Raw genomic sequence first — 99566 nt, 5'->3', positions numbered from 1 at the left:
TTCCGACTCTATCAGACTCTTTCGTGTCCGATTTTCCTCGGTGCCTTTCAGGTTTCCGCTCCGGCCTTTCGGCTTTCGCGTTTCCCTTTCCGGCGGTTCCGACTTTATCAGAGATTCTGAGTCGGAATTCCCCGCCCCGTTCGGTTCGCTCCGGGCACGTGAGTGCGGGGTGCTTCCCGTTCAGGCGGAGACGTAAACGTACTGGAGCGGGGCGCCCCGATGCAAATCGAGGCGCCCCGCTCCGGAAGTGACGCAGTGTCGGGTCAGACCTCGACGACCACGGGAAGGATCATCGGGCGCCGACGGTAGTTGTCGGAGACCCACTTGCCCAGCGTGCGGCGGATGAGTTGCTGCAGCTGGTGGGGCTCCACGACGCCGTCCTGGGCCGACTTCTCGAGGACCTCCTGGACCCTCGGCATGACGGCCGCGAAGGCCGAGTCATCGATGCCGGAACCGCGGGCATGGATGTGCGGGCCCCCGGTGAACTTGCCGGTGCTGGAGTCCACCACCACGAAGACCGAGATGATGCCCTCGTCACCGAGGATCCTGCGGTCCTTGAGGGAGGACTCCGTGACGTCGCCGACCGAGAGGCCGTCCACGTACACGTATCCCGCCTGGACCTTGCCGACGATCTTCGCCTTGCCCTCGACGAGGTCGACGACGACGCCGTCCTCGGCGATCACGATGCGGTCGTGCGGGATGCCGGTAAGGGCGCCCAGCTCGGCGTTGGCGCGCAGGTGGCGCCATTCGCCGTGCACCGGCATCAGATTCTTGGGCTTGCAGATGTTGTAGAAGTACAGGAGCTCGCCCGCCGACGCGTGGCCGGAGACGTGCACCTTGGCGTTGCCCTTATGGACGACGTTCGCTCCCCAGCGGGTCAGGCCGTTGATCACGCGGTAGACCGCGTTCTCGTTGCCGGGGATGAGCGACGACGCCAGGATCACCGTGTCGCCCTGGACGATGCGGATCTGGTGGTCGCGGTTGGCCATCCGGGAGAGGGCGGCCATCGGCTCACCCTGCGAGCCCGTGCAGACGAGCACGATCTGGCTGTCGGGCAGGTCGTCGAGCGTCTTGACGTCGACCACCAGGCCCGGCGGGACCTTCAGATAGCCCAGGTCCCTCGCGATGCCCATGTTGCGGACCATCGAGCGGCCGACGAAGGCGACCCTGCGGCCGTACTCGTGGGCCGCGTCCAGGATCTGCTGGATGCGGTGGACGTGGCTGGCGAAGCTCGCGACGATGATCCGCTTCTGGGCGCCGGCGAAGACGCCCCGGATCACGTTCGAGATGTCGCGCTCCGGCGGGACGAAGCCCGGGACCTCGGCGTTCGTCGAGTCGGAGAGAAGGAGGTCGATGCCCTCCTCGCTCAGCCGCGCGAACGCGTGCAGGTCGGTGAGGCGGCCGTCCATCGGCAGCTGGTCCATCTTGAAGTCGCCGGTGGCGACGACCATGCCCGCGGGGGTGCGGACGGCGACGGCCAGGGCGTCCGGGATGGAGTGGTTGACCGCGATGAACTCGCAGTCGAACGGGCCCAGGCGCTCGCGGTCGCCCTCGACGACCTCGAGCGTGTACGGACGGATGCGGTGCTCCTGGAGCTTCGCCTCGATGAGCGCGAGGGTCAGCTTGGAGCCGATCAGCGGGATGTCCGGCTTCTCGCGAAGGAGGTAGGGGACACCGCCGATGTGGTCCTCGTGGCCGTGCGTGAGCACGATGCCGTCGATGTCGTCGAGGCGGTCCCTGATGGACGTGAAGTCCGGCAGGATCAGGTCGATTCCGGGCTGCTCCTCCTCGGGGAAGAGCACTCCGCAGTCGACGATCAGCAGGCGACCGTTGTACTCGAAGACGGTCATGTTGCGGCCGATCTCACCGAGGCCGCCGAGCGGGGTGACCCGCAGGCCGCCCTTCGGGAGCTTCGGCGGGGCGCCGAGTTCAGGATGCGGATGACTCAAAAGACTCTCCTCACCACACGCGCCACGTACCTCCAGGGCACGTGGCGCGCATGACGTTCGTGCAGTAGCAGTTGTTTGGTGTGGGTGCAGGACCGTGTCAGTCGGTGTCCTGCGGTGTTGCGCGTATTCAGTTGTGAAGTCTGTGGTTAGAGCTGTACCCCGCCGGCGGCGAGATCGATCTTGAGCTGGGCCGTCTCGTCGGGCGACAGTTCGACCAGGGGCAGCCGCAGCGGTCCCGCGGGACGGCCCTGGAGGGTGAGCGCCGCCTTCGTGGTGATCACACCCTGCGTACGGAACATGCCCGTGAAGACCGGGAGCAGCTTCTGGTGGATCTCGGTGGCCTTCTGCACGTCACCCGTGGAGTACGCGTCGAGCATCGCGCGCAGTTCCGGGGTGACCACGTGGCTCACGACGGAGACGAAGCCGCAGGCGCCGACGGAGAGCAGCGGGAGGTTCAGCATGTCGTCGCCGGAGTACCAGGCGAGGCCGGAGCGGGCGATGGCCCAGCTGGCGCGGCCGAGGTCGCCCTTGGCGTCCTTGTTGGCGACGATCCGCGGGTGGTGGGCGAGGCGGACGATCGTCTCGGTGTTGATCGGTACGCCACTGCGGCCGGGGATGTCGTAGAGCATGACCGGCAGCTCGGTGCTGTCGGCGATCGCGGTGAAGTGCCGGAGCAGGCCCTCTTGCGGGGGCTTGTTGTAGTACGGCGTGACCGTGAGGAGGCCGGTGGCGCCGACACGCTCCGCGTCGCGGGCGAGCTCGATGCTGTGGCGCGTGTCGTTCGTGCCGACGCCCGCGACGACGTGGGCGCGGTCTCCGACGGCTTCCACTACGGCTCGTACGAGCTCGGCTTTCTCCGCGTTGCTGGTGGTCGGCGACTCACCGGTGGTGCCGTTGATGACGAGGCCGTCATTGCCTGCGTCCACCAAGTGGACGGCGAGCTGCTGCGCGCCGTCGAGGTCGAGTGCGCCGTCCGCCGTAAAGGGCGTGACCATAGCGGTGAGGACCCTGCCGAAGGGGGTCTGCGGAGTGGAGGTCGGAGCCATGGGTAACACGCTACTCGCTGCTCAGCGCGGGGTCCCCCCTCGGGGGATGTATGCGGACCTGACAAGTGAGGAGCCCGGCACTGCCTGCTCGGGGGTTCAAGCAGTGCCGGGTCCGTTTGATCAGGCTAGATGAACTTCTCGAAATGCCGCAATACGGACACCTCACTCAGCCCACCCGTACATCAGTGCCTTACGGCGCCACGCGTCCGTTGCCGTTGAACGCCGCGTGCGTGAGAGGCATGAGCTTGGCCCAGTGCTCCTCCATCTTTTCGCCGACCATCTCGATCTCCCGCTGCGGGAAGGACGGGACCTTGGCGAGCTCGTGCTGCGTACGCAGACCGAGGAAATGCATCAGCGAACGGGCGTTGCACGTCGCGTACATCGACGAGAAGAGGCCGACCGGCAGGACCGCGCGGGCGACCTCGCGGGCGACACCGGCGGCGAGCATCTCCTGGTACGCGTCGTACGCCTGGCGGTACGAGTCCTCCATGACGCGGCCCGTGAGCTCCTGCTGGGCCTGGGTGCCTTCCACGAAGACGTACTTCCCGGGGCGGCCCTCCTGGACCAGCTTGCGGGACTCGTCCGGCACGTAGAACGTCGGCTCGAGCTCCCTGTAGCGGCCCGACTCCTCGTTGTACGACCAGCCCACGCGGTGCCGCATGAACTCGCGGAAGACGAAGATCGGGGCGCTGATGAAGAACGTCATCGAGTTGTGCTCGAAGGGGCTGCCGTGGCGGTCCCGCATCAGATAGTTGATCAGGCCCTTGGAGCGCTCCGGGTCCTTCTGGAGCTCCTCCAGGGACTGCTCCCCGGCAGTGGAGACACGGGCGGCCCACAGGACGTCGGAGTCGGTCGCGGCATGCTTCACCAACTCGACGGTGACCTCGCTGCGGAAGCTGGGCTTGAGGTCTTCGGTGGGGGTCTCGCTCACTGGCGGGGTCCTTCCATGTGCATCACTCGGGCGGCGCCCACTCTATGGCCCGGCACTGACAATCGGCCGTTCGGTGGCCCGCCTCGACATTCTTCGGCGAATTTGGCGAAACCGGGCACCATTTGGCCGTTTCGAGCGTCTGTCTAGACAACAGAGTTAAGTTCGAGTCGCGTGAGGAGAAACGCACCCCATGTTCCGTCGGCGCGAGCCAGTCCCGTTCGCCTTCATCGCCGAAGCCGACAAGTTTCGCAGCAATGTCACTCCCCCGCCCCGAGAGCGCCCTTCGGCCGCTCAGGTGGTGGGCCGCACCCTGGTCGGCCTGGTCGTGGTCGCCGGACTCGCAGGTTCCCTGCTGTTCGGCATGCCCGCCCTCTCCCCCGATCAGGGGCCCGCGCAGAATCAGCAGTCCGAGGCCACGGACGGTCGATGAAGACCGCCACGGCCCTCTGACGCTCCCCCACTGCCCCAATGGCGTGGGACGTACCCCCATGGCCCCCCAAGGGTGGTAGGCGGAAGCAGGGCTCGGTAGCCTCACCGGGCACAGCCCGTGCGTGGATCGAGTGAGGATTCAGTCGTGCCCCTGCCCTTTCTGACGGCGGACCGCGCCTTTGACGAGGCAGCGGATGACGCTGCGCTGCCGTTCGACGACCGCGACCACTGGCGGCGGCCCTACCGGCCGGGCCCGTGGCGGGTGGGGGCGGCCGCGCTGCTTCTGCTGCTCGCCTCGTACGTCCTCGTCGCCGCCGTGATCATCGCGTTCGCGGACTCACTGGCGGGCGCCGCGATCTGCGCGGGGCTCGCGGTGGTCATCATCGTGAGCGCGCTGCGGCTGCTGCGGATGGGCACGTGGGTCAGCGCCCACGGACTGCGTCGTGTCGCCTTCCTGACGACGCAGACCGTGCCGTGGGCGCACGTCGTGACGGTGCGTACGACGCAGCAGCCCGTGCGTTGGCTCGGGCTGCCCCGGACCGTTCAGGGGCAGGCACTGGTCCTCGTACGACGGGATCAGCAGACCGGCGCGCAGCCGCCGCTGCTGACCGACCGCAATGCCGACTTCCTGGCGCGGTACGAGGCCTTCAACCGGGCGGCCGACTCCATCGAGGTCTGGGCCGACGAGTACCGCAGGACCGCCTGAGCTAGACGTTCACCGGCCGGCCCGCGCGCAGCGCGATCGCGCGCTGCATGGCCTTTCGCGCGCGCGGGGTGTCCCGGGCGTCGTGATACGCGACGGCGAGGCGGAACCAGCAGCGCCAGTCGTCCGGTGAGTCCTCCGTCTCGGCCTTGCGCCGTGCGAAGACCTCGTCGGCCGAGTCACGGTCGATGCGGCCGCCGGGCGTGCGCTTCAACTCGTCGACGGGCAGGCCGCCTTCGGCTTCGAGCTCGGCGGCGAGACGGTTGGCGCGCTGGACGAACTGCGTGTTCTTCCAGAGGAACCAGATGCCGATGAACGGCAGGATGAGCACCGCGACACCGAAGGTGACGGTGAGCACGGTGCCGTGCTGTATCAGGAGCACGCCGCGGCTGCCGACCAGGAAGAAGTAGACGACCAGGACGGCAGCCGTGACGGCGTAAGTGATCTTTGCTCGCATGACGGTCAGTTCAGCTCGGTTCAGCTCGGTGCAGCTCGGTGCAGCTCGGTTCGGCGTGCGTCAGTTCAGGTCCAGGAAGTGTTCCAGGCCGAACGTCAGGCCCGGGGTGCTCACCACACGGCGTACACCGAGCAGGATGCCCGGCATGAAGCTGCTGTGGTGCAGCGAGTCGTGCCGGACGGTCAGGGTCTCGCCCTCGGCGCCGAGCAGCACCTCCTGGTGGGCCAGGAGGCCGCGCAGCCGCACGGAGTGCACCGGCACACCGTCGACGTCCGCGCCGCGGGCGCCGTCGAGCGCCGTCGACGTGGCGTCGGGCTGCGGGGCGCTGCCCGCCTCCCGACGGGCCTCGGCGATGAGCTGGGCGGTGCGCGTGGCGGTGCCGCTGGGGGCGTCGGCCTTGTTCGGGTGGTGCAGCTCGACGACCTCGACGGACTCGAAGTACGGCGCCGCGATCTGCGCGAACTTCATGGTGAGGACCGCGCCGATGGAGAAGTTCGGGGCGATCAGGACGCCCGTCTTCGGCGATGCGGCCAGCGAGGCCTCCAGCTGCGCGACGCGGTCGTCGGTCCAGCCCGTCGTACCGACCACGGCGTGAATGCCGTTGCGGACGCAGAAGTCCAGGTTGCCCATCACCGCGTCGGGGTTGGTCAGTTCGACCACGACCTGGGCGCCGGTCTCCACCAGCGTGTCCAGCGAGTCGCCCCGGCCCAGTGCGGCGACCAGTTCCAGGTCGTCGGCGGCCTCGACGGCCCGGACGGCCTCGGAGCCGATCCGGCCCTTGGCTCCGACGACCGCCACGCGCAGCTTGCTCATGTACCTGATTCCTTAAGGGGGATAAGGGAGTTAGGAGACCACTTCGTGCAGGCGGGCGGCCTGCTTGTCCTTGAGCGGGCCGATGGCCGACAGGGAAGGACGGTGGCCGAGGACCTCGCGGGCGACCTCACGGACGTCGTCCGGGGTGACCGCCGCGATCTTCGCCAGCATGTCGTCGACCGACATCTGCTCGCCCCAGCACAGCTCGCTCTTGCCGATGCGGTTCATCAGCGCACCGGTGTCCTCGAGGCCGAGGACGGTGGAGCCCGCGAGCTGGCCGATCGCACGGCCGATCTCGTCGTCGCTCAGGCCGTTCTGCGCGACGTCGTCGAGTTCGTCGCGGCAGATCTTCAGCACGTCGTGCACCTGGCTCGGGCGGCAGCCCGCGTACACGCCGAAGAGGCCGGTGTCGGCGAAGCCCGACGTGTACGAGTACACGCTGTAGGCCAGGCCGCGCTTCTCCCTGACCTCCTGGAAGAGGCGGGACGACATGCCGCCGCCGAGGGCGGTGTTCAGGACGCCCATGGCCCAGCGGCGCTCGTCCGTGCGGGCCAGGCCCGGCATGCCGAGGATGACGTGGGCCTGCTCGGTCTTGCGGTTGATGACCTCGACCCGGCCCGCCGTGCGCAGGGTGCGGGAGCCCTGACGCGGGACAACCGGGGTCGCGTCGGTGCGGTGGAGGGCGCCGGCCTTCTCGAAGGCGGCACGGACCTGTCGTACGACCTTGTTGTGGTCGACGTTGCCCGCGGCCGCGACCACCAGGCGGGTCGGGTCGTAGTGCTTCTTGTAGAAGCGGCGGATCCGGTCCGCGTTGAGGGCGTTGACCGTCTCCTCGGTGCCCAGGACGGGGCGGCCGAGGGGGGTGTCGCCGAGCATCGTGTGCGCGAACAGGTCGTGCACGCAATCGCCCGGGTCGTCCTCGGTCATCGCGATCTCTTCGAGGATGACGCCGCGCTCGGCGTCGACGTCCTCCTGGAGGATCAGGGAGCCCGTCAGCATGTCGCAGACGACGTCGATGGCGAGCGGCAGATCGGTGTCGAGCACGCGTGCGTAGTAGCACGTGTACTCCTTCGCCGTGAAGGCGTTCATCTCGCCGCCGACCGCGTCAAGGGCGGAGGAGATGTCGAGGGCGCTGCGCTTCTTGGTGCCCTTGAAGAGCAGGTGCTCCAAGTAGTGCGTGGCGCCGTTCAGAGCCGGGGTCTCGTCGCGGGAGCCGACGTTCGCCCAGATCCCGAAGGTCGCGGAGCGTACGGAGGGCAGGGTCTCGGTGACGACCCGCAGGCCGCCCGGCAGCGTCGTACGGCGGACCGTGCCGATGCCGTCCTTGCCCTTGAGGAGGGTTTGGGTACGGGCGACGGCCCGCCCCTCCGAAGAGAGGCGGGCCGTCGTCGTGGTGCTACGCGACGTCACTTGTCGGTGTCGTCCTTCGTGTCGTCGCCCTCTTCGCCCTCGACGACGGGGATGAGGGAGAGCTTGCCGCGGGAGTCGATCTCGGCGATCTCGACCTGGACCTTCTGGCCCACGCCGACGACGTCCTCGACGTTCTCCACGCGCTTGCCGCCGGCGAGCTTGCGGATCTGCGAGATGTGCAGCAGACCGTCCTTGCCCGGCATCAGGGACACGAACGCACCGAAGGTGGTGGTCTTGACGACCGTACCCAGGTAGCGCTCGCCGACCTCCGGCATGGTCGGGTTGGCGATGCCGTTGATCGTGGCGCGCGCGGCCTCGGCCTGCGAGCCCTGCTGGGCACCGATGTAGATGGTGCCGTCGTCCTCGATCGTGATGTCGGCGCCGGTGTCCTCCTGGATCTGGTTGATCATCTTGCCCTTCGGGCCGATGACCTCACCGATCTTGTCCACCGGGATCTTGACCGTGATGATGCGCGGCGCGTTCGGGGACATCTCGTCCGGAACGTCGATCGCCTCGTTCATGACGTCCAGGATGTGCAGACGCGCGTCACGGGCCTGCTTCAGCGCGGCGGCCAGGACCGAGGCGGGGATGCCGTCGAGCTTGGTGTCGAGCTGGAGCGCGGTCACGAACTGCTTCGTACCGGCGACCTTGAAGTCCATGTCACCGAACGCGTCCTCCGCACCGAGGATGTCGGTGAGGGCGACGTAGTGCGTCTGGCCGTCGATCTCCTGGGAGATCAGGCCCATGGCGATACCCGCGACGGCGGCCTTCAGCGGCACACCGGCGTTGAGCAGCGACATCGTGGAGGCACAGACCGAGCCCATGGACGTCGAGCCGTTCGACCCGAGGGCCTCGGAGACCTGACGGATCGCGTACGGGAAGTCCTCGCGCGAGGGGAGCACGGGCACGATCGCGCGCTCGGCGAGCGCGCCGTGGCCGATCTCGCGGCGCTTGGGCGAACCCACGCGGCCGGTCTCGCCGACCGAGTACGGCGGGAAGTTGTAGTTGTGCATGTAGCGCTTGCGCGTCACCGGCGAAAGGGTGTCGAGCTGCTGCTCCATGCGGAGCATGTTGAGGGTGGTGACGCCCAGGATCTGGGTCTCGCCACGCTCGAACAGCGCCGAACCGTGCACGCGCGGGATGGCCTCGACCTCGGCGGCGAGCGTACGGATGTCCGTGACGCCACGGCCGTCGATGCGGACCTTGTCCTTGATGACGCGCTCGCGGACCAGGTTCTTGGTCAGCGCGCGGTAGGCACCGGAGATCTCCTTCTCGCGGCCCTCGAACTGCGGGAGCAGCTTCTCGGAGGCGATCTCCTTGACGCGGTCCAGCTCGGCCTCGCGCTCCTGCTTGCCGGCGATGGTCAGGGCCTGGGAGAGCTCCGACTTCACGGCGGCGGTCAGGGCCTCAAGGACGTCGTCCTGGTAGTCCAGGAAGACCGGGAACTCGCCGGTGGGCTTGGCGGCCTTGGCGGCGAGGTCGGCCTGGGCCTTGCAGAGCGCCTTGATGAAGGGCTTCGCGGCTTCCAGACCGGCGGCGACGATCTCCTCGGTCGGCGCCTCGGCGCCGTCCGCGACGAGCTGGATGGTCTTCTCGGTGGCCTCGGCCTCGACCATCATGATCGCGACGTCGCCGTCCTCGAGGACGCGACCGGCGACGACCATGTCGAAGACGGCGTCCTCGAGCTCGGTGTGCGTCGGGAAGGCGACCCACTGACCCTTGATGAGCGCCACACGCGTGCCGCCGATCGGGCCCGAGAAGGGCAGGCCGGCCAGCTGCGTGGAGCAGGAGGCGGCGTTGATCGCGACCACGTCGTACAGGTGGTCGGGGTTGAGCGCCATGATCGTCTCGACGATCTGGATCTCGTTGCGCAGGCCCTTCTTGAAGGAAGGACGCAGCGGCCGGTCGATCAGGCGGCAGGTCAGGATCGCGTCCTCGGAGGGGCGACCCTCACGACGGAAGAACGAACCGGGGATCTTGCCGGCGGCGTACTGCCGCTCCTCGACGTCCACCGTGAGGGGGAAGAAGTCGAGGTTGTCCTTGGGCCGCTTGGAAGCGGTGGTGGCCGACAGCACCATGGTGTCGTCGTCCAGGTACGCGACGGCGGAGCCTGCGGCCTGCTTGGCCAGGCGGCCCGTCTCGAAGCGGATGGTGCGGGTGCCGAAAGTGCCGTTGTCGATAACAGCCTCGGCGTAGTGGGTCTCGTTCTCCACTAGCGTTTTCTCCGTTACTTGTCGTCTTTCGTCCCCTTGGCCCGTGTGGCACGGGGACGGTGGCGGAGAAGCGCTCCTACTGGTGCGGGCCGGTCTTCGATCGAAGCACCCGGGTGGTACTCGATCGCTCGACGTTCGAGTTCTCCTCGACGCTCGAGCTCTCCCTGTACTCCGGGGGCCACTACCGAGGACCGGCGGCGGCTTTCCTTGAGGTGCGCTTCTCCTCGTACGGTTGACGTCGTCTCGTCGCCATGTGCGACGCCGTTACGTCCGTGGACCGTGCAGTCCGATTCTGCCCGGTCCGGTATGGCGTGTGCGTATGACGCCGTTCATGACGTCGTGCGACCAGACTACAAAGGCCCGGTGACACTTCGCACGTAGAGCGCGCGTACATCAATGCGTACATGACGTACGGCACGCTTGCATACAGCAAAGGGAGCGGCCCCCTCTTGCGTGGGAACCGCCCCCTTCACGATGTCTTACTTCGCGCCCGCCGCACCGCGACGGATGCCCAGACGGTCCACCAGCGCACGGAAGCGCTTGATGTCCTTCTTGGCCAGGTACTGCAGCAGACGGCGGCGCTGACCGACCAGGATCAGCAGACCACGACGGGAGTGGTGGTCGTGCTTGTGGGTCTTGAGGTGCTCGGTCAGGTCCGAGATACGGCGGGAAAGCATGGCGACCTGGACCTCGGGGGAGCCGGTGTCGCCCTCCTTCTGGCCGAACTCGGTCATGATCTGCTTCTTCGTAGCGGCGTCGAGCGACACGCGTACTCCTCGTAGTCTTTTCGTGGCCACCGAGTGCCCCTGGTCTAAATCGCAGGGGAGCTTCCGTAACTCGGGAGGCGAGGTCCGCTGGGGGCTGCCTCCGGGTCCTTGATCGGGATTCCGATCTTGGGGGGTCGGGGGCGCGTACACATACGGCCGTTACATAGCGTACCAGTCGGCCTGTGAGGGCTTGACCGGGGGCCGCGGGCACCCCGGGTCAGCTGGTCATGGCCCGCGCGGCCGCGTACACGTCGAAGACGGCCAGGGTAAGCGGGACCAGCGTCAGCAGGACGAAGCCCTCCGCGATTTCCGTGAAGCGCCCCCAGAAGGGGGTGACTCCTCGGCGTGATGCAATCAGTCCTACGGCGGTGACCAGCGTGGAGGCGGCCGCGATCGCAGCGATCAGCCACAGCGTCCGCACGTTGAGAGCCGCGCTGTCGCCGTGCAGCGCATCGCGCATCAACGCGTGCGGCGGGTTGACGCAGAGGCCGAGCCCGAGCAGTACCAGCGCCCCCAGCCCCGCGGCCAGCGTTGCCGCGACCTGTGCCGCGTACCGGAAGAGCTGGGCGCGCATCAGCATCGCGACGCCGGTGGCGAAGGCCAGCAGCTGCCCCCAGAGGTCATCGGAGAAGCCGAGTACCGCGGCGGCTCCGACGGACACCAGGGCACAGCCGCCCACCAGGCCGACGAGGAGTTCGTGACCGCGGCGGGCCTGGGCGGCGATCCGGTCGGCGTCGATCGGTTCCTGCGGCTCCGGCTCCGCGCCGTACTCGCCCCGCGCCGCGTGCGGGGAATCGAAGCCGATGGGGAGACGGGCGAACCGCATGGAGAGGCCCGGCAGGAAGGCGAGAGCCCCTACGGCCAGCGGGGCGCAGAGCGCCGCGGTCTCGATCGGCTCGAGGTTCCTGAGCGTCGCGACGAACACCGTGAGCAGACCGACGGCGGAGGCGAAGACGAACGCGACGAACGGACCGTCCCCGCGCGGCGACACCAGAGTGAGGATCACCGAGGCGATGAGCACGGCCGTACAGGCGAGCAGGAACTGGAGCCTGCCGATGCCCTGCCCCTCCGTCAGGGGCAGCAGCCCGGAGCCGGCCACCGCCAGGTTCGGCAGGGCGCCGAGGCCGAGTGCGACGGCCGAGGCCCGGTCGTCGTAGATGCGCGCGCGCACGCAGGCGAGGGTGAGCAGCAGCAGGCCCGCGACGGCGGCGAGGATCCCCGGGAGGCTGTGCATGTCGTGGCGGGGTTCCGCGGTCCAGGCCACGAAGGCGATGAGGGCCGGCAGGACGGCACCGCCGACGAGTCCGGCCACCCGCGTCAGATCGCCGTTCCACAGCGTGCGGTCACGCGTCACGGCGGAGGCGATGGCCTCGGACACATCGTCGAAGACGGCGGGCGGCAGCGACTCGGAAAAGGGACGCAGGGTGAGGAGCTCACCGTCGAGGATGCGCTGCGCCGCGAAGGAGCGGGCGCTGTCGAGCACGGCGCCGTCACGGCGTACGAGGTGGTAGCCGACGGGGGCGCCTTCGGCAGGGCTCTGCCGGGAGAGGCGCAGGATCTCCGGGTAGATGTCGGCGACCGGGATGTCGTCGGGCAGCGCCACGTCGATCCGGCTGTCGGGCGCCACGATGGTGACCCGGCAGAAGCCGAATCCCGTGCCGGTCCCGGAGGGGGGTCCCGGAGGTGTTCCCTGGCCGGGGCGGCCCGATCCGGTGGTCGTCGCGGAGGCCGTCATGCTCACCTTGTTGCTCCCCCTCAATGCTGGTGGTCCTGATGGCGGTGTCATCAGTGGTGCGGGTGTGGCGTGCTCGGCGTGTCCGCCGACTGTGCCGCATCGCATGGTGCGTCGCGTCGCAATCGGGGCCGGCTGGCTGGTTCTTGAGGTCGGCCCTCACCACATACCGCTAAATGCCCTGATTCATCGCCCAGTTGCCCGGTCGGTTCTTCGGCCGGATTAGCAGGTGCTCACGCGCACATTCGGCACCCTACCGCCGACCGGTCACCACCTGTATCAGTAGGATCACACAGCGGCCTGCGTCCGCCTGAAACGGGGCGGCGGACGGAACACCTCGGCCCTGTAGGGGAATTGGTGCGTAGTGAGCCACATCGTCGTGAAGCGCCCACCTCGGGCTCTGCCGTCCCACGTGCCCACCGAGGCGGTCGAGCTGCAGCCTCCGCCCGAACTGCCGCGTGGGCAGCAGGAGGGCGCGATGATGCAGCTCCTCCCCATGCTGGGCATGGGCGGTTCCGTGGTGTTCTTCTTCATGCCCAGTTCGCATCCGTTCATGAAGATCATGGGCATGGTGATGGTCGCGTCGACGGTGGCGATGTCCGTCGCGATGCTGATCCGCCACCGCCGTGGGACGCAGGGTCAATTGGCCGACATGCGGCGCGACTACCTCCGCTACCTGAAGCAGGCCCGGCGCCAGGCCCTGGACACCGCGAGGGTTCAGCGCGACGCGCAGTACTACCTCCACCCCTCCCCCGAGCAGCTGTGGGCCCTGGTCGCCGAGGGCAGCCGGGTCTGGGAACGCCGCACCGGGGACGAGGACTTCGGGCAGGTGCGCGTCGGGCTCGGTCCGCAGGCGCTCGCCACGCCGCTCGTCCCGCCGCAGTCGGCCCCGGTGGACGAGCTGGAGCCGCTCACCGCGGGCGCCATGCAGCGTTTCCTCGCCGCGCACAGCACGCTGGAGGACCTGCCGATGGCGGTCTCCTTGCGGGCCTTCTACCACGTGACGGTCAGCGGAGAGCCCGGCACGGTGCGGGCCGCTGCCCGCGCGCTGACCGGCTCTCTCGCTTCACTGCACTCCCCTCAGGACCTGGTCATCGCGGTCGCGGCGGGGCGCACGGCCGCTCCGGAGTGGGAGTGGTCCAAGTGGCTCCCGCACTGCCAGACGCCCAACACCGCGGACGGGGCCGGCAGCCGTCGCCTGATCACCGGCGACCCGGCAGAACTCGAGGCCATGCTCGCCGCACGGTTGCAGGGGCGCCCCCGCTTCCACCCCGGCGGGGCTCATGTGCCGGACGAGCCGCACATCGTCGTCGTACTCGACGGCCTGTCGCTGCCTCCCACATCCGTCCTCGCCTCCCCCGAGGGGCTGCAAGGCGTGACGGTCGTGGAGGTCGTGCCGGGAGAGCTGAGTGGCGGGCGCGGCGGACTGTCCCTCGTCGTGCAGCCGAGGTCGCTGCGCATCGAGTCAGGACACGGCCTGGTGTACGAGGGCACGCCCGACCTCCTCTCCTACGAAGCCGCCGAGGCGCTGGCCCGGCAGTTGGCCCCGCTGCGGGTGGCATCGGGCGGGGACGACGACGAACCGCTCCTGGCCAATCTCGAGTTCACGGATCTGCTGAGCCTGGGTGACGCGAACTCCGTCGACACGGCCCGGACGTGGCGCCCGCGCGCACAGGCGGAGCGGCTGCGCGTGCCGATCGGCGTCGGCGAGGACGGCCGTCCCGTGATGCTGGACCTCAAGGAGGCGGCGCAGGAGGGCATGGGTCCGCACGGGCTGTGCGTGGGGGCCACCGGATCCGGGAAGTCGGAGCTGCTGCGCACCCTGGTCCTCGGCCTCGCCGTCACCCACTCCTCCGAGAGCCTGAACTTCGTGCTCGCCGACTTCAAGGGCGGTGCGACCTTCGCGGGCATGGCGCAGATGCCGCATGTCGCCGCCGTGATCACCAACCTGGCGGACGACCTGACGCTCGTCGACCGCATGGGTGACTCCATCCGCGGTGAGCTCAACCGGCGCCAGGAACTGCTGCGCGACTCGGGCAACTACGCGAACATCCACGACTACGAGAAGGCGCGCGCGGCCGGCGCCCCGCTGCAGCCGATCCCGTCCCTGGTCCTTGTCATCGACGAGTTCAGCGAGCTGCTCACCTCCAAGCCGGACTTCATCGAGATGTTCGTGCAGATCGGCCGCATCGGCCGCTCGCTCGGCGTACACCTGCTGCTTGCGTCGCAGCGTCTGGAGGAGGGCCGACTGCGCGGTCTGGAGACCTACCTCTCCTACCGGGTCGGCCTGCGTACGTTCTCCGCCGCGGAGTCACGTGCGGCGCTCGGTGTGCCGGACGCGTACCAACTGCCGAACGTGCCCGGCTCCGGCTACCTGAAGTTCGGCACGGACGAGATGGTCCGCTTCAAGGCGGCGTACGTCTCCGGGGTGTACCGCTCGGGCTCCGCGCAGGCCGCGGCGCTCGGCGGCCCGCTCCCGGTGGACCGCCGCCCTGTGCTGTTCACGGCGGCCGAGGTCCCCGTGCGCTATGCAGCGGTGGCCGTTCCGGAACCGCGCACGCAGTCGCCGACGGACCCGGACGACGCGCTGGCCGACACTGTCCTGGACGTCATCGTGCGACGCCTGGAGGCGCAGGGCCCGGCGGCCCACCAGGTATGGCTGCCGCCGCTGGACAGCCCACCGTCCCTGGACCAGCTGCTGCCGGGGCTCGCGGCCGTGCCGGGGCGTGGGCTCACGCAGCCCGGTTACGAGGGAGCGGGGCGGCTCGTCGTCCCCCTCGGCCTGGTCGACAAGCCGTACGAGCAGCGCCGTGACGCACTGTGGTGCGACTTCTCGGGCGCGGCGGGTCACATGCAGATCGTCGGCGGCCCGCAGTCCGGCAAGTCGACCTTGCTGCGCTCGCTGATGGCGTCCTTCGCCCTCACGCACACGCCCCAGGAGGTACAGCTCTACGGACTGGACTTCGGCGGCGGCGGAATGGCGTCCGTGGCGGGACTCCCCCACGTCGGCGGGGTGGCCTCACGCCTGGACCCCGAGCGGGTGCGGCGCACGGTCGCCGAGGTGTACGGCGTGATGACGCGCCGCGAGGAGTACTTCCGCGCATCCGGCATCCCGTCGATCGCCGACTTCCGGGCGCGCAGGGCGCGCGGTGACATCACGGTGGCGGACCAGCCCTGGGGCGACGTCTTCCTGATCATCGACGGATGGGGCAACTTCCGTTCGGAATACGAGGGCTTGGAGCCGGCGGTCCTGGACATCGCGGCGCGAGGCCTCGGCTACGGCGTCCACCTGGTCCTCACCGCATCAAGGTCGATGGAGGTCCGCGCGAACCTCAAGGACCACCTCATGAACCGCCTCGAACTGCGCCTCGGCGACACCATGGACTCGGAGTTCGACCGCAAGGTGGCGGCGAATGTCCCCTCCGGCGTGCCCGGCCGGGGCCAGTCCCCGCAGAAGCAGCACTTCATGGCGGCGGTCCCACGCATCGACGGGCTGACGTCCGACACGGAACTCGCTGACGCGACGTCCACCCTGACCGCCGAGGTCGCCCGCCACTGGACGGAGCCGGGCGCACCGCAGGTCCGCCTGCTGCCGAGGGAGCTCCCCTGCGAGCAGCTGCCGCCGGGCAACGTCTTCCCGAACCGGGGGGTGTCCTTCGCCCTCGACGAGAACAACCTCGAACCGGTCTTCGTGGACTTCGAGCAGGACCCGTTCTTCTTCGTCTTCGGCGAGAGCGAGTCGGGCAAGTCGAACCTGCTGCGGCTGCTGATCACCCGTCTCACGGAGCGCTACAGCGGCGACGAGTGCAAGCTCTTCGTGGTCGACAACCGCCGCTCCCTCCTGGACGTGACCCCGGCCTCGCACCTGGCGGAGTACATCCCCATGTCGAACGCCATGGACCACCACATGGCGGCCCTGGCCGACCTGATGAACCGCCGCACACCCACGGCCGACGTCACCGCGCAGCAGCTCCGCGAGCGCAGCTGGTGGCGGGGCCCGACGGTGTACGTGATCGTCGACGACTACGACCTGGTCTCGACGTCCAGCGGCAACCCGCTGGGCCAGCTCACCGAGCTGCTCCCCTTCGCTCGTGACGTGGGCGTCCGCTTCATCATCGCGCGGTCGACCGCGGGCGTGGGACGGGCTTTGTACGAGCCCTTCATGCAGCGGATGAAGGAACTGGGCGCGCAGGGTGTGGTGCTCGCCGGGGACCCGGGCGAGGGCGACATCATCGGCGGTGTGCGGCCGCGGCCGATGCCGGCGGGGCGGGGGACCTTCGTGTCTCGGCGGCGGGGGAAGCCGTTGGTGCAGACGGGGTTGTTGAGTGGGGAGTACTGATCGGATCACCCCCAGTAGTGTGGTCTCACAACTCGTTCGTACGTTGTGAAGGGACCGCGCCGCCATGACCGAGGCAAAGGCAGAGGCAGAGGCAACGGAAGCGCAGGAGAAGGCGCGCAAGGAACGCGAGAAGGATGAGCTCTACGCCCTCGACATCTCCGGCGTGGAGTGGCACAGCGCCCCCGGCACCGAGGCGCACGAGGAGCGGGTCGAGATCGCGTATCTGCCGGATGGCGCCGTAGCCATGCGGTCGTCCCTGGAGCCGGAGACGGTGTTGCGGTACACGGAAGCGGAGTGGCGCGCCTTCGTACTGGGTGCGCGAGACGGGGAGTTCGATCTCGAGCCTTCGCCTCGGAATGGCGGGGCTTCGGAGGAGTAGGCGCGCGGCGGTCCGGTGGGTATCGCGGTGCGCCATGGCTACCGCATTGGTGCACGGCTCCGTGACGACCAGTTCAACCGAGTCAACCAACTCGGCGCGTCACCAGTGCTGTTGCACCCACACACGGGGGCGATGGCAGCCGGGTCTGGGGCCGGTGTGGACAGTTCACGGGCCTCGGCCCCCACGTCCACAGAGACCTGGCACGTCCACAGAGGCCTGGATCTCCCGGAAGTGCTGGAGCGTGTCCAGCTCCTGTTGTTCCTGTTGAGTGGAGCCATCTCTGCTCAGCCGTGCGGCCTGTTCGATCAGCCTCATCACCTCGTGGATGCGAACCGCGCCCTCAGCCGCTCCCTGATGAAACGTCCGGCAAGTCCTGGCTGCGGAGCCATATCAGCCACACTCGATGGAGTCGACGATCGTGTCCATGCGGCAGACCTGTTTGTCCAGGTGATCCTGCATGTCATCGAGGTCGTCGGCGAGCTTGGTCAGCTCGGCGTCTGTTACGGCGAGATCTTTATCCTCCATAGCGCCCCAGCACGGAGTGCCAGCGTCTCAGCCACGTGGCTTCACCGTCTGCCCGGGCGACTGCCGCTTCTCGAACCAGACCGGGGTGGACACCTCCCGCGCGTGTCCACCCCGGTGTTGCGAGATGTCCGTACTCACTGGAAGTAGCTGGCACCCTTCAGGTCGCCGCCCCGGTAGTCACCGCCGGCCTGGCCGACCTTCTGGCCGATTTCGACGAGAGCCCGGTGGATGGCCTCGACGTTGTTGTCCCACTCCTTCTGCTGCAGGACATACGCCTCGTGCGCCTTGCCCTCCCAGCCCTCGGCCACCTTCGCCACCGCCCGCTTGATATCAGCGAGATCGGCCTCCAACTTCCTGGCCTGGTTGCCGAGTTCGGTCGTGATGGCGTCAAGGCCGCCGTATTTGACCGCCATCTCACCGTAGTGAACGTTGACCATGCTTACCCCGTCTCTCAGTGGTTGTGGAAGCGTCGTCCCCCAGGGACCGCAGTGCTTCAGTAGCTGCTGATGGCCGACTGCTTGCCGCCGTACTGCACGTCGATACTGTCCATCGTCGACCGGACCTGGTCCTCGAGTCCGTCCGTGAGCTTCTCGTTGCCGCTGATGCCTTCGAGGAAGTCGACCAGGATTCTGCCGATCGCCTGCATGCGCTCGTTGATCTCAGTCTGCTTCTTGTCGAATGCATGAGCGCCGACGCCACGCCAGTTCACCTCCATCGTGTCGAGGGTGCCCTGGAGGTGCTTGAGCTGCTGCTGGACCGATTCGTACTTGCCCACGATCTCGTTCTTCAGAGACGCCACTTGCTCGGTGTTCAACTTCTGGCCGTCAGCCACGGCTGGGCTCCCTTCTTGGACTTCTGTCGGTGTGTGCCGGGTGGAGGTGCGTCGCGTTCAGGCTCTGCGCCGGGCGCGCATCGCCGCGAAGGCACCGGCGCCGAACACCACGACTGCAGCGACGGAGCCCAGAATTATCCACAACTGGCCATCGTCGGCGCTGGACTTGGAACTCGAAGCCGCTGCTGCGGGATCGTCGCTTGCGGGCCCCTTCGGCTGCGACGAAGCTGATGCGGCAGCAGAGGGTGAAGGCTTCGTGCTGGAACCGACACCGGTGGTCTTCTCGTTTGTGAGGGGGTCGACATCCGCACGGCCCGGATTTCCCCTTCCCTCCAGCAGATTGGGAGCGGGACGAACGAGTCCGTATCCCAGGTAGACGCTCGGGTCGTCCTTCGGCCAGTCTCGGCCCGCGGTATCGATGAGGACGCGGAGGACTTGGTTCGAGGTCCAGTTGGGATGCTTCGACCAAATCAGGGCGGCGGAGGCGGAGGCGATGGCCGTCGCGGCACTTGTGCCCCCTCCGTCGTCGCAGTAAGAGCGGAACGTCTCGTCGCACCACTGAGGGAGATTCAGGCCTGGCGCCGCCAAGTCCACATAGTCCCCGCGCTCAGAGAACTTGGCGACCTTGCCTGACTTATCGGCAGCGGAGACCCCGGTGACAGATGGATACGCGGCGGGATACCCGATGAAGTTCTTCTTCTGTCTGTCGTTCCCGACACCAGCAAACATCAACTTACCCTTCGAAGCGGCGTACTTCACCGCTTCTTCTTGGGCTGGATAGATGAAGTCCGAACCAAAGGACATGCTGATGATCTGGGCGTCACTGTCGGCCGCAGCTCGAATTGCTTCGGCGCTTCGGCTTCCTTCCTTCTCAAACTTCTCACCCAGATTGGTACGGAAAGCGAGAACTTCGGCTCCGGGCGCCAACCCCTTGATCCCACCGCTTCGGCCGGATCCCACGATGAGCTCAGCCATGGTTGTTCCATGCCCGTCGTAGTCATCTGTCGAGCTACCAGCCATGCCTGTCACGTCCTTGCCCGGATGGACGCGACCTTTGAGAGAGGGGGTCTCAGATACGCCAGTGTCGATGACTGCGATCTTGATGCCCTCACCAGTGCTGACATCCCACAGTTCATCGGCGCCCATGGCATCCAAATGCCATAGTTTCGGCTGGATGTCGTCCGCTGAGGCACTCGGAGCAAGCCCCAGAGACACGAGAACCAGCGCACCGACCGCCAAGATGCGCTTCAGCGCATCGCCCTCGAACGGCGCGACCCGCCTGCCGCGTCGACTGCTCTCCGGCCTCATGTCCTGTACGCCCTTGCTCGCCACTAGTCGATCACAGGGGGCACGTGCCCCCTGTTGCCTGGCAGATGTGCTTCCTCGTCCTCGACCAAGTAGTCGGGCCGCTGGCCGTCCTCGTCCTCATCAATGCGCCGCGGCTTGCCCGAGGGACCACGTACTAGGCCAGCACCACCCGCTGTGAAGCCGTTCCGCCGACCGGCGGCAGCGGACGTACGTTCCTTGGGAGTTCCGACCACTCCGTCGGGACCACTGCTCAATCGTCGAGGCGTCTGGCCGTTGCCGACCGCTCCATGAGGCGCCGCCCCCACGACTCCACGTTGGCCTCCGGCTCCGTTCGTCATCCGTGAACTGCCCGGCCCCTCAGTCCCGATGACCGGGCCGCGCGGCAACCTGGGTCCAGACGCACCCGGCACCGGCCCCGGAGCGGGCCTCCCCCCGACGACACCGTTGACGCGCTCCGCGCCAGTACCCGGCATGCCGGGACGCGGGCCCGGCATGCCAGTAGGACGTGGTGTGCCTCCGGTGACACTGCGGCCGATCGGCGGCTGCCCAGCGGTCGAAGGGCCACTGATGGCTCTTCCTTGAGCCGTCGGACCTGTACGACCCATCGGGCTCGAAGGGCCACGCCCAGTTCCGGTTGGTCCCGCGGGGCCTGTCATGCCTGTTCGGCCTTGGGCCGGAAGCGACGTCTTCGGCCCTGCTCCGGGAACTGAGGTGCCCGGACCCGCGCGACCGGTCGCAGGCGCACGGGGGCCAAGCCCGAGGGGAGGAACCGGGTCTCCAGCGCCTCCCACCGATCCTGTTGTCGGCGGTGGCGAACCCGGTGCCGGACTGACGGTCTGTGGCGGCAACGTACCGACGCTGTCGATCTCCGTGCCGACAGGCCGCACCGGCGACACGAACGAGTCCGGCGAAGGGAGAGGGGCAGGTTCACGACTGTGGGCCGCCGAAGGTCCGTCTGTGCGCGGCGCACTTCCTGTCCCGGCATCAGGGGCACGATCAGGTATGGCCTGCGCGCCACCGGCGGTAGTGGCTGAAGGCTCCGCTCCCCGCTCCGCACCCGGCCCGAGGCCCGCCTCACTCGGCGTCGGCACCCCCACGTTCGGCATAGCCGAAAACGTAGGCGGATCTTGCCCAGCCATCGAGTGCTGCGACACCTGGTAGAACGACGACAAGCGATTCATCTGGTTGATCGCCTCTTGGCGATGGGTCTCCGCCTTGGCCGCGGCGTCGTACTCCGCATTGCCGTCGACCCTCTTGGGGGTCGGGATGTCCTCGACCATCTTTGGGTCGGCGCGCTGGTCACGAGGCGGCATAGAGCTACGGACGGATGCCAACCCCGCGCCGGCCGAGGCGATCTGGACACTTGCGGTATCGGCAAAGTCGGAGAGTTGATGCGTGTCCTTGACAAGGCTCTTGCCCCACTTGCGGAACGCCTCCCCCGACTCCCCTTCCCAGTCGACTCGATCGATGTGCTCGCCGAGCTCCTTGGCGGCCGCCGCGATCGCGTTGCGCGCCTTCTTGAGAGCCTCTCCTGCGCTCTCCAAGTCGGCGGGCTTCGCTTGTTCGACCAAGTCGATCATGTCGTTCAGACGGTGGCCTTCAAAGCTCACAGCCGCCACCCGGAGTCAGAGCCGTCGTCGTCGTTGCCACGAGGCGAGTCAGGCGTGCCGCTCCGCTCGCGCCCATCCGACAACTGCTTACGGCGCACCTCGGTCTGAACAGCCCAGAAGCGCTGCCGCAGGTCTTCGTCAAGATTGTCGAAGCCAACGTCCGCGCCATGCACCGCAATGCCCATGGCATCGATCTGGTCGCCAAGCATCCTGGAGAGCGAGGTCAGCCGCTCGTGAACTTGGTTGTACTGCGAGTACAGGCCGTCGGCCGCGGGAAACGCACTGCCCTCACCGCTGAAGGAGCCCCGCGAGAGCTTGTACCCCCCGACCTCGCTCGAACCGCCCGCCGACCCCTCGAACTCAGTCAGTAGCGTGTTGACTCGCCGACGAAAGGTCTTCAGCGCCTCTAGCCCCCGCTTGAGGTCGGCGTCCGATGACGGCGCCGTCCCCCCGCGCCCCTCTGTAGCAAGCACGATGCCTACCCTCCCCGTTACCTGCCTGCCCCGACCGCTTCACGATCGCGGTGGCTAGGTGGTCACTTATCGCGCCCGCGTCACTCTAGTCACACTCAGCGTGACAGCCAACTGGTCTTTGCATTCGACCAGTTGCGAATCGGCCAGTGGACGGAGCCTCAGGGGATACCAAATCCAGTCACAAGCCGTGACTCGGCACATCGGCAAGTCCGCTACCGGCCAACGGGGGTCGAGGCGCTGCCGCACAACACTTCGCGAGGGCAGGGGCGTTGTTAGGTTGAGCCTGAGCGGTGTCATCCGTCGGGGGTGGCAGAGCTGACGGGGGAAGGATGCGCCCATGGCGTGGGATGAGTGGGAACAGCTGAAGTCTCAGGCGTCGGAGCGTCAACCGGCGCAGATGCAACTGAATCAGACAGATCCCGGCATGGGCGGTGGCCCCACCGCGAGTCCCGGCTCCTACGGTGACTTGCGGGTCAGCGAGGCTGGGCTGTCCAAGATCGGCGAGCACGCACACGGCCTGTTCGAACGCCTCTGGGACGAGGCGCGATTGGCAGTGCCGAGTACCGACAAGGCCGCAGGGAACCTAGCCACACAGGGCTTCGCGCTAGGCGGCGCCCTGCAACACGTGTCCACCCGGTGGGATGAGCAACTCAAGTCTCTACGAGACGCCTGCGGGCACATCTCCAACCATATGCGGGTGACCAAGAAGCTGCATGCGGGCGACGAGGACTACATTCACCGCCAGATGAGCAGCATCGACACTCTCGACGCAGGCTTCAACGAGCGAGTAGGCAAGCCCGGTGAACCAAACCCGGTGTACGGAGAGCCGAGCAAGAAGAAGGACAACTGATGGACCTCGAAGCACTCCGTTCTGCCAACTTCTCACCGCTCGACGAAGCCATCACGGACTGGACGAAGATGGTCGACAACCTCGATCGTATGGAGAAGGCAGCCGGGAAGGGACTCAAAGCCGCCGCCAACAAGGCAAACTGGGCGGGAGTGAACGCCACCGTTTCCAAGGAGTTCATCGGTAAGACGGCCGAGGAATTCAGCGACGCGCACCTTCAAGCGAAGTCCATCCGCGACATTCTCAGTGACACCCGAGACGAACTCAAGGACTACCAGCGGAAGCTGAAGACGGCCATCAGGAATGGTCTGGAGAAGGACCTGAAGGTCACTACATCCGGCAGCGGGTTCACCGTTAGGGCGGACAGTCACCGCGACGGCGCTGCGAAGGGGGCGAAGGCCCCCGAGCCCAGCGAGGGCGACGTCACTGCCTTGCGTGATGAGATCCAGGAGATCTTGAACAAAGCCACCGAGAGCGACAGCACAGCCAGTACGGTCCTGCAGGCCATTGCAGATCAGAGCGCGGTCGGCTTCTCCGGGGTTGACTACAGCGACAGGGATGAAGCAGCCGCCGCCATCAAGAAGGCTGATGAACTCTCCAAGTTGGCCAAGAAGGACCCGGCAGATCTCAGCACAGCTGAATTCGACAGGTTGAACGCCGGCTTCAAGAAGTTCGCGGACGACGAGCTTTTCTCACAGCGGTTCGCTACCAATCTTGGCGCGAAGGGGACGTTGGAGTTTTGGGCCGGGATCAATGACCCGAACGCAAACCCCGAGTTGAATCACGCTAGGCATGAAAAGTTCGACGACCTCCAGAAGAACCTCAGCCTCACCCTTGCCACCGCTACCCAGAGCGACGCAATTGGCATGACGGAATGGACAAGCAGGATGGTCGACCTCGGCAGCCAGCCCGTGAAGGGAGGCGGCGGCCCCCTCGGATTCCAAGTAATGAGCAATCTGATGCGGTGGGGAGACTACGACGACCAGTTTCTTCACAAATACGGCACGCAGCTTATGGAGACCGAGAAGAAAATTACGGGAAACGGTGAAGTCGGGGCGTGGCAGCGGACATCCTCCGATCCCCACCTCAATCGTACGGGAAGTGACTCCGGATGGGATCCGATGACTGGATTCATGAAGGGGCTTTCGAACAACCCTGCCGCAGCCACGGACTTCTTCAACGATAGGTTCATTTCGAAGAACGACGAAAATAATCCCTTTGACGGGAAGAACAAATCCAACTTTCAGTATCTGTTCGAGGAACGCGAGTGGCCCAGCGAATCCAACTCAGACGGAGAGTCCAGCAACACTGGGCGCAATAATATGGCGTTGGCTCTTGAAGCTGCGACCACCGGGCATCCAGCTGGCGAAATGCCTACCAAGGACACGCCTGCCCATAGTCCCCAACAGGCAAAGTTGACGGAAGATCTCATCACATCGATTTCTAAGAAGCCTGAATACCTCACCGAGCACAGCTACATGTCCGACAGCATGGGGCAAATTGCGGCCGAGTATATGCCTGATATTCACAGAGGGCTGCATCCTGGCAGGGTGAACGAGGATCAGCTGTTCCCCATCGCAGGATCTGCCGCTACTCTCGGCGAACACGACACCACCCGCTTCCTCTATACCGTGGGACGAAACCCAGAAGGATATGCCGCCGTCAATCTGGGGCAGCACAGCTACACGACATCCCTGATGGAATATCATTTTCGGAACCCCGAAGCCTACATCCATGACCCCTCGTTTCCTGAGAGCGAGAACCTGAAGAAGGGCATTGAAGACATTGCCAGGGTCGCCGGAGAGGTCGAGGGAACAATCGGTGCGGGTCGCGCGTACGAGGGAGAACAGGAAGGCGGAGCAAAGGACGACGCCTATAACACCGCACTGAAGCATGCAAGCACCTGGGGAGGAACTGCCGTAGGGATCGGAATTGGCCTGGGTACTGCTCCAATGATTGGGCCCGGCGGCATCGTAGTTGGGGGCGTGGCAGGCACTGCCGCCAACGAGATCATTGCAGCCATCACTGACGGGTCTATGAAAGACGACGCCGGCGATGTGATCTACAGTAACGGTAAAGAAGTGGAAGGTACTAAAGAGTCCACGTACCAACTTGTCGAGAAGGCGGCAGAAAAGGCGGGAGAAAGCGCGGAGAACAAGTCACCACATATCATTTCAGCTGTAGCTACTGCAGCTGAATCAGGATTCAACAACGCCAAGACGAATGTGGTGGACGCGTTTGATGGCCAAGGCGTCCCACGGCAGCTGGACAAGGAAAGCTGATAGGTGTTCGTAATGCAGAAGAGGGTCCTTGCCCCCGTCGCGACACTCACCGGAGTTGTCCTGTTCGCCGCCGCGACCTATCTGCTCAAACTTCCACCCTTCGAGGTGCAGCAGGAAACCATTAAGTCTAAAGACGTATGCGAGTCACTTGGACCCTCAGCATCGGCGGCGTCCGCGCTCAGGCAGGTACTGCCGTCGGAAGCCAATTATTCCTTCCGGGACACGCCTGGGACACGAGTAGGCGACAACGATGACAGCTACACATCCTCCTGTTTCGTGAGCGGCGAAGAAAAAATCATTCTCAGCGTTCGAACAGAAATGATGCTTGCGGAGCCCTCAAAGGACTGGATCGAAAGTACAGTCCTGGATGGGCGTGGCAGTAGCCGGAAACTTGAGCCCTTCGTGGCCGACGGGACAGGCGTGGCTTCACCACGACTTGCCGCTGTCCTGGTTCCGTGCACGTCCGCAGGAAGAATTCCGGGTGGGAGCTACAGTCTCAGCGTGCTCGTTGACTTGAAAGAAAGTGGGGAGTCCAGCGAGACGAAGGCACAAAAGAGCCTCACCCGATTGGCACTCAGTTCGGCGAAATTCGCCCACGAGAAGGCCCGGTGCGATCTCCCGGCTAAACTTCCCGATGCCCCTTGAAGTAAGAAGGCTGATCGACAGCGGCTCCCCTCACGCACGATGAGCCCGCGCCGCGTCGCTCCTCATCCTCCAAGCGGTCGCCTACGCCGCCGCCGATCCCGCAAAGCAACCCCCGCCCCACCAAGCCCCGCCACCACAACCGCCGCCCCCACCGCCACGTACGTAGCGATCCGAGCCGTGCGCTCCTCCGTCGTCTCTCCGAGGTGTAGTTCAGCGGGTGTTGGGGCCTTCGCTCGGGTGATGCCCTCCTCTGCTGTGGGGGTCTCGATCGGGTGGTCGTCCTCCGTCAGGGCTCTGACCGGGTCCACCACTCCCCAGCCGACCAAGCGGTCGTGGTTCGCCACCGAGCGTTCCGCTGTCTGTTTGATCTGGGCCGTGATCTGGCGCGGCGTCCAGTTGCGGTGCTTGGACTTGATCAAGGCCGCCACGCCCGCCACGTACGGGGCCGAGAAGCTTGTGCCGTTGTCCGAGCAGTGGCCCCCGAGGGGGACGGTGGAGATCATGTCCACGCCCGGGGCAGCTACGCCCACGAACTTGCCCGACTGGGAGAACGCGGCCCGTTCGTTGTTGCGGTCCGACGCAGCTACCGCCAACACGCCCTCGTAGGAGGCCGGATAGGTCCGCTTGTCGTTGCCGCCCAGGCCGTCGTTGCCGGCGGAGGCCACGATCACCTTGCCGCCCGTCAGCGCCCTGTCCACCGCCCGTTTCAGGACCGAGTCCGGCTTCACGGCGTTGGCCGTGTCCTGCGAGATGTTGATGATGTCCGCGCCTGCGGCGACCGCGTAGTCGATTGCCGTCGCGAGAGACTTGGTGTCGCCGTGGCCCTCCGCGTCGTTCTGCTGGATGGGGATCAGCGTCGCGTCGGGGGCCAGGCCCACGAAGCCGGTGCCCTTGACCGGGCGGGCCGCGATGATGCCCGCCACGCGCGTGCCGTGGCCGACGGTGTCCGTCGTGCCCTTCTCGTTGCCACGCTTGAGCTTGTTGCCGTTGTCGTCCTTGAGGTTCTTGGGGAGCAGGTTGCGGCCCTTTGACACGTCCACCGCGCTCTTCAGCTGCGGGTGCTTGACGTCCACTCCCGTGTCGATCACCGCCACCCGTACGCCCTTTCCGGTGGACTGGCGCCACAACTCGTCCAGGAGGACCCGTTGCAGCGCCCAGGGGCGGCCCGCGTATTTCTTGCCCCCGAAGGTGCACTGGTCGCCTGCCGCGGCCACGGTGGGTGCGGCGAGAACTGTTGTCGTCGCGATCACCGTCAGGGTCGCCGCCACAGCTGCCGCAACGTGCAGTTGTCGTTGTTCGCGCGCCACCGTCATCCCTCCGGCCTAGGAGCCCTGCGGCTGGCGTGCCGCCGAGGTCGAGAGTCGCGGGCCCGTGGGGAGGAACTTGGACCATGGGGCCGGGACTGGCGTCACGTCCGTATTCGCGTAGCCCAGGCGGGTCTGGGCCTGTTGCGCCTCTTCCTGCTGCTGCTTGCGCTGCTTGGGTGTGGTGCCGATGCCCGCGTCGTCCGTCGCGCTGTCGCTGTTGGACTGCATCGCGTAGCGAAGGCCCGTGTCCGTCGCCAGGAAGACACCGCCTGCCTTCGTCTCCGAGCCCGTGAACTGCCGGTAGAGCAGGCCCGATCCGGCCGTGACGTACGCGCTGGACGAGCCCGTCGGGAGAGTGGCGGGGAAGTCCGTGCCCGCCCATGTGCTGAGCGTGGTGTGGCCGCCGTCGCCGTCAACCTTGCGCAGGACGTTGCAGACGGTGTTGCGGCTTCCTGCGTCCCCGGAAGCTTCATTGGCGGTGACCGGAGCGCGGCTCGGCCACTTGTATGACTCGTCGAACCACTTGAGATCAGGGGTGAAGGCGCCGGTGCTCAGGCCGAGGGCGTCGCCTCGCTGGCCCAGGGCGTCCGAGTCGTCGCTGCTGAGGAGCAGTTTCGCGGTGAAGTCGGAGACCGGGGCGACTCGACCGGGCTCAACTACGTAGTGCTGTGTTCCCGCCCCGTCGGACGCCTGGAGGACCATGCCGACCCTGTTCGCCCGCCGGTCTTGGAGGCTCTCCACGTTCGCGGGGGCTCCGGGAACGCCCTTCACCTTCGGGTAGGTGATCGGATCGCCGTGGTGCAGCGTGTCCAGCCACTCCTTGGACACCCTCTGCGGTTCGCGGCCGGATCCCACGATCGTGCGCAGAAGGACTTCGAGATCGTTCTTCTCCGCGATCCGGTACGCCCTGCCCCACGCATCGACCACGTAGCGGACCTTGTCGGGGCCGACGACGTACAACAGCTCGCCGTCGCGCAGCCGTTCGCTGCCCTCGGTCTTCTTCTGGTCGCGCTCCGCCAGGATGAACGCGGCCTTCTGGATGGCTTTGCCGCCCTCGACCGGGCGCTCGCAGACCGCCCAGCGCTTGGCGGAGCCCGCCTCGGCCTCCGAGGGCAGACGGTCGGGGGCGTACGGGATGCCGATGGTGGCGCCGTGCGGGATCTTGCCTTTGTCGAGGACCGACTCGTCGACGTTGATGACGTCGCCCTTGTCGGCGTCGAGGAGGAGCTTCGCCGAGGCCATGTTGAGCACCGGGTGGAGTTGGCGCTTGCCGTCCGTCTTCAGGACCACGTATCGCGTCGTGGACTTGCTCGCGATGATCACGTGCTCCTTGGGCTCGTCCCAGCCGGGCTTGGCCGCCGGTTTGAACATGCCCCACGCGCCGAAGACGGCCAGGACGATCACTCCGACGATGATGCCGGGGACTACGCCACGCAGCGGGCGCGGTGCGCCTTCCTCCGAACCCGATGGTGACGGCCGGATGAAGGACGCCAGGGTGCGGCGCTTCGCGAAGGTGTAGGCGTTGAGTTCGTCCCGCCGTGATGCCATGAGTGTCTGCTTCTCCCCCGTGCAGCGCCGGGGGCGCGCGACCCCCACCCTCCGTTGTCAGACCCGGCCCCTACTATGCCTGTTGAGTAATCGCGCGTGTGGGGTGGGTAAGGTTCCCGGGCACTCCTGGGGTGCATGTGCCTTGACCGCCAGGGGGATTCGGGAGATTTACGGGGGGTTGGACTGATGGCTTCCGCAGCGCGGGCCGGGGCTCGGGGACCATCGGGGTCGGGGCCTCAAGGGCCGGCAGGACCCGTTGGGCCCGGCGCGTTGCCGCCCCGCGGGCCCATCACCCTCCATCTCCGGGCGCGTTCGGCGCAGTTCGGATCATTTCGCTTGCAACGACTCGTGCTGATCGAGGTCGCGGTCGCCCTGCTCCTGGCCGCGTGGGTGGTAGACCCACTGGCCGTCGTGCCGACTGCCGTCGTCGCCGTTGTGCTGGTCCTGCTCGCCGTCGTACGCCGTCGTGGCCGCGCATGGCACGAATGGCTGGGCACCGCGCAGGCGCTGCGAGCCCGTAAGCGCCGGGCAGCGAGTACGCCGATACCACCCGGTACGGAGCCCGCGTTCGCGCCGGCCGTCGAGTGCGACCCCGCCCTGCGTACGTACGCCTACGGGGACCGGGACCGGCGGCAGGTCGGCATGGTCGGGGACGGGACCTTCGTCACCGCCGTGCTCCAGGTCGAGTCGGACGCCACCGCGCTACGGGCCGATCGCGGGCGGCATCCTCTGCCGGTGGGGCTCGTGCGGGACGCCTTGGAGGTGGACGGGATCCGGCTCGAGTCGGCGCAGATCGTGCAGCACACCCAGCCCGCTCCCGCGCTGCATCTCCCGCAACAGTCCGTGGCCGTCAGCAACTACGCGCCCCTGCAGGCTCAGACCGGTGCACCCGCCGTACGGATTACGTGGGTTGCCCTGAAGCTTGACCCTGAGCTCTGCCCCGAGGCCGTCGCGGCACGTGGGGGTGGGCTCGTCGGAGCTCAGAAGTGTGTGGTGCGGACCATGGACCAGCTGGCGAGTCGGCTGACGGGGGCTGGCTTCCGGGCCACGGCGCTGACCGAGGAGCAGTTGGGTGCCGCGATCGCGACTTCGGCGGGCGCCAATCCGCTGGTCACCGCTGAGGCCGGGCGGACCGAGCTGCCGGAGCGCAGGACGGAGGAGTCCACGCGCGCGTGGCGCTGCGACAACCGCCGTCACACGACCTACTGGGTGCGGCGATGGCCGCAGTTGGGGAACGCGGGTGGTCCATCGCTGCCCCAGCTCGTCGCACTGCTGACTGCTGTCCCGACGCTGGCCACGACGTTCAGCCTCACCCTGCGCCAGGGCGAGCGACAGGAGGTTTCGCTATGCGGGCATGTGCGGGTGACCGGGCGCAGTGAGGCCGAACTCGACGCGGGTCGACGTGCGTTGGAGCGGGGCGCCCGGCAGGTCGGCACGGGGCTGGTCCGGCTCGATCGCGAGCAGCTGCCTGGGATGCTCGCCACTCTGCCTCTCGGGGGTGCGCGCTGATGAGCGTCACTCCGGCCACACCGACAACGCCGACAACGCCGTCCGCGGCGCCCGCGCCGGGCGGGGGGCTCCGTACGGCGCTGCGCAGTGGGTTTGGGCTGCTCGGCCCGCGGCACGGGCGCCACGCACTCTCCGCCGAGCAGATTGACGCACTCGCGCTGCCCATCGGGGACGACGGGGTCGTGATCGGCGTGGACGCCCAGGGACAGCCCTCGGTTCTCGGCGTCAACCGGCCTACGCCGTACGACGTGCTGGTCATCGGCGGATTGTGGACAGCGCAAGTGATCGCGTTGCGGACCGCCGCAACGGGAGCTCGGGTAGCCGTGGAGACCGGGCGGCCGGCGGCCTGGGCACAGCTCGTGGAAGCCCTGGGCGTCGGACCGAGCGGGATGTCGGTGCATGAGGTGGGGCGGGTGCCCCCGCAGGGCGCGTCGGCGGGCAGCCCGGTGCTCGTGGTGCGGGACTGCGGAATGCGGCCGCCCCGGGGACGGGTGGTCTCCGGGCCCTGGCAATCGGTGCTGACGCTGCTGCCCTACTTGAGTCCGGTCGCGCCTCGGCTGATTCGGCAGGCCCGGCTCGTCGGTGTGCAGCGGGTCTCGCCGGATGAGGCTGCTCAGATCGGGCGGTTCGTGGGGCTGCCGCGCGGTGACGTCGAGGCTCTGCCGACGCTTGCCGACGGGGTGACGTTGTGGTGTGCCGATCGTGACCGGCAGTACGTGATGACGCAGGCCACGGACGCCGAGACCGGATTGTTGGGTACGGCGCGGAGGATGGATTGAGCGGCCGGTTGATGTCGGTTGACCGGTCGAATTGGGGCGCATTTCGCGCCTGTTGGTTGATTTGTCCGTCACTGTTTCGGATACGGGGATCACTCACGCGGGAAGCGTGATGGAAAGGACAGCATTCGTGGGGTGGGCTGCCCTGCCGTGCTGGTGCTTTTGGTGATTACCCTGGGACTGGGCGCGACGCCAGAACCCGCGAGTGGGTCGTTCGCGTCCCAACGGGGAGAGCCAAGGCGGATCGGACGACAGGAACGGTCGCCCCCCACCACGGCACGCAGGGTGCTCGACCACATCAGGAGGCATTGTGAACAGCGATCGGGACGAGATCCGCGGGGGCTGGGACACACCCGTCGATGATCAGTCCGACGCGGAGTCCGCTGCCGAGACGACGGGCGAGTTCACCATCGACTACGCGCCGCCTGCCTGGTATACGCAGAATGCGTCCGGCAGTGCGGGGGAAACTCCTTCGGCTTCGCCTGCGACGCCCGCGCCGCCTGCGTCACCCGCGCCGCCCGCGCCATTCGCTCCGTATGCGTCGCCCTCCTCCCCTGCTTCTTCCCCGGTTGCCTCACCTTCGGCTTCGGCCGAGCCTGTCGAGCCTCCGGCTCCGCCGGTCGGGCCGCCCACTGCTGTGCCGAAGCTGCCTGTTGGGAGTGGGTTCAAGCCACAGGCGGATTGGGCTGCGCCTCTTGCTCCTGTTGCGCCTTCGCCTGCTTCTCCTTCGCCTGCTTCTCCTTCGCCTGCTTCTCCTTCGCCTGTTGATTCCTCTCCGGCTGCTCCTTCTCCGGAGCCTGTTTCGCATCCGGTTTCTGACTCCTCTCCGGAGCCTGCTTCTGCTGCGGAGCCCGTTTCTTCGCCGGCTCCGGCTCCGGCTGCTTCCGAGGGTGGGTCGCCTTCGGGGGGTGCTGCCGACTGGAGTGGGGCCGTTGCTGGTGTTGCCTCCTCTGTGCATGTGACTGGGGTTGTTCCTAAGCCTGAGGTTGCGGTGGCGCCTGAGGTGGAGCCCGAGGCTGAGGCGGAGGCGGAGCCTGTGTCGTCGGCTTCTGCTGTCGTCGAGCCCCTTGCCGAGGACAGTGGCGATCTTGAGAGTGGCGCCACCATGCGGTTCTCCGCCGGGGCCCTGAAGCGGGAGATCGAGGAGCGGGCTGCCGCTGAGGCTCCGCAGGTCGACGACGATGCCGAAGAGGTTGGTTCTGGTTCCTCCGAGTCCTCGGGCCCGGAGGAGTCGGATGCGTTGGACGACTCGGATGATTCTGATGAGCTGGACAGCCGTGGTGACGGTGCGTCCTCTGTTGCGTCTGGCGAAGAGGATGAATCCGACGAGGACGAGGGGGTTTCTGACGACGCCGGTCCTCGGGACTTCGTGCCTGCCGAGGGCGTAGAGCCCGTTGATGAGGTGCAGGACTCTGTACCGCCCTCCTGGACTCCCCCGCCTGCGCCGAACGGTGGGCTTCCGCCGTTGCCGCCCGCCTTCCAGCCCGCCGCGCCTACCTCCGCGCCGCAGTGGCCCGTGCCCGGTCAGGCCTCGACGCCGCCGCCCGTTGCCGCCGAGCCTGTGCAGCCGCCGGTGCCGCAGCAGCCAGTTCCGCAGCAGGCTGAGCCCACGCCTGCGCCCGCGCCTGCGCCTGTTCAGCCGCAGGCTCCTCAGGCCGCGCCTCCCGCCTGGCCCTCGCCTACCGGGCCCGTGGCTCCCTCGCCGGTCGCGCCCGCGCCCGCGCCGCCGGTTGCCGATACTCCGGCGCCTCCGGCTGGGTACGGCTTCCCGCAGGCCAGTGCTCCGGCTCCGGCTCCGGCTCCGGCTCCGGCTCCGGCTCCTGTGATGCCTGCGCCTGCCCCTGCTTCCGAAACTTCCGCTCCGCCTGCCGGGTATGGGTTCCCGCAGGGCGGCCCGGCGCCTGCCGCCCCTTCGCCGCAAGGCAGTTACGGGTTCCCGCAGCAGGGTGGTGCTCCCATGCCGCCGAGTGGTTATGGGTTTCCCCAGCAGGGTGCTCCCGCTCCGGTTACCAATCCCAACGCCCCTGCGCCTCAGGGAAGTTACGGGTTTCCACAGCCGCCCGCGCCTCAGGCTCAGCAGCCGCAGCCGCCTGCTCCCGTGCAGCCTCAGCCGCTGCCGCAGCAACCGCTTCCGGCTCAGCAGCCGCCCCACGCTCAGCCTCAGCCCCAGGCGCAGCCCCCGGCTCAGCCTCAGCCGCCCATCGATCCGCGTACCGGTGCCGCCTGGCCGCAGGCCGTGCAGCATGATCAGCGGGAGCGGACCAATCCGGGGGCCCCGCTCGGTTATACCGCCGCCGTCGAGCTTTCCTCCGATCGGTTGCTGCGTAACACCAAGCCGAAGGCCAAGAGCAGTCGGCCCGCTGCCGGCGGGTCACGGTTCAAGCTCGGCGGCAAGAAGGAAGAGGCCGAGCGGCAGCGGAAGTTGGAGCTGATCCGGACTCCGGTTCTGTCCTGCTATCGCATCGCCGTCATCAGCCTCAAGGGTGGCGTCGGCAAGACCACGACCACCACCGCGCTCGGGTCGACGCTCGCCACCGAGCGGCAGGACAAGATCCTTGCCATCGACGCCAACCCCGATGCCGGTACGCTCGGGCGCCGCGTGCGCCGCGAGACCGGGGCCACCATCCGTGACCTCGTGCAGGCGATCCCGTACCTCAACTCGTACATGGATATCCGGCGGTTCACCTCGCAGGCCGCGTCCGGGCTCGAGATCATCGCCAATGACGTCGATCCGGCCGTGTCGACCACCTTCAACGACGAGGACTACCGGCGCGCGATCGACGTACTGGGGAAGCAGTATCCGATCATCCTGACCGACTCCGGTACGGGGCTGCTCTACAGCGCCATGCGGGGTGTGCTCGATCTCGCCGATCAGTTGATCATTATTTCGACGCCGTCCGTGGACGGGGCGAGCAGTGCGTCGACGACGTTGGACTGGTTGTCCGCGCATGGGTACGCCGACCTCGTGTCGCGGTCCCTCACCGTCATCTCGGGAGTGCGGGAGACCGGGAAGATGATCAAGGTGGACGACATCGTGTCGCACTTCGAGACGCGGTGCCGGGGTGTGGTCGTCATTCCGTTTGATGAGCATCTCGCTGCTGGCGCCGAGGTTGATCTCGACATGATGCGGCCGAAGGTGCGGGAGGCGTACTTCAATCTTTCGGCGATGGTTGCCGAGGACTTCGTGCGGGCTCAGCAGCAGCAGGGGTTGTGGACTTCCGATGGGAATCCGCCTCCGGTGGTGGCTCCTCCCCTGCCGGGGCAGGGGGGTTATCCCGGGCAGCAGGGGGTTGCGCCTGGGCCTGGGCAGCAGGGTCCTGGGCAGCAGGGGCCCGTCCCTGGGCAGCAGCCGTACGGTGCGCAGGTGCCTTATCCGGGGCAGCAGGCGCAGCCTGGGCAGGTGGCCTATCCGGGGCAGGGGGCGCAGCCTGGGCAGGTGCCGCACCCTGGGCAGGTGCCGCAGCCGTACGCTCCTCAGCAGCAGCCTCCGCAGCAGCAGGCGCAGGCCGGTGGGCCGCAGCCTTACCCCCAGCAGCCGGGGGGTCCGCAGGGGTGGCAGAACGCCGCGCCTCCGCAGCAGGTGCCGGCGGCGCCTGGGCAGCCGTTCCAGGCGCCTGCGCCTCAGGGGGAGCCTCAGCCTCAGGGTGGGCAGGTTTCGCCGCCGCCCGTTCAGCCCGGGCAGCCGTTCCAGCCGGGTGCGCCTTATCAGCCGCAGCCCCAGCCTCCGGCGCCGGAGGCGCCCCAGCAGTAGCCTTCGCCTGTCTCAACTGGGCCCGCACCAGCTTCTGGTGTGGGCCCAGTGCGTTTCCCATGCGTCCCGCAGTAGCCGCTGACGAACAGGCTTTCCCACCCACCCACCCACCCGATTACCCCGCAGCCTTGGTCAAGCACCGAAGGGACCAGGGTGGGATGGGTAAAGGCGCCGCTCACCAAGGGACCAGGGCGGGAGGGGTGGGCAAAGGCGCCGCTCACCAAGAGGGCAGGCGGGCGAAGGAGGGGGGCGGGCGAAGCGGGCGGGCCGGCGGGCGAGTGAAGGAGGCGGGCGGGCGAAGCGGACGGGCGAAGGAAGCCGGCGGGCGAACGAAGCGGGCGGGCCGGCGGGCGAGTGAAGGAGGCGGGCGGGCGAACGAAGCGGACGGGCGAAGGAAGCCGGCGGGCGAACGACGGACGGGTGAAGGAGGCGGGCGGCGAACGAAGCGGGTGGGGTAGCCGCCGCCCCCAGCACCCCCCCACCCCAGAACTCCCCCACCAGCCCCTCCCCCCACCATCACCCCCCGACCAGCCACGCTTCACAGGTCTTGACCAATGCGGATGAAAAACGGGTCAACTCGTTATTTCCGCAGGCCACATGGGGTTCACCTGCCGTTGACTGGCGCAGACTGGCGCTGGTAGACACACACATCAACCAGCTGGCGTTCCTTGATCAACTAGCCATCTCTGCGCGAGCGATGACGCGAGGTCACCGACCCATGGATACACAAGATCAGCACGGCAGAACACGGTCCCCCCGGTCGCCCCGGTCCCCCCGGCCCTCCCGGTTCGCCGGGTCCCTCCAGTTCGCCCGGTTCACCCGGTTCACCCGGTTCGCCCGGTCCCACCCCGCCACTCCCCACACCGAGGGCCCCCCGAAGGCACCACCACGCCTCCGTCTCCTCCTGGCGGCCGGAGCCGGCGCCCTCGCTCTGACCGCGGGGCTCGCCTCTCCCCTCAATCCGGCCCCGGATCAGGCCGAGGCCAAGGCGGACGGCAAGGACACCCTCACCGTCGCGGTGGCCCAGAGCGTCGACTCGCTCAGCCCCTTCCTCGCCCAGCGGCTGCTCAGCACCAGCATCCACCGCCTGACGTACGAGTACCTGACGAACTACGACGCCAAGGACAACCACGCGATCCCCGGCTTCGCCACCAAGTGGGAGCCCTCCGCCGACAAGCTGACCTGGACGTACACCATCCGGGACGACTCCAAGTGGTCGGACGGCAAGAAGGCCACCGCCGAGGACGCCTCCTGGACGTTCAACAAGCTGATGTCCAAGGAAGGCACCGCCACCTCCAACTCCGGCTTCGTCTCCAACTTCAAGAAGGTGACCGCCCCCAGCCCCACCGAGCTGGTCATCGAGCTGAAGAAGCCGCAGGCCACCATGGCCGCCCTCGACGTGCCGATCGTCCCGAAGCACGTGTGGGAGAAGGTCGGTGACATCAGCAAGTACAACAACGACAAGTCCTTCCCCATGGTGGGTAACGGGCCCTTCATCCTCGACGACTACAAGACCGACCAGTACGTGAAGCTGAAGGCCAACAAGAACTTCTGGCGGGGTGCGCCCAAGTTCGACGAGCTGGTCTTCAAGACGTACAAGGACCAGGATGCGGCCGTCGCAGCGCTCAAGAAGGGCGAGGTCTCCTTCGTGGCCGGGCAGCCCGCCCTCACGCCGGCGCAGGCCAACGAGCTCAAGGGCACCGACAACGTCAAGGTCAACGAAGGGCCCGGTCGGCGCTTCTTCGCGCTCGCCACCAACCCCGGCGCCCAGACCCGCGACCGCAAGAAGTTCGGTGACGGGAACAAGGCCCTCCTGGACAAGAAGGTGCGTCAGGCGCTCTTCCTCTCCGTGGACCGTGAGGCGCTGGTCGACAAGGTCTTCCAGGGGCAGGCCGTCGAGGGCGAGGGATACATTCCGCCTCGCTTCTCCGAGTACGCCTGGAAGCCCTCCGCCGACCAGAAGCTGTCGTACGACCCCAAGAAGGCGGCCCAACTCCTGGACGAGGCCGGCTACAAGAAGAACGGCGACGGCAAGCGCGTCGGCAAGGACGGCAAGCCGCTCGACTTCCGCATCCTGTGTCACGCCACGGACCCGAACGACAAGGCCGTCGGGAAGTATCTGAAGGAGTGGTGGGGGGATCTCGGGATCGGGCTCAAGGTCAACTGTCTTGATGACGTGTCCGTGCCCTGGTACGCGGGTGAGTACGACCTCGCCTTCGACGGCTGGTCGGTCAACCCCGACCCGGACTTCGTCCTCGGCATCCACGCCTGCAACGCGCTTCCGGTGAAGGCCAAGGAGAGCGCGGCGACGGACAACTTCATCTGCGACAAGAAGTACGACGAGCTCTACAACAAGCAGCTGGCCGAGTACGACCCGGCCAAGCGCGCCGAGACCGTCAAGGAAATGCAGTCCTGGCTCTACGACTCCGGGTACATGAACATCCTGGCGTACCCGAACGCCGTCGAGGCCTACCGCACCGACCAGATCAAGTCCATCACCACCATGCCGACGGCCGCGGGCAACATCTACGGCCAGGACGGTTACTGGTCCTGGTGGTCAGCGGTGCCCGCGGATGGGAAGAGTTCCTCCAAGGATGGAAGCTCGACCGGTGTCATCATCGGTATCGCCGCCGCCGCGGTGGTGCTCGTCGGCGGTGGAGTCCTGTTCGCCCTGCGCCGCCGTTCGACCGCAGAGGACCGCGAGTAACGCATGACCGCTGACAGCAATCCCGCACTGCTCGACACCGAGGGCGCCGCGGCGACCGACGATCCGGTATTCGCCGGGCCGTCGGCCCGCGGCCCCCGGGCCCGCAACACCCGCGCCTATCTCCTGTACGTGGCCGGCAAGCTGGGCGGCGCCGCCGTCTCGCTGTTCGCCGTCCTCGTCACCAGTTTCTTCCTGTTCCGTCTCATTCCGGGTGACCCGGTGAAGCAGATGACGGGCGGCAAGCGCGTGTCGGCCGAACAGCTGGACGCGATGCGCAAGGAGTTCGGCCTCGACCAGCCGATGATGACGCAGTTCTTCGACTACTGCGGCAACGCGCTGACCGGCGACTTCGGCACGTCGTACCAGTTCCACACGCCGGTGATGGACAAGATCACCGACGCGCTGCCCGCGACGCTCCTGCTCACCGGCACCGCGTTCGTGCTCTACACCCTCATCGGCATCTGGCTCGGCACCCGCACCGCCTGGCGCAACGGCCAGCTCGGCGACCGCGTCCACACGGGCCTCGCGCTCACGCTCTACTCCGTGCCGTCCTTCTGGCTCGGGCTGCTTCTCATCATCACCTTCTCGGTGGGGGCCGGTCCCATTCCGGGGCTCTTCCCGACCGGCGGCCTCGAATCGGGGGGCGAGACGGGCTTCGCGTACATCATCGACGTCGCGCACCACATGGTGCTCCCCGTCATCACCCTGGTGGCGGTCGGCTACGCGCAGACGCTCCTGGTGATGCGGTCGTCCCTGCTCGACGAGATGGGCAGCGACTATCTGACGACCGCACGGGCCAAGGGGCTGCGCGACGATCTCGTACGCCGTCGTCATGCCGTCCCGAACGCGATGCTGCCCACCGTCACGCTGATGTTCGTGAACCTCGGCACGGTGGTGGCGGGCGCGATCCTCGTCGAGACCGTCTTCTCCTGGCCGGGCCTCGGCGGGCTCTTCTACGCCGCGCTCAGCGTGCCCGACCTGCCTCTCGTCCAGGGTCTCTTTTTCGTCTTCTCCGCCGCGGTGATCCTGATGAACACCCTGGCCGACGTGATCTATCCGCTGCTCGATCCCCGGGTGGGCCGATGACGACCGAATCCGCACCGACCACCCCGCCGGCCCCGCCGACCCCGCTCAAGAGCGCGCGGTCCCTCGCCTGGGCCCGCAGGCGGCACTCGGCCGCCCGCTTCTGGCGCGAGTACCGCACCCACCGGGCCGGACTCTTCGGCCTGGCCGCGCTCGTCCTGATCACGCTCATCGCCGTCTTCGCGCCGCTCCTGGTCGGCTCGGACGCGCAGAACGTGACCGACGCGCCGGGCAAGCCGATGGAGTCGCCGAGCGGCGAATTCCCCCTGGGCACCGACCAGTTCGGGCGCGATCTGCTCGGGCTCCTCGTGTACGGCGCACGGATGTCGCTGACCGTCGGGCTGCTCGCCGCCTTCCTCTCGGTGACCATCGGCACCCTCGTGGGGATCACCGCCGGGCACTTCAAGGGGTGGTACTCCACCGTCATCATGCGCGTCACCGACTGGTTCCTCGTGATGCCGACGCTGGTGCTCGCCATCGCGCTCGCCGCGGTGATGTCCGGCTCGATCTGGACGATCATCCTGGCGATCGGCGTGACGACCTGGCCGACGACAGCGCGGCTGGTCCGCGCCCAGACGCTGGCGGTGGAGTCGCGCCCGTACATCGAGCGCGCGCAGGCCCTCGGCGGCGGCCACGGCCACATCATGACCCGGCACGTCCTGCCCAACGTGATGCCACTCGTCCTCGCGCAGACCACCCTCGTCATCTCGAACGCCATCCTCACCGAGGCGACGCTCGCCTTCCTGGGCCTCGGCGATCCCACGGGCGTCTCCTGGGGCGGGCTGCTCCAGGACGCGCGCGAGGCGGGCGCGGTGAGCGCGGGCGACTGGTGGTACCTGGCTCCGCCCGGACTCGCCATCGCCGTGGTGGCCCTCGCGTTCACGCTGTGCGGGCGCGCGGTGGAATCGGTGCTCAACCCCAGGCTGGGGGTCTCCCGTTGAGTGGTTCGGACAAGGTGACGGAGACCAAGGTGGCAGAGGCAACAGGGGCGGAACAGCGCCTCCTCGACGTGCGCAACCTCGAAGTGACGTACGCGTCCGGGGCGGCCGCCGTGCGCGGCGTGAACCTCTCGGTCGACGCGGGCCAGAAGCTCGGCGTCGCGGGCGAGTCCGGCTGCGGCAAGTCGACGCTGGCGCTCGCGCTGCTGCGGCTGCTGCCCGCGGGGACGAAGGTGACCGGTGAGGTCCTGCTGGACGGCGAGGACATCCTCACCATGAAGTGGGGCCAGGTCCGCGCGGTCCGCTGGGCGGGGGCATCGATCGTCTTCCAGGGCGCGATGCACTCGCTCAACGCCGTGCACCGCATCGGCGACCAGATCGCCGAGCCGATCCTGCTGCACAAGAAGGCGACTCAGGCCGGGGCGAAGAAGAAGGCCGGTGAGCTGCTCGAACAGGTGGGTCTGCCGGCCGCGCGGGCGGAGGCCTATCCGCACGAGCTCTCGGGCGGGCAGCGGCAGCGCGTGATGATCGCGATGGCGCTCGCCTGCGATCCGCGCCTGATCATCGCCGATGAGCCGACGACTGCCCTGGACGTGATGATCCAGGCTCAGATCCTGCGCCTGATCGAGCAGTTGGTGGCCGAGCAGGATCTGGGGCTGATCATGATCAGCCATGACCTCGCGGTGCTCTCCGACACCTGCGACCGGCTCGCGGTGATGTACGCGGGCCGTGTCGTCGAGGAGGGCCCGGCATCCGAGGTCTACGAGAACGCCCGGCACCCGTACGGGAAGGCCCTCTCCGCGGCCTTCCCGCGCATCGGCGACGCGGCGTCCCGTTTCGCGCCGCGCGGCCTGCCGGGCGATCCGCCCGACCCGTCCGCGCTCCCCACGGGCTGTACGTTCCACCCGCGCTGCACGGTCGCCCTCGACTCCTGCACCACGGAGGACCAGGCGCTGCGGGACGCGGGCCCCCGGCACCGCGCGGCGTGCGTGCACGCGGGCGCGCAGCTTCCGGCGCAGCCGACGTCGGCGCCGGCGACGGCGGAGCGGACGCCGTGAGCCCCGCGAGTCCAGCACCGCGAGCCGAGCACCGCGGGCCCCGACAGATCACGTACCGAGGAGCAGCGACGCATGACCACCGATGATCCCCTGCTGTCGGCTGATCCCCTGTTGTCGGCGGGCGACCTGCACATCACGTTCCCCGGCCGCCGTGGCGCCCCGCCCGCGCGGGCCGTGGACGGCGTCGACCTCGACATCAAGCCGGGCGAGATCGTGGCCCTGGTCGGCGAGTCGGGCTGCGGCAAGACGACGCTGGCCCGCTCCCTGCTCGGCCTGGTGACGCCCACCTCCGGCAAGGTGACGTTCGGCGGCGAGCCGCTCGACTACTCGGGCCGCGCCCTGAAGGCGTACCGCAAGCGCGTCCAGCTGGTCCTCCAGGATCCCAGCGGGTCTTTGAACCCGCGCCACACGGTGTACGAGGCCGTGGCCGAGGGTCTGCGCATCCACGGGTACGGGGGCGACGAGCGGGCCACGGTCGCCGACGCCCTGTCGCGGGCGGGGCTCCGGCCGCCCGAGCGGTTCTTCCTGCGCTATCCGCACGAGCTCTCGGGCGGCCAGCGTCAGCGTGTCGTCATCGCGGGGGCGCTGGTCCTCGAACCCGAACTGATCGTGGCGGACGAGCCGGTGGCCTCGCTCGACGCGTCCGTGCGCGGCGAGATCCTCGCCCTGCTGCTCAAGCTCCGCGACGAACTGGGCCTGTCCGCCCTGGTGGTGACGCACGACCTGGGGCTCGCGTGGAACATCGCCGACCGTGTCGCGGTGATGTACCTGGGCCGGATCGTCGAGACGGGGACAGTGGAGGAGGTCCTGACGTCTCCTCAGCATCCGTACACACAGGCGCTGTTGTCCGTTCTCCCGGAGGCCCCGGGCGATCCCATCGTCCTCACCGGTGAGCCGCCGGACCCCTCGCGCATCCCGGGCGGCTGCCGTTTCCACGCGCGCTGCCAGGTGCTCGCCTCGGGTGAGGCGGAGAGGGCGGGGGTGGCGGACCGTTGCAGGACAGAGGATCTGCCGGTGCTGTCCGGCGGCGGTGAGACGCAGGTGGCGTGCCACTGGGCGGCGGTCAACGTCAGCGCGTCCGGCGTCTGATCGAATCCGGGGGCGGAGATCCGGGGGGGGGCGGAAATCCGGGGGTGATACGGAGTTCCGCGGCGGATCGTTACCTCTTCCACGTACGGGTGATGAGGGGCCTAGCAGGCGTGAGCCTTGGGGAGTCACACAGCGGCACCGTGCAACTACGGTCCGTGAGCAACCGTGAACAACTCCACCGAAGCGAAGGAGATTTCCATGCGCCGTTCCGCCGCCGTCATCCTCGGGGCCGTCGCACTGCTGGGGGCCGTCGCCGTGCCGGCGAGCGCCGTCCCGGACCCCATCTCGACGGTCGACTGCCTGACCCAGGCGGCCGGTGACGTCACCACGCTCGTCGATCCGGCGAGCCCCGGCCTCCCCTCGGAGGTACCGGGTACGGCGTGCCTCGCCCCGTGACCTGAACACCCTTGCAGCGTGACGTACTTGCGCGGTCACCCGGGATCCGCGCAAGTACGGTACGGCTGCGAGCGGAGCGGCTCCTCAGCCCGTCAGTTCCACGTGTAGCCGTCGCCGAAGTTGAGGACGTGTTCGAGCACGTCCTCCAGGGGGTCGTCGATCTGGCCGGTGCTGATCAGCGAGACCCTGGGGGCGTTGTGTGAGTTGCTGTGCGTCTCGTCGGCGTGCGCCGCGCCCGCGCTCAGGACGGACGGCACCACCGCCATTGCCACGACCAGCGCCCAACGGGACGTTGCCTGCACCCAACTGCCGTTCACTGCAGCCTCCTTGGACCGTGAACACGTGCGGGCCGCCGATCGCGGCCCGCTCGCCGTGGCTAACCACGGCGCGGCCCAGAAGTCACCGACGATCATACGAACGGGTCGTCGGACGCCGGGGCCCATGCGTCGCCCGTGTGGGCTAACGCGGCCTCTCCCGACCACCGCTCCCGACCGTCTCTCCCGACCGCCTGCCGCAAGAAGAAAGCAGAGATCGCATGCGCCATCGCCGCGTCCGGACCTACACCCTGCTCGCAGCCCTCGCCCTGTCCGCCACCGCGACCGCCGCTCCGACGGCCTCGGCGGCCTTGGTGGCACAGCACGCGTCGGCGAACCCCACGCCGCTGCCCCCCATCGAGTCACTGATCACCGAAGGGGTCACCGTCGAAGGCCCGTTGGTCAACGGCGTCAGTCTTCCGCACCTGCTGTAGCCGCGGACGACCCCGGCGGACGGATTACTCCGCGGCCTCGATCAGGTCGCGCGCCTTCTTCACGTCGTCCGCGATGGCGACGAGCAGCGAGTCGATCGAGTCGAACTTCGCCTGCCCGCGCACGAAGGCGAGAAAGTCGACGGCGACGTGCAGGCCGTACAGGTCGAGACCGACGCGGTCGATCGCGTACGCCTCGACCGTCCGCTCCGTGCCGTCGAACTGCGGATTCGTCCCGACGGAGATCGCCGCGGGCATCGCCTCGCCCTGGGCGTGCAGCCACCCCGCGTAGACGCCGTCGGCGGGGATGGCGGTGTGCGGCAGGGTCTCCACGTTGGCGGTGGGGAAGCCCAGTTCACGCCCTCGCTGCGCGCCGCGTACGACGACGCCCTCGACGCGGTGCGGGCGGCCGAGGATCTCCGCCGCGCCCTCCACGTCGCCCTCGGCGACCAGGCGCCGGGTGAGGGTGGAGGAGAAGGGCTCGCCGCCGCCGGCCTCGCCGCTCACGAACAGGTCGATGACGTCGACCTCGTAGTCGTACGTCGCGCCGAGCTCGGTCAGGAAGGCGACGTTGCCCGCGGCCTTGTGGCCGAAGCGGAAGTTGGGTCCCTCGACGACCAGACGCGCGTGCAGCTTGCCGACCAGGACCTTGACGACGAAGTCGGCCGGCGACAGCTTCGAGAACTCCGTGGTGAACGGCAGGATGAGGAGCGCGTCCACGCCAAGGTCCGCCATGAGTTCGGCGCGCCGGTGGTGCGGGGCGAGCAGCGGCGGATGGCTGCCGGGGCGCACGACCTCGGAGGGGTGCGGGTCGAAGGTGACGACCACGGCGGGCACGCCGAGCTCACGGGCGCGTGCCACCGCACGGCCGATGATCAGCTGGTGCCCGCGGTGTACGCCGTCGTAGGAACCGATGGTGACGACGCTGCGCCCCCAGTCCTGGGGGATGTCCTCCAAGCCACGCCAGCGCTGCACTGTCTTTGCTCCTCGCCGAACCTGTGTACGTGTGGGTACGTCCCATTGCCGATTGCGCAGGTCTAAGACTGCCATGCCCGCGCGATCGGGATCGCATCGGAGGGGGTGGCGGGGGTCACGCCGGGACACGTGCTCCGGCGAGATTCTCGATCATGCGGCGGGAGCTGGGACCGACCAGGGCCGACCAGTCCTGCGGGGCCGCGCAGATCCACCGGGAGACCAGGGTGGAGAAGCCCGGTACGGAACGGGCCAGCTCCACCAGCCGCCGGTCGAAGCAGGTCGCGCCTTCCGGGGTGCGGACGAGCAGGGCGCCGGTGCGGCGCACGAGCTCACGGACCCGCTCCTTGTCGCTGCCGCCCGCCACGGCGCAGAGCACGGCGTCCAGGACTTCGGGCTCCCGTTCCTGGGCGAGCAGCACGTCAAGGAGTTCGGTGCGCAGGGGGCGCGAGGCGTCGGTGCCGGGGGCGGCGACGGCTCCGGCGAGTGCGGCGCGCACCGGTGCGGTGCGTTGCCGCAGGAGGCCCGTGACCAGCGGGAGGAGGACCGTGCGGACCTCGGGGCCCTGCTCGAACCGCAGGTCCAGGTAGGCGGCCACGTGCCCCGCGAGGTCGGGGCGCAGCTCCAGCACGTCGCGTACGAGATCGGCGACCCGCCGGGCGAGCCCCGGCGCCGTCACTTCGGCCAGGCCGCGCAGTACGTCCCCCGGGGCGGGCCCCGGGCCGTGCAGGCGGGTCCGGAAGGCGGCGATGACCTGCTCCGGATGGGTGTCCATGGCGGTGACGAGCGCGCTCGCGGGCAGCTGCGGGTCGCCGGCGGTGAAGCGCTTCAGGGCGGGCGGCAGATGCAGGGCGCGGGTCTGCGGGTCGCGCACGAGGAGGGCGAGGGCGGCGCCGTGCAGGGTGTCGTCGGCGGTGCGGGCCAGGAGGGTCAGTGCCGTGTACCGCAGGAGCCTGCGGTCGGCGTCCGTGGTGGCGTGCGGGGCGGCGCGCAGGCCGTAGGCGACGGCGGCGACATGGCGTGCGGGCCGCTCGTCGTGGACCCAGCGGTCGACGGCCCGGCAGATGGCCGACGGCTCTTCCTCCGCGAGGGCGGCGAGCAGTTCGTCGGCGCGGGGGTGGGCGCAGTCGACCAGTACTTCGGTGAGGTCGTCGATGGCGCGGTGGCGGTGGGTGTGGAGGAGGGCCTGGGCGGCGGAGGCGACGGTCGCGTGGGGGGTGGCTTCGAGCGGGCGCTCGTCGGTGAACCAGCGGGTCAGCTGCGGCTGCGTTTTCGCCGGCGCGGTGGCCAGGAGCTCGGCTACGGCGTCGAGGCAGCGGGGTTGGGCGGTGCCGGGCGGGGGGTCGTGGATCACGGCCTCCCGCAGCAGGTCGAAGCGGTCGCCTTCGGTGAGGGGGAGACCGAGCCAGAACCCGGCGGGGTACTTGCCCTGCCGGGCGAGTGCTTCGAGCACCGCTCGGTAGGGCCACGCGTCGGGCACCCTCGTCAGAACCTCCCCCAGCAGCCGGGTGGCCCACCACTGAGCATCGCCCCGCGCCTCCACACCCGGCGGCACTGGGATGCTGCCCGCACCCCCTGACACCTCCGCACCCGCCAGCCCCGGCACACCGCCCGCATCCCCCACCACACCCGCACCCGGCGGCGAGGCGGCGCTGCCCGCGTCCCCTGGCACGTCAGCACCCACCAGCCCCGGCACGCCGCCCGCATCCCCCGCCACACACGCACCCGGCAGCGAGAAGGCGCTGCCCGCACCCCCTGACACCTCCGCACCCGCCAGCCCCGGCACGCCGCCCGCATCTCCCGCTGCACACGCACCCGGCGGCACGGAGGCGCTACCCGCATCCCCCTGTTTCTCGGCACCCGGCGGCGCCGGCACGCTTCCCCCTCCCCCCGCCATATCCGCACCCAGCGGCGCTGGGCCGTTACCCGCGTCCCCCGGCCTATCGGCGCCCGGCGGCGAGGGTTGTGCCCACCCCTCGCCGCGCTCTCGGCTTCGCCCGAGCAAGGGAGACCCCCATCGCCTTGCGGAAGGCCTGCCCACAGCGAGGGCGGGCTGGTCGTCCCGCTGTCCCGCAGCGGGGGCGGGCTGGTCGTCCCGCTGTCCCGCAGCGGGGGCAGGCTGGTCGTCCCGCTGTCCCGCAGCGCGGGCAGGCCGGTCGTCCGGCTCCGGCGCCGCCGCTGTGGGCAATCGTCCCGCTGGGCGATTGGGGGCTCCCCTGATCGAGCCAAGCCGAGAGCTCGGGGAAGGGTGGGCACAGCCCTGGATGCCGGGGGCCGGTGCGCCGGGCGATGCGCAGGATTCCCCGAACCTCGCCAAATCCCCCAGCCGCGCCCCGAGTTCCGCAGGCCCCCGCTGGCGGCCCAGCAGCAGCAGTGCCTGGATCACCGGGCCGATCCGGTGCCGGGGTACCGGGAGTGCTGCCTCCGGGCGGGGTTCTCGGTGGCGGAAGACCAGGGACCACAGCGCCCCGTCCACGTCCAGATGCATTCCCTGGATCCAGTCGGCAAGCTCCTCGTGCGCGAAACGGTAGCCGTCCCCGGCGGGGACGAGGAGCCCCTCCGTGAGGACCGCGGAGGCCCAGCCCGTCCCCCACGGGAAGACCTCCTCGAACGACGCCCGGTCCAGCTCCCCCTGCCCCGGCCCCAGACACCGCCGGGCAGCCTCGTGCACCTGGCCCGACACCTTCGCCGCGAGGCGCCGTATCGCCGTGCCCCGCAGTCCGTTCGCCGCCGCGAGCCGAACCGCCACCCGCAGGCACAGCACGTCCAGGTAGGCCTCGAAGATCGCCTCCCGGTCCGGGCGGCCCGGCGGCGGCTCGTCCGGCAGGGCCGCGCGGACCTCGGCGAGCAGCCTCAGGGCCAGCGGATGGCGCGCGTCGGCCGCGGCGAGGGCTCCGTCCGGGATGCCGTACCGCGCCCGAGCGATCCGGGCCTGCCGCTCGGGCAGCTCCCCCAACTGCACGCGGCCCGCCGAAAGCGACGCGGGAAAGTGCGCCCCGGCCTGCTCCCAGTACTCGGCCCGGCAGGCCACCACGAGCCGCGCCCCCGTCTCCCGCAGCCACTCGCCCGTCCCTCTGCTCCACTCGGCGAGACGGTGCGCGAGGACCGGCGGCATCTCCTCGGGCCCGTCGAGCAACAGCAGCAGCGCCCGCCCCTCGTCCCGCACGAGCCGCGCGACCCGCCCCGCGGAGATGTCCCCCAGCCCGTCGTCCGCATCGGCGAGCACGCCCTCCGGCGGATCCGAGGCCTCCAGGATCCGCCCCGCCCGCTGAAAGGCCCGCTCCACCGCGTCGCCCACGCCCGTGTCCGTGCCCTGGAGGTCGGCGCCGCGCAGCCACAGCGTCGGGGCCGGTTCGGCGCCCCGGGCGCGCAGCGTGGCGAGGGCGGCGAGTTCCGTCGTCCGGCCCGTACCGGGATCGCCGACCAGGCCGAGCACCTGCGCGGCCCCGGCGGTAGCGGTGAACTGGGTCAACTCCCGCGCTGTATCCGGGCGTTCGACCGGTTCGAGGAGGGCGGGACGGGGCCCGTCGGAGCCGACCGACGTCGCCGCGAGGTGCAGCGCGCCCGCCAGGTTCAGATCGCGGCCGTACGCGGGAACGGTCGCCGCGTTGCGTGCGAGGAGCTCGGCGAGCGGGCCGCCGGGATCGGCGGCGGCCGCCTCCCGCAGCTGCACGGCGAACCCCGCCGCGCGGTGCTCGCCGTGCAGCGCGGTCCCCAGGACGGCGAGCACGGCTCCGGACGAGGCGTCGATGACCGGACCGCCCGCAGCCCCGCCGCCGAGCCGCAGGGCGTCCGCGCCGTCCGTGCCGATCGCCAGCTCCATGGCGGCGTCGAGCAGATGAAAGCGGTCCGTCGCCGTGTACGTCACCGGCGCGGGCCCCAGGACGCGCGCCTCACGCAGGCCGCGCGCCACGATGCGTACGTAGGCACCCACGGGAGCGCTCTCGCGGACCGTCACGGGCAGTGGCCGCAGGCCGAGGCCTTCCGTGCTGACGAGGGCCAGATCGGCCTCGGGGAGCGCCACCACGCAATCGGCGGTCAGCACGCAGACGCGCTCCCCCGCCGCGTGCAGCACGATCCGCGCGAGGCCGTCGACCGCTTCGTGGCTGGTGATCACCGTGCCGTGCTCGTCGGCGGCGAACCCCATCCCCCGTGGCCGCCCGGCAAGATCGCAGATCCGTACCAGGGCACCGTCGAGCGCCGTCGGGTCACCCTGTCCCGCCATGCCCGAACCTCCCGCGACGCCCCGTCCTTCCGACGGTAGGTCGGCGGTGATCAGCAGGACAGAACGCGTCGCGAACGCGCCCCCTTCCGCCCCCTCGGTTCACTCCGAGCGCCCGCCTGATGGGGTGAATCGGCGGGCCGAGGTGGATACAACTCGGGGTGGGGGTTTGTCGTGGTGCGGGAAGGCTCAGGCGAAGACGGCCAGGCTCTTGGCCTTGCCCTTGAGCTCCTCGGCCAGGACCAGGAAGCGGCCCTCCGGGTCGAAGACCGCGACGGCGCCGACTCCGGCGTACTCACCGGGCATCTCGATCCGTACGCCGTTGAGCAGCAGCTTCGCCCGCCGCTCGTCCACGTCCCAGCGGGGGAACGCGGCGGTGGCCGCGTCCGCCACCGGCATCACCGTCAGCTCCTCCTGGAGCTGGTCGATGGTCTTCGCCGCGTCCAGCTTGTACGGCCCGACGCGCGTGCGCCGCAGCGCCGTCAGATGGCCGCCGACCCCGAGGTCCGCGCCGAGGTCGCGGGCGAGGGCGCGGATGTACGTCCCCGACGAGCAGACCACGGACACGACCAGGTCGAGCACCGGGGTGCCGTCCTCGGCCACGGCGTCCCTGACGTCGTACACCGTGAAGGCGGAGATCTTCACCGGGCGGGCGGGGATCTCGAAGTCCTCGCCCTCGCGGGCGCGCGCGTACGACCGCTTGCCGTCGATCTTGATGGCGCTGACCTTCGAGGGCACCTGCATGATGTCGCCGGAGAGCTTGGCGATGCCCGCGTCTATGGCGTCGCGCTTGATCCCGGAGGCGTCGGCCGACGAGGTGAGCTCGCCTTCGGCGTCGTCCGTGAGCGTGTTCTGGCCGAGGCGGATCGTGCCCAGGTACTCCTTCTCCGTCAGCGCGAGATGGCCGAGGAGTTTGGTCGCCCGCTCCACCCCGAGGACGAGAACGCCCGTCGCCATGGGGTCGAGGGTGCCCGCGTGGCCGACGCGGCGGGTCTTGGCGATCCCGCGCATCTTGGCGACCACGTCATGCGAAGTGAAGCCGGACGGCTTGTCGACGATGACAAGGCCGTCCGGCGTCTTGTTGCTACTGCTCATGCGGGGGCGTCGCCGTCCTCGTCCGTCTCTTCGTCGGACTCGTCCTCCGGCTTGCGGTACGGGTCGGCACCGCCGGCGAACTCGGCGCCCGCGGACACCTCGCGCACCTTCTCGTCCGAGAGCCTGGCCCGGTCGAGGAGGTCCTCGATGGCCTTGGCGTTGTCCGGCAGCGCATCCGCCACGAAGGTGAGGCTGGGGGTGAACTTCACGCCCGCGGCCGCGCCGACCGCGGAACGCAGGACGCCCTTGGCGCTCTCCAGACCGGCGGCGGCCGCCGCGCGGTCCTCGTCGTCCCCGTAGACCGTGTAGAAGACGGTCGCCTCCCGCAGATCACCCGTGACCCGGGTGTCCGTGATGGTCACATGCGTACCGAGCCGCGGGTCCTTGATCCCGCGCTGCAGCTTCTTGGCAACCACCTCTCGGATGAGGTCCGCCAGCCTTTTCGCCCGCGCGTTGTCGGCCACTGCTCCGTCTCCTTCTTCGCCTTGCTGTGCAATCAGTCTTCGTCGCCGTGGAGCCTGCGTCGAACGGAGAGCAGCTCCACCTCGGGACGGGCGGCGACCATGCGCTCGCACCGGTCCAGTACGTCGGTGAGGTGCCCCGTCTCCCCGGAGACCAGCGCGAGGCCGATCTCGGCCCTGCGATGGAGATCCTGGTTCCCCGTCTCCGCCGCGCTCACTCCGTGCTTGCGGATGAGTTCGGCGACGATCGGGCGGACGACGGAGCGTTTCTCCTTCAGCGAGTGAATGTCGCCGAGGAGCAGATCGAAGGACAGAGTCCCCACATACATGTGTGTCCGGATGTCCCGCCGGTTCGGGTTCGTGCCCCGCCAACCACTTGGCAGGGACACAAGAACCGTACACGGAACGACCGGGGCCGATCGACGGGATTTACTCCCCTCGACCGGCCCCGACCAGAGCTGCGGTGATCAGCCTCGCGGCTTCTCGCGCATCTCGTACGTCGCGATGACGTCGTCGATCTTGATGTCGTTGAAGTTGCCGAGGTTGATACCGCCCTCGAACCCTTCGCGGAGCTCCGTGACGTCGTCCTTGAAGCGGCGCAGACCGGAGATGTTGAGGCTCTCCGCGATGACCTTGCCGTCGCGGATGAGGCGCGCCTTGGTGTTGCGCTTGACCTCGCCCGACCGGACGAGAACACCGGCGATGTTGCCCAGCTTGGACGAGCGGAAGACCTCGCGGATCTCCGCCGTGCCGAGCTCGACCTCTTCGTACTCCGGCTTGAGCATGCCCTTGAGGGCTGCTTCGATCTCTTCGATCGCCTGGTAGATGACCGAGTAGTACCGGACGTCCACACCTTCGCGCTCGGCCATCTGCGCGGCACGACCGGCCGCACGGACGTTGAAGCCGATCACGATCGCGTCGGAGCCGGTCGCCAGGTCGATGTCCGACTCGGTGACCGCACCCACGCCGCGGTGCAGCACGCGGATGTCGACCTCTTCGCCGACGTCGAGCTGGAGCAGCGAGGACTCGAGAGCCTCCACCGAACCGGACGCGTCGCCCTTGATGATGATGTTGAGGTCCTGCACCAGACCGGCCTTGAGGGCCTCGTCCAGGTTCTCCAGGGAGAACCGAACACCCTTGCGGGCGAAGCGGACGTTGCGCTCACGGGCGGCGCGCTTCTCGGCGATCTGACGGGCCGTACGGTCCTCGTCGACGACCAGGAAGTTGTCGCCGGCACCCGGGACGTTGGTGAGACCGAGGACGAGGACCGGAGTCGAGGGACCCGCCTCTTCCACGTTCTCGCCCTTGTCGTCGAGCATCGCGCGGACTCGGCCGTACGCGTCGCCGACCACCATCGTGTCACCGACGCGGAGGGTACCGCGCTGGACCAGGACGGTCGCGACGGCGCCGCGGCCCTTGTCCAGGTGGGACTCGATCGCAATACCCTGCGCGTCCTGCTCAGGGTTGGCGCGCAGGTCGAGCGAGGCGTCCGCGGTCAGGACCACGGCCTCCAGGAGGGCCTCGATGTTCTCGCCCTGCTTGGCGGAGATGTCGACGAACATCGTCTCGCCGCCGTACTCCTCCGCCACCAGACCGAACTCGGTGAGCTGACCGCGCACCTTGGTCGGGTCGGCACCTTCGACGTCGATCTTGTTGACCGCGACCACGATCGGCACGTCGGCCGCCTTGGCGTGGTTCAGCGCCTCGATCGTCTGCGGCATCACACCGTCGTTCGCCGCGACCACGAGGATCGCGATGTCGGTGGACTTCGCACCACGGGCACGCATGGCGGTGAACGCCTCGTGACCGGGGGTGTCGATGAAGGTGATGCGGCGGTCCTCGCCGTTGACCTCGGCACCGACCTGGTACGCACCGATGTGCTGCGTAATACCGCCGGCCTCGCCCGCAACGACGTTCGTCTTGCGGATCGCGTCGAGCAGTCGGGTCTTACCGTGGTCGACGTGACCCATGACGGTCACGACCGGCGGACGCGCGACGAGTGCTTCCTCGCCGCCCTCGTCCTCACCGAACTCGATGTCGAAGGACTCGAGGAGCTCGCGGTCCTCCTCCTCCGGGCTGACGATCTCGAGGACGAAGTTCATCTCGTCCGCGAGGAGCTTCAGCGTCTCGTCCGGGACGGACTGCGTGGCAGTGACCATCTCGCCGAGGTTCATCATCACGCCGACGAGCGACGCCGGGTTGGCGTTGATCTTCTCGGCGAAGTCGGTCAGCGAGGCACCACGGGACAGGCGAACCGCCTGGCCGTTGCCCCTCGGCAGCATGACGCCGCCGACCGACGGAGCCTGCATCGACTCGTACTCCTGGCGCCTCTGCCGCTTCGACTTGCGACCACGACGCGCGGGACCGCCGGGGCGACCGAAGGCGCCCTGCGTGCCACCACGGGCGTTGGGACCACCCGGACGACCGGCGAAGCCGGGACGGCCACCGCCACCGGGACGGCCTGCGAAGCCGCCGCCACCGCCACCGGGACCACCGGGGCGACCGGCGAAGCCGCCGCCGCCACCGGGACCAGCGGGACGGCCCGCGAAGCCGCCGCCACCGGGACGACCGCCGCCACCGGCACCGCCGGGACGACCGCCGCCGCCAGGACCACGGCCACCGCCGGGGCCACCGCCGGGACGCGGGCTGCCCGCAGCGGGACGCTGCGGCATCATGCCCGGGTTGGGACGGTTACCGCCTGCGCCGGGGGCACCGCCACCGGGACGCGGAGCGCCGCCCTGCGGGCGAGGCATGCCGCCGGGGCTGGGGCGAGCGCCGCCCTGACCCTGCGGACGAGGAGCACCCTGGCCGCCGCCCTGGCCCTGCGGGCGCGGGGCGCCGCCGGGGCCGCCGGTGCCACCCTGGCCGCCAGGTCCACCGGGACCGGGGCGAGCGCCGCCCGGACGGGGCGCCTGCGGGCGCGCCATGCCGGTGGAGCCACCAGAGGTGAAGGGGTTGTTGCCGGGACGCGGTCCTGCCGGACGGCCACCGGGGCGCGGGGCGCCACCCTGGCCGCTCGGACGCGGAGCGCCACCCTGACGGTCACCGCGGTCGCCACGACCCTGGCCACCCTGACCCTGACCACCCTGGCCGGGGGCCGGACGGCCCGCGGGCTTGGGGGCACCCGGGCGAGCGCCCGGACGGGGGCCTGCGGGTGCGGACGAGGCAGCCGGAGCAGCCGGAGCGGCCGGCGGAGCGGTGAACTCCGGGGCGGCCGGAGCCGGGCTGGCCGGTGCGACGGGCGCCGCGGGCTCGGCCGGTGCGGCCGGAGCCACCGGGGCGGCCGGAGCTGCGGGCGCCGGCTTGGGCGTCGGCGGCTTCGGGCCCGGACGGGGACCGGGAGCGGCCGGCGAGGCCGCGGGCTTGTCGGCCGCGTCGGCGGGCTTGGCCGCCGGCGGCTTCGGCGCGGCCGGACCCGGACGGGCGGCCTGCGCGGGAGAGGGGGTCGCCGAGCCCGAGGGGGCCGGCGGCTTGGGGGCGGCCTGCTTGCGCGGCGCCCCGGGCTTGGCGGCGGACTTGCCGTTGCCACCGCCCGTGTTCAATGCGTCAGTCAATTTGCGTACAACGGGCGCCTCGATCGTCGAGGACGCCGAACGTACGAATTCACCGAGTTCTTGGAGCTTGGCCATGACGACCTTGCTCTCTACGCCGAACTCCTTGGCGAGTTCGTATACCCGGACCTTAGCCACTTCGCTCCTTTTAGGTCCGGGTTACGCCGGACCGTCGCTACTTCATGGGCGTACTCATCGCGTGCTCATCGAGTGCTCATCGCAATCTCGACCTACTTCCAACTCGCGGAATACCAGGGCCGCGCGGGGTTCCGCGCGACCTTCCTTACGGTGTTGCCTGCTGGGCAACTGTCTCGACGGCTCGGCGCAAGTCCGCCGTGTCGAGCGGGCCCGGGGCCCGGAAGGCCCTCGGGAACGCTCTGCGTCGGACCGCCAGGTCGAGACAGACCGGAACGGGGTGGATATACGCACCCCGGCCGGGCAGCGTACCGCTTGGATCGGGGGCGCAAGCGCCCTCTTTCGCCACGATGCGCAGCAGATCGCTCTTGGCCGCTCGCTCCCGGCACCCCACACAGGTGCGTTCAGGGCATGCGCGGGCTTGCGTCCGGCCAGACACGATTAAGTCTACCTCCCCGCACCGACCTCACCCCTTTGGGGCAAAAATCGAACGGTTGTTGTCTTGATCAGGGCTCGTTCAGCACCCGGTCAGTGCCCGATCAGCACCCCCGACCAGGCCCTGATCAGGACTCCTCGGAGTCCTGGGCCTGCTCGGTGTCCGGGCGGATGTCGATGCGCCAGCCCGTGAGCCGCGCGGCGAGGCGGGCGTTCTGGCCCTCCTTGCCGATCGCGAGGGACAGCTGGTAATCCGGCACCGTCACCCGTGCGGAGCGGGCCGCCATGTCGACGATCTCCACCTTGCTGACCCGCGCCGGGGAGAGCGCGTGGGCCACCATCTCGCCCGGGTCGTCCGACCAGTCGACGATGTCGATCTTCTCGCCGTTCAGCTCGGCCATGACGTTGCGCACACGCTGGCCCATCGGGCCGATGCAGGCGCCCTTGGCGTTGAGGCCGGAGCGGGTCGAGCGCACCGCGATCTTGGTCCGGTGACCGGCCTCGCGGGCGATGGCCGAGATCTCGACGGAGCCGTCGGCGATCTCCGGCACCTCGAGCGCGAAGAGCTTCTTGACGAGGCTGGGGTGCGTACGGGAGAGCGTGACCGAGGGGCCACGGACACCCTTGGCCACCCTGACGACGTAGGAACGAAGGCGCAGCCCGTGGGCGTACTCCTCGCCCGGGACCTGCTCCTGCACCGGCAGGATGGCCTCCAGCTTGCCGATGTCGACCAGCACGTTCTTCGGGTCGCGGCCCTGCTGGACGACGCCCGTGACGATGTCGCCCTCCCGGCCCGCGTACTCCCCGAGGGTGGCGTCGTCCTGGGCGTCGCGCAGACGCTGCAGGATGACCTGCTTGGCGGTCGTCGCGGCGATGCGGCCGAAGTCGGACGGGGTGTCGTCGAACTCCTTGGCCTCCTGCCCCTCTTCGAGGTCCGCCGGGTCCTCCGTCGCCCACACCGTCACATGGCCGCTCTCGCGGTCCAGCTTCACGCGGGCGCGACGGAAACTGCCGTCGGTGCGGTGGTAGGCGATGAGGAGAGCGGACTCGATCGCCTCGACCAGCAGGTCGAAGGAGATCTCCTTCTCGCGGACCAGACCCCGCAGGGCACTCATGTCGATGTCCACGGCTACGCCTCCTCTTCCTTCTTGTCCTTACGGCTGAACTCGACCTCGACGCGCGCCTTGGCGATCGCGTCGAAGGTGAGCCGGCGGGCGGTGGGCTTGCGCCCCTTCACGCCCGGTACTTCAAGATTCACGCCTTCGTCGTCCACCTCGAGGATGCGGGCGATCACGTCGTCGCCGCCCTCCGTCAGCTGGAACTTCGCCAGGCGGCCGACGGCACGCAGATAGTGGCGGTGCTCCGTCAGCGGGCGCTCGGCGCCCGGGGAGCCGACTTCGAGGGTGTACTCCCCGTCGCCCATCGCGTCGCTCTCGTCGAGCTTCTCGGAGATTTCGCGGCTGATCTCCGCGATCTGGTCCAGATCCACACCGTCGTCCGAGTCGATCACGACCCGCAGCACCCGCTTGCGCCCCACCGAGGCCACTTCGATCTCTTCGAGATCCAGTTCCTTCGAGCTGACGAGCGGTTCCAGCAGTTCTCGCAGCCTCTCGCTCTGGGTGGTGCTCATCCGGGTGACTCCTCGGCCGCGTGTGCTGTTGTGGGATCGTCGTGTGTCAGGTCAAAGGGTATCCGGTCCGGAGGGGTGTTGCCGCCGCCGTCCGGCCGCCGTACGCCCCGCGTGGAGCAGGACCGAGCCGCATCGAGCCGCATCGAGCCGCTCACGAGTACGAGGGCCGTCCGAAGGTACGGTGATCACCGGGCTCGCGCCCGGCTCCGCCCGCCCACCTTCCGCTGCCCGCCTTGCCGCCCGCCTTCTGACTGCCTGCCTTTCTGGCCTTCCTGCCGAGGACGTCTGCTGTGCCGTCGTATCCCACCCCCTCGCACGCCCGCTCGGGTCCGCGCCGCAGGAGTCTGCTGACCGGGGCCGCCGGAGCGGCCGGGGCCGCGCTGCTCTCGGGCTGTTCGGACTCCGACTCCACGGACGCCGACGAGCGTCCGTCCGCCGCCGCGCGAGTGCGCGCGGACGCCGCCAAGGACAGCGGTGAGCTGCTCGGCCGGTACGACGCCGTCCTTGCCGCACACCCCGCGCTGACCGCCCGGCTCGGCCCCTTGCGCGCGGAGGTGAAGCGGCACGAGGCGGTCTTCGCCGAGGGATCCGCTCCTTCCCCGTCCCCCTCGGGCTCCCCCGCCAGGTCCGCGGCGCCCGCTCGGAAGCCCTCCGTACCCAAGGACGAGAAGGACGCCGTGCGCGAGCTCGCGCGGGCCGAGCGGGAGCTGGCGAAGCGGCGCGGGAGTGCGCTGCTGGACGCGCCCGCGGAGCTGGCCAGGCTGCTCGCCTCGGTGGCGGCGGCGGGCGCCGCGCACGCGTATCTGCTGACGGAGGGCGACAAGTGAGCGATTCCAAGGACGAGTTGCGGGCGGTGCAGGCCGCTCTGGGCGCCGAGCACGCCGCCGTGTACGGCTTCGGGGTCGTCGGCGGCCGGATCGGCGAGGGCCGCAGGGCCGAGGCGCGCACGGCGTACGACGCGCACCGCGCCCGGCGCGACGAGCTCCAGCGCGCCGTGCGCGACCTGGGCGGAGAGCCGGAGCCGTCGGCGGCCGCCTACGCGCTGCCGTTCGCGGTGCCGGACCCGGCGGCGGCCGTGCGGCTCGCGACGGAGATCGAGGAGCGGGTGGCGGGGGTCTACTCGGATCTCGTACGGGCCTCCACCGGCGCCCGGCGCCGGAACGCGGCCGATGCGCTGCGGGAGGCGGCGGTCCGTGCGGCGCGGTGGCGCGGCGGGAGCGTAACCTTCCCTGGTCTCGCCGAGCGGGCCGCCGGGTCGGCTACGCCCCGGGACTAAGGCCTTCGGCACAGCCAGGAAGGGAACACCGCGCGTATGGCTCTCGAACCGCCCCCGCGTCTGGTCACCGCACTCGGTGAGACGGCGCAGGACGGCGACGACTGGCTTCAGAAGCTGCCCGAAGCAGCCGAACAGGCCGTCGCTCTACGCGAGTTGACCGTGGAACGGGTCCATGTGCCCGGCGGGCGCAGCGGCCTGGTCGTCCTGGTGCGGCACGCCGACGGCACGCCCGCGGTGCTGAAGCTGGTGCCGCCGAGGTCCCGCCCGGAGAGTGAGCGGGCGGCGCTCGCGCACTGGGACGGCTTCGGTGCCGTACGCCTTCTGGACGCACCCCCCGCGGCGGACGGAGCGCTCCTCCTCGAGCGGCTGCACCGCGATGTGTCGGTGCGTTCGCTGCCCGAGGCCAAGGCTCTCCTGGAGGCGGCGGGCACGTTGCGGCGGCTGTGGGTGGAGCCGCCGTCGGACCATCGCTTCGAGACGGTCGCGGAGCGGACGGGGCGGCAGGCCGAGGCGATGCGGGCCTCGGCGTCCGCCGACGGGGAGGTCGCGCCGCTGATCGATGCCGCGCTCGCCGCGCGGGAGGAGCTGCTCGCGGGGGACGCCGAGGTGCGGCTGCTGCACGGCACTTTCCGGCAGAGCAAGGTGCTTCAGGGGGATCGGGTGCCGTGGCTGGCCGTGGGGCCCGATCCGGTGGTCGGGGAGCCCGCCTTCGACCTGGCGCGCCTCGTGCGCGACCGCGTCGAGGATCTGATCGCCTCGCCCTCGGGGTCGTCGATCACCCGTCGGCGGGTGAAAAAGCTGGCCGAGTCGTTGGACGTGGATCAGGAGCGGTTGCGGGGGTGGGCCCTTTTCCGGGCCGTGGAGTCGGGGGTTCGGGCCCGTCGGGTGGGGCGGGAGCAGGATGCGGAGCTGTTGTTGGAGTTCGCGGGGTGGCTGTAGGCGGGTGGTTGTAGCGGGGCTTCCCTTCCCCGACCCCGCCCCCTCCCGAAAACTCGCTCGGCGCGAGGGCCTTGTACGTACCGTCGTCACCGGCTTCGCCGAGTTCGTCCTCAGACGCCGGACGGGCTGAATGAATTCAGCCCGTCCGGCGTTTCGACTCAGGCCGTCAGCCGCGCCACGGCCTCCGCCACCGTCAGCTCCTCGCGCTCTCCGGTCCGCCGGTCCTTCAGCTCCACTACGCCCTCGGCCGAGCGGCGGCCGGCGACCAGGATCTGCGGCACACCGATCAGCTCCGCGTCCGTGAACTTCACGCCGGGCGAGACGCCCGCCCGGTCGTCGACCAGGACCCGCACGCCCGCCGCGTTCAACTGCTCGGAGACGTCGAGCGCCAGCTCCGTCTGGAGCGCCTTGCCCGCGGCCACCACGTGGACGTCGGCGGGGGCGATCTCCTTGGGCCAGCACAGGCCCTTGTCGTCCGCCGTCTGCTCGGCCAGCGCGGCCACCGCGCGCGAGACGCCGATGCCGTACGAACCCATGGTCACGCGGACCGGCTTGCCCTGCTGGCCCAGGACGTCGAGCTGGAAGGCGTCGGCGAACTTGCGGCCGAGCTGGAAGATGTGGCCGATCTCGATGGCGCGGTCCAGCTTGAGGCCGGTGCCGCACTTGGGGCAGGGGTCGCCCTCCTCGACGACCACGACGTCGAGGTACTCGTCGACCTCGAAGTCACGGCCCGCGACGACGTTCTTCGCGTGCGTGTTGAGCTTGTTCGCGCCGGTGATCCAGGCCGTGCCCGCGGCCACCCGCGGGTCGGCGATGTAGCGGACCTTCTCCAGGCCCTGGGGGCCGACGTATCCGCGTACGAGATCGTCGCGGCCCTCGAAGTCCTCGGCCGTCACCAGCTCCACGACGGCCGGCGCCAGGTGCTCGCCGAGCTTGCCGAGGTCGACCTCGCGGTCGCCGGGCACGCCGACGGCCACGATCTCGCCGTCGACCTTGACCAGGAGGTTCTTCAGGGTCGCGGAGGCGGGCACGCCGAGGTGGGCGGCGAGCGTCTCGATGGTCGGGGTGTCGGGGGTGTCCAGGTCCTCGACCGGACCGTGCGCCGAACCGTCCACCTCGGCGGCCACGAACGACACGGCCTCCGTGTTGGCCGCGTAGTCGCACGCGGGACAGTCCACGAACGTGTCCTCGCCGGCCGGCGCGGGCGCCAGGAACTCCTCCGACGCGGAGCCGCCCATCGCTCCCGACACCGCCGACACGATGCGGTGGTCGAGGCCGAGGCGCTCGAAGATCTTGATGTACGCGGCGCGGTGCAGGGCGTACGACTCGGCGAGGCCCTCGTCCGTCGTGTCGAAGGAGTACGAGTCCTTCATCTGGAACTCACGGCCGCGGAGCACACCGGCGCGGGGGCGGGCCTCGTCGCGGTACTTCGTCTGGATCTGGTACAGGATCACCGGCAGGTCCTTGTAGGACGAGCACTGGTCCTTGACGATCTGGGTGAAGATCTCCTCGTGCGTGGGGCCGAGGAGGTAGTCCGCACCCTTGCGGTCCTTGAGGCGGAAGAGCAGGTCGCCGTACTCGTCGTAGCGGCCCGTCACGTCGTACGACTCCTTGGGCAGGAGTGCGGGCAGGAGGACTTCCTGGGCGCCGATGGCGTCCATCTCCTCGCGTACGACGTGGGTGATGTTCTCCAGGACCTTCTTGCCCAGCGGCAGCCAGGACCAGATGCCCGCGGCGGTGCGGCGGACGTACCCGGCCCGGACGAGCAGCTTGTGGTTGAGCGTCTCGGCGTCCGCCGGGTCGTCGCGCAGTGTCTTGATCATCAATCGGGACATGCGCTGGACCTGGGCCATGGTGAACTCCTGCGGGATGGGGGTCCCCCCTGCTCGAGCGGAGCCGAGAACTTGGGAGAGGGTGATGGCAGGAGGTTAGCCGGGGCTCGGGTGCGGGCGGAAATCGGTTAGATGCCTCGCCGTCTCAGCGGCAGGGGCGCGCCCATCACCGCGTACGGCTTCGGGGCACTGGGGAACTGGACGTTGCGGGCCAGGTCCGCGTACCCCAGGGAGCGGTAGAGGCCGCGTGCGGGGCTCTCGATGTCGATCGCGGAGAGGATCGAGCGGGGCTGGCGGACGGCGTCCGTGATGGTGGTGATGAGCGCGCGGCCGACTCCGCGGTTCTGGTGGCCGGGCTGCACGTGGAGCTCGGTGATCACGAAGGAGTCGTCGAGCCAGTCCTCCGCTCCCCCGCCGCGCAGATACGGCTCGACGACCGTGGACCACCAGTGGCCGCGGTCGTTGGGCATGCCGTAGACGAAGCCGACGAGCCGCCCCTCGGGGGTGGTGGCGCCGAGCGCGCGGGCGCCGGGGTAGGTGATGTGCCGCAGCACGATCTGCCGCCGCACGGCCACCTCGTCGTCGCCGAGCCCGAAGGCGTGGGCCTGCACCCGCAGCGCTTCGTCCACGTGCGTGGCGAGGTCCAGCGGCCCGATCACGACGTCGTCAGTCATGCGCCGAACTTTAACTCGCGGACGGGGGTACGTGAGGAGTGCGGAGCCGGACGCACAGGGGCTAGAACAAGACGCTCATGAACGCCCCGACCTCCTGGAAACCCACCCGCCGGTACGCCGCCCTCGCCGCGGTGTTGAAGTCGTTGACGTAGAGGCTGACCACCGGGGCCACGTCCGCGAGGGCGTAGCGCAGGACGGCCGCCATGCCCGGGGCCGCGTAGCCCTGGCCTCGGTACTCGGGGGCCACCCAGACGCCCTGTACCTGACAGGCCTGGTTCGTGGCCGCGCCGATCTCCGCCTTGAAGATGACCTTGCCGTCGCGGTCGAGCCGGGCGAAGGAGCGCCCCGCGCCGACCAGTTCGGCGACCCGTGCCTGGTAGAGCAGGCCACCGTCGCCGGCGAGCGGCGAGATGCCGACCTCCTCGGTGAACATCGCCACGCACGCGGGCATGATCGTCTCCATCTCGTCCTTGCGGACGCGACGGACGTACGGGTCGGGGGCGATGTCGTGCGGGAGCCGGTCGGTGACCATCAGGGGCTGCTGGGCGCGGACCTCGCGGGCGGGGCCCCAGGACGGTTCGAGGAGCCGCCACAGCTGGGCGGTGGGTTCGGCGGGGCCGACGATGGAGGAGCAGCGGCGGCCTGCCCTGCGGGCGCGGTCGGCGAAGGCGCGGATCGCTCGCGGGGTCGCGCAGATCGGGACGAGGTTGGCGCCCGCGTAGCAGAGGGACTCCAGCATTCCGTCCTGGTACCAGCCCCACATCTCGCCGCCGAGCCGCCACGGGTCGAGGCCCGCGACCCGGACCCGCGAGGTCACGAAGGCGTTGGCCACCGGCTCGCGGTCGAGTACTGCGAGCGCGGCGTCCAGGTCACTCGGTTCGAGGACCCTGGTGGTGGTCTGAGTCAACACGTGCGGGGGCCTCACCATACGGTCTGCTGCGATCTCCGCACTGTACCTGGCGGGGGCGCCTTGTGCGGGGTGCCTTTTGTCCTGGGGGGGCCTCACCGTGGGCGGGTGCTGCTCGTCTGTGCCTGAGGCCCTTCGCCGCTTCGCGGCGGATGTCTCCCACCCACCCACCCATTACCCCGAAGGCGCACGCACGTGAGCCCCGCCGCCTATCCGGCAGCGGGGCTCACGTGGTGGACGTTCAGCCTGCGACGGCTACCGACGGTTCGCCCGAGGGGACTCCGTCCTTCTCCATCTGTTCGGCGATCTTCAGCGCCTCTTCGATGAGCGTCTCCACGATCTTCGACTCGGGGACGGTCTTGATGACCTCGCCCTTGACGAAGATCTGGCCCTTGCCGTTGCCGGAAGCGACGCCGAGGTCGGCCTCGCGGGCCTCGCCGGGGCCGTTCACGACGCAGCCCATGACGGCGACGCGGAGCGGGACCTCCATGCCGTCGAGGCCCGCGGTGACCTCTTCGGCCAGCTTGTAGACGTCGACCTGGGCACGGCCGCAGGACGGGCAGGAGACGATCTCCAGGCGGCGCGGCTTGAGGTTGAGGGACTCCAGGATCTGGAGGCCGACCTTGATCTCCTCCACCGGCGGGGCCGACAGCGAGACGCGGATCGTGTCGCCGATGCCCTCGGAGAGCAGCGCGCCGAAGGCGACCGCCGACTTGATCGTGCCCTGGAAGGCGGGGCCCGCCTCCGTCACGCCGAGGTGCAGCGGGTAGTCGCAGGCGGCGGCAAGCTGGCGGTAGGCGTTGACCATGACCACCGGGTCGTTGTGCTTGACCGAGATCTTGATGTCGCTGAAGCCGTGCTCCTCGAAGAGCGACGCCTCCCACAGGGCCGACTCGACCAGGGCCTCCGGGGTGGCCTTGCCGTACTTCTGGAGGAGACGCGCGTCCAGGGACCCCGCGTTGACACCGATCCGGATCGGCGTGCCCGCGTCGTTCGCGGCGCGCGCGATCTCCTTGACCTTGTCGTCGAACTGCTTGATGTTGCCGGGGTTCACACGGACGGCGGCGCATCCGGCGTCGATCGCCGCGAACACGTACTTCGGCTGGAAGTGGATGTCCGCGATCACCGGGATCTGCGACTTGCGCGCGATCGTGGACAGCGCGTCCGCGTCGTCCTGCGTCGGGCACGCGACCCGCACGATCTGGCAGCCGGACGCGGTCAGCTCCGCGATCTGCTGCAGCGTCGCCCCGATGTCGGACGTACGCGTCGTCGTCATCGACTGCACCGACACCGGTGCGTCCCCGCCGACGGCGACCGTACCGACCTGGATCTTGCGGCTGACACGGCGGTCGGCGAGCTTGGTCGGTACGGACGGGATTCCGAGAGAAACGGCAGTCATCTGGCGTGCATCCCCAAGGTGTGGATCAAGGTCCCGAGTTCGGCGGGCTCCAGACTTCGAGATTACGGCACCCCATGGGGCCCGAGCACATCCCGCCCCCAAGTCCACTCAATGGTGAGCGACCGGACACATAGAGTGTCCGGCCGCCGCGAACTCCGCGTTATTAGGAGATTCTTACCGGATTAACCACATCCGCGATCAGGACCAGAATCGTGAAGCAGATGAAGATTCCGGCCACCACGTAGGCGACGGGCATCAGCTTCGCGACGTCGAAGGGGCCCGGGTCGGGACGCTTCATGAGCTTGGCCGCCCGGCGCCGCACCGACTCCCACAGCGCTCCCGCGATGTGCCCGCCGTCCAGCGGGAGCAGCGGCAGCATGTTGAAGAGGAACAGGGAGAGGTTGAAGCCCGCCACCAGGAACAGCATCATCGCGATCTGGTTCTCCGGCGGGATGTCCAGCGTGAAGACCTCGCCGCCCACGCGGGCCGCGCCCACGACGCCCATCGGGGAGTCCTGCTTGCGGTCGCCGTCGCCGAAGGCCGCGTCCCACAGGTCGGGGATCTTGGACGGCAGTGCGATGAGCGACTCGACGCCGCTCTCCATCATGTCGCCCATGCGGTTCACGGAGTCGCCGAAGCCCTGCTGGACGATGCCGGTGGCGGGGGTGAAGCCGAGGAAGCCCGCGTAGACGTACTTCCCCTGCACATAGCCGCCGTCGCCGTCCGTCTTGCTCACCTGGTTCTTGATCAGGTTCGCGTGCAGGTCGACCTTCTTGCCGTCGCGCTCGACCGTGATGGTGGCCGGGCCGATGGTCTCGCGGATCTTCCCCTGGAGCGCGGACCAGTCGTCGACCGGCTTCCCCTGGAAGGCCACGATCTTGTCGCCGAGCTTCAGTCCCGCCGCCTTGGCGGGCGCGACCGTGTCGCCCTTCGCGCACTTGGTGCGGTTCTCGCTCTGCTGGATGACACAGTCGGAGACCTTGCCGACCGACGTCGTCTGCGTACTGATGCCGAAGGTCATCATCACGCCGAGGAAGATCGCCACGGCGAGGATCAGGTTCATGAACGGACCCGCGAACATCACGATCACGCGCTTCCACGGCTTGCGCGTGTAGAAGAGGCGGGACTCGTCGCCGGGTTCGAGCTCCTCGAAGGCCGCCGAGCGGGCGTCCTCGATCATGCCGCGCCAGGGGGACGTCGAGCGTGCCTCTATGCGGCCGTCCGGACCCGGCGGGAACATGCCGATCATGCGGATGTACCCGCCGAGGGGGATGGCCTTGACGCCGTACTCGGTGTCGCCCTTCTTGCGCGAGAAGATCGTCGGGCCGAAGCCGACCATGTACTGCGGCACGCGGATGCCGAACAGCTTGGCGGTCGACAGGTGGCCCAGCTCGTGCCAGGCGATCGAGAACAGCAGCCCGACCGCGAAGACGACTATGCCGAGGATCATCATCAAGGTCGTCATGCGCGGGCCTCCGCGGTCGCCTTCGCCGTCAGTTCACGGGCCCGGGCACGCGCCCAGGTCTCCGCTTCGAGGACGTCCGCGACGGTCAGGGAAGTTCCCGCGGACGGTGTGCCGTGTTCGGCGACGACCTTCGTCACGGTCTCCATGATCCCGTTGAAGGGCAGGGCGCCGTTCAAGAACGCGTCCACGCACTCCTCGTTCGCCGCATTGAACACCGCCGGGGCCGTGCCCGCGAGCTTGCCCACATGCCGGGCGAGCCCGACCGACGGAAAAGCGTCGTCGTCGAGGGGGAAGAACTCCCAGTTCGACGCCTTCGTCCAGTCGAAGGCGGGAGCGGCGTCCGGCACCCGCTCGGGCCAGCCGATGCCGATGGCGATCGGTCCGCCCATGTCGGGCGGCGTGGCCTGGGCCAGCGTCGATCCGTCGGTGAACTCGACCATGGAGTGCACGTAGGACTGCGGGTGGACGACGACCTCGATGCGCTCGAAGGGGATGTCGTAGAGGAGGTGCGCCTCGATGACTTCCAGGCCCTTGTTGACGAGCGTCGCGGAGTTGACGGTGATGACCGGGCCCATGGCCCAGGTCGGGTGCGCGAGCGCGTCCTGGGGCGTGACGTTCGCCAGATCGGCCTTCGTACGTCCTCGGAACGGGCCCCCGGACGCCGTGACGACCAGCTTGCGCACATCGGCGCGGGTGCCCGCGGCGAGCGCCTGGAAGAGCGCGGCGTGCTCGGAGTCGACCGGGATGATCTGCCCCGGCTTCGCGAGCGCCTTGACCAGCGGGCCGCCGACGATCAGCGACTCCTTGTTGGCCAGCGCGAGGGTGCGGCCCGCTTCGAGCGCCGCGAGGGTGGGCGCGAGCCCGATGGAGCCGGTGATGCCGTTCAGGACGGTGTGGCAGTCCGACGCGGCGAGCTGGGTGGCCGCGTCGGGCCCCGCGAGGACCTCGGGCAGCGGCTCGTCGCCGTACTGCCCCTTCAGCGCCTCGCGCAGCGCCGGTACGACGTCCTCGCGGGCCACGGCCACGGTCCGCACCCGCAGCTGCCTGGCCTGCTCGGCGAGCAGGGCGACACGGCCGCCCGCGGCGGAGAGCGCGGTGACGCGGAAGCGACGGGGGTTGCGCAGGACGAGGTCGATGGCCTGGGTGCCGATCGACCCGGTCGAGCCGAGGATGACGATGTCCCGCGGACCGTCCGTCCCGACGGGGTCGAAGACGAGATGCGGGTCGGCGAGGGGGGCTGGACTGTCGCTCATCCCCCCATTCTTGCCTGGGCGGCGGCGCGAGGAGACACTGCGCCCCGATCCGGCCGGTCGGAATCGTGTTCCGGGGCGTTCCCCCGGAAGGGAACGCCCCGGAAAGGCGCGTCGGGCGGACCCGTCAGCGGATCGGCCGGTGGACGTTCTCCCGTGTGCTCGCGCCCGGTGTCGCGTCCGCGATCCAGGGGCCCTCGCCGCTGGGGTCGACGACGCCGGCCTCCAGCCAGGTGTACGTGCCGGACAGGACGCCCTTGACCACCTTGCGGTCGATGTCGTCCGTGTTGGTCCACAGCCGGTCGAAGAGCTCGTCGACGCGGATGCGGGACTGGCGGCAGAACGTGTCGGCCAGCTGGTAGGCCTCGCGGCCGTGGTCCTCCGTCGTCCGCAGGAGCTCCGCGCGCACGCACGCGGCGCTCATCGCGAAGAGTTCGGCGCCGATGTCGACCACGCGGCCCAGGAAGCCCTGCTTGGTCTCCATCTTTCCCTGCCAGCGCGACATCGCGTAGAACGTCGAGCGGGCCAGCTTGCGGGCGCCCCGTTCCACGTAGCGCAGGTGCGGGGAGAGGTCCGCGTGGCCGTCGGGGTGGAACTCGGCGTACGAGCGCGGGAGCTGACCCGGGCCCGTGACCAGCTTCGGCAGCCAGCGGGCGTAGAAACCGCCTGCCTTCGCGCCCGCCTTCGCCTTGTCGGAGAGGGACTTGTCCGGGTCGATCAGGTCGCCCGCCACCTTGAGGTGCGCGTCCACCGCCTCGCGGGCGATCAGCAGGTGCATGATCTCCGTCGAGCCCTCGAAGATGCGGTTGATCCGCAGGTCGCGCAGGACCTGCTCGGCCGGGACCGCGCGTTCACCGCGGGCCGCGAGGGACTCCGCCGTCTCGAAGCCGCGGCCGCCGCGGATCTGCACCAGCTCGTCGGCCATCAGACAGCCCATCTCGGAGCCGTACAGCTTGGCGAGCGCCGCCTCGATGCGAATGTCGTTGCGGTCCTCGTCGGCCATCTGGGAGGAGAGGTCGAGTACGGCCTCCAGGGCGAAGGTCGTCGCCGCGATGAACGAGATCTTCGCGCCGACCGCCTCGTGGAACGCGACCGGCTTGCCCCACTGCTCCCGCGCGCCCGACCACTCACGGGCGATCTTCAGGCACCACTTGCCCGCGCCGACGCACATCGCGGGCAACGAGAGGCGTCCGGTGTTGAGGGTCGTCAGGGCGATCTTCAGACCCGCGCCCTCGGGGCCGATGCGGTGCGCGGCGGGGACGCGGACCTGGTGGAAGCGGGTCACGCCGTTCTCCAGGCCGCGCAGGCCCATGAAGGCGTTGCGGTTCTCGACGGTGATGCCGTCCGCCGCCGCCTCGACCACGAACGCCGTGATGCCGCCCTTGTGGCCCTCGGACTTCGGTACGCGCGCCATGACGACCAGGAGGTCCGCGACGACGCCGTTCGTCGTCCAGAGCTTCACGCCGTCCAGTACGTACGAGTCGCCGTCCGGGACGGCCGCCATCGCCATGCGGGCCGGGTCGGAGCCGACGTCCGGCTCGGTCAGGAGGAACGCGCTGATGTCGGTGCGGGCGCAGCGCGGCAGGAACTCGTCCTTCTGCTCCTGGGTGCCGAACTGCTTGAGCGGCTGCGGTACGCCGATCGACTGGTGGGCGGAGAGCAGCGCGCCGATCGCCGGGCTCGCGGAGCCGACGAGGGCGAGGGCCTTGTTGTAGTAGACCTGCGTGAGGCCGAGCCCGCCGTACTGCGTGTCGATCTTCATGCCGAGGGCGCCGAGCTCCTTGAGGCCGTTCATCACCTCGTCGGGGATCTGCGCGTCACGCTCGATGCGGGCCGAGTCGATCTTCGTCTCGCAGAAGTCGCGGAGCTTGGCGAGGAATTCCTCGCCGCGCCGGGCGTCCTCGTCGGCGGGCATGGGGTGCGGGTGGATCAGGTCGAGCCGGAAGCGGCCGAGGAAGAGTTCCTTGGCGAAGCTGGGCTTGCGCCAGTCCTGTTCGCGGGCGGCCTCGGCGACCTGTCGGGCTTCGCGTTCGCTGACGGACGCCCCGGGAAGGGGTGTGGGTTGTTCGGGCATTGAGGAGCTCACCTCGCCGCGAAGTGGGGCCGATCGACTCCGGTTGACCCGATCTCGACCCGGTCGGTTACTGACTGGTGCTACTCGATCGTATGGATCGTATGTACCCGATCCGTCCGGAGCCCACCAGTCCTCGCGCAGCGTTCGGAGCATCCCGTACGCGCACAACGAGAACGGCCGGAGCCCCCGCACAGTGGGCTCCGGCCGTGGTACTCGGCGTACGGATCAGAGGGCGAGGCCCGTCATGACCATGACCCGCTCGTACGTGTAGTCGTCCATCGCGAAGCGGACGCCCTCGCGGCCCACGCCGGACTGCTTGACGCCGCCGTACGGCATCTGGTCGGCGCGGTAGGAGGGGGCGTCGCCGATGACCACGCCGCCGACCTCGAGGGCGCGGTGCGCGCGGAAGGCGGTCTGCAGGTCGTGCGTGAAGACGCCCGCCTGGAGGCCGTACTTGGAGTCGTTGACGGCGGCGAACGCCTCCGCCTCGCCGTCCACCTTCCTGATCGTGAGGACCGGGCCGAAGACCTCCTCGACGGCGATCGTCGCGTCGGCCGGTACGTCGGCGAGCACGGTCGGCGCGTACGAGGCGCCGTCCCGCTTGCCGCCCGCGAGCAGCTGCGCGCCCGCCTGGACGGCCTCGTCGACCCAGGACTCCACGCGCTTGGCGGCGTCCTCGTTGACGAGCGGGCCGACGTCGGTCTTCGGGTCGGACGGGTCGCCGGTGGCCTGGCCCTCGATGGCCGCAAGGACGCGCGGCACGAGCCGGTCGTACACGGAGGCGTCGGCGATGACGCGCTGCACCGAGATGCAGGACTGGCCGCCCTGGTAGTTGGAGAAGGTCGCGATGCGCGAGGCCGCCCAGTCGAGGTCCTCGTCGGAGGAGAAGTCGGACAGGACGACGGCGGCGCCGTTCCCGCCCAGCTCCAGCGTGCAGTGCTTGCGCGGCACCGAGTCCAGGATCGCGTACCCGACCTTCTCGGAACCCGTGAAGGAGATGACGGGAAGGCGCTCGTCCTGCACGAGGGCGGGCATCTTCTCGTTCGCGACCGGGAGCACCGACCAGGAGCCGGCGGGCAGCTCGGTCTCGGCGAGCAGCTCGCCGATGAGCAGGCCGGAGAGCGGGGTCGCGGGCGCCGGCTTGAGGATGATCGGCGTGCCGGACGCGATGGCCGGGGCGATCTTGTGGGCGCAGAGGTTCAGCGGGAAGTTGAACGGGGCGATGCCCAGGACGACACCCTTGGAGAAGCGGCGGGTGAAGGCGAGACGCCCCTGGCCACCGGCGTCCGTGTCGAGGCGCTGGGCCTCGCCGCCGTTGAACCGGCGGGCTTCCTCGGAGGCGAACCGGAAGACGGAGACGGCACGGCCGACCTCGCCACGGGCCCACTTGATCGGCTTGCCGTTCTCGGCGGAGATGAGCTGGGCGATCTCTTCCGTCCGCTCGACGAGCCTGCGGCTCACGTGGTCGAGCGCGGCGGCCCGCACGTGCGCCGGGGTCGCGGCGAACTCGTCGCGCACCGCGTACGCGGCGGCGACGGCCTCCTCGACCTGGGCGTCGGTCGGAACGGCAGCCTTGCCGACGACCCGTCCGTCCCAGGGCGACGTGACGTCGAGAGTGGTCTCACCGGTGGTCTGGCGACCGGCGAGCCAGAAGGCGTGGATGGAAGTCATGTCGATTCCCGGCCCTTCCGCGAAGGTGTGTCTTGGGGGGTACGTTCCCCACCGTAGGGGCGGCAAGGGTGCGGGACGTTTGTCCGACTCGGAGTGCCGGGCCGTGGGCTCGCGCCTCTTTGGCAGGGGAGCAATTCCCCCGCAGTCACTCCGTACCGCTCGAAGTCGCCTTCAGCGACAGCCACAGCTCCATGCGGACGTCCGGGTCGTCCAGGGAGCGGCCCAGGATCTCCTCGACCCTGCGCATGCGATAGCGCAGCGTGTGGCGGTGGACGCCGAGGTCCGCCGCCGCCGCGTCCCACTGGCCGTGGCGCGAGAGCCAGGCGCGCAGGGAGGCGATCAGGTCGCCGCGGCCCGTGGCGTCGTGTTCGAACAGGGCGCGCAGCAGGCCGTCGGCGAACGCCCGCACCGCGTCGTCGGCGAGCAGCGGAAGCACCGAGCCCGCCGCGAGGTCCTCGTGCTCGACCAGGGCGCGGCCCCGGCGCCGGGCGATGGACAGGGCCTGGTCGGCCTGTTTGTACGCGGTGGCCGCCGCGATCGGTCCCGCGGGCGCCGAGAGGCCGAGGAGGAGAGCGGCGCCGTCGCCCGCGCCCTTCTCCGGCGCATCGGACCGTCCGGCCTCCAGCGTCTGCGCGTAGGCGACGCAGGCCGCCGCGCCCGCGCCGCCGTCCACGACGAGCAGCACGAGCCGCTCGCCGTAGGGGACGACGAGGAGCGCTTCGCCCGCGCGCGCCGCGGCCGACTCGACGGCGTCGGTGAGCCCGGCGAACGGATCGGCGTCCTCCGGTGCGGAGGCCGGGACTTCCGCGACGACCAGGCGGAACGGCGCGTCCAGCAGGCTCCCGTACAGCTCCCCCGCCACCGTGCGGGCGTGGTCCGGCTCCCCGGCGAGCAGCATCCGCAGGACCGCGGAGCCGACCCGGGCCTCGGCGGCCTGGAGGGAGCGGTTGCGCTCCGTGGTGAGGGTGAGGAGCGCTATGGCCGAATGCAGTGCGTAGCGCTCGGCGGTGCCGAGGGTGGACGCCGTGCCGACGGCGAGCGCGGCGCGGGGCCGCCGTCCGGTGCCGATCGAGTGCAGCTCCACCCGGTCCTCGGCGCCCGCGACGACCGCGCTCGCGGGCGCGGCCCGGTCCCGCAGCCGCTCGACGTCGGAGGTGAGCCTGGCGGCCCTGCGGGAGGCCCACTCCGGCGCCGTGGCGACGACGGCGCCGGACGCGTCGTACAGCGCGGCCCAGCCGTCCACCTGTCCGGCGAGCGCACCGAGGAGCCCTTCGGGGCCGTCGCTCAGGGCCTGCTTGGTCAGCTCGCGCTGGGCGGCGAAGCCCGCCGTGACGGCGCGGTACTGGTCGGCGGCGATGGCCGCGGAGACTGCCTTGCTGATGGCGAGGAAGGGGGTGCGGCGCGGCACCTCCAGGAGCGGAAGCCCTTCGTCCGCGGCGGCCTCGACCAGCGCCTCCGGGATGTCCTTGTAATGCACCCCGACCGCGAACCCGAGCCCGACGACACCCGCCGCCGCGAGCCGCTTCACATAGCGGCGCATCGCCTCGGGATCCTCCGCGTCCAGCTTGAGCGCGGTGATCATGAGGAGCTCGCCGCCCTCCATGTAGGGCACGGGATCGGTGAGCTCACTGGCGTGCGCCCAGCGCACGGGCGCGTCCAGATGTTCCTCCCCCGCGCGCACGGTGAGCTTGAGCGCGGAGTGGTGGACGAGGGAGGCGAGCGTGGGCGGCATGGGGCCTTCAGGTCTGGTCAGCAGGTCAGGACGGCAGGTCTGGCAGCGGCGGGTGAGGCACGCGTCCCGGTCGGCCATTGAATCCCGGACGAGATGTGGATCTTTTGGCCGGTACGTATGAACGACCTGTGTCGATTCTGCCTCACCGTACGGTACGTACGGGACCGATTAACCCGTACGTACATCCCTGCCTGCGCCCCGGCGGCTAGCCCCGGAGATCGACCAGCAGGGGCGGGGCGTGCTCGCCCCGGACGTCGGTCAGCGAGAGCACGGCGTGGCCCGGGGGCACCCCGTGCGCCAGTTCGGAGGCTGACCAACGCTCACGCTCTACCTGGCGGACGGTGACTGCGTCCCTCGTCACGGCCTTGCCCGTGACGAGTTTCCGCAAGGCGTGCAAGGCGCGCGTCATCGGCTGATCGGCGAAGACCGCGTGCTGGGCGACCTCGCGGGTCTCGATCCACGAGGTGCCCCACGCCTCCGCGAAGCGTCTGCCGTCCCATGTGGTGACGCCGGAGAACGCCATACGGCAGCCCACGGTCGCGTACAACGGCCCCTGGAGCGCCTCGGGTACGTCACTGACGGTCCGCAAGGCCAGCACGACCCCGGCGTTCACGGACCGGAGTCGCTGGATGCCCTGGATCGTCTCGTCGGTCACCGTGCGGGTGGCGTCGTCGAGGACCAGGCAGACGAAGTGCTCGCGGTCGCCGCGGGTGTGCACCACCGAGTTGAACTGGGCCAGGAGCAGACGCGTGATCAGCCGCGAAGCCTCCCCGTGCCCCCGTTCGGGCAGGTCGATGCGCACGCGCATGGGGTGTTGCATCACCGCGCGCAGGGAGAACGGGCTGCCGCTCCCCGAGTCGAAGAAATCGGCGAAGGCGGGACGGTCGAGGAGCGCGAGCCGGTCGGCGAGCGCCGGTCCCGGATCGGCCGCGCTGCCCTGCTGGCGGACCCTCGCGTCGAGTTCGCGCCGCATCACGGCGTGCTCGTCGGACCGGAGGGAGTCGCGCAGCCCTGTCATGGCCGAGGGCACGCCTTCGAGCAGTTCACGCAGGGCGGGCACCGTGGGGAATCGGCCGTACGCCGCCCAGTAGGGGCCGAGCACCTGGGCCAGCGTCGTCGCCGCGCGGCGGCTGTCGACGGCGGCGAGGTCCCCGACGAGCCCCTCGGCCAGGAAGGACGCGGCCTCGTCGGGGTCCGAAGTGCCCGCGTAGAGGTCGAGGTCGTGCACGGACGCGGGGTCGCCGATCTTGACGACGACGTCATAGCCGTCGTCTCCACCCAGTGGTGTACCGGCCGCACACACCGCGACGACCGCGCTCTGGCGGGTGAGCGCCTGCAGGGACAGGGATTCCACGACCGGGCGGACGAGCCGCTCGGTCTTGCCCGCCCCGGAGGGGCCGACCGCCAAGAGCGAGGTGCCCAGGGCGGCGGACTCCAGGGCGATGCCCGCGCCGCGGCTGCCGGCGGGGTTGCGGTCCTCGGGCACGCACCGTCCGATGCGGACCTGCCCAACCAGCAGGTCGTGGGTCGCCGTGCGGGAGGGAAGATCGCGCGCTCCGGAGGGGTGCGTCCAGGCTGCCCCGGCCTGCCGCAGCACGGTCTCGTCGAACACGTCGCGCAGGGCGGGGTTCTCCCCCGCCGTGCTCCACGCCCGGCGCACCCGTACACAGTCGACGTCGTTCATCTGACCGCTCAGCAACGCGGCGGACAACACGTCCGCCGCCTTGTCCCGGCCCGCTCCCCTGAGCTCGGGCCACTGGGCCCGTGCCGCCATGGGAGCAGGCAGCCGGGGAGGCGCCGGCACCAGGCCGTCCGCGGCCGGCCGCGAGCGGTCGAGCCATGTGCGCAGAAAACCCACCCAGCCCCCCAGCTTCGCGAACGGCCAGAGCACCCCGGCCGTGATCAGCACATACAGCCCGTACGTGATGATTTCGTTCGCGAAGATCTCGTAACCGCCCGAGAACAGCGCGATCAGCGCCATCGCGCCGGTGAAAATCGGCAGCGGATCCCAGGCGACCCAGGGGAAAGCCTCCGGCCAGACGAACATCAGCACGATCAGCGCGCCAGCCGCAGCGCGGAGCGCGCGGCTGGGCTGTTCCCGGCGGCTGATGAGGTGCCGAAACGCCTCGACCCAGTTCCCAAGGCGGCCGACTCCATAGACCAGAAGCCCGAAGACCACGCTGCTGATAGCCGTCAGGGCTTCGTCGCCCTGCCACTTCTCCTCGATCGGATCGATGGTCCCCGAATGGAACCAGCCTGCCGGAGTGAGAAGCCAGATCAGCGGCCTCTGGTAGGGGATGTCCTGCTGCCGCCACAACGACCAGACGAACAGCCCGATCAGCAGGGAAATCACCAACCCCGCCAGCAGGGCGCGGTCCATCCGCCGATCTTCCTCGCCGCCCGGGGGCGGCGGAACATACCGGAATCTCCAGATGCCGAGCCCCGCCTTGGGCCGCGGCGCCGACAGCCAGTCGGCGACGGCCGACAGCGCACCGGGCGGCCGACGCGGCACCGGAGGCAGCCCCGCGGGCACGGGCGGCGGGGCGTGCGAAGGACGCGGCACGGGGGTGGCATGAGTGCCGTACGCGTCCTGCGTGCCGTCGGAATCCATGATTCTTGCCCCCTGGCCTGCCGCTCTCGTGGTCCGCGGCTCAATCTAGTGCCCCTCCAGGGGGAGTTCACCGATTACGCGCCCGGGACCTGCGGGAACACCCTGCCCCGCACAGACCCCGATAGGGACGAAAGCCGCACCCCGCCCACCCCCGCCACCACCCACCGCTATGTCCACCACGGACAACCGCCACGCCCGACAACTCCCCCGTGGAGCATGCCCGCCCCCACCCTCCGCCCCTAACCTGCGAAAGAAAGCAGCAACGAAAGCAAGCATCGAGCGTCCGCCTCGCCCCACCCCCAGGAGCACCCCATGACCGCACTTCCGCAGGAGCGCCGCGTCGTCACCGCCATCCCCGGGCCGAAGTCTCAGGAGCTTCAGGCCCGCCGTACCGCCACGGTCGCCGGCGGCGTGGGTTCCGTGCTGCCTGTGTTCGCGGCGCGCGCGGGGGGCGGCATCATCGAGGACGTCGACGGCAACCGCTTCATCGACTTCGGCTCCGGCATCGCCGTGACGTCGGTCGGTGCCAGCGCCGAGGCCGTCGTACGCCGTGCGACCGCGCAGCTCGCCGACTTCACCCACACCTGTTTCATGGTCACGCCGTACGAGGGGTACGTCGCCGTCGCCGAGCAGCTCGCGGAGCTGACGCCGGGTGACCACGCGAAGAAGTCCGCGCTCTTCAACTCCGGCGCCGAGGCCGTCGAGAACGCCGTCAAGATCGCCCGTGCGCACACCAAGCGCCAGGCCGTCGTCGTCTTCGACCACGGCTACCACGGCCGTACGAACCTCACGATGGCGCTGACCAGCAAGAACATGCCGTACAAGAACGGCTTCGGGCCGTTCGCGCCCGAGGTCTACCGCGTGCCGGTGGCCTACGGCTACCGCTGGCCGACGGGCGAGGAGAACGCCGGCCCCGAGGCCGCCAAGCAGGTCATCGACCAGATCGGCAAGCAGGTCGGCGCCGAGAACGTGGCCGCGATCATCATCGAGCCGGTGCTCGGCGAGGGCGGCTTCATCGAGCCCGCCAAGGGCTTCCTGCCGGAGATCGTGAAGTACGCCAACGACAACGGCATCGTCTTCGTCGCGGACGAGATCCAGTCCGGCTTCTGCCGCACCGGCCAGTGGTTCGCCTGCGAGGACGAGGGCATCGTCCCGGACCTGATCACGACCGCCAAGGGCATCGCGGGCGGCCTGCCGCTCGCCGCCGTCACGGGCCGCGCCGAGATCATGGACGCCGCCCACTCCGGCGGCCTCGGCGGCACCTACGGCGGCAACCCGGTGGCCTGCGCCGGTGCGCTCGGCGCCATCGAGACGATGAAGGAGCTCGACCTCAACGGCAAGGCGAAGGCCATCGAGGCGACGATGAAGGCCCGCCTGAACGCCATCGCGGAGAAGTACGACATCGTCGGCGACGTCCGCGGCCGTGGCGCGATGATCGCCATCGAGCTGGTCAAGGACCGCGCCACGAAGGAGCCGAACGCCGAGGCGACGGCCGCGCTCGCCAAGGCCTGCCACGCGGAGGGCCTGCTCGTCCTCACCTGTGGCACGTACGGCAACGTCCTGCGCTTCCTGCCGCCGCTGGTCATCGGCGACGACCTCCTGAACGAGGGCCTGGACATCATCGAGGCGGCGTTCGCGCGCGTCTGATCGGGTACGAGGGCCAGCACCCGACGGAGCCGGGATCACCCCAAAGGGGGAAGATCCCGGCTCCGCATGTATCCGCACATGCCCTGACGTGTGGGTACCTCGCGCGGTGCGGCAGCCGTGACCTGGGGTGACCGTCAGGGCGTGTGAAGAAGGTGTGCGGGCCCCATGACGGGTTGCCGTTCCGCCTGTCGGCCCGCCACCACCTGACGTACGGTTTCTGCAGATGAGAGAAACACCCCGCCCACAGGGGACTGTGGGCGACACCGGGACGGAGCCTCCCCAGCCCCGTCTTGGTCGTGCCCTCGCGCACACACCCGGAGTCTCTGGCTCCGGAACTCCTCACCGATCGGACGACCGCCCGCCCCAAACCCCCCGGGGCGTGCGGAACACCGGTCAGGACGGCCGCCTCGGAACTACCCCCCCTGTTCCGGGGCGGCCGACCATTTTCCCGACTTTCCCGACGCTTTCTCTCCTCAGCCTCTGCGCACTGCTCTTCGCGCTCATCACCTGGCAAGTGATCGCCGACGGCCCCCTCCGCCACGCGGACGAGCGGCTCGGCCCCTGGATCACCGGCAGCCGCCTCCCGGACGGCGCCGCGGAATTCCTCGCCGATCTGGGCGGGGTCGCCATCGCCGCCCCGGTCCTCGCCGCCGCCATCGCCTACGCGGGCTGGCGCGGCCACCGCTCGGGCGCGTTCCGCTGGTGGCTGCCCCCGGCGGTCGCCGCCGTGGCCATGGTGGCGGTCCCCGTACTCGTGATCCCCCTCAAGGAACTCATCGCCCGCACGGGCCCACCCGGCATGGACGGCACCGGCTACTACCCCTCGGGCCACACCGCCACCGCCATGGTCTCCTACGGCGGAGCGGCGCTGCTCCTGCTCCCCTACCTGCGCGGCACGTACGCCCGACGCGAACTGGTCATCGCCTGCGCCCTGTTGAACTTCGGGGTCGGCCTCGGCCTTGTGCGCCGGGGGTATCACTGGCCGCTGGACGTGGTGGCCAGTTGGTGCTTGTTCGGGATGGTGCTGCAAGGGATGGTGCTCGTGGTGGCGCGGTACGGCCGCCGCGCCACCGATGCGGACACCGGCGCCGGCGCGGATCAGCCGAAGTAGCCGTCGAAGTTCTTCGAGAACTCCCCGTTGTTGTGGCGGTCCCAGTTGATCGACCAGGTCATCAGGCCGCGCAGGGCGGGCCAGGTGCCGTGGGTCTTGTACGTGCCGCAGTTCGTGGCCTTCGTCAGGCAGTCCAGGGACTTGTTGACCTCCGTCGTGGGGACGTGGCCGTTGCCCGCGTTCGTCGACGCGGGCATGCCGATGGCCACCTTCTCCGGGGGCAGCGCGGGGAACACGTTGTTCGTGTCGCCCGCCACCGGGAAGCCGGTGAGCAGCATGTCGGTCATCGCTATGTGGAAGTCCGCGCCGCCCATCGAGTGGTACTGGTTGTCCAGGCCCATGATCGGGCCCGAGTTGTAGTCCTGGACGTGCAGGAGCGTGAGGTCGTCGCGCAGGGCGTGGATGACCGGGAGGTAGGCGCCGGCGCGGGGGTCCTGGCCGCCCCATTTTCCTGTTCCGTAGAACTGGTAGCCGAGCTGCACGAAGAAGGTCTCCGGGGCCATCGTGAGCGTGAAGCCGCTGCCGTACTTGGACTTCAGGGTCTTGACGGCCGCGATGAGGTTCACGATCGACGGGGTCCTGGGGTTCTTGAAGTCCGTGTCGTCGGCGTTCAGCGAGAGGGAGTGGCCCTCGAAGTCGATGTCCAGGCCGTCGAGTCCGTACTCGTCGATGATCGCGGAGACCGAGGAGACGAACGTGTCGCGGGCCTGGGCGGTGATCAGCTGGACCTGGCCGTTCTGGCCGCCGATGGAGATCAGCACCTTCTTGCCCGCCGCCTGCTTGGCCTTGACCGCGGCCTTGAACTCGTCCTTGGACTCGACGCCGGGGCACTCGGTCCGCGGACAGAGGTCGAAGCGGATGTCGCCGGACGTGGCGGAGGTCGGCTCGCCGAACGCGAGGTCGATGATGTCCCAGCTCTCGGGGACGTCCGCGAGCCGGGTGTAGCCGGACCCGTTGGCGAAGCTCGTGTGCAGATAGCCGACCAAGGCGTGGTCGGCTGCGGTGGCGGCTGCGGCTTTCGGTGCGGGGCTCGTGGGAGCGCCTGCCGATGCCTCGGCCGCCAGCAGGCCCGACGCGGCGAGCGCGCAGGCCGTGGCCGCTGCCACGGTGAGACGTCTGATGCGGCGCGCGAGGGGACGCGGCGATGAACGGTCCACAACTACCTCCGGGCATGGGGGGATGGGAGGGTGGGCCGCTTAATTTGGTCCAGACCAATCGTGTTGTCAAGGTCCCGTCAAGAACTCCTGCGTCACGAATCGCTGGGGCAAGAGCCGCTCCGTCGAGAGCTACTCCTCCGTCTGCTCCCCGCCCTGCGGAGCCAGCTGCGCCGCCGCCTCGTGCATCGCGAGTTCGAGCAGCGCCGGATCCGTCAGCGTGCCCGAGCCGTCGGGCGGGACGAGCCAGCGGACGCCGCCCGTGGAACGCCCGGGGTACGGGACCACGATCCAGGTGCCGCGCCCCGCGCCGCGTACGCCCGTGCCGAGCCAGCGGGCCACCGTGCCCGCCGGCACGAAGAACCCCATGCGGGAGTCGCCGAAGTCGGCGAGTACCGGGCCGGGGCGGTCGATGCAGCGGGTCAGCACGTCCAGCGTGGGGTAGCCGAGCTCGCCGGGAAGGATGAGTACGTCCCAGAGCTTGCCCGCGGGAAGGAGTGCGACCCCCAGGGGATTGCGCTCCCACTCCCAGCGGCAGGCCTCCGGATCCGGCGCCACCGATACCAGCCATTCGACCGCCGACTTCGCTCCCGAGTCCGAGCCAGTCATGGCAGGACCTCCCTCTCTCCTGGGCAACAGCTGTGCTTGTCACAGGAGAGAGGGGGCTCGGGCCGGAGCATTACGCGGGTTCCGCGAACTTGTTGACGAACCGTCGATAGACGCGGTCGGACTCGGGGACGGCAGAACCCGCAGAACCGGTCAGCTGTCGAAGCCCAGGCCCAGCTTGTCCATCGTCTTCAGCCACAGATTGCGCCTGCCGCCGTTCTCGTCCGCGCGCGCCAGCGACCACTTGGTCAGGGCCACGCCCGTCCATGCGAACGGCTCGGGCGGGAACGGCAGCGGCTTCGTGCGCACCATCTCCAGCGACGTACGCTCCGTGCGCTCGCCGGAGAGCAGGTCCAGCATGACGTCGGCGCCGAAGCGGGTGGCCCCGACACCGAGCCCGGTGTAGCCCGCCGCGTACGCGACGCGCCCCGCGTGAGCCGTGCCGAAGAACGCCGAGAAGCGCGAGCACGTGTCGATCGCGCCGCCCCACGCGTGCGTGAACCGGACCCCCTCCAGCTGCGGGAAGCAGGTGAAGAAGTGGCCCGCCAGCTTCGCGTACGTCTCGGGGCGGTCGTCGTGCTCGGCGCGCAGCTTGCCCCCGAAGGGGTAGATCGCGTCGTAACCGCCCCAGAGGATGCGGTTGTCGGCGGAGAGCCGGAAGTAGTGGAACTGGTTGGCGCTGTCGCCCAGGCCCTGGCGGTTCTTCCAGCCGATGGCCGCCAGTTGCTCCTCGGTCAGCGGCTCCGTCATCAGCGCGTAGTCGTAGACCGGCACGGTGTACGCGCGCACGCGCTTGACCAGCGAAGGAAAGATGTTCGTGGCGAGCGCGACCTGCCGGGCGCGGATCCGGCCGTACGGAGTGCGCACGGCCATCCCGGGTCCCGACGCGACGAGTTCGAGCGCGGGCGTGTGCTCGTAGACGCGTACGCCCTTCTCCAGGCAGGCCCGCTTGAGTCCCCAGGCCAGCTTCGCCGGGTGGAGCATGGCGACGCCTTCGCGGTCCCAGAGGCCGCCGAGGAAGGTCGGCGAGTCGACGTGCTCGCGCAGGGCGTCCGCGTCGAGCAGCTCGGAGCCGCCCACGAGGCCGTGCTCCGCCATCTCGTCGTACATCTCGCGCAGTTCGGTGAGCTGGTGCGGCTGCGTTGCCACGTCGATCTCGCCGGTGCGCTCGAAGTCACAGTCGATGGAGTAGCGCTTGACGGCCGCCTCGATCTCGTCGAGGTTGCGGGCGCCGAGCTCCTCCAGCTTGGCGATCTCGCCGGGCCAGCGGGACAGGCCGTTGGAGATGCCATGGGTGAGGGAGGCGGCGCAGAAGCCGCCGTTGCGCCCTGAGGCGGCCCAGCCCGCCTCGCGGCCCTCGACCAGGACCACGTCGCGGTCCGGGTTGCGTTCCTTGGCGATCAGCGCGGTCCACAGTCCGCTGTAGCCGCCGCCGACGACGAGCAGGTCGCACTGCTCGTCGCCGGTCAGGGCCGGTTCGGCGGGCGGCTTGCCGGGGTCGTCGAGCCAGTACGAGACCGGCTTGGCACCGGAGAGGGACTTGGTCCAACGGGTCATGGCGCTTGGGGCCATGATTTCCACTCCTTCAGAATTCTTGCCGGGTTACCGGATTCCCGGGTTACCGGGATTGCTTGTTGCGGCGCTTTCCGACGATCATCCCGCCGAGCACCAGGAGAACGGCGACGAGGAACATCGCCGTGCCGATGACATTGATCTGAACGGGCGTACCGCGCTGCGCCGATCCCCAGACGAACATGGGGAACGTCACGGTCGAGCCCGCGTTGAAGTTCGTGATGATGAAATCGTCGAAGGAGAGCGCGAAGGCGAGCAGCGCGCCCGCCGCGATGCCCGGCGCGGCGATCGGCAGCGTGACCCGGACGAAGGTCTGCACCGGGCCCGCGTAGAGGTCCTGCGCGGCCTGTTCCAGACGCGGGTCCATGGACATCACGCGCGCCTTGACGGCCGTCACCACGAAGCTGAGGCAGAACATGATGTGGGCGATGAGAATCGTCCAGAAGCCGAGCTGCGCGCCCATGTTGAGGAAGAGCGTGAGCAGCGAGGCGGCCATGACGACCTCGGGCATCGCCATCGGCAGGAAGATCAGCGAGCTGACCGCGCCGCGCGCCCGGAAGCGGTAACGGACGAGCGCGAAGGCGATCATCGTGCCGAGTACGGTCGCGCCGATCGTCGCCCAGGCCGCGATCTGCAGGCTCAAGCTGAGCGAGCCGCACATGTCGGCGACGCCGCAGGGGTCCTTCCAGGCGTCGAGCGAGAAGTCCTGCCAGGCGTAATTGAAGCGCCCCTTCGGCTTGTTGAAGGAGAACACCGTCACGACGACGTTGGGCAGCAGCAGATACGCGAGCGTGAGAAGACCCGCGATGACGACGAATTTGCCGCGGATCCAGCGGAAGAAGGCAGCCATCAGACGAGATCCTCTGTCCCGGACTTGCGGATGTAGAAGGTGACCATGACGAGGATCGCCGCCATCAGAATGAAGGAGAGAGCCGCGGCCGTCGGGTAATCCAGAATGCGCAGGAATTGCGTCTGGATGACGTTGCCGACCATGCGGGTGTCGGTGGAGCCGAGCAGATCCGCGTTGACGTAGTCGCCCGCCGCCGGGATGAAGGTGAGCAGCGTCCCGGAGACGACACCCGGCATGGAGAGCGGGAAGGTCACCTTGCGGAAGGTCGTGGACGGCTTCGCGTAGAGGTCGCCGGCCGCTTCGTGCAGCCTGCCGTCGATGCGTTCGAGGGAGGTGTAGAGCGGCAGGATCATGAACGGCAGGAAGTTGTACGTGAGTCCGCAGATCACCGCGAGCGGTGTGGCCAGGACCCGGTCGCCGTCCGTGACGCCGATCCAGCTGGTGACGTCCAGGACGTGCAGCGTGTTGAGGGCGCCCACGACGGGGCCGCCGTCCGCGAGGATCGTCTTCCACGCCAGCGTACGGATGAGGAAGCTGGTGAAGAACGGCGCGATGACCAGGACGAGGATGAGGTTGCGCCAGCGGCCCGCACGGAACGCGATGAGATACGCGAGCGGATAGCCGAGCAGCAGGCACAGGACCGTGGCGGCGCCGGCGTACATCACCGAGCGCAGGAACTGCGGCCAGTAGTCGGTCAGCGCGTCCCAGTAGGTGGCGAAGTGCCAGGTGACCTTGAAGCCGTCTTCCAGGGAGCCCGTCTGGACGGACGTGGAGGCCTGGTAGACCAGCGGCAGCGCGAAGAAGACGACGAGCCACAGGATGCCGGGGAGCAGCAGCCAGTAGGGGACGAGACGCCCGCGCTTGCGGATCTTGCGCGGCGGCTCGTCCGGCTCCTGCGCCGGGGCCGCCTTGGTGAGGGTGGTCGTCATGCGGAGGCGTCCTCCTCGACCTTTTCCACGCCCGCGTCGATGTCCTGGGCGGCGTCCAGGCCGAAGGTGTGGGCGGGGTTCCAGTGCAGGACGACCTCGACGCCGGGGACCAGGCGGGTGTCGCGCTCGATGTTCTGGGCGTAGACCTCGAACGCGTCGCAGAGCGGGCTGTCGATGACGTACTGCGTCGATACGCCGATGAAGCTGCTGTCGGCGATGCGGCCGGTGATGCGGTTGCGCCCCGCGGGGATCTGCCCCGCCTCGTCGGCGTGCGTGAGGGAGATCTTCTCGGGGCGTACGCCGAGGATGACCTTGCCGCCGGTGGTGGTGGGCGCCGTACATCGCGCGGCGGGCAGCGTGAGCTTGCCGTCACCTGCCTTGAGGGTGAGGTCGTCGCCGCTGCGGCCCGCGATCTCGGCCTCTATGAAGTTCGAGGTGCCCAGGAAGTTGGCGACGAATGTCGTGCGCGGGTTCTCGTAGAGGTCGGCGGGAGCGCCGAGCTGTTCGACCTGGCCCGCGTTCATCACCGCGACCTGGTCGGCCATCGTCATGGCCTCCTCCTGGTCGTGCGTGACGTGGATGAACGTGATGCCCACCTCGGTCTGGATGCGCTTGAGTTCGAGCTGCATCTGGCGGCGCAGCTTGAGGTCGAGGGCGCCGAGCGGCTCGTCCAGGAGCAGCACCTTGGGGTGGTTGATCAGGGCGCGGGCGACGGCGACGCGCTGCTGCTGGCCGCCGGAGAGCTGGTGGGGCTTCTTGCGGGCCTGCTCGCCGAGCTGGACGAGGTCGAGCATGTCGCCGACCTTGCCCTTGACCGACTTGATGCCGCGGCGGCGCAGACCGAAGGCGACGTTCTCGAAGATGTCGAGGTGCGGGAAGAGGGCGTACGACTGGAAGACCGTGTTGACGGGCCGCTTGTACGGCGGCAGCGCCGTGACGTCCTGCTCGCCCAGGTGCACGGTGCCCGAGCTCGGCTCCTCAAGACCCGCGATCATGCGGAGCGTGGTGGTCTTGCCACAGCCGGACGCGCCGAGCAGCGCGAAGAAGGAGCCCTGCGGCACGGTGAGGTCGAGCGGTCGGACGGCCTTGAAGGAGCCGTACGTCTTGCTGATCCCGGTGAGGCGGACGTCGCCGCCGTGTTCTGTAGCAGTCGTCATGGTGCGTCCAGGGGGTCGAGGGGCCGAGGGAGTCGACAGGAGAGGGTGAGGGATCAGGGATCAGGAACCGGTCAGCTTGGCGAACTTCTCCTCGTACGCCGTCTCTTCCTTCGGCGTCAGGGAGCGGAACCCGTGGGACTTCGCCGCCATCTCCTTGTCCGGGAGGATCAGCGGGTTCGCCGCGGCCTTCTTGTCGAGCTTCGCGAGCTCGGGGCGCACACCGTCCACGGGACAGACGTAGTTGATGTACGCGGCCAGACGCGCGGCGGGCTTCGGCTCGTAGTAGTAGTCGATGAGCCGCTCGGCGTTGCGCTTGTGGCGTGCCTTGTTCGGGACGAGCAGGTTGTCCGTGGACGTGATGTAGCCCTGGTCCGGGACGTGGAAGGCGATGTCGGGGTTGTCGGCCTGGAGCTGGACGATGTCGCCGGCCCAGCCGAGGCAGGCGGCGAGGTCGCCCTTGTCGAGGTCCGACGTGTAGTCGTTGCCCGTGAAGCGGCGGATCTGCTTCTTGTCGACGGCCTTCTGCAGGCGGGCGATGGCCGCGTCGAAGTCGTCGTCGGTGAACTTCGAGGGGTCCTTGCCCATGTCGATGAGCGTCATGCCGACGCTGTCGCGCATCTCGGAGAGGAAGCCGACGCGCCCCTTGAGCTTGGGGTTGTCCAGGAGCTGCGAGACGGAGGTGATCTCTTCGCCGTCGGTCGCCTTCTTGTTGTACGCGATGACGGTGGAGATGCCGGTCCAGGGATACGAGTAGGCGCGCCCCGGGTCCCAGTCCGGGTTGCGGAACTGGGTGGCCAGATTGGTGTACGCGTGCGGCAGGTTGGCCGGGTCGAGTTTCTGCACCCAGCCGAAGCGGATGAGCCGGGACGCGAGCCAGTCCGTGACGCAGATGAGGTCGCGCCCGGTCTCCTGGCCCGCCGCGAGCTGCGGCTTGATCTTCCCGAAGAACTCGACGTTGTCGTTGATGTCCTCGGTGTACTTGACCTTGATCCCGGTGCGTTCGGTGAACGCGTCCAGGGTGGGGCGGCGCTCGTCGTCGTCGACGTCCATGTACTCGGTCCAGTTGGAGAAGTTGATCTGCTTCTCGTCGGCCGAGTGGTCGTCGGAGGAGACCTCGCCCTGGCTCTTGCTCGCTGCCGGGATCCCGCAGGCGCTGAGGGCGCCGAGACCGCCGACGGCGAACGCGCCGCTCGCGGAGGCGCGCAGCAGGGAGCGGCGGGTGAGGGCGGCCCTGCCGTTCCTGAAGCTGCGGTGCATGGCGGCCAGTTGGGCCGGGGAGAGGCGGTCGGGCTCGTACTGCTCCATGCGCTTGGTTGCCCTTTCGGGAGGATGGGCGGCCGCTGGTCGGACGGCCTTCCAGCTGTCGGCTATCGGTCCCCGAAGATCGTGCGGTGCCAGTCCTTGCGGACGACCGCGGTGTTGTCGAACATGACGTGCTTGATCTGGGTGTACTCCTCGAAGGAGTAGGCGGACATGTCCTTTCCGTAGCCGGATGCCTTGTATCCGCCGTGCGGCATGTCGCTGAGGATCGGGATGTGGTCGTTGACCCACACGCAGCCCGCCTTGATCTCGCGCGTCGCACGGTTGGCGCGGAACACGTCGCGGCTCCAGGCGGAGGCGGCAAGCCCGTACGGAGTGTCGTTCGCGAGCCTGATGCCCTCGTCGTCGGAGTCGAAGGGCAGCACGACGAGGACGGGGCCGAAGACCTCGGACTGCACGATCTCGCTGTCCTGCGCGGCGTCGGCGATGAGGGTGGGCTTGTAGAAGGCGCCGGGGTGGTCTAGGGCCTCTCCGCCGGTGACCACGCGCGCGTAGGAGCGTGCCCGGTCGACGAAACCGGCGACGCGGTCGCGGTGGACGTGCGAGATGAGCGGGCCCAGGTCGGTGTCGTCCGCGAAGGGATCACCGAGGCGGACGGTCTCCATGAGCGCGGCGACGCCGTCCACGAAGGCCTTGTACAGCGGACGTTGGACGTACGCGCGCGTGGCGGCCGTGCAGTCCTGCCCGGTGTTGATGAGTGCGCCCGCGACCGCGCCGTGCACGGCGGCGTCCAGGTCGGCGTCGTCGAAGACGACGAACGGCGCCTTGCCGCCGAGCTCCAGGTGCAGCCGCTTCACGGTGGCGGTGGCGATCTCGGCGACGCGCTTGCCGACGCCGGTGGACCCGGTGAAGGACGTCATGGCGACGTCGGGGTGGCCCACGAGCCGCTCCCCCGCGTCACGCCCGGCCCCGCTGACGATGTTGACGACGCCGTCCGGGATGCCCGCCTCGGTGGCCGCCTGCGCGAAGAGCAGCGAGGTGAAGGGGGTGAGCTCGGCGGGCTTGAGGACGATGGTGTTGCCCGCGGCGATGGCGGGGAGCACCTTCCAGGCGGCCATCTGGAGGGGGTAGTTCCAGGGGGCGATGGAGCCGACGACACCGATGGGCTCACGCCGTACGTACGAGGTGTGGTCGCCGGAGTACTCACCGGCCGACTGGCCCTGGAGGTGCCGGGCGGCGCCCGCGAAGAAGGCGGCGTTGTCGACGGTGCCGGGGACGTCGAACTCCCGGCTGAGCTTGATGGGCTTGCCGCACTGGAGCGACTCGGCCTGCGCGAACTCCTCGGCGCGCTCGGCCAGTACGCCGGCGAAGCGGTGCATGGCGTCGGAGCGCTCGCCCGGGGTCGCGCCCGCCCACTCGGGGAAGGCGTGCGCGGCGGCGGCCACGGCGGCGTCGACGTCCTTCTCGCCCGCGAGTTCGTAGCGGTGGACCTCGGCGCCGGTGGCCGGGTCGACGACGGCGTGGGAGCGCCCCGATGTGCCCTTGGTCAGCCGTCCCGCGATGTACTGCGCGCCGTCCGCGAAGTGGTCCTGCGCCTGGAAGTTGTGCATGACGCTCTCCTCCGCCGTCGTCCCCGTCCCAGGGGGTCGGCGTAGCTCCAGATCGATTTGAGTGCCGATCCTGACAGAGCAGTGGTACTCCAACAAGTGATTCCGTTGTTGCCTTTTGGTTACGCGACGGAATCTGTCGACCAGGTGTCGAGTCTTCCTGGAAAACCCAGGACGGAATGTCAGTGGTGCGTGCCAGACTCGCGTGCATGACGAAGATCGACTCGGTGGATGCGCTGGTCACGGCGGTGCGCTCGGGCGAGCAGGTGGAGTATCTGCACTTCTGGGGCCACCGGCCGCGGCGGGACGGGACGCTCGGTTCCAGCTGCCTGAGCCAGTGGTGGCTGTCGCCGTTCACCGTGGACGGTGTGGAGTACGGGACGGCGGAGCACTGGATGATGGCCGCCAAGGCCCGCCTCTTCGCCGACCCGGAGGCCGAGACCGCCGCCCTCACCGCGCGTACGCCCGCGGAGGCGAAGAAGGCGGGACGCCTGGTGCGGGGCTTCGACGGGGCGATATGGGAGCGGGAGCGGTTCGCCATCGTGGTCGAGGGCAGCGTCCACAAGTTCGCGTCGACCCAGTCCCTGCGCTCGTTCCTGGTCGGCACGGGGTCGCGGGTGCTCGTCGAGGCGAGCCCGATGGACCGCGTCTGGGGCATAGGCCTGGCGGCCGACGACGAGCGGGCCCAGGACCCACAGAAGTGGCGGGGGCCGAATCTGCTGGGCTTCGCGCTGATGGAGGCACGGGAGCGGCTGCGGCGGCTCTCCGGTCAGGAGTCAACGGCCACGGTGGTCGAGTAGCTGCTGCCGTCGTCCGCGGCCCCCTCCTCCTCGAACACGTCGTCCGGGACCACGATCAGGACCACCAGCAGGGCCACGCCCAGGACGATGCCCGCGGCGCCGCAGATGATCCCGGCCAGCGCCTGCCCGGAATTCGTCGCCTCGCCGCGCTTCGCCCTGCCGCGTCCGATCGACCCGAAGATGATCGCGAGGATGCCGAGCACGATCGCCAGGGGCCACAGGCAGAAGCCGGCGGCCGCGATGATCCCGAGGACGAGGGCGGTCACGCCCATCCCGTTGGCGGGCGCCATCGGCATCGCGGGCCAGCCGTACGCGGGCGGGCCCTGCCCCTGGTAGCCCGGGTAGCCGGGATAACCGGGGTAGCCCTGCGGTCCGCCCTGCGGCCCGTGCCCACCGGCGCCCGGGTGGCCTCCCGGAAACCCGGGGTACCCGTAGGGCACCTGCCCAGGCCCCTCGGGCCCGACCGGAGGCGGCGGCACCGGCTCCTCGCCCTGAGGCTGGTGCGGGGACGGAGGCTGATACGGGGACGCAGGCTGGGGCTGGGCCGGAGGTGGCGCGTAAGGCCCGGCGCCCGGCGCCGCCCAAGGATCCCGCTTCTCCAGCGGCACCCGCGGCCCCTCGTCCCGCGGCGGAGCCCAGGGGTCCCGCCCCTCGGCCTCGGACCCGCCCGGCGCCTCCGATCCCTCGGACATCCCGCGTCACCTCTTTCGTACGTTCCGTCATGCTACGGCCAGCGCCCCCGACCGAAGGCACGCACCCGAGGCACGCCACTTACGATGATCCCCGACCCACCGATCAGCCGATCAATTCCGTTCCTGGGGAGGAAACCGTGACCGATCCGCGCAACACCAGTGAGCCACGCGACCCGCATGCCTTCATCGCCGGACTGCCCAAGGCAGAACTGCACGTGCACCACGTCGGCTCGGCGTCCCCCCGCATCGTCTCGGCCCTCTCCGCCCGCCACCCCGACTCCAAGGTGCCCACGGACGTGGAGGCCCTTGCCGACTTCTTCACGTTCACGGACTTCGCCCACTTCGTCCAGGTGTACCTCTCGGTCGTGGACCTGGTCCGCACCGCGGACGACGTACGCCTGCTCACGTACGAAGTCGCCCGCGACATGGCCCGGCAGAACATCCGCTACGCCGAGCTGACCGTCACCCCCTACAGTTCCGTGCGCCGCGGCATCGACGACCGCGCCTTCATGGACGCCATAGAGGACGCCCGCAAGGCGGCCGAGGACGAGCTCGGTGTCGTTCTGCGCTGGTGCTTCGACATCCCGGGCGAGGCGGGGCTCGAAGCCGCCGAGGAGACGGTCCGGCTCGCGACCACCGACAAGCTGCGCCCCGAGGGCCTGGTCTCCTTCGGGCTCGGCGGGCCCGAGGTCGGCGTGCCGCGTCCGCAGTTCAAGCCGTACTTCGACCGCGCGCTCGCGGCCGGCCTGCACTCCGTCCCGCACGCGGGCGAGACCACCGGGCCCGGCACCATCTGGGACGCCCTGACCGACCTGCGCGCCGAGCGCATCGGCCACGGCACCAGCGCCGCCCAGGACCCCGAGCTCCTCGCGCACCTCGCCGAGCACCGCATCCCGCTCGAGGTCTGCCCGACGTCGAACATCGCGACCCGCGCCGTCGCCACCCTCGACGAGCACCCCATCAAGCAGTTCGTCGCCGCGGGGGTCCAGGTCACCGTCAACTCCGACGACCCGCCCATGTTCGGCACCGACCTCAACAACGAGTACGCGGTCGCCGCCCGCCTCCTCGACCTCGACGAGCGCGGCATCGCCGCCCTGGCGAAGAACGCCGTCGACGCGTCGTTCCTCGACCCGGCGGGCAAGGCGAAGCTCACGGCGGAGATCGACACGTACACACAGACGTGGCTCGCCCCCTAGGTCGGCACCACAATGGGCCCATGCGCACCGTGACAGCCGTGGCCCACCGAGGCGATCCCTACCGCGTCCGCGAGAACACCCTCCCCTCCCTGCGCTCGGCGCTGGACCGGGGGGCGGACGCGGTGGAGATCGACGTCCGCCTCAGCCGTGACGGAGTCCCCGTCCTGCTGCACGACGCGACCCTGAAGCGTCTGTGGGACCTCGACCGCCCGCTGTCCGCGCTCTCCGCGGACGAGGTGCGCGGCCTCACCGAGGACGGCGTACCCACGCTGGAGGAAGCGATCGCGGCGACCGAAGGCCACCGGCTCATGGTGGATCTTCCGGACGCGACACCTCGCTCCGTGCGCGCGGTCGTCGGCACCATCGCCGACTGCGGCGCCGCGGAGCGTGCGTACTACTGCGCGGGCGCCCGGACGATGCTGGCGGTGCGCGCGGTGGATCCCGCCGCCGAGATCGCCCTGACCTGGACGACCCTGGCCCCGCCGCGCCGTGCCGTGCTCGACGCGATCAAGCCCCGCTGGCTCAACTACCGCTTCTCGCTGCTCCGGCGCGACCTGGTCGTCCAGGTGCAGCGCCAGGGGCTGCTCGTCTCGGCCTGGACCCCGGACACGAAGCGCTCGATGCGCGGCCTCCTCGACATCGGCGTCGATTCGATCACGACCAACCGCGTCGACACGCTGCACGCGCTGCGCACGCAGTCCGACGGCGCACTCTCGTAGCCGCGCGCTCCCTCAACTAGCTTGTGGTCCATGGGGAACAGTGACGACCACAACCGGGAAGAGCCGCTCTTCGTGTACGAGCGCGACGAGCGGGGTTACCGCGGCCACCGTCTCAATCCGCGGCACCCCGTCGGCCGCATGCTGACCATCGCTCTTCTGGTCGGCATCGTCCTCGTCATCCTGCTCATGGCGAGGTGACGTCGTCCGGGACGGGAGGGCATGGGCCGACGCCCCCTAGGGGGCACACCGCCAACACCCCTGAGACGTATGGGTGTTGTCCCCTCAGGGAGCACTGCTCCCCCGCCCTCCCCAGTGAGGATCCACCCCGCACCGCCGGTCACCAGGATGGGAAGCACCACACCGCAGCCCACCCTGGAGTCACGCCGTGCCCTTCCGCACCCGTACCGCCATCGCCGCCGCCCTGGTCATCGGCCTCACCGGCGCGGCGACCGCCCCCGCCCTCGCGCAGGCCCGCACCCACGCCCCGGCCACGACGGCTCCCGCCCAGGGTTCCACCCAGGACTCCGCGCCCAACGGCAAGGCCCTGCGCAAGGCGATCGAGGGGCTCCCGGACGCCGACGCGACCTCCGCCCTCGTCCGCGTCGGCGGCACGGCGGGGACCTGGCGCGGCAGTTCCGGCGTACACGACCTGGTGACGGGGCGGAAGGCCGACCCGCACGGGAGATTCCGCGCCGGGTCGACGACCAAGATCGTGACAGCGGCGGTGGCGCTGCAACTGGCCGCCGAGGGTGAACTGGACCTCGACGAGCCGGTGCAGCACTACATGCCGGACCTCTTCCCCAAGGGGAAGTTCGAGCCCATCCCCGTGCGCAGCCTCCTCAACTACACGAGCGGCCTGCAGTCGGGCGACGGCTTCGACGACGAACTCGCGCACCGCTACGACACGTTGGACTACCGCCAGGTCGTCGCCTCGGCCATCGCCAAGGGGCCCGAGCACGACCCCGGCGACGAGCAGCACTACCGCAACATCGGCTACACCGTGCTCGGCATGCTGATCGAGCGGGTCACCAAGGACTCGTACGCCCATCAGGCCGCGCAGCGGATCTTCAAGCCCCTCCGCATGCGCGACACCTACTTCCCCGGCACCGAACTGCGCATCCGCGGTCCGCACAACCGCGGCTACCAGAGCGTGAAGCAGCCGGACGGCAGCACCGGGCTGGTCGACGTCACCGAGTGGAACCAGTACGACCGCTTCGCGGCGGGCGACATGATCTCCTCCACGGCCGACCTGGAGGTCTTCACGCAGGCGCTGTTCGGCGGGGAGGTCGTGCCACGGGCCCAGTTGACGGAGATGTTCACCCTGCCCGAGCTGGCACCGGGTGTCCCCAAGGCGATCTTCGGCGCGGGGCTCCAGCGGATGGAGCTCGACGAGGACCACGTGGTCTGGCTCAAGACCGGCTCCCGCTACGGCTACAGCAACATGATCGCCGCCACCGAGAAGGGTTCACGGACCCTCGTCTACTCGGTCACCGCGACCGACGCCAAGGGCAAGGACATGAACCCGGTCGCCGAGCGGATCGCGCTGGCCGCCTACGCCACGCCCGTCATGCTCGCGAAGACCGTGACGTTGTTGGGGTAGTAGTGCCGGTCGGCGTCGAACTCGCCGCCGCAGGTGATCAGGCGCAGCCCCGCGTGGTCGATGTTCTTGTAGACCTCCAGGGTGGGGAACTTCTTCTTCGGATACTCCTCGACACGGTCCACGGTGAAGGTGGCCGTCCTGCCGTCCTCGCGCGTGACCTCGATGGTGTCTCCGGCCTTCATCGTCTTCAGCCCCTTGAAGACCGCGTCCGCGCCGTTCCAGGTCACGTGTCCGGCGATCACGGCCGGGCCCCGGGAGCCGGGGGTGGGGCCGGGTTCGTACCAGCCCGCCAGGTCCGGGTTCTTCGGCGTGGTCATCGCTCCTTCCCCGTTCTGCCCCAGCGCCTCCAGCTCGCTCGTGACGCCCAGGGAGGGGATGGCCACGCGCTGGGGGACGGAGCGGTCAAGGGTCTCGGCGGCCTGGCCGGGCCCCGCCGCGCTTTCTCGTGCCGCGCTCTGGCGAGGGGCGGCAGGCGAGGCGGCCGTGCCGTCCTGACCCGCGCAGGCGCCGAGCACCAGCGCCGCCGCGACGGCCGCGACCGCGGCGGCGGAGGCGTGCCGGACGCGGGCCCACAGCCGTGGGACCGCCCGGCTCACGCGGCGTCCCCGGGCTTCGCGACCACCGTAGGGGCTGCCTTCGCCCCCGCGGGAATGGCCGCCGTCCTCCCGCGGCGGGCCAGAACCAGCAGCCCCGCGGCCGTCAATGCCGCCGCCCCCGCCGTACCGATCACGCCACTGGTGGACACGCCCTCGGCGGCGGTGGCGGTGGCGCCGCTGCCGGTCTCGACCCCGCCCACGGGGACGGACCCGACCGCCGCGCCCTTGACCACGCCGCAGTTGGTCGGCGCGGTGGCCTCCTGGGGAAGCTTCGGGTCGAGCTCGCTCTTGCCGGCGCCCTCGAAGTCGTACTTGCCGTTGTCGTTGGGGTCGATGCCGTGCTGCACGATGTGCAGGTCCTTGATGTGGTCCACCACGTCCTGCCCGACGGTGATGGTCCGCTTGTACGAGACCTTGCCCTGCGCGTCGGCCACCGGCATCCGGTCCACGGCGAGACCGCTGCCCGCGTCAGTGCCTCCGGAGAGGGTCAGCGAGATGTTGATGTCTCCGTAGTGGACGGTGGCCTCGGTGTTGTCGAGGATGCCGTCGCCGTTGGTGTCGTCACCGCCGTCCGGGCACTGGAAGTCGTGCCCGTCGGTGGATCCGTGCAGGTGCTGCGCCGACGGCTGTCCGGGCACCATGCCCTCGGACTTGATCCACACGGTCAGCGCGTTGCCGCGCAGGCTCAGGAGGGCCGTACCGGAGGAGCCGGAGTCGTTCAGCGACGCCAGGTCGATCTGGTAGGCCGGGGTGTCCGCCGCGAACACCGGGGACGACACGGCCACGGTGAGGAGGGCGGCGGGCAGAGCGGCGAGCGCCGCGAGCAGGCCGGTTCGCTTGGGCATCACGTTCGTTCCTTTTCCGCGGCACCCGAACGGGACGGCCGCACGTCGCAGTTACCTATGGAACGCAAGGCGGCTCTTGGGTGTTCAATGCGAGGGAGCGCAAGCCGACCGAGCTGACGAAGCCGACGGGCTGACGGGCTGACGGGCTGACGGAAAAGAGAGTTGCCATGGCCGCCGGATGGGACTGGGACGGCGACGAGAACCTGCTGCGGTTCCACGCCCCATCCGAATGGGACGCCGCGTATGAGCGCGGCAGGGTCCGCCGCATGGGCTCCGCGGCGATCGGACTGGCCTTCAACTGCCCCCTGGCCGAGGCCTCGCCCCGCATCGTCAAGGCGATGCGCCTGCCGGACAGGACGGAGCAAGGCTTCGCGTTCACCGCGGCCGGAGCCGCCGCCCGGCTCAACGGCGAGCTGACGCCGGAGTTGTACGAGGCGCTGCGCGCGGAAGGGCACGCGGGCCTCGCCCAAGACGCCATCGGCGACACCCTGACCTTCGTCCCGTTCCGCGAGCTGCCGCCCTGGCTCAAGTGGCGATGGGCGTGGACGGGGGTGCGGGACAAACTGGTGGGCCGGTGGATCCGGTCGGTGGAAGCAATCGCGGACGCCTGGCGGGCCCTGCGCCGAAACCGCTCCTGACCAGCGGACGCGCCCTCCTGGCCGGCAGCGTCCCTACAGCCCCGCGATCGCGTTCCAGCGCTTCGCGAACTCCGTCCGCTCCCGCGAGGTGATGTCCCGCGCGATCGCCAGCCGCTTGCGCATCGCGTCGTCGGGGAAGATCAGCGGGTCCTCGGCGAGCGAGGCCAGTTCCTTGTCCTTGGACGAGGCGAGGACGTCGCGGGCCGCGGGGACCGGACAGACGTAGTTGACCCAGGCGGCCAGCCGCGCGGCCACCTCCGGCTCGTAGTAGTGGTCGACGAGCCGCTCGGCGTTGCGCTTGTGGCGGGCCAGGTTGGGGATCATCAGGGACTCGGCCCAGAGCTCGGCGCCCTCCTCGGGGACGACGAACTCGATGTCCGGGTCGTCCGCCTGGAGCTGGATCACGTCGCCGCTGTAGGCCTGGCAGGCCAGGACGTCGCCGCTGGAGAGGTCCTTGATGTAGTCGTTGCCGGTGAAACGGCGGATGTGCTGCGAGGCCACCAGCTTCTCCACCCGGTCGCACACCCGGTGGAAGTCGTCGGCCTTCCACCGGGTGATGTCGACCCCGTCGCCCTGCATGAGCAGCGCGAACGACTCGTCGAGCCCGGAGAGCAGCGTGACCCGGCCCTTGAGGTCGTCGGACCACAGGTCGGACACGTGCTTGATCTCCCGGCCGAGCTTGCGCTTGTTGTACGCGATGCCGGTGATGCCGGTGATGCCGGACTGCCAGGGCACCGTGTTCTTGCGGCCGGGGTCGAAGCTCGGCGAACGCAGCAGCGGGTCGAGGTACTTGGTGACGTTCGGCTGCCGGGTGCGGTCCATCTCCTGGACCCAGCCCAGGCGCACGAAGCGGGCGCACATCCAGTCGCTGATGACGATGAGGTCGCGGCCGGTCTCCTGGTGGTTCATCAGGGACGGGCTGATCTTGCCGAAGAACTCGTCGTTGTCGTTGATCTCCTCCGTGTAGCGGACGTCGATGCCGGTCCGCTTCTCGAAGGCGTCGAGCGAGGGCCGCTTCGTCGAGTCCTTGTCGTCGGTGTCGATGTACAGCGGCCAGTTGGCGAACGTCAGCGACTTGTCCTGCCGGGAGCGGTCCCCGGCGGCGCGCTCGCCGGGTCCGATGTACGCGGCGGGCACCCCGCAGCCCGCGAGCGCGCTGACGGCCGCCCCGCCGCCGATGGCACGCAGCAGGGACCGGCGGGAGACTGAGGAGGCTCTGGGGTTCGCTCGCACCCCGGCAGCATGCGCCTGCGTGTCACGTACAGGCAATGGACGCTGCGTCGAGCCGAGCGGTCGGGAAGCGACACCTTGTCGATCACCCGCCTCGGCTCACGCGGGCGCCAGCCACCCCGCCAGGTCCCCCGCCGTGATCCGCTCCGGCGCGGCGGTGTCGACCGGCCCCGGGTAGAGGCGGTACACCGTGCCGGAAGCGGCGTCCTGTGCCCCCTCCAGCTCCCCGTGCAGGAGCGCCAGCAGGGCCCGGCGGCCCGCCAGCCCGGCCTCGGCCCGCAGCTCGTCCGGCTCCCAGCCGTCCCGCACGCGCAGCGCGAAGTCGGCGCGCGGCTCGTCGTCGGCGCGGCGGTATCCCCACAGGACGTGGCCCTTGCCGCGCACGTACACGGGTCCTTCCGTACGGGCCGCCGCCGTCCAGCAGGCCAGGTCCCACAGGGTGGCCCGGCCGCGCGGCGTGAAGGTGTCCAGGAGGTCGTTCCCCATCCGGCCGAGCTGCTTGCGGTAGCGCCACACGTCGTGGTTGCCGTCGCCGGTGGCCAGGGTGACGTCGGTCCACCAGGCCTGCCGCGCCCGCAGGTCGACGATCATCGGCACGCGCAGCGCCGCGTCGCCCGCGAGGTCGAAGCGCTGCCGGATCGTGCGCGGGTCGTACGTGGCCCGGCCCTTGCCCTCGACCGCCATGAACCCCGCGAAGGCGTCGGGGAGTTCGTCGAAGGGCACGTTGTTGTACGAGAGGACCGCGGGCACGACGAAGCGCACCCCCACGTTGGCCAGGCGGGGCAGGTCGAGGTCCAGGTACTCGGTGGCGCCGTGCGGGGCGGGCGCCGAGGTCAGGTCCCCGGAGTGCCGGGCGGCGCCGCCCGCGTACGTCAGCTGCGTGTAGTCGCACACGCCGACGAAGCGCCACAGGTCGTCGTAGAGCGCGACGGACAGGTCGAGGTCGACGCGTACGCCCTTGGGCTGCAGCCAGTGCAGGAAGAGCCGCACGGTCTCGCTGTCCGCGGGCATGGGCAGCGAGCTGCCACGCGGCACCGCGACCAGCGACGCCGCCGACGCGCGCTCGGCGAACGGCACCGGCAGGTCGGTGAGCGAGGCGTCCAGGACGGCCACGTCGTAACGCTCGCCCTCCCCCTCGGCGAGCCGCCGCACGGCCTCCGCCTCGATCAGCTCCCCGGCACGCCCCGCCACCCGGGACGGCAGCGGCGGCCGGTGGTCCTCGATCGCGTACGCCTGCGTGACGCGCCCGCGCGGGAAGAACACGCGGCGGTGCCCCGGCACGGAACGCACCTTCATGCGGCCGTACGCGCCGAGCAGCGGCCCGGGTCCGGAGCGGGGCAGGGCCTCCGCGAGCGCCTCGCCCACCGCCCGCGGCAGGGTGTCGGAGCCCGACCGGGCCAGCAACAGGTCCAGGCGGCGCAGGAGTTCACCGGGGCGCTCGCGAAGGAGCCCGGCCGCGGCCGTCGTGTCCCAGCGGCCGATGGCCTCCTCGACGCGCCCCTGCCAGGTGACGATCCGCAACCGGTCACCCTCGATACGGACGTCCTCGTGGCGGGCGGCCTCGGCGAGCAGCGCCTCGGACAGCGCGCCGTCACCGATGCGGGTCCCGCGCAGCACCGCGAAGGCGAGCGCCACGCGCGCGTACCGGTGGGCCTGCTCGTAGGGGTGCAGGATTTCACCGACCCGCTTCCAGGCGCGCGGATGGCGGGCCATGTCCTCGGCCAGGCGCCGCAGGTCGAACCCGTCGAGCAGGGCGAGGAGTTCACGGCGCAGAGGCCGCGAGAGCCCGCGCAGGCGGGGCAGTTCGAGCAGGTCGGGGTCGCCTCCGGAACGGACGACGAGAAGGCGCAGCACGTCGGTGGCGGTGTCCGCGTACAGCCCCACGAGCGCGCGCACGTCGGGCAGGTCGGTCAGGTCGAGCAGCGGCGCGAGGGCGAGCGCCTTGCTCTCGCGCAGGGGTATGTCCGCCGGGAGCCAGTCGGCGGCGTCGGCGGGCTCCACCTGCCGCAGGAGCAGCGCCAGGTCGTCGTGGTCCTGGGGGTTCAGGGGCGTGCGGCGGGCGAGCAGGGCGGTGAGCTCGGCGGCGGTGTCGCCGGGCTCGGTGAGCCGCAGCGCGCGCAGGATCTCGCCGCCGTCGCCGCCGAGCCCGGCGCCGGAGTCGATCCAGGGGTCGGTGGGCCCGTCCGTCTCGTAGCGGTTCTCGCAGATGGGGCAGGCGTACCACTCGCAGCACAGGTCGCAGCAGCCCCAGTCCAGCTCCTTGCGGTGGCAGTCGTCGCACAGGAGGTGTGCGCAGGGCGCGAGCGCGCGGACGCGGGCCTTGGTGCCCGCGCAGTTCATGCAGGGCTGGTGGGGCTGGGCGGCGAGGTGCGCGACGACGAGGGAGGTGTAGCGGTCGTACGCGTGCTGGTAGGGGACCTCGTCGGGGAAGCGCCGGAACAGCGGGGCGTGCTGACGGTCGGAGCCCATCAGCGCGTCGACGTCGGCGAGCAGCTGCATGCCGGTCGCCGCGAGGTCGGGGACGGCGAGCGCGGTCAGCGCGCGGCGCAGCGGGGCGGTCAACAGGTGCCCGCGGTCGGCGAGTTCGGCTTCCAGGACGACCACGGCCGCGGCGGTCTCGGCGGTCCGTCCGGCGCCGGAGGGAACGTACACACTCTGCCGGCGGCGCAGCAGCAGCAGCCCCGCGATGTCGTCGGTCGTCTTCATCAGGTCACACCCCCGTAGGTACAGAAAAGCGGGGGCGGGGAGTGGGTGCGCTACGGATCTTTTACAGAGAAGGAAAGAAGGAAGCACACCACGGAGCCGCCCCCGCGTTCCTGACGGTACGCGGGGGCGGATACGGCGTCACACGATTTACCGCCGGGGGACTAGCCCTCGATCGACGTCATGACGTGCTTGATGCGCGTGTAGTCGTCGAAGCCGTAGGCCGAGAGGTCCTTGCCGTAGCCGGACTTCTTGAAGCCGCCGTGCGGCATCTCCGCGACCAGCGGGATGTGCGTGTTGATCCAGACGCAGCCGAAGTCCAGGACCTTGGCCATGCGCATCGCGCGCGCGTGGTTCTGCGTCCAGACCGAGGAGGCCAGGGCGTACTCGACGCCGTTGGCGTACGACACGGCCTGCGCCTCGTCCGTGAAGGACTGGACGGTGATGACCGGGCCGAAGACCTCGTTCTGGATGATCTCGTCGTCCTGCTTCAGGCCGGAGACGACGGTCGGGGCGTAGAAGAAGCCCTTCTCGCCGACGCGCCGGCCGCCCGCCTCGACCTTGGCGTGCGCCGGAAGGCGGTCGATGAAGCCGGAGACCTGCTTGAGCTGGTTGGCGTTGTTCAGCGGGCCGAAGAGCACGTCCTCGTCGTCCGGCTGGCCGGTCTTCGTGTCGGCCGCGGCCTTGGCGAGCGCGGTCACGAACTCGTCGTGGATGGACTCGTGGACGAGCACACGCGTGGCGGCCGTACAGTCCTGGCCCGCGTTGAAGAAGCCCGCCACCGAGATGTCCTCGACGGCCTTGGCGATGTCGGCGTCCTCGAAGACGACGACCGGCGCCTTGCCGCCCAGCTCCAGGTGGACCCGCTTGAGGTCCTTGGATGCGGACTCGGCGACCTGCATGCCGGCGCGCACCGAGCCGGTGATGGAGGCCATCGCCGGGGTGTGGTGCTCGACCATCGCGCGGCCGGTGTCACGGTCGCCGCAGACGACGTTGAAGACGCCCTTGGGGACGATGGAGCCGATGATCTCGGCCATCAGGACGGTCGACGCGGGGGTGGTGTCCGAGGGCTTGAGGACGACGGTGTTGCCCGCGGCGAGCGCCGGGGCGAACTTCCATACGCCCATCATCATCGGGTAGTTCCACGGTGCGACCTGCGCGCAGACGCCGATCGGCTCGCGGCGGATGATGGAGGTCAGACCCTCCATGTACTCGCCGGCCGCGCGGCCTTCGAGCATCCGGGCCGCGCCCGCGAAGAAGCGGATCTGGTCGACCATGGGCGGGATTTCCTCGGACCGGGTGAGGCCGGTCGGCTTGCCCGTGTTCTCGACCTCGGCCGCGATGAGCTCCTCGGCGCGCTCCTCGAAGGCGTCGGCGATCTTCAGCAGGGCCTTCTGGCGCTCGGCGGGCGTCAGGTCGCGCCAGGCGGGGAACGCGGCGGCGGCCGCGTCCATGGCGGCGTCGACGTCGGCCTGCCCGGACAGGGGCGCGGTGGCGTAGGACTCGCCGTTGGCGGGGTTGACCACCTCGGTGGTCCGGCCGTCGGCGGCGTCCCGGAATTCTCCGTCGATGTAGTTACGCAGACGGCGCAGCTCGGTGGTCACTTCCGGCCCTCCAGTCAGATGTCCAATGGATGAGACACCCACCCTAGTCGGTGTACCGACGCTTTCAACATACCGGGGGGCCCAGAACTGCGAAATCCGTGACGATCGGAGCTCTGGACAACGAATTACATCGATCTGACCTTGCGGAACTGTCGAGTCCTGTGCACCATGGGGTCGTGGCCAGTCGCAGCGCAGATTCCAGCAGTTCCCGACCAGGGAACGGTTCTTCGTCCATCGACGCCGTCTCCCTGGCGATCATCGAACAGCTTCAGGAGGACGGACGCCGTCCGTACGCCGCCATCGGCAAGGCCGTGGGCCTTTCCGAAGCGGCCGTGCGCCAACGCGTCCAGAAGCTGCTCGACCAGGGCGTCATGCAGATCGTCGCCGTCACGGACCCGCTCACCGTGGGTTTCCGGCGCCAGGCGATGGTCGGCATCAACGTCGAGGGCGACCTGGATCCCGTCGCGGAGGCGCTGACGGCCATGGCCGAGTGTGAGTACGTGGTCATGACCGCGGGCTCCTTCGACCTGATGGTGGAGGTCGTCTGCGAGGACGACGACCACCTTCTCGAAGTGATCAACAAGCGCATCCGCGCCCTCCCCGGCGTGCGCTCCACCGAGAGCTTCGTCTATCTGAAGCTCAAGAAGCAGACCTATATGTGGGGAACCCGATAGCCGTGAGCAAGGACCTCAGCCGAACCGCGTACGACCACCTGTGGATGCACTTCACCCGCATGTCGGACTACGAGAACGCACCCGTGCCCACCATCGTGCGTGGCGAAGGCACCTACATCTACGACGACAAGGGCAAGAAGTACCTGGACGGCCTCTCCGGCCTGTTCGTGGTCAACGCGGGCCACGGTCGTCACGAGCTCGCCGAGACGGCGTACAAGCAGGCGCAGGACCTGGCCTTCTTCCCCATCTGGAGCTACGCGCACCCGCAGGCCGTCAAGCTCGCCGAGCGCCTCGCGAACCACGCGCCCGGCGACCTGAACAAGGTCTTCTTCACCACCGGTGGCGGCGAGGCCGTCGAGACCGCGTGGAAGCTGGCGAAGCAGTACCACAAGCTCACCGGCAACCACCAGAAGTACAAGGTCATCTCCCGCGCGGTCGCCTATCACGGCACCCCGCAGGGCGCCCTGTCCATCACCGGTCTGCCCGCGCTCAAGGCCCCCTTCGAGCCGCTCGTCCCGGGCGCGCACAAGGTGCCGAACACGAACATCTACCGCGCCCCGATCCACGGCGACGACCCGGTGGCCTTCGGCCGCTGGGCCGCCGACCAGATCGAGCAGGAGATCCTCTTCGAGGGTCCCGAGACGGTCGCCGCCGTGTTCCTGGAGCCGGTACAGAACGCGGGCGGCTGCTTCCCGCCGCCGCCCGGGTACTTCCAGCGGGTCCGCGAGATCTGCGACAAGTACGGCGTGCTGCTCGTCTCGGACGAGGTCATCTGCGCCTTCGGCCGCCTGGGCACGATGTTCGCCTGCGACAAGTTCGACTACGTCCCGGACATGATCACCTGCGCCAAGGGCATGACCTCGGGCTACTCCCCGATCGGCGCCTGCATCATCTCGGACAAGCTCGCCGAGCCGTTCTACAAGGGTGACAACACCTTCCTGCACGGCTACACCTTCGGCGGCCACCCGGTCTCGGCCGCGGTCGGCAACGCCAACCTCGACATCTTCGAGAAGGAGGGTCTCAACCAGCACGTGCTCGACAACGAGGACGCGTTCTACCAGACCCTGCGCAAGCTGCACGACCTGCCGATCGTCGGCGACGTCCGCGGCAACGGCTTCTTCTACGGCATCGAGCTCGTGAAGGACAAGGCCACCAAGGAGACGTTCAACGACGAGGAGACCGAGCGCGTCCTGTACGGCTTCCTCTCCAAGGCGCTCTTCGAGAACGGCCTGTACTGCCGCGCCGACGACCGTGGTGACCCGGTCGTCCAGCTCGCCCCGCCGCTGATCTCCACCCAGGAGACCTTCGACGAGATCGAGGGCATCCTGCGCCAGGTCCTCACGGAGGCGTGGACGAAGCTCTGATCCATCGGATCCCTCTTCGGGATCGATGGTGTGATCGAGTGATCAACACCGGCCCCGGGGGCGCCCGTTCGAGTGAGAACGGGC

General features: G+C 69.5%; 79 protein-coding genes and 1 pseudogene. 30 read left to right on the top strand and 50 right to left on the bottom strand.

Annotated features, from left to right (window positions below):
* Positions 1-263 precede the first annotated feature (263 nt).
* The 3 genes from ACFUPX_RS20990 to thyX all read right to left on the bottom strand — a co-directional run bounded on the left by ACFUPX_RS20990 (position 264) and on the right by thyX (position 3926).
* Entirely contained in the window at positions 264-1949 is a 1686-nt protein-coding gene (locus ACFUPX_RS20990; RefSeq protein WP_383324429.1) for a ribonuclease J, read from the bottom strand.
* A 146-nt stretch (positions 1950-2095) separates the two neighbouring features.
* The gene (dapA, locus tag ACFUPX_RS20985; RefSeq protein ID WP_383324426.1) at positions 2096-2995 is read right to left on the bottom strand and encodes a 4-hydroxy-tetrahydrodipicolinate synthase; all 900 of its coding nucleotides are present in this window, start codon (positions 2993-2995) and stop codon (positions 2096-2098) included.
* Positions 2996-3185: 190 nt separating this feature from the next.
* Complete coding sequence (gene thyX, locus ACFUPX_RS20980; RefSeq protein WP_383324423.1) at positions 3186-3926, bottom strand: FAD-dependent thymidylate synthase; 741 nt, start codon at positions 3924-3926, stop codon at positions 3186-3188.
* A 190-nt stretch (positions 3927-4116) separates the two neighbouring features.
* Between thyX and ACFUPX_RS20975 the strand changes: the two genes are divergently transcribed.
* A complete protein-coding gene (locus tag ACFUPX_RS20975) occupies positions 4117-4356 on the top strand; it encodes a hypothetical protein (RefSeq protein ID WP_383324420.1) in 240 nt (79 codons plus the stop codon).
* Positions 4357-4500: 144 nt separating this feature from the next.
* Positions 4501-5061, top strand: coding sequence for a hypothetical protein (locus ACFUPX_RS20970; RefSeq protein WP_383324417.1), 561 nt, complete (start codon positions 4501-4503; stop codon positions 5059-5061).
* A 1-nt stretch (position 5062) separates the two neighbouring features.
* Here ACFUPX_RS20970 and ACFUPX_RS20965 read toward each other — a convergent pair whose 3' ends face one another.
* The 6 genes from ACFUPX_RS20965 to eccD all read right to left on the bottom strand — a co-directional run bounded on the left by ACFUPX_RS20965 (position 5063) and on the right by eccD (position 12459).
* Positions 5063-5515, bottom strand: coding sequence for a hypothetical protein (locus tag ACFUPX_RS20965; RefSeq protein ID WP_383324414.1), 453 nt, complete (start codon positions 5513-5515; stop codon positions 5063-5065).
* A gap of 60 nt (positions 5516-5575) precedes the next feature.
* Entirely contained in the window at positions 5576-6328 is a 753-nt protein-coding gene (gene dapB / locus ACFUPX_RS20960) for a 4-hydroxy-tetrahydrodipicolinate reductase (RefSeq protein ID WP_383324411.1), read from the bottom strand.
* Positions 6329-6358: 30 nt separating this feature from the next.
* Complete coding sequence (locus ACFUPX_RS20955) at positions 6359-7738, bottom strand: M16 family metallopeptidase (RefSeq protein WP_383324408.1); 1380 nt, start codon at positions 7736-7738, stop codon at positions 6359-6361.
* Positions 7735-9951: a polyribonucleotide nucleotidyltransferase gene (locus ACFUPX_RS20950; protein WP_383324405.1), complete on the bottom strand. Its 2217-nt coding sequence runs from the start codon at positions 9949-9951 to the stop codon at positions 7735-7737. The genes ACFUPX_RS20955 and ACFUPX_RS20950 overlap by 4 nt, the downstream gene beginning before the upstream one ends.
* Before the next feature lie 479 nt (positions 9952-10430).
* On the bottom strand, positions 10431-10718 hold the full coding sequence (gene rpsO, locus ACFUPX_RS20945) for a 30S ribosomal protein S15 (RefSeq protein ID WP_160507553.1): 288 nt from the start codon (positions 10716-10718) through the stop codon (positions 10431-10433).
* A gap of 217 nt (positions 10719-10935) precedes the next feature.
* The gene (gene eccD, locus ACFUPX_RS20940) at positions 10936-12459 is read right to left on the bottom strand and encodes a type VII secretion integral membrane protein EccD (protein WP_383324401.1); all 1524 of its coding nucleotides are present in this window, start codon (positions 12457-12459) and stop codon (positions 10936-10938) included.
* A gap of 355 nt (positions 12460-12814) precedes the next feature.
* Here eccD and eccCa point away from each other — a divergent pair, with 355 nt between their 5' ends.
* Both eccCa and ACFUPX_RS20930 read left to right on the top strand, forming a co-directional pair.
* Complete coding sequence (eccCa, locus tag ACFUPX_RS20935) at positions 12815-16789, top strand: type VII secretion protein EccCa (RefSeq protein WP_383324398.1); 3975 nt, start codon at positions 12815-12817, stop codon at positions 16787-16789.
* Between the two features lie 64 nt (positions 16790-16853).
* Entirely contained in the window at positions 16854-17168 is a 315-nt protein-coding gene (locus ACFUPX_RS20930) for a DUF397 domain-containing protein (protein WP_383324395.1), read from the top strand.
* A gap of 390 nt (positions 17169-17558) precedes the next feature.
* Here ACFUPX_RS20930 and ACFUPX_RS20925 read toward each other — a convergent pair whose 3' ends face one another.
* The 5 genes from ACFUPX_RS20925 to ACFUPX_RS20905 form a co-directional block, all read right to left on the bottom strand.
* Positions 17559-17693: a hypothetical protein gene (locus tag ACFUPX_RS20925; protein ID WP_383324392.1), complete on the bottom strand. Its 135-nt coding sequence runs from the start codon at positions 17691-17693 to the stop codon at positions 17559-17561.
* Between the two features lie 134 nt (positions 17694-17827).
* Complete coding sequence (locus tag ACFUPX_RS20920; protein WP_383324389.1) at positions 17828-18130, bottom strand: WXG100 family type VII secretion target; 303 nt, start codon at positions 18128-18130, stop codon at positions 17828-17830.
* Between the two features lie 56 nt (positions 18131-18186).
* On the bottom strand, positions 18187-18525 hold the full coding sequence (locus ACFUPX_RS20915) for a WXG100 family type VII secretion target (RefSeq protein WP_383324386.1): 339 nt from the start codon (positions 18523-18525) through the stop codon (positions 18187-18189).
* A gap of 57 nt (positions 18526-18582) precedes the next feature.
* A complete protein-coding gene (locus tag ACFUPX_RS20910) occupies positions 18583-19857 on the bottom strand; it encodes a S8 family serine peptidase (RefSeq protein WP_383324383.1) in 1275 nt (424 codons plus the stop codon).
* Between the two features lie 1582 nt (positions 19858-21439).
* Positions 21440-21916 carry a hypothetical protein gene (locus tag ACFUPX_RS20905; RefSeq protein WP_383324381.1) on the bottom strand — a complete coding sequence of 159 codons (477 nt, stop codon included), beginning with the start codon at positions 21914-21916 and terminating at the stop codon, positions 21440-21442.
* Positions 21917-22253: 337 nt separating this feature from the next.
* Between ACFUPX_RS20905 and ACFUPX_RS20900 the strand changes: the two genes are divergently transcribed.
* Genes ACFUPX_RS20900 through ACFUPX_RS20890 form a run of 3 tightly spaced genes read left to right on the top strand, consistent with a single transcriptional unit; the run spans position 22254 to position 25690 of the window.
* The gene (locus ACFUPX_RS20900) at positions 22254-22766 is read left to right on the top strand and encodes a hypothetical protein (protein WP_383324379.1); all 513 of its coding nucleotides are present in this window, start codon (positions 22254-22256) and stop codon (positions 22764-22766) included.
* Positions 22766-25045 carry a hypothetical protein gene (locus tag ACFUPX_RS20895; protein WP_383324376.1) on the top strand — a complete coding sequence of 760 codons (2280 nt, stop codon included), beginning with the start codon at positions 22766-22768 and terminating at the stop codon, positions 25043-25045. The genes ACFUPX_RS20900 and ACFUPX_RS20895 overlap by 1 nt, the downstream gene beginning before the upstream one ends.
* Positions 25046-25048: 3 nt before the next feature.
* Positions 25049-25690 carry a hypothetical protein gene (locus tag ACFUPX_RS20890; protein WP_383324373.1) on the top strand — a complete coding sequence of 214 codons (642 nt, stop codon included), beginning with the start codon at positions 25049-25051 and terminating at the stop codon, positions 25688-25690.
* Positions 25691-25752: 62 nt separating this feature from the next.
* On the opposite strand, the gene mycP is transcribed toward ACFUPX_RS20890, so the two are convergent.
* A complete protein-coding gene (gene mycP / locus ACFUPX_RS20885) occupies positions 25753-27003 on the bottom strand; it encodes a type VII secretion-associated serine protease mycosin (protein WP_383324370.1) in 1251 nt (416 codons plus the stop codon).
* 9 nt (positions 27004-27012) lie between these two features.
* A complete protein-coding gene (eccB, locus tag ACFUPX_RS20880) occupies positions 27013-28545 on the bottom strand; it encodes a type VII secretion protein EccB (RefSeq protein ID WP_383324367.1) in 1533 nt (510 codons plus the stop codon).
* Between the two features lie 186 nt (positions 28546-28731).
* Here eccB and eccE point away from each other — a divergent pair, with 186 nt between their 5' ends.
* The 9 genes from eccE (at position 28732) to ACFUPX_RS20835 (ending at position 41852) form a co-directional block, all read left to right on the top strand.
* Positions 28732-30054, top strand: coding sequence for a type VII secretion protein EccE (eccE, locus tag ACFUPX_RS20875; RefSeq protein ID WP_383324364.1), 1323 nt, complete (start codon positions 28732-28734; stop codon positions 30052-30054).
* Positions 30054-30833: a hypothetical protein gene (locus ACFUPX_RS20870; protein WP_383324361.1), complete on the top strand. Its 780-nt coding sequence runs from the start codon at positions 30054-30056 to the stop codon at positions 30831-30833. Before eccE ends, ACFUPX_RS20870 begins: the two co-directional genes overlap by 1 nt.
* 307 nt (positions 30834-31140) lie before the next feature.
* Positions 31141-34581 carry an SCO5717 family growth-regulating ATPase gene (locus ACFUPX_RS20865; RefSeq protein ID WP_383324358.1) on the top strand — a complete coding sequence of 1147 codons (3441 nt, stop codon included), beginning with the start codon at positions 31141-31143 and terminating at the stop codon, positions 34579-34581.
* 718 nt (positions 34582-35299) lie between these two features.
* Positions 35300-37288 (top strand): ABC transporter substrate-binding protein, encoded by a 1989-nt coding sequence (locus ACFUPX_RS20860; protein ID WP_383324355.1) that lies wholly within the window; start codon positions 35300-35302, stop codon positions 37286-37288.
* Between the two features lie 3 nt (positions 37289-37291).
* Positions 37292-38374 carry an ABC transporter permease gene (locus ACFUPX_RS20855; RefSeq protein WP_383324352.1) on the top strand — a complete coding sequence of 361 codons (1083 nt, stop codon included), beginning with the start codon at positions 37292-37294 and terminating at the stop codon, positions 38372-38374.
* Positions 38371-39312 (top strand): ABC transporter permease, encoded by a 942-nt coding sequence (locus tag ACFUPX_RS20850; RefSeq protein WP_383324349.1) that lies wholly within the window; start codon positions 38371-38373, stop codon positions 39310-39312. Before ACFUPX_RS20855 ends, ACFUPX_RS20850 begins: the two co-directional genes overlap by 4 nt.
* Positions 39201-40367: an ABC transporter ATP-binding protein gene (locus ACFUPX_RS20845; protein ID WP_383324346.1), complete on the top strand. Its 1167-nt coding sequence runs from the start codon at positions 39201-39203 to the stop codon at positions 40365-40367. Before ACFUPX_RS20850 ends, ACFUPX_RS20845 begins: the two co-directional genes overlap by 112 nt.
* 72 nt (positions 40368-40439) lie before the next feature.
* Positions 40440-41456: an oligopeptide/dipeptide ABC transporter ATP-binding protein gene (locus tag ACFUPX_RS20840; protein ID WP_383324343.1), complete on the top strand. Its 1017-nt coding sequence runs from the start codon at positions 40440-40442 to the stop codon at positions 41454-41456.
* Between the two features lie 198 nt (positions 41457-41654).
* Positions 41655-41852, top strand: a complete 198-nt coding sequence (locus ACFUPX_RS20835; RefSeq protein WP_383324340.1) for a hypothetical protein — start codon at positions 41655-41657, stop codon at positions 41850-41852.
* 92 nt (positions 41853-41944) lie between these two features.
* Here the strand turns inward: ACFUPX_RS20835 and ACFUPX_RS20830 are convergent, their stop codons facing one another.
* On the bottom strand, positions 41945-42169 hold the full coding sequence (locus tag ACFUPX_RS20830; protein ID WP_383324432.1) for a hypothetical protein: 225 nt from the start codon (positions 42167-42169) through the stop codon (positions 41945-41947).
* Between the two features lie 218 nt (positions 42170-42387).
* Between ACFUPX_RS20830 and ACFUPX_RS20825 the strand changes: the two genes are divergently transcribed.
* Entirely contained in the window at positions 42388-42600 is a 213-nt protein-coding gene (locus ACFUPX_RS20825; protein WP_383324337.1) for a hypothetical protein, read from the top strand.
* Between the two features lie 24 nt (positions 42601-42624).
* On the opposite strand, the gene ACFUPX_RS20820 is transcribed toward ACFUPX_RS20825, so the two are convergent.
* The 9 genes from ACFUPX_RS20820 to rimP all read right to left on the bottom strand — a co-directional run bounded on the left by ACFUPX_RS20820 (position 42625) and on the right by rimP (position 55098).
* Complete coding sequence (locus ACFUPX_RS20820; RefSeq protein ID WP_383324334.1) at positions 42625-43572, bottom strand: bifunctional riboflavin kinase/FAD synthetase; 948 nt, start codon at positions 43570-43572, stop codon at positions 42625-42627.
* Positions 43573-43687: 115 nt separating this feature from the next.
* The gene (locus tag ACFUPX_RS20815; RefSeq protein WP_383324331.1) at positions 43688-47794 is read right to left on the bottom strand and encodes a serine protease; all 4107 of its coding nucleotides are present in this window, start codon (positions 47792-47794) and stop codon (positions 43688-43690) included.
* A 186-nt stretch (positions 47795-47980) separates the two neighbouring features.
* Positions 47981-48886, bottom strand: coding sequence for a tRNA pseudouridine(55) synthase TruB (gene truB / locus ACFUPX_RS20810; protein ID WP_383324328.1), 906 nt, complete (start codon positions 48884-48886; stop codon positions 47981-47983).
* Positions 48883-49350 (bottom strand): 30S ribosome-binding factor RbfA, encoded by a 468-nt coding sequence (gene rbfA / locus ACFUPX_RS20805; RefSeq protein WP_383324325.1) that lies wholly within the window; start codon positions 49348-49350, stop codon positions 48883-48885. The genes truB and rbfA overlap by 4 nt, the downstream gene beginning before the upstream one ends.
* Positions 49351-49382: 32 nt before the next feature.
* Entirely contained in the window at positions 49383-49676 is a 294-nt protein-coding gene (locus ACFUPX_RS20800; protein ID WP_383324322.1) for a DUF503 domain-containing protein, read from the bottom strand.
* Between the two features lie 138 nt (positions 49677-49814).
* On the bottom strand, positions 49815-53036 hold the full coding sequence (gene infB / locus ACFUPX_RS20795; protein WP_383324318.1) for a translation initiation factor IF-2: 3222 nt from the start codon (positions 53034-53036) through the stop codon (positions 49815-49817).
* Between the two features lie 145 nt (positions 53037-53181).
* On the bottom strand, positions 53182-53472 hold the full coding sequence (locus ACFUPX_RS20790; RefSeq protein WP_160507520.1) for a YlxR family protein: 291 nt from the start codon (positions 53470-53472) through the stop codon (positions 53182-53184).
* Positions 53473-53596: 124 nt separating this feature from the next.
* On the bottom strand, positions 53597-54595 hold the full coding sequence (gene nusA, locus ACFUPX_RS20785) for a transcription termination factor NusA (RefSeq protein ID WP_383324314.1): 999 nt from the start codon (positions 54593-54595) through the stop codon (positions 53597-53599).
* Between the two features lie 2 nt (positions 54596-54597).
* The gene (gene rimP / locus ACFUPX_RS20780; protein WP_383324311.1) at positions 54598-55098 is read right to left on the bottom strand and encodes a ribosome maturation factor RimP; all 501 of its coding nucleotides are present in this window, start codon (positions 55096-55098) and stop codon (positions 54598-54600) included.
* Between the two features lie 290 nt (positions 55099-55388).
* On the opposite strand from rimP, the gene ACFUPX_RS20775 reads away from it, so the two are divergent.
* From ACFUPX_RS20775 to ACFUPX_RS20765, 3 genes are read left to right on the top strand one after another with little or no spacing between them, the layout of a single operon-like run.
* Positions 55389-55925, top strand: coding sequence for a hypothetical protein (locus ACFUPX_RS20775; protein ID WP_383324308.1), 537 nt, complete (start codon positions 55389-55391; stop codon positions 55923-55925).
* Positions 55922-56374: a ferritin-like domain-containing protein gene (locus tag ACFUPX_RS20770; RefSeq protein WP_383324305.1), complete on the top strand. Its 453-nt coding sequence runs from the start codon at positions 55922-55924 to the stop codon at positions 56372-56374. The genes ACFUPX_RS20775 and ACFUPX_RS20770 overlap by 4 nt, the downstream gene beginning before the upstream one ends.
* A 36-nt stretch (positions 56375-56410) precedes the next feature.
* A complete protein-coding gene (locus ACFUPX_RS20765; RefSeq protein ID WP_383324302.1) occupies positions 56411-57313 on the top strand; it encodes an aminoglycoside phosphotransferase family protein in 903 nt (300 codons plus the stop codon).
* Positions 57314-57471: 158 nt separating this feature from the next.
* On the opposite strand, the gene ACFUPX_RS20760 is transcribed toward ACFUPX_RS20765, so the two are convergent.
* The 10 genes from ACFUPX_RS20760 to ACFUPX_RS20715 form a co-directional block, all read right to left on the bottom strand.
* Complete coding sequence (locus ACFUPX_RS20760; RefSeq protein WP_383324299.1) at positions 57472-59166, bottom strand: proline--tRNA ligase; 1695 nt, start codon at positions 59164-59166, stop codon at positions 57472-57474.
* Between the two features lie 107 nt (positions 59167-59273).
* On the bottom strand, positions 59274-59819 hold the full coding sequence (locus ACFUPX_RS20755) for a GNAT family N-acetyltransferase (protein ID WP_383324296.1): 546 nt from the start codon (positions 59817-59819) through the stop codon (positions 59274-59276).
* A gap of 61 nt (positions 59820-59880) precedes the next feature.
* A complete protein-coding gene (locus ACFUPX_RS20750; protein ID WP_383324293.1) occupies positions 59881-60729 on the bottom strand; it encodes a GNAT family N-acetyltransferase in 849 nt (282 codons plus the stop codon).
* 238 nt (positions 60730-60967) lie between these two features.
* On the bottom strand, positions 60968-62125 hold the full coding sequence (gene ispG, locus ACFUPX_RS20745; RefSeq protein ID WP_383324290.1) for a flavodoxin-dependent (E)-4-hydroxy-3-methylbut-2-enyl-diphosphate synthase: 1158 nt from the start codon (positions 62123-62125) through the stop codon (positions 60968-60970).
* Positions 62126-62288: 163 nt separating this feature from the next.
* Entirely contained in the window at positions 62289-63590 is a 1302-nt protein-coding gene (locus ACFUPX_RS20740) for a M50 family metallopeptidase (protein WP_383324287.1), read from the bottom strand.
* Positions 63587-64843 carry a 1-deoxy-D-xylulose-5-phosphate reductoisomerase gene (gene dxr / locus ACFUPX_RS20735; RefSeq protein ID WP_383324284.1) on the bottom strand — a complete coding sequence of 419 codons (1257 nt, stop codon included), beginning with the start codon at positions 64841-64843 and terminating at the stop codon, positions 63587-63589. The genes ACFUPX_RS20740 and dxr overlap by 4 nt, the downstream gene beginning before the upstream one ends.
* A 124-nt stretch (positions 64844-64967) precedes the next feature.
* Complete coding sequence (locus ACFUPX_RS20730) at positions 64968-66914, bottom strand: acyl-CoA dehydrogenase family protein (RefSeq protein WP_383324282.1); 1947 nt, start codon at positions 66912-66914, stop codon at positions 64968-64970.
* A 225-nt stretch (positions 66915-67139) separates the two neighbouring features.
* The gene (locus ACFUPX_RS20725) at positions 67140-68585 is read right to left on the bottom strand and encodes an aldehyde dehydrogenase family protein (RefSeq protein WP_383324279.1); all 1446 of its coding nucleotides are present in this window, start codon (positions 68583-68585) and stop codon (positions 67140-67142) included.
* A 145-nt stretch (positions 68586-68730) separates the two neighbouring features.
* The gene (locus ACFUPX_RS20720) at positions 68731-70317 is read right to left on the bottom strand and encodes a PucR family transcriptional regulator (protein ID WP_383324276.1); all 1587 of its coding nucleotides are present in this window, start codon (positions 70315-70317) and stop codon (positions 68731-68733) included.
* Positions 70318-70522: 205 nt separating this feature from the next.
* Entirely contained in the window at positions 70523-72928 is a 2406-nt protein-coding gene (locus tag ACFUPX_RS20715) for an ATP/GTP-binding protein (protein WP_383324273.1), read from the bottom strand.
* A 312-nt stretch (positions 72929-73240) separates the two neighbouring features.
* Between ACFUPX_RS20715 and gabT the strand changes: the two genes are divergently transcribed.
* The gene (gabT, locus tag ACFUPX_RS20710; RefSeq protein ID WP_383324270.1) at positions 73241-74575 is read left to right on the top strand and encodes a 4-aminobutyrate--2-oxoglutarate transaminase; all 1335 of its coding nucleotides are present in this window, start codon (positions 73241-73243) and stop codon (positions 74573-74575) included.
* A gap of 514 nt (positions 74576-75089) precedes the next feature.
* The gene (locus ACFUPX_RS20705; protein ID WP_383324267.1) at positions 75090-75686 is read left to right on the top strand and encodes a phosphatase PAP2 family protein; all 597 of its coding nucleotides are present in this window, start codon (positions 75090-75092) and stop codon (positions 75684-75686) included.
* On the opposite strand, the pseudogene ACFUPX_RS20700 reads toward ACFUPX_RS20705, so the two are convergent.
* From ACFUPX_RS20700 to ACFUPX_RS20665, 8 genes and pseudogenes are all read right to left on the bottom strand, one after another.
* Positions 75674-76678 (bottom strand): annotated as a pseudogene (locus ACFUPX_RS20700) (chitinase); the annotation flags it as partial. The gene ACFUPX_RS20705 and the pseudogene ACFUPX_RS20700 sit on opposite strands and share 13 nt — an antisense overlap.
* Positions 76679-76972: 294 nt before the next feature.
* Positions 76973-77449 (bottom strand): hypothetical protein, encoded by a 477-nt coding sequence (locus tag ACFUPX_RS20695; protein ID WP_383324264.1) that lies wholly within the window; start codon positions 77447-77449, stop codon positions 76973-76975.
* A 150-nt stretch (positions 77450-77599) separates the two neighbouring features.
* Complete coding sequence (locus tag ACFUPX_RS20690) at positions 77600-79018, bottom strand: NAD(P)/FAD-dependent oxidoreductase (protein ID WP_383324261.1); 1419 nt, start codon at positions 79016-79018, stop codon at positions 77600-77602.
* A gap of 46 nt (positions 79019-79064) precedes the next feature.
* Entirely contained in the window at positions 79065-79868 is an 804-nt protein-coding gene (locus ACFUPX_RS20685) for an ABC transporter permease (RefSeq protein WP_383324258.1), read from the bottom strand.
* Positions 79868-80797: an ABC transporter permease gene (locus ACFUPX_RS20680; protein WP_383324255.1), complete on the bottom strand. Its 930-nt coding sequence runs from the start codon at positions 80795-80797 to the stop codon at positions 79868-79870. The genes ACFUPX_RS20685 and ACFUPX_RS20680 overlap by 1 nt, the downstream gene beginning before the upstream one ends.
* Positions 80794-81954: an ABC transporter ATP-binding protein gene (locus ACFUPX_RS20675; protein WP_383324253.1), complete on the bottom strand. Its 1161-nt coding sequence runs from the start codon at positions 81952-81954 to the stop codon at positions 80794-80796. The genes ACFUPX_RS20680 and ACFUPX_RS20675 overlap by 4 nt, the downstream gene beginning before the upstream one ends.
* 60 nt (positions 81955-82014) lie before the next feature.
* Entirely contained in the window at positions 82015-83259 is a 1245-nt protein-coding gene (locus ACFUPX_RS20670; RefSeq protein WP_383324250.1) for a PotD/PotF family extracellular solute-binding protein, read from the bottom strand.
* 62 nt (positions 83260-83321) lie between these two features.
* Positions 83322-84824: a gamma-aminobutyraldehyde dehydrogenase gene (locus ACFUPX_RS20665; RefSeq protein WP_383324247.1), complete on the bottom strand. Its 1503-nt coding sequence runs from the start codon at positions 84822-84824 to the stop codon at positions 83322-83324.
* A gap of 176 nt (positions 84825-85000) precedes the next feature.
* Between ACFUPX_RS20665 and ACFUPX_RS20660 the strand changes: the two genes are divergently transcribed.
* Entirely contained in the window at positions 85001-85621 is a 621-nt protein-coding gene (locus ACFUPX_RS20660) for an NADAR family protein (protein ID WP_383324244.1), read from the top strand.
* Here ACFUPX_RS20660 and ACFUPX_RS20655 read toward each other — a convergent pair.
* Positions 85591-86313, bottom strand: coding sequence for a DUF4190 domain-containing protein (locus ACFUPX_RS20655; protein WP_383324241.1), 723 nt, complete (start codon positions 86311-86313; stop codon positions 85591-85593). The two genes, ACFUPX_RS20660 and ACFUPX_RS20655, sit on opposite strands and share 31 nt — an antisense overlap.
* A gap of 137 nt (positions 86314-86450) precedes the next feature.
* On the opposite strand from ACFUPX_RS20655, the gene ACFUPX_RS20650 reads away from it, so the two are divergent.
* From ACFUPX_RS20650 to ACFUPX_RS20635, 4 genes are all read left to right on the top strand, one after another.
* Positions 86451-87509, top strand: a complete 1059-nt coding sequence (locus tag ACFUPX_RS20650) for an adenosine deaminase (protein WP_383324239.1) — start codon at positions 86451-86453, stop codon at positions 87507-87509.
* 20 nt (positions 87510-87529) lie between these two features.
* Positions 87530-88228 (top strand): glycerophosphodiester phosphodiesterase, encoded by a 699-nt coding sequence (locus ACFUPX_RS20645; RefSeq protein ID WP_383324236.1) that lies wholly within the window; start codon positions 87530-87532, stop codon positions 88226-88228.
* Between the two features lie 30 nt (positions 88229-88258).
* Positions 88259-88426: a hypothetical protein gene (locus ACFUPX_RS20640; RefSeq protein WP_383324233.1), complete on the top strand. Its 168-nt coding sequence runs from the start codon at positions 88259-88261 to the stop codon at positions 88424-88426.
* A 187-nt stretch (positions 88427-88613) separates the two neighbouring features.
* On the top strand, positions 88614-89828 hold the full coding sequence (locus tag ACFUPX_RS20635) for a serine hydrolase domain-containing protein (protein WP_383324230.1): 1215 nt from the start codon (positions 88614-88616) through the stop codon (positions 89826-89828).
* Here ACFUPX_RS20635 and ACFUPX_RS20630 read toward each other — a convergent pair.
* Both ACFUPX_RS20630 and ACFUPX_RS20625 read right to left on the bottom strand, forming a co-directional pair.
* Positions 89780-90424, bottom strand: coding sequence for a class F sortase (locus ACFUPX_RS20630; protein WP_383324227.1), 645 nt, complete (start codon positions 90422-90424; stop codon positions 89780-89782). The two genes, ACFUPX_RS20635 and ACFUPX_RS20630, sit on opposite strands and share 49 nt — an antisense overlap.
* Positions 90421-91272, bottom strand: coding sequence for a hypothetical protein (locus tag ACFUPX_RS20625; RefSeq protein ID WP_383324224.1), 852 nt, complete (start codon positions 91270-91272; stop codon positions 90421-90423). The genes ACFUPX_RS20630 and ACFUPX_RS20625 overlap by 4 nt, the downstream gene beginning before the upstream one ends.
* 164 nt (positions 91273-91436) lie before the next feature.
* Between ACFUPX_RS20625 and ACFUPX_RS20620 the strand changes: the two genes are divergently transcribed.
* Positions 91437-91907: a hypothetical protein gene (locus ACFUPX_RS20620; protein WP_383324221.1), complete on the top strand. Its 471-nt coding sequence runs from the start codon at positions 91437-91439 to the stop codon at positions 91905-91907.
* Between the two features lie 33 nt (positions 91908-91940).
* Here ACFUPX_RS20620 and ACFUPX_RS20615 read toward each other — a convergent pair whose 3' ends face one another.
* The 3 genes from ACFUPX_RS20615 to ACFUPX_RS20605 form a co-directional block, all read right to left on the bottom strand.
* Entirely contained in the window at positions 91941-93140 is a 1200-nt protein-coding gene (locus tag ACFUPX_RS20615; RefSeq protein ID WP_383324218.1) for a PotD/PotF family extracellular solute-binding protein, read from the bottom strand.
* Between the two features lie 96 nt (positions 93141-93236).
* Entirely contained in the window at positions 93237-95843 is a 2607-nt protein-coding gene (locus ACFUPX_RS20610; protein ID WP_383324215.1) for an MXAN_6230/SCO0854 family RING domain-containing protein, read from the bottom strand.
* Positions 95844-96004: 161 nt separating this feature from the next.
* Positions 96005-97444 carry a gamma-aminobutyraldehyde dehydrogenase gene (locus ACFUPX_RS20605; protein WP_383324212.1) on the bottom strand — a complete coding sequence of 480 codons (1440 nt, stop codon included), beginning with the start codon at positions 97442-97444 and terminating at the stop codon, positions 96005-96007.
* A 161-nt stretch (positions 97445-97605) separates the two neighbouring features.
* On the opposite strand from ACFUPX_RS20605, the gene ACFUPX_RS20600 reads away from it, so the two are divergent.
* Complete coding sequence (locus ACFUPX_RS20600; protein WP_383324209.1) at positions 97606-98118, top strand: Lrp/AsnC family transcriptional regulator; 513 nt, start codon at positions 97606-97608, stop codon at positions 98116-98118.
* Positions 98103-99482: an aspartate aminotransferase family protein gene (locus ACFUPX_RS20595; RefSeq protein ID WP_383324206.1), complete on the top strand. Its 1380-nt coding sequence runs from the start codon at positions 98103-98105 to the stop codon at positions 99480-99482. The genes ACFUPX_RS20600 and ACFUPX_RS20595 overlap by 16 nt, the downstream gene beginning before the upstream one ends.
* Positions 99483-99566 lie beyond the last annotated feature (84 nt).

Origin of the sequence: Streptomyces sp. NPDC057302, from assembly GCF_042667685.1 — a bacterium.
Classification (GTDB): domain Bacteria; phylum Actinomycetota; class Actinomycetes; order Streptomycetales; family Streptomycetaceae; genus Streptomyces.
Note: the sequence above shows the minus strand (reverse complement) of the source record. Positions and strands in the feature narration are given on the sequence as shown.

Bases quoted from the DNA above. Each gene is read 5' to 3' on its own strand.
- dapA (WP_383324426.1), bottom strand. From the start codon at position 2,995: ATGGCTCCGACCTCCACTCCGCAGACCCCCTTCGGCAGGGTCCTCACC.
- ACFUPX_RS20975 (WP_383324420.1), top strand. From the start codon at position 4,117: ATGTTCCGTCGGCGCGAGCCAGTCCCGTTCGCCTTCATCGCCGAAGCC.
- ACFUPX_RS20965 (WP_383324414.1), bottom strand. From the start codon at position 5,515: ATGCGAGCAAAGATCACTTACGCCGTCACGGCTGCCGTCCTGGTCGTC.
- dapB (WP_383324411.1), bottom strand. From the start codon at position 6,328: ATGAGCAAGCTGCGCGTGGCGGTCGTCGGAGCCAAGGGCCGGATCGGC.
- ACFUPX_RS20930 (WP_383324395.1), top strand. From the start codon at position 16,854: ATGACCGAGGCAAAGGCAGAGGCAGAGGCAACGGAAGCGCAGGAGAAG.
- ACFUPX_RS20925 (WP_383324392.1), bottom strand. From the start codon at position 17,693: ATGGAGGATAAAGATCTCGCCGTAACAGACGCCGAGCTGACCAAGCTC.
- ACFUPX_RS20920 (WP_383324389.1), bottom strand. From the start codon at position 18,130: ATGGTCAACGTTCACTACGGTGAGATGGCGGTCAAATACGGCGGCCTT.
- ACFUPX_RS20900 (WP_383324379.1), top strand. From the start codon at position 22,254: ATGGCGTGGGATGAGTGGGAACAGCTGAAGTCTCAGGCGTCGGAGCGT.
- ACFUPX_RS20895 (WP_383324376.1), top strand. From the start codon at position 22,766: ATGGACCTCGAAGCACTCCGTTCTGCCAACTTCTCACCGCTCGACGAA.
- mycP (WP_383324370.1), bottom strand. From the start codon at position 27,003: ATGACGGTGGCGCGCGAACAACGACAACTGCACGTTGCGGCAGCTGTG.
- eccB (WP_383324367.1), bottom strand. From the start codon at position 28,545: ATGGCATCACGGCGGGACGAACTCAACGCCTACACCTTCGCGAAGCGC.
- eccE (WP_383324364.1), top strand. From the start codon at position 28,732: ATGGCTTCCGCAGCGCGGGCCGGGGCTCGGGGACCATCGGGGTCGGGG.
- ACFUPX_RS20870 (WP_383324361.1), top strand. From the start codon at position 30,054: ATGAGCGTCACTCCGGCCACACCGACAACGCCGACAACGCCGTCCGCG.
- ACFUPX_RS20860 (WP_383324355.1), top strand. From the start codon at position 35,300: ATGGATACACAAGATCAGCACGGCAGAACACGGTCCCCCCGGTCGCCC.
- ACFUPX_RS20855 (WP_383324352.1), top strand. From the start codon at position 37,292: ATGACCGCTGACAGCAATCCCGCACTGCTCGACACCGAGGGCGCCGCG.
- ACFUPX_RS20850 (WP_383324349.1), top strand. From the start codon at position 38,371: ATGACGACCGAATCCGCACCGACCACCCCGCCGGCCCCGCCGACCCCG.
- ACFUPX_RS20840 (WP_383324343.1), top strand. From the start codon at position 40,440: ATGACCACCGATGATCCCCTGCTGTCGGCTGATCCCCTGTTGTCGGCG.
- ACFUPX_RS20835 (WP_383324340.1), top strand. From the start codon at position 41,655: ATGCGCCGTTCCGCCGCCGTCATCCTCGGGGCCGTCGCACTGCTGGGG.
- ACFUPX_RS20825 (WP_383324337.1), top strand. From the start codon at position 42,388: ATGCGCCATCGCCGCGTCCGGACCTACACCCTGCTCGCAGCCCTCGCC.
- ACFUPX_RS20815 (WP_383324331.1), bottom strand. From the start codon at position 47,794: ATGGCGGGACAGGGTGACCCGACGGCGCTCGACGGTGCCCTGGTACGG.
- truB (WP_383324328.1), bottom strand. From the start codon at position 48,886: ATGAGCAGTAGCAACAAGACGCCGGACGGCCTTGTCATCGTCGACAAG.
- ACFUPX_RS20800 (WP_383324322.1), bottom strand. From the start codon at position 49,676: ATGTATGTGGGGACTCTGTCCTTCGATCTGCTCCTCGGCGACATTCAC.
- rimP (WP_383324311.1), bottom strand. From the start codon at position 55,098: ATGAGCACCACCCAGAGCGAGAGGCTGCGAGAACTGCTGGAACCGCTC.
- ACFUPX_RS20765 (WP_383324302.1), top strand. From the start codon at position 56,411: ATGGCTCTCGAACCGCCCCCGCGTCTGGTCACCGCACTCGGTGAGACG.
- ACFUPX_RS20760 (WP_383324299.1), bottom strand. From the start codon at position 59,166: ATGGCCCAGGTCCAGCGCATGTCCCGATTGATGATCAAGACACTGCGC.
- ACFUPX_RS20755 (WP_383324296.1), bottom strand. From the start codon at position 59,819: ATGACTGACGACGTCGTGATCGGGCCGCTGGACCTCGCCACGCACGTG.
- ispG (WP_383324290.1), bottom strand. From the start codon at position 62,125: ATGACTGCCGTTTCTCTCGGAATCCCGTCCGTACCGACCAAGCTCGCC.
- ACFUPX_RS20740 (WP_383324287.1), bottom strand. From the start codon at position 63,590: ATGACGACCTTGATGATGATCCTCGGCATAGTCGTCTTCGCGGTCGGG.
- dxr (WP_383324284.1), bottom strand. From the start codon at position 64,843: ATGAGCGACAGTCCAGCCCCCCTCGCCGACCCGCATCTCGTCTTCGAC.
- ACFUPX_RS20730 (WP_383324282.1), bottom strand. From the start codon at position 66,914: ATGCCCGAACAACCCACACCCCTTCCCGGGGCGTCCGTCAGCGAACGC.
- ACFUPX_RS20725 (WP_383324279.1), bottom strand. From the start codon at position 68,585: ATGACTTCCATCCACGCCTTCTGGCTCGCCGGTCGCCAGACCACCGGT.
- ACFUPX_RS20720 (WP_383324276.1), bottom strand. From the start codon at position 70,317: ATGCCGCCCACGCTCGCCTCCCTCGTCCACCACTCCGCGCTCAAGCTC.
- ACFUPX_RS20715 (WP_383324273.1), bottom strand. From the start codon at position 72,928: ATGGATTCCGACGGCACGCAGGACGCGTACGGCACTCATGCCACCCCC.
- gabT (WP_383324270.1), top strand. From the start codon at position 73,241: ATGACCGCACTTCCGCAGGAGCGCCGCGTCGTCACCGCCATCCCCGGG.
- ACFUPX_RS20695 (WP_383324264.1), bottom strand. From the start codon at position 77,449: ATGACTGGCTCGGACTCGGGAGCGAAGTCGGCGGTCGAATGGCTGGTA.
- ACFUPX_RS20690 (WP_383324261.1), bottom strand. From the start codon at position 79,018: ATGGCCCCAAGCGCCATGACCCGTTGGACCAAGTCCCTCTCCGGTGCC.
- ACFUPX_RS20685 (WP_383324258.1), bottom strand. From the start codon at position 79,868: ATGGCTGCCTTCTTCCGCTGGATCCGCGGCAAATTCGTCGTCATCGCG.
- ACFUPX_RS20680 (WP_383324255.1), bottom strand. From the start codon at position 80,797: ATGACGACCACCCTCACCAAGGCGGCCCCGGCGCAGGAGCCGGACGAG.
- ACFUPX_RS20675 (WP_383324253.1), bottom strand. From the start codon at position 81,954: ATGACGACTGCTACAGAACACGGCGGCGACGTCCGCCTCACCGGGATC.
- ACFUPX_RS20670 (WP_383324250.1), bottom strand. From the start codon at position 83,259: ATGGAGCAGTACGAGCCCGACCGCCTCTCCCCGGCCCAACTGGCCGCC.
- ACFUPX_RS20665 (WP_383324247.1), bottom strand. From the start codon at position 84,824: ATGCACAACTTCCAGGCGCAGGACCACTTCGCGGACGGCGCGCAGTAC.
- ACFUPX_RS20660 (WP_383324244.1), top strand. From the start codon at position 85,001: ATGTCAGTGGTGCGTGCCAGACTCGCGTGCATGACGAAGATCGACTCG.
- ACFUPX_RS20655 (WP_383324241.1), bottom strand. From the start codon at position 86,313: ATGTCCGAGGGATCGGAGGCGCCGGGCGGGTCCGAGGCCGAGGGGCGG.
- ACFUPX_RS20645 (WP_383324236.1), top strand. From the start codon at position 87,530: ATGCGCACCGTGACAGCCGTGGCCCACCGAGGCGATCCCTACCGCGTC.
- ACFUPX_RS20640 (WP_383324233.1), top strand. From the start codon at position 88,259: ATGGGGAACAGTGACGACCACAACCGGGAAGAGCCGCTCTTCGTGTAC.
- ACFUPX_RS20620 (WP_383324221.1), top strand. From the start codon at position 91,437: ATGGCCGCCGGATGGGACTGGGACGGCGACGAGAACCTGCTGCGGTTC.
- ACFUPX_RS20610 (WP_383324215.1), bottom strand. From the start codon at position 95,843: ATGAAGACGACCGACGACATCGCGGGGCTGCTGCTGCTGCGCCGCCGG.